A 115,343-nucleotide genomic window follows, 5' to 3' on the forward strand; every position below is an offset into this window, starting at 1 on the left:
CGGTTTATGGTCTGCCTGAAATCAACCGCCATAAGCTTGCAACTGCAACTGTGGTTGGTAACCCCGGTTGCTATCCGACCACCGCTATTTTAGGGTTAAAGCCCATTATTGAGTTGCAAAATGAACAAGAAGTACAGTTGATTGATGCTCGGATTGTGATTGATGCAAAATCTGGCGTGTCAGGCGCCGGTCGTCAAGCCAGTCTCGCACTGAACTATGCTGAAACCACAGATAACTTCAAAGCGTATGGGGTAACGGGTCATCGTCACTTACCGGAGATTGAACAAGGTATTGCGCTATTATTAAACAGTCAATTTGCCCATCGTGTACGTTTTTTACCGCATTTAGTGCCAATGATTCGAGGTATGCTGAGCTCAATCCATATGGAACTGACTGAATCAGGTAAAAGTATTGACTGGCAGAAAAAGTTTGAAGCGGCTTATGAGCGTGAACCTTTTATTGATGTTTTACCAAAAGGTATCTATCCAGACACACGCAGTGTGCGCGCTAGCAATCGTCTGCGTATCGCTGTGCATCAGGACAATGAGCGGGCTGAGCTGACAGTACTGGTAGTACAAGATAATCTTGTTAAAGGGGCAGCAGGACAAGCCATTCAAAATATGAATGTTATGTTTGGACTTGATGAAACCTTAGGGTTAAATGCTGCGCCCATTGTTCCTTAACCTATAACATTTTAGATATTTTTGCTTTGAGTATCATTTTTTAGGATTCTGTTTGAAGATATTTTTTAGAATTGACACTAGCAAATTTTTATAATCATGAGCAATGCTGAAGATACCACGTTATTTAATGCATTATTCATAACTACTAACCAATAAATAACGTTTAATCGAGTATTTAATAGACGGTCTAACGCTGACATATCACAAGATATTTACTGTAAAGTCAGCATGCTTACAGCGCCATGCTAGGTATTGACTCTGAATTCCGTTATAATATTTCGCTTTACTGTTAAGAGATAGTGTCTAGATGCGTGTTAAGACTGTCCCCCGCTTGCGCTTGCAGCCAGCACAATTATCGTGTCGTGTGCCAGATTCTGCACCCGATAAATTGTCGCGTGCTTATCAGCCACGACTTATTCACAGCGCTCAAGACGTGGGAAGTACTCAAAGTATGGGTAGCAGTCAGCAAGGCGCAGTGACAGTAACCTGGTTACTTGCTCTATTTGTAGCAGCTGTATTGGTCACCGCGATCGTTGCACTAATGCTTGGGCATAAGCTTGGTTATCAACGCGGGTATTATGCGCTGCAAAGTGAGACCAAGCTCTCAGTAGCCGATATCGAACAGACTAGTAAATCATTAAAAGACTTAAAAATTAAGAATAAAGTTTTAAACAATCAAGTAGCAACCGCTAAACAAGAATTGCTTATTAGTCTGACCAATTTAGATGAACTGCGTGAAACTCAAAAAGAGATTAAAGTAGAAAGCCAGCAAGTTTCTCAGTTAAATGAGCTGTATGCCAAGCTAATTACTAAGCAAGGTGGTATGCCACTACAGATTCTTGGGGCTAAAATTGACCCGCTCCCTGAGAATGCATTTGAGTTTGGTTTTGATGTAGGTATGCTGAGTGAAGATGGTCAAGCAAAAAATCTAGCAGTCACTTTAACTTTACAGGATAAAGATAACTTTATAGAAGTGCCGCTTGACCCTGCTAATTACGCTATTGGAGGCATCGTTCGAATTCGTGGACGTTTTGTAATGCCACCAGGCTTTAAGCCATTGCAGGTTAAGCTTAATTTGGAAGCGGACGACCAAAAAGTAGAGCAACTTTATGATTGGAATCTAGGTGATATGGTTGATAATATGCCTTTATCATTGCTCGATTTACCAGAAGTGGATCAAAGCCCAATTGCTAGTAATGGCCCAGTCACTACTAAAAAAGCGAGCTCCAACAGTAAAACTGATAGTAAAGCAGGTATAGAAAAATAGTATGCCAGCTCTTGCATAATAATACTTAACCTGCTCACTACTTATATAAAATTCGTTATCTATAAGAAGAGGTATAGTGCTCTTTTTATATGAATTCACCAGTCCTTTTTTACATACCTTGTTGAATACTGATTGCTATGATAAAAAATAAATTAACTGATATGCATTTGATGATTGATGATTGGCATTTTCCACCATTGCCATTCGGTCATCGTGCGCAGGTCGATAATCCTGAAAGTGAGACCACACCGCACACCGATGTACTGGTTGCGGAGCCTGAAATCGCTAAACCACCAATGTATGCCGTGGTTATGTATAACGACAACTATACGCCCATGGAGTTTGTCGTCTATATTTTACAGTCTGAATTTCGCCACAATCTTGATGCAGCCGTTGAGATTATGATGACCATTCATAATAGTAGTAAGGGCATTGCCGGTATCTACCCTAAGGATATCGCTGAAACTAAAGCTAAAAAAGTGAATAGTTTGGCGCATCGTGAAGGTTATCCTTTGTTAACCCAAATTGAACCGCATCAGGGTGAATAAAGAAATTGTTATTTGCCCCCGTGTTCTACGTATATAAAGTCTAGATAGTTAGTTTAATACTGTCATTTTAATCTTATATTTTTATCTAATAATGCCACTAAAATATGGCTAGTTTAACTTGACGCCTTTAATTCATTGCTCTTTATATTCTGCTTTTTAATAATTTCTATAAGCTTATGTTTCGCAGTCACTACTCTGCTATCGTTGCAGACTCTATTAAATAAAACCCCTTCACTTTGATTGCTTATCATTATCTTGCAATTCTTACTCTGTTTTCTGAAAGCCAGATACAGTAACGTTTCTAGACTCAAATTTATTCTTCATTTGTCCATTTTTCTGCTTACTTTTTTCTATCTATTAGTCGCTACTTTATAAACGCATATCTTTATTCATTATGAGCATTTTTACCGTTCCATTGATAACCATTACAGTGGATTTCAAAGTTTTTCATGACGCTTGTAAAGGTGAAAGATAAGCTTTGATACATTTTACAACGTGTTAATGGATTGACTATCTTTGTTTATCATGTTGATATGAAGTCAAGAGTCTGACAACAACTTTTCTTATTTTTAATAAATAGTTACTAATAGCTAAGGTAGGTGCAATTACTGATAATTGAGGTAATTACATCGATAGCTGTGAACAACTTGAATAAGTAATGTAATAAGATATTAATCAGTGTTGAACTCTGCCTGTGAACCTTGAACAATGTAGCGCATGTCCTAATATAGTATTCATGTGATTCATCATACTATCTCACTATTGAGATAGGTATAACCGTAGGAACTCCTTATGTTAAGTCGTCATCTTGAAGTCTCTCTGCGTTTAGCCATGACACTTGCGCGTCAAAAGTCGCATGAGTATCTTACGGTTGAACACTTATTATTGGCATTATTAGAAAATACGCATGCGGCTAACACTTTGACTGCTTGCAATGCGAATGTATCTAGTTTGCGTACTGAGCTTGAGGCATATATTACTAAGCATACGCCAACTGTAGATGCGGATATAGAACAGTCGCCACAGCCGACCCAGAGCTTTGATCGTATTTTGCAGCGTGCAATATTTCATGTACAGTCTATTGGTGGTGGTCGCTTGGTTGAAGGCTCAGATATTCTTGTCTCTATGTTTTCAGAGCATGATACCTATGCGGTTTACTTGCTGAAAAAGCAAGGTATTAGCCGTTTAGAATTGACCCAATATCTCTCACATGGTCAAGATAAAGAAGAGTCCTCTGAGGAACCACGAGCGTCCATGACGGGTGAGCGTCGTAGTGCATCTGAGCGTACCAGTAAAGATCCACTAGTAGAATTTGCAAGTAATTTAAATCAGCGCGCAGCGGAGGGTAAAACTGATCCATTGATTGGTCGTGGTCCCGAGATTGAGCGTGCCGCGCAAGTATTATGCCGCCGCCGTAAAAACAACCCGCTATTGGTCGGTGAGCCGGGTGTTGGTAAAACATCTATTGCTGAAGGATTAGCATGGTTGATTATCAATGACAAAGCGCCAAAACCATTAAGTGGTTGTGTGATTTATAGCCTTGATATAGGTGCATTAATAGCGGGTACTAAATATCGCGGTGATTTTGAAAAACGTATGAAATCATTGCTTGATGCGCTCAAAAATAAACCCAATGCTATCTTATTTATCGATGAGATTCATATGATTATTGGCGCAGGCTCGTCCATGAGTAGTAATATGGACGTGTCTAATCTTATTAAACCTGCGCTTGCTAACGGTGAGTTACGCTGTGTGGGTTCGACTACCTTTACTGAATACCGTCAAGTATTTGAGAAAGATCATGCATTATCTCGTCGTTTTCAAAAAATTGATGTTAAAGAACCTAGCATTGATGAAAGTATCGACATCTTACGTGGTCTAAAATCACGTTATGAGGAGTTTCATAATGTTGAATATACAGATGAGGCTTTGGTAAGCGCTGTACAGTTATCAGCTAAGCACATTCATGAACGATTCCTGCCCGATAAGGCGATTGATGTTATTGACGAAGCGGGTGCCTATAAGCGTTTGGGCGTAATTCCTGACGCTGATGACATCAATGCCGAAGATAGCTTGATTGCTGATTTAGAGCAAGTACTTAATGATGATGTGCTTGCTGATACCGACATTGATAATGAAATGCAGGATGAAGCCGCAGCCGCCAAAGCTGAAGACAAATCTAAAACTGATACGCGTAAAGTTAAAAAACAAAAACCACCAATGAAAATTGATGTGGCAGATATCGAAGCTATTGTTGCCAAGTTAGCACGTATTCCACCCAAATCTGTATCCAGTGATGATAAGAGTGTTCTCGAACATTTAGATCGTGATTTAAAGCGTTTAGTCTTTGGACAAGACGAAGCCATTGCTACGCTTGCAGATGCGATTAAATTGTCACGAGCGGGGCTTAAAGCACCAGAAAAACCAATCGGCTCGTTTATGTTTGCCGGTCCAACCGGGGTTGGTAAGACAGAAGTATCGCGCCAATTGGCAAATCTGTTAGGTGTTGAGTTAGTTCGTTTTGATATGTCAGAGTATATGGAAGCGCATACGGCGTCACGTTTGATTGGTGCACCGCCGGGTTATGTCGGTTTCGATCAAGGTGGTTTACTCACCGAGAAAATCAATCAGCATCCACATTGTGTTTTATTATTTGATGAAATAGAAAAAGCGCATCCTGATGTCTTTAACTTATTATTACAAGTCATGGATCACGGCACATTGACAGATAATAACGGTCGGATTGCAAGCTTTAAGCAAGTGATTGTTATTATGACGACTAACGTAGGCGCTGAGAGTATTAGCCGCTCGTCTATGGGCTTCACCGAACAAGACCATAGCCGTGATAATAATGAGTCGTTAAAACGCGTATTTAGTCCTGAATTCCGTAACCGTTTAGACGCTATTATTCAATTCAATCCACTTGATACGTCAATTGTCGTGTCCGTTGTTGATAAATTCTTGGTTGAATTGCAAGTTCAGCTTGATGATAAGCAAGTGACCTTAGAGATTGATGATGAGGTACGTGAATATCTAGCCGAAAAAGGCTATGATCGTTTGATGGGTGCGCGTCCAATGCAGCGTCTGATTCAAGATGAAATCAAGAAACCTTTGGCAAATATGATTTTGTTTGGCGACTTGGTAAATGGTGGCGTTGTTCATCTGACGTTAGAGCCAAAAGACGAAGCAACAGATGCAGATGGCGTCTCTATTACTAAATCTATTTCTGATACCTATGGCAGTAGTATCAGTAGTGATAAAGGTTCAGCAGATAGCCGAATCATCTTAACAGTGGTGGAAACTCATGAGCCACGCTCAGACTCTGAATCAGTAGCCAGCTAGTATAACTTGCTTTTTTATAAAGAACGGTTACTACGGTAGCCGTTTTTTTATGCGAAGTTTTTGGTATGGTTCTTTTTAGCATAGTTCGTAATGTTTATACTGAATTTATGCCTTGTTTTTTGTTACTATCACTTAATATTCATTAATACTTACTATTAATAAAAAGGTAACGCATGATGCAGTTATTTGAGAATGAAAAAACGATATCTGCTACTACTACCAAAACAGCAGCAGAAAAACAGGCAATTTTAGATAAGGTGCGCCTACCCGAAGATTGGAAACAGGCGCTTGTAGAGGAATTAACCTCCGAAAATATGGATGCACTACGGGAGTTCTTAAAGCAGGCTTATCAGTCTGATATTAGCGTCTATCCACCAGCGCCGTTAATGTTTAATGCCTTTAATTTAACTCCTTTATCACAAGTAAAAGTAGTCATCTTAGGTCAAGATCCCTATCATCGCCCAGGGCAAGCAATGGGATTGTCTTTTTCGGTTCCAAAGGCGATTCCTAAGCCACCGTCATTGAATAATGTACTAAAAGAGATGGCAAGTGATATCGGTACTAAACCTTCGGCGCATGGAGATTTGACCTCTTGGGCACAGCAAGGGGTACTGTTACTTAATAGCTCATTGACGGTGAATGAGGGAGAGCCAAATAGTCACCAAAATGCAGGCTGGGAGCCATTTACTGATACTGTGATTAACATTATTAATGAACAAACGGAGCACACCGTATTTATCCTGTGGGGTAGTAAAGCTCAGAAGAAAGGTAAGTATATCAATACTGATAAGCATTTAATTTTAACCGCTGTTCATCCATCACCGCTGGCTGCCAATCGGGGCGGGTTTTTTGGCTCTAAACCCTTTTCTAAAACTAATGATTATCTCGTGCAATATGGCAAAATACCGATAGACTGGCAGTTGCCACAGTAGTTGATTATTAATAAAATAAATAGTAAGTTGAGCGGCAATAAGTATGTATATCAACACCCGACTGATACAGCCACACCTTATCCCGACCAATAGTATAAGTGCCGCCAAATTTTGGTCTAGTCAAGATGTCAAATGGATGCAATATGCGTTGGAGCTAGCAAGACAAGGCGCTAAATGTGGGGAAGTGCCTGTGGGTGCGGTGCTGGTTCATGAGCAAGCGATCATTGGTGAAGGCTTTAATGAGCCGATTGGACGCTGCGATGCCACGGCTCATGCTGAAATTGTCGCCTTAAGGGATACGTGTCAACGTTTAAGTAATTACCGTTTACCACAGCAAACGACATTATATGTGACATTAGAGCCATGTACCATGTGTATCGGGGCGCTGATTCACGCGCGGGTTAATAGGCTGGTTTATGCTGCTTTTGAGCCGAGAGCAGGTATGGTTGGTAGTCAAATAAACTTACCGATGCAGCCTTTTTATAATCATACGATTGAAGTACAGCAAGGTTTGTGTGCTGAGCATAGTAGCCAGATGCTAAAGGAATTTTTTCGTAAGCGCAGACAAAGTTCAAAGAAAAAAGTATGAAAAGTAGTTAGTAAATAATAAACAAGCATTGGTAAAATTTTAAGATAGCAGTCGAAGTACTAGTGATAGTAAGGTTTATTTGATATAATGGCGCTCTATTTAGCAGTGCTTACTTTATTCGTATTTAAGCAATTGATAAATAAGTCAATATTGTTTTATAAGTGCCTACTATGACCCTTGCTAGCTCTTTGTCTAAATGTGTATCAGCTGATAATAAGCTACAGTCATTACTTTATCCTGTTATTTGTATTGATGGACCGAGTGGTGCAGGCAAGGGTACGGTATCGTGGCGTTTGGCTCAAGCCTTAGGTTATCAGCTTCTCGACTCAGGCGCTTTATATCGTATCGTTGGTTTAAAAGCATTCGAGGTAGGACTGATTAGTATTGATGGTCAGCAGCCGATTAACGAAGATGCCATATTGGTATTGACGCAAAGTCTAGACATTGCTTTTAAACCTAATGTAGATTCAGGACGAGTCGATATTATTGTTAATAATGATGTCATAGGCGAGCAAGTACGGAATGAAACGGTTGGGGGATATGCCTCACAAATAGCTGTTTTTCCAAAAGTTCGTCAAGCATTATTAAAGCTGCAGCAGGATATGGCAACCCGCTCAGGGTTAATTGCTGATGGTCGCGATATGGGTACAGTTGTTTTTCCTGATGCCGATGTTAAAGTTTTTTTGACTGCCAGTGCTGAAGCTAGAGCGCAGCGCCGTGTGACTCAGCTGATGAATGCCGGACAAAATGCTGATTTTTCCACTATTTTAACGACGATTAAATCTCGTGATGAACGTGATGAAAATCGTACAACGGCGCCTTCAAAACCTGCCGATGATGCACTTGTGATTGATAGCTCGAACCTTGATGCCGCTAAAGTATATCAACAGATTAAAGCCTATTGTCAGTCGCAAGGTATTTGTTTTCAGTAAGAGTAGAATGTTATTAAAATTAAATTAGCTTTTTGAACCATAGCGTTAAGATATAATAGATAGAATCGCCCTTTATATCTTTTTTTAGTATAAAATAATAGTTATTAAATATACGTCGTCTTATTATAAGATGTTGCTTAACGATTATGAAGACATGTGTTGCTAGCAAGTGCTACTGATGAATATTATCAAAGGTCTGCTTTTTAGCAACAACTGTTTTTTTATATGAAGATATAAGATATAAAACCAGTATCTCGTTTTACATCTTCATAAATTTGATCCGTACTGTGCTGGACAGGATACGGCTATACAAAGGTAGACATAATGGAATCATTTGCTGAACTATTTGAAGCAAGTATTGAAAATCAGGGTCTGGATATCGAACGTGGTTCGGTTATTACCGGTACTGTTGTTGCGATCGATAGTGATTGGATTACAGTAGACACTGGTCTGAAATCTGAAGGCATCGTTGCACGTGAAGAATTTTTAAGCGACGAAGGCGAGCTTGAAGTAGAAGTTGGCGATAGCGTTGATGTCGTGGTTGAAGCGGTTGATAACGGTATGGGTAACACCTTACTGTCACGTGAAAAAGCCAAACGCGTCGAGACGTGGAATATCCTTGAAAAAATCTATGATAATAATGAAATTGTCAAAGGTATTATTTCTAGCAAAGTAAAAGGTGGCTTCACAGTAGATATCGGTACTGTGCGCGCTTTCTTACCAGGTTCATTGGTAGATGTTCGTCCTATCCGTGATACGACGCACCTAGAAGGTAAAGAGTTAGAATTTAAAGTTATCAAGCTTGATCAAAAACGTAACAACGTTGTGGTCAGCCGCCGTGCCGTTATGGAAGCTGAAAATTCAGCTGAGCGCGAAGAGCTATTGAACAAACTTGAAGAAGGTATCGAGATCGAAGGTATCGTTAAGAACCTTACTGATTATGGTGCATTCGTTGATCTTGGTGGTATTGATGGTCTATTGCACATCACTGATATGGCATGGCGCCGTATCAAGCACCCATCTGAAGTGGTTGAAGTGGGTCAAGACCTTAAAGTTAAAGTACTTAAATTTGACCGTGAGCGTAATCGCGTAAGCCTAGGTCTAAAACAATTGGGTACTGATCCTTGGGATAACGTTGGCGGCACTTACCCAGTAGGTAGTGTGGTTAAAGCACGCGTTACCAACTTGACTGATTATGGTTGTTTTGCTGAGATTTCTGAAGGCGTTGAAGGCCTAGTTCACGTATCAGAGATGGATCATACCAACAAAAATATTCATCCATCAAAAGTAGTTCAAGTGGGTGATGAAGTTGAAGTAATGATCCTTGATATCGACGAAGAACGTCGCCGTATCAGCTTAGGTATCAAACAAACTCTTGCTAATCCATGGGATGAGTTTGATAAGAAACATGAGCGTGGCGATAAAATCACTGGCACAATCAAATCAATCACTGACTTCGGTATCTTTATCGGTTTAGACGGTGGTATTGATGGTCTAGTACATTTATCTGATATCTCTTGGAACGAAACTGGCGAAGAAGCTATCCGCAACTACAACAAAGGCGACACCGTAGAAGCAATGGTATTGTCTGTAGATTCAGAAGCCAATCGTATCAGCTTAGGCGTAAAACAATTAACTTCTGATCCATTTAACGAATACCTAGTCAACAATGACCGTGGTGCCATCGTTAATGGTAAAGTAAAAGAAGTCGATGCTAAAGGTGCCACGATCGAACTTGCTGACGAAGTAGAAGCTTACTTACGTGCTTCAGAGATTCAACGTGACCGCGTTGAAGATGCAACTAAGCATTTAAATGTTGGTGATGATGTTGAAGCGAAAATCATCAGCGTTGATCGTAAAACACGTAACATCAGCCTGTCAATCAAAGCAAAAGATGAAGCTGAAGAGCGTCAAGCGATTAAAGAGCTAAGCAGCAGCAATGCGCCACAAGCAGCAGCAACTGATGCACAGCCAAAAACAATTGGTGATTTGATTAAAGAGCAAATGCAGTAAGTTTTACGCTCCCAAAAATCAATAGTAATAAAAAAAGCGACTTCGGTCGCTTTTTTTTGTCTACGTTTTAGCGATGCTTTAATTACTAGGTAGTGAAGTACAAAGTTAAACTTAAGTACTCTCTCTATTTATTACGCGCTAATATTTGCAACCTTGCGTTACAAAATGTAAAATGAAGCTAAGTACTTGAAACATTGTGAACTTTTAAGTATGGGCTACTATATTTACCTAGCATCCTTTCGTTTTAATAATCATTAATCATTGAGGCAAGCGTAATAATGCAACAAGCTATTAATAAGTCAGATTTTATTAACAATTTGAGTGCTAATTGTGACCATATGACCGATATGGTCATTGATGATGCCGTGCGTGAGATTTTAAATCTCATGACAGACACGTTGGCAAATGATGGTCGAGTAGAGGTTCGCGGTTTTGGCAGTTTTTGCTTGCATCATCGCCGTGCGCGTACGGGTCGTAATCCTAAGACAGGAGAAAGTGTGCCCGTTCCTGCCAAAGCAATTCCACATTTTAAACCAGGTAAGGCTTTGCGAGAAGCCGTCAATGATAATATCGCTTTATCATAAAACCGAATAGATAATAACTACAATTGTTCAATAGAATGAATGCTAATATTTATTACTAATCCAAGCGAGTGGCTTACTCGTTACTATGAATTTTAGGGGAGATAATTATTATGCGCATTTTATTATTGATATTATTATTTTTGAGCTTCGCTTATGCACTAGGTCTCGTATTGGCTAATAATACGGAAATTGGGGTTAATCTATTGTTCTCGCAAGCGCCTACTATGAATTTGGGGCTCTTGTTAATCCTTGGTCTGATTCTTGGTATTGTCATCGGCATTCTGTTGGCATTATTAATATTCCGCGTGCTACAGAATAAGTGGGAAATCTCTCGGTTACAAAAGCTGAATAAAAATTTGGAAGAGCAGCTAGTGCAAGCGCATGTGGTAATTGACCGTCAGGCGCATGCCCCTACTGTAGAAGAAGCGGTTTATGGTACCAATGCGGTGCCCTCTAATACGGAAGGATTGCATTTATACGAGACCACAGGGCAGCTGACTACTAATTATGCTGACGATCCTAAGGTTTTAACTAAGCAGAAACGTGATTGATTATAATAAAAGTTATTGTAATGGAAACGATTAGAATAAATATGAGCTGAGTGCTATTCATGAAATAGCGCTCAATAATAAAATTTTGAAACAAAATGGTAAATTCATGATTGATATGACTGCTACTAGCACAGATAGTAATAGGGTAACTTCCCCTATTATCGTTGCATTAGATAACTTAACGGTGGAAGCTGCCTTGTCTTTGGCTGATAATTTAGATCCTGCTCTATGTAGGCTCAAGGTCGGCAAAGAGTTATTCACCCGTGCTGGACCTTCTATTGTGCAAGCGCTCCAACAGCGTAGCTTTGATGTATTTTTAGATTTAAAATTCCATGATATTCCGAATACCACGGCACAAGCAGTATTAGCCGCGGCTGATTTAGGGGTATGGATGGTAAATGTCCATGCTAGTGCTGGCAGCGCTGCAATGTCGTTAGCTAAGCAAAAGCTGATTACTGGTCATTATGACACTTTATTGATTGCAGTGACGGTGCTGACTTCTATGGGTCAAGAAGGTTTACCACAAATTGGCGTTAATGATTCTCTAGATGTACAAGTAAGCCGCTTAGCCCAGCTGACCCAGCAGTCGGGTTTGGATGGTGTTGTTTGTTCTGCTCAAGAGGCTAAAGTATTAAAAGTCTTGTGTGGGGCTGACTTTAAATTAGTAACGCCTGGTATTCGTATGTTAGAGGACAGTGCAGATGATCAGCACCGTATTTGTACGCCTGCGCAGGCATTGCAAGATGGTTCTGACTATTTGGTTATCGGTCGCTCTATTACTCAAGCTGATGACCCTTTAGCGAAACTACAAACCATATTGCAAAGTATAGCGTAGCCATTAGATATAGTAGGTATATACAGTAGTAATAAAGAATGCCTTTAACTATAAAAAAGCAGCCTTAAGTTGCTTTTTTTATTTTTTGACGAGCGAGTATTAAGTGCTACACTAAATATCCTAATTTATTAAATTCACTACCTCTACTGTATCCTATGAAAGTACAAATATTAAGTGATCTACATATAGATAGCTATGTTCGACAGTCGCATCCAATAGGTTGTATCCCGAAAACCGATGCAGATATTGTGTTAGTGGCGGGTGATACCGCAAATAGTGATAGCGGTATGGCTTGGTTACAAGAGCAAGCTGCGCACTTAGCAGTGCCTATTGTTACTGTTGCTGGTAATCATGAGTACTTTAATGAAGATGTGCTGCATTTTGACGAAAAGCTGGCGACTTGGGATAATTATGATGCCGTGTCTAATCAAGGGCTTAAAGTGCTTCAGTGCCAGCATATAGACATTGGAAAAATACGCATTTTAGGTTGTACTTTATGGACGGATTATCAATATCAAGCAGATGCGGACACAATGGCAGTCGCTAAGCGTTTTATGCGTGATTATAAGCAAATTTATGCGGGTAATGAGCTTTTTTCACCTGAATTATCAATGCAGCTACATGCCAAGCAGCGGCAATGGTTACAACAGGCATTAATAGAATCAAAGCAACTGGATAAAACCATCGTGGTAATGAGCCATCATAGTATTAGCCCATTATCAGTGTCTGAAAAATACTCTGATTTGCCAAGTAATGCGGCATTTGTGAGTGATTTTTCAGGGTGGATGGCAGAGCCTTGGGCACCAAAACTATGGATTCATGGGCATACGCACGAGGCATTTGATTATCAGCTGCATAATACGCGTGTGGTCGTTAACCCGCGTGCGTATCCAAATGAAGTCAGTAGTACTGCTCTATCTTTCGCTTGGGATAAAGTGGTTATTCTTGATTAAGTCCTCTATTGAATGCTGGTTCAAATATTTACCAGTTACGTATTCCTATTTTAAGATTTAGCGCTCTATTGCTACGAAGTTTGTATTCTGTACCGTGCGCCGAAAAAATCTGCTAGTCTATTCTTTATGACGACATTCTCTACTGATTCTTCTTATTCTCTTCTGTTATCTGAGCCCAGCAGTACGCTGAAATTAGATATGCCTGCGCCTGCGCACCTGCCAGACAGCATGATGTCTTCAGTAAGCTTACTGCCTGAGAATAAGCGTCTTATTCTATTTACCAGACATTCTTTACGCGAGCGCTCTGATGGTAAGGGCTTTGCCAGTTATCAGCTACCGTTGACCGCTAAAGGGCGCGTACTCGCGAAGTCTTGGGGGCGATGGTTGTCCAGTCATCTGCCTTATTCTCTTGATGTTGATAGCATATCCAGCCCCATTGGGCGCTGTATCGATACGGCGCAGCTGATGCAGGAAGGGGCAGGGCTACAGCGTCTTATTACTGAGCAACCCCTGTTGGTCGAACCTGGAAGCTTGGTGACGGAACCTGAACTTACCAGCGTGGTGTTTAAAGAGATCGGGGTACTTAATTTCATCAATCGATTTTTGCAAGGCAATCTTGAGGGTACCAAAAATGCCTATCAAGGTGGAATTGATATCTTATCGCTGTTTTATCAATATCAACCAAAGCCTGGGCAGTTAATGCTTGCAGTCAGTCATGATACTTTATTATCGGCGTTTTTAGGGGTGATGTTAGATGTGCCTGAAATTGATTGGAATGATTGGCCAAAAATGATGGAAGGGGTATTTTTGTGGTTCGATGAAAAACCCTTTACTGAGGCGAGTGCGTATTTTGTATGGAGAGGGGTAGTCTATCAGCGTCCGATTTGTAGCTTATTAGAGAGTTATCGGGCAACGGGCTTTGCACCAAGTAAGCTGTTACTTCCACCAGAAGTTAAATGGAGATGATGGGGCAGGGTTCAATAATGATTAAAGATGAATGTTAAAGATATCATACTATCTGAATATTTTATCTTAGCGATATTCTAAGATTTTGTTCTAGAAAATACTGCGATAGAAATAACACTGCCATAAAAAAACCTTGCCACTAGGACAAGGTTTTCTATCTATATGAGCTAAACTTAGCTAATTTTAAGCTTGTAGTGCTTTGATTGCTTTGTTTAGGCGGCTCTTACGACGAGCAGATTTATTCTTATGAATAATACCTTTGTCAGCCATACGGTCAAGAACTGGTACCGCTTTTTTGTACGCTTCAGTTGCCGCATCATAGTCTTTAGCTGCGATGGCTGCATCAACACGCTTCAAAAAAGTACGAACCATTGAGCGTTGTGAGGCAGAATGTTGACGAAGTTTGGTGTTTTGACGGGCGCGTTTACGAGCTTGTGCAGTATTAGCCACGCGTATCTCCTTTATAAAAGACAGGTAAGAATATGAAAGTTGATTGCAATAAATAATGAGTTGTACAATCATCGGTGACGAGTAGCCGTCTCGTCAAATATGATATCGATGCTAAATACTAATCAGTCATCGCTTGCGTCAAAGCCGTTTGGAATAATTAAATAGCTTTGACGTGTAAAGCCGGATATCTTAGCAAATTATTGCGCTTAGGACAATATATTTGATGAGCAATGGCTAAAGAAGTGTGGCGTTTGTGCTAACAATAGGCAAACTGATAAGATATCTTACAATATATTATGAATACTCGGTGCTGTTATAGCGTACCTTTATAGTATATTTAAAAGCTAAATCAGGCATAATTTTGATACGACGTATTCACAAGCTATTCTATAAATCAAAAAGACGGGTAAGATATGCAGCGAAAAGCAATTGTTATCGGCGCAACAGGGTTGGTTGGGCAACACCTGATTAAGCAGCTCAGTGAGCTTTATGAGACTCTGATTGTGATTGCTCGGCGTCCACCTCGCTATATCAACGCCAGTATGCGCTTTTATCAGACAAACGATTTTGATAATCTGCCAGAAATATTTGCTAGCGTGGGTGCTGATCGGACCACTGATGCTTTTAGTTGTTTGGGTACCACGAAAAAGCAGGCAGGAAGTGATGAAGCATTTCGCAAGGTTGATTATGGCTATAATGTGACTTTTGCCAAATTATGCCATGACAAAGGCGTTGAAAACTTCTTTCTACTGTCCTCTATGAATGCCAAAATCGACAGCCGTTTTTTGTATAATCGGGTGAAAGCAGAGACAGAACAGGCAATTAAAGCCCTTAATTTCGCTCAATTATTAGTTTTTCGCCCTTCATTATTATTGGGTAAACACAAGGGTCGACCCCTTGAGAGTATCAGTCAAAAAGCGTTTCAGCTGATTTCACCTTTGGTATCTGAATCGTTGCCGCTGCATCCGATTTCTGCCCAGCGTGTCGCCGTTGCTATGGCAATGATGGCCCAAGACAGCTATGAGCGCCGCAAATACCATACTGCGCCGTCACTTGAGCGTTTAACTATTATTGAAAATAAGCAGATGCTTGCGATGACACGAGCAAAATAGTAAGCTAGCTGACGATAAAAAATGGTGCCATCCATCCATAATGACTCATTAGCCACTAACTTATTAACTACTACAAAGTCATTAACTACTACATAAATACTAACAAGGAATGTGATCATGTCAGAAGCGACCACGATTGATAAAAAAAATTTTGTAACCTGTGATTTATTGGATGCTAACCCTGAATCTCAAGTTTGCTTGCCTAATATTGAAGGCAAATCCTTTTATAGCTTTGGTGGTAAAGATAAATTTTGCGGTGAGATTGTCACGGTAAAATGCTTTGAAGACAATAGCCGAGTTAAAGAGCTATTAAATAGTGACGGCAAAGATACAGATGGCAACGGCAAAGTCTTGGTGGTTGATGGTGGTGGTTCGATGCGCTGCGCTCTGTTAGGCGATATGATTGCTGAATCAGCCATTGTTAATGGCTGGGCAGGGGTGATTATATATGGCTGCGTCCGTGACGTCGATGATATGGCTCAAATGGACTTAGGCGTCATGGCATTAGGCTGTATTCCACGCAAATCTAATCGCCGCAATGAAGGTCAGACAGACCTTGAAATTAGCTTTGGCGACTTAACCTTAAATTCTGGTATGTTCATCTACGCTGATAACAATGGTATGATTGCTAGCGATAACCCATTGATTTAATTTTTTATTAGCTTTTATCAATAATTTTATAAGAATAAGTATGTTTCTCAAATATGCTTATAAAGCAAAGCCTCAGTAAATATACTGGGGTTTTACTGTCATTGCTATTTATTGCCCCATAATTTAATTATATTTTTTAATAATAATATCTAAAAAATTGTAATCATATTGTGATCGCTATGCCTGATGACAAACCGTTACGGCATAAATTTTGGTCAATCCTGAAATTCTTCGTATAATACCATTCTATCCCTTAACTTCGATCCTATATGCCATGCCTATCTCTGCTTTAACTGACGCCTTTGCCCCTATTAATCAGCAGTTATTTCCTATTCCACATACGCAGCGGCGCTGGCTGGCACCTGCTCATGGTGCGGCTGGGAGCTTATGGCTGGCAAGCTTACTACAAACCCCATTATGGGAGGTCTCAAGCCGTCTAAAGGTGGTTGTAACGCGCGATCAAAACCAGCTCAATCAAATAGAAACGGAGTTGGCGTTTTGCGGTGTGGATGCCTATGTGTTCCCAGATTGGGAAACTTTGACCTATGATGAATTGTCGCCACATCAAGACATTGTTAGCGAGCGTATTAATCTCTTAACAGATATGCCGACTTCGGGCGTGCTTTTGATTTCAATACAAGCGTTGATGCACCGAGTTGCACCGCCCAGCTGGTTGATAGGACAACATTTTGATTTGAGCGTTGGCGATCGTTTTGATATTAATACCCAGCGCGAGTTATTGGCAAAAGCAGGCTATCGTGCGGTTGACAATGTGTTTGAGCCGGGCGAGTTTGCGGTACGCGGTAGTATTATTGATATCTTTGCGATGGGGCAGCCTTTTCCATTACGGCTGGATTTATTCGATGATGAGATTGAGACCATTCGTTTCTTTCATCCGCAAACGCAACGTACGCTGACCGAAGAGGATTTAAAAAATCTGGTTGCAGGCAATGATAAAAGTATGGGGCAAGAGTCCTTGTCGCTACTGCACAAGCTACCAGATATCTCAAAGTCGATTGAACAGTTCCAAATATTACCTGCAAAAGAGTTTCCGTTAGAAGAGGGTAAAGAAACATTTCGCACGAACTTTGCTGCTATGTTTCCTAACACCAGTAGTCGTAAATTTGAGCTATATAAAGATGTGATGGCAGGGATTGCGGCAAGTGGGCTTGAATATTATCAGCCCCTATTTTTTGATATGAGTGATTGGGCGCAAGAAAGTAGTCTATTTGCCTATTTACCCAGTGACGCGCTATTTATTACCGATGAATCTATCGCTGAGCGCCAAGCCGACTATTGGTCACAAATCCAACGTCGTTATGAGGAGCGTCGGCACGATGTTGATAAGCCTATCGTTGCTCCTGAAATATTGTATTTATTGTCCAATACGTTAAATGAACATCTCAATAATTATCCACGCGTAATATTAAGTGAACGTAACGAGCTAGTATTGGCAAGCAGCCAGTTGCAAGGGCTCGTGACCTTGCGCGCACAGGTGCCGCCGCAGTTGTCTGTCAATCATCAAAAAGCAGAACCGTTAGCCGAGTTGCTGGATTTTTTACATTTGCAAGCGCAAACGGGCACGCCAGTATTAATCGTCGCTGAAACTGCTGGTCGCCGCGAGATTTTAATTGAGTTATTCAAGGGTAAGATTGATATCACTGCGTATGCCAGCTTTAAAGAATTCTTGGCAGCGGATAACGTTACTATCATCAATAAAGGTCGTCCGCATGTTGGGCTTACCGTTGCTCCGATTGAGCGTGGGGTCTATGTCCCTGAACGATTGGTGCTGATTAGTGAGACCCAGCTTTTTGGCAAACAAGTTCTACAAACACGGAGAAGACGCCAAAGTGGGGTATCAGAAGAGTTCTTAGTCAAGAGTGTCACGGAGATGACCGAGGGCAGTCCCGTTGTTCATATTGAGCATGGAATTGGGCGTTATAGTGGCTTGATTACTTTAGATGTGGGTGATGGTGAGCAAGAGTTTATTCATCTAAAATATGCCGATGATGCCAGTATTTATGTGCCGGTTGCTCATTTGCAGGTAATTAGCCGTTATAGTGGCGGTGATCCGGCGCTTGCGCCTTTGCATAAAATCGGTAGTGGTAAATGGGATAAAGCCAAACAAAAAGCACTGGAACAGATTCATGATATCGCTGCCGAATTGCTCAATATACAAGCAAGGCGTGAGGCAAAGGTAGGTATTCATTTTACAATCGATAGTTCGCAATATGAGTTATTCGCCAGTCAGTTTGAGTTTGAAGAAACGCCAGATCAAGCCAATGCCATTCATGCTGTTATGCATGACATGAAGCAAAATCAGCCGATGGATCGCCTTATTTGTGGTGATGTAGGCTTCGGTAAGACTGAGGTGGCAATGCGTGCTGCATTTATTGCTGTTAGTGCAGGTTATCAAGTCGCAGTGTTGGTACCGACCACTCTATTAGCCGGTCAGCATGAAGACAATTTCTTAGACCGTTTTGCTGATTGGCCGGTGCGTATTGAATCCTTGTCACGATTCGGTGGTAAAAAACATCAAGAGATGGTGCTAGCGGATTTAGCAGCAGGTAAAGTTGATATTGTCATTGGTACCCATAAACTGCTGCAGCCTGATGTTAAATTTGCCAATCTAGGCTTAATGATTGTCGATGAAGAGCATCGTTTTGGTGTCCGTCATAAAGAGCGTATCAAAGCCATTCAGACCAATGTCGATAGCATGTCGATGACGGCAACCCCAATTCCACGTACCCTTAACATGGCGCTCTCGGGTATGCGTGACATGTCGATTATCGCAACGCCGCCCGCTCGACGCTTGCCCATTAAAACTTTTGTCATGCAAAAGACAGACGCCTTAATGAAAGAAGCTATTTTGCGTGAGCTATTACGCGGTGGGCAAGTGTATGTGTTACACAATGATGTTGCCAGTATTGAGCGCATGGCAGAGACCATTCGTGAACTGGTGCCAGAAGCGCGCGTCGGGGTGGCGCATGGACAGATGCAAGAGCGGCAACTAGAACAAGTTATGCAGCAGTATTATCATAAAAAGTTCAATGTCCTTATCTGTTCGACAATTATCGAAACCGGTATTGATGTGCCCAATGCAAATACCATTATCATTGAGCGCGCTGATAAATTTGGCTTAGCGCAATTACATCAGCTGCGTGGTCGGGTAGGTCGTAGCCATCATCAAGCCTACTGCTACTTGCTAGTGCCATCAATTAAAGGTCTTAAAGGGGATGCCAAGCGTCGCCTACATGCCATTGAGCGTGCCAATACGTTAGGTGCTGGTTTTATGCTGGCAAGTGAAGACTTAGAGATTCGTGGCGCTGGTGAATTACTTGGTAAACAGCAAAGTGGTAATATGCAAGCGATTGGTTTTAGCTTATATATGAATATGCTGGAGCGTGCTACTAAAGCGATTAAGGCTGGCAAAGAGCCGGATTTAAATACGCCGCTATCTCTAACTAGTGAGATTAATTTACGTGCATCGGCACTTATTCCGGAAGAGTATGTGCATGATGTGCCTCAGCGACTATTGTTTTATAAGCGTATTAGTAATGCTGATGATAAAGAAACATTGGTCGACATTCGTACTGAGATGATAGACCGCTTCGGTATCTTGCCAGATCAAACTAAGCAGCTATTTGCGGTTCACGGTTTACGTCTGCAAGCTGAACCATTAAAGATTAATAAAATAGATGCCAGTACTAGTAGTATGACACTGGAGTTTGCCCCCGACACGCCCGTTGATGCACTAGCTATTATTAAATTAATACAGTCAGACAGTCAGCGTTATCGTATGAATGGTGCATCAGGTATTCGCTATAGTAATGCGGACAAGCTCGAGACTGCACAGCTACGGGTTACTGCCGTACAAGAGCTGTTACGTTATTTTAGCGAGCACATGGTGGCGGAGACAAGTTAGCAATAGGTTAAACTTAAGTAGATACGGGCTGATCATAAAAACCTATTAGGTAATGGCGCTATTTTATCCCGTAGATACCTGATAAAATAACGCCAATATCTATTTTTTCTAATGTCTTATTTACTTTTATTGATACTTTATAACAAGAGAAACCGTCATTATGTTCCAATTGCATCCTAAGCTTGCTGCCGATAGTTTTTTGGTGGGCGATTTTCCATTATCGACGTGTCGTTTGATTAATGACTGCCAGTTTCCTTGGTTGATTTTAGTACCGCGTGTTTCTGGTATCAAAGAGTTGTATGAGCTGTCTGAGTCGGATCAAGTACAGTTTTTACGTGAATCAAGCTGGTTATCAAGCCAACTGGCTAAAACTTTTCAGGCAGAAAAGATGAATGTCGCAGCGCTTGGTAATCAAGTTCCGCAGCTACACTTCCATCATATTGTTCGCTATCAGAACGACATGCAATGGCCAAATCCTGTGTGGGGCGTACCAGCAGTTCCTTATACTCAGCAAGTCTTAGCGCAAATGCAACAAACGTTAATGATGGCGCTACGTGGTCATCATCAAATGCCTTTTGATTGGCAGATGTAGGATATAATTTAAAAATTATTATCTCAATTCTATAACCTCTAAAGATATATAACCCATGCGCTACTGCCCACAGTGGTGCTATTAACTTTCTGCCTTTCTTTGTAAGCAGGGTAAGTATCATTGTTAAACACAATATAAAGCCAATATTCTGATGTGTTTATCTATAGTTATTAAGAGTGATCAGGCATAATCATGCTTTTTGCTATTTTATTTGCTCTACGCGGACGTCTAGCATGCTTTTTTTAAATAAATTAACCGCACTTTATAGAGTAAAAGAGGTGGGTAGCAGTCGTTTCCCTTATCCTGAAGCTTTTGTTTTAATACTAACCGTATTTTTAATCGCTGTTGATTTCAATTTTAGTGCCGTTTCTATTGCCTTGATAATAGTCATTGGTTTGCCAAGTATTATCATTTTAGCCAGTAATTACTACCAGCAGCCTAAGTTTTGGGCTTCTAATGGGGTAATTGTGTTACTAGCGATGGTCATTGGCGCGCTACAGTTTTGTAGTATCGTATCTTTAAGCATCGTGTTGTTAATCGCAACACGCGTTATTATCAGTCGTCCTGAACATCGAATAAGACTTGCGATGATTGCGGTGATTACCGCTATTATGTTTTATTACGTCAGCATTACCTTAAAGGGCGTTGAGGTACACTGTAATCAAGGAATTTTACCCCCAGCATTATTATTGATGAGTATCAGTAACGTATTATGGAAATTTTGGCATACTCATCATCATTACCTTAGTCAAGACGATGCGGTACGGCAAGCGACCGGACGGATACAGACTATGGTATCAATTATCAATAAATTAACACGTTTTGTACCACTACAAGTTTGGCAACCTATCGTAAAAACAAATACCCCTGTTACCGTCTCTAATAAGCGGGCAAAACTCACGATTATGTTTTCAGATATTGTTGGATTTACAGAGCTGTCTGAAAGCTTAAGTGCTGATAATCTTGCTGATATTTTAAATACTTATATGCATACTATGACCTTAATTGCCGATAAACATGGGGCAGTATTAGATAAATTCATTGGTGATGGTATGGTATGCTTTTTCGGTGAACCAAACAGTCAGGGTACGCGCCAAGATGCGATTGCTTGTGTTGCAATGGCCATTGATATGCGCCGCGAAATGCGCTCGCTGCGCCAAACGTGGCGCTTGATGGGGTTTGAAGGCTTATATGTGCGTATTGGTATTACGACTGGCTACTGTCATGTAGGTAATTTTGGCAGTAATAATCGCATGAGTTATACTCTAATTGGTAAAGAGGCAAACCTTGCCTCACGGCTTGAGTCAACAGCTGGAAAAGGAGAGATATTAATCAGTCAAAGCACCTATGATTATATCTGTCATGAATATGAGTGTAAGTATTCAGGCGTATTTTCTCTAAAGGGATTTGACGAGGAAATTCATGCCTGGCAAGTACTTGATCCAGACGCACACAAAGGTCAATTATCTAAATGGGTGGATCATAAGCTACCTGGATTCAACCTGCATTTGAACTTTAAAGATATAAAGAACTACGATTATAAAGAGATTAAAAATCATTTAAATTTTGCTCTTGAGCGTCTTGAAAGAGAGCAAAAAACCAGCATTACTAAAGAAAAGTAGTAGAGTGTTGTGTTGTGCAATGATATACAATAAAGTCATCTACAAAAAAAGCCTGTTAAATTAACAGGCTTTTTTTTCATAATAAGAAGGTATTACTAATGATTCTCTTTAGCATGGTTGAGCGTATATTTAGGAATTTCAATAACTAAGTCATCATTCTCTATTATTACTTGGCAAGATAGACGCGAATCTGGCTCAAGTCCCCAAGCGCGATCCAATAGATCGGCTTCGATATCGTCCATTTCTTCTAAACCGTTAAAACCTTTACGTACCACGATATGGCAAGTGGTACAGGCTTTGGACATCTCGCAAGCGTGTTCAATTTTGATGCCTTTCTCTAATAAGGCTTTACATAGGTTGCTACCAGATTCGAGCTCAACTTCAGCACCTTCTGGGCAAATCTCAAAATGGGGTAGTACTGTAATTTTTGGCATGGTTAATGGGTCCATTGCTAATCAATACAAAAAAAGAAAATGTTAATATTATCGTTCAAGCCAAATATTTATAAAAGAAGTATTTAAAGCGGATCACCAGTCTTTGGCACTGGTTCCTGCCATACTGGCTTTCACGCTTTGGTTCATAATTCGGGCAGCAAATGCATCGCTGTGCGGCTTTAGCTGAGCTTTTTGGCTATCAATAACGCTTAAATCGTTAGTGCTTAAAGAAGTTTGCATCGCTTGCATCGCTTCAGTCAAAGCGTATTGTTCCTCAGCTGACAAAAGGGTTGAAAAGTCAGTAAGTGCGGAATGCAAAGCAAGCAGTTCACGTTCAGCTTCGACTTTGGTTTCAATTAAAGAGCGGATATTTTTATCTTCCTCAGCATGCTGGAAGCCTGCAATAAGAAGCTGCTCTTTTTGTTCATCCGATAAGCCATAAGTGGGCTTAATGTTAATCTCACTCTCAGTACCGGTTGTGGTTTCTTGCGCGCTTACGGTCAATTGACCATTGGCATCAATACTAAAAGTGACTTCAATGCGCGCAAACCCTGCTTTCATGGGCGGGATACCATAAAGTTCAAAGCGCCCAAGTGAACGGCAGTTATCGACTGTTTCACGCTCGCCTTGTACCACATGAATTACCATGCCAGTTTGCCCGTCCTGATAGGTGGTAAATACTTGACGTTTTTTGACAGGAATAGGAGTGTTCCGCGAAATGAGCACTTCAACTAAGCCGCCCATGGTTTCAAGTCCAAGCGATAGTGGAGTGACATCAAGTAATAATAAATCGCTATTACCATTAACCAACTGGTGTGCTGCTTGTGCTGCACCTAGAGCGACTACTTCATCAGGATTTAGGCGGCATAAAGGTGGCTTTGCAAAAAAATCTGTGACCACTTGCTGAATCGCTGGCATACGTGTTGAGCCACCAACCAAAATAATCTCATCCAAGTCTTGCGCGCTTAATTTAGCATCGCGTAATACTTGCTCACAGACGCTAATTGTGCGGCGACTGACAGGCTCTGTAATGGCTTGTAAGTCTTCACGACTTAATTGTCCTTGGAAAGACTGACCATTAATAGTGAGGTTAATATCTACTTGTGCTGAATCGGTTAATACCTGCTTATAGCTTTTGGCTTGTTGCGCCAATATTGATTTATCATGCAAACTAACATCTAATGGAGCAATGCCAAGTTGTTTAATCAGCCAATTGGTTAATAAACGGTCAATATCATCACCACCAAGCGCGCTATTACCGCCCGTAGCCAATACTTCAAACACGCCATCGGTTAGCTTTAAAATGGACACATCAAACGTACCACCGCCCAAATCGTAAATAAGATAATAGCTTTGATGTTGGTTGGTATGTTCTTTATCTAAACCATATGCGACAGCCGCTGCCGTAGGTTCATTAAGAAGGCGTAACACATTGATACCAGCAGCTTTAGCTGCATCTTTAGTTGCCTGACGTTGCGCTTCATCAAAATACGCAGGCACTGTAATGACTGCGCCCTCAATACTGTCTTCAGGCAAAGCGTCTAGCGCGCGCTGTTTGAGCGCTGCTAAAATACGGGCGGAGACTTCAACTGGTGATACTTCACCTTGATTGGTAACAAACGCAGGCATAGCATTGGCAGCACCGCTAAGCTCATAAGGGTGAGAGAACTTAATATCCGCTTGACTGCGACCCATAAAGCGCTTGGCAGAAATAATGGTATTTTTTGGATCATCACTAAGATGTTCTAGCGCCTGCTGTCCAACAATAGGCGCACCTGTAGTTGGATAATAAACCACCGAAGGCAATAGAGTATCTGAATCAGCATCTGCCGCTAAGACTTGCGATTTTCCTGAACGCACGACCGCAACCAGTGAGCGCGTCGTACCCAAATCGATACCAATACCGAAACGATGTTGGTGAGGCTGGGCACTTTGATTGGGTTCAGCAATTTGCAATAGAGACATAAGACAACTCAAAGATAAAATGAAAAAAGAATAATGAGTAAAAATAAGTACAAAAGGGGCTTGCTAGTAGTTTTATAGCCTAATCAATTATAGGGTATTCTCCCTACTGCTTTAACCGAAATAATAACTATATAACGTGATTAGACGTATAAATCATCATCGTCAGGATGCTCAGCGCTGGCGATATCATCCAATCCTGTTGTAATGTCAGCATTCAACTTAACTAAAAATTTTAGCTTTTGTGTGGCATCAATAGCCACTTGCCACGTACTACTATCATAAGCCGTTGCAAAACGGTTAGACTGAGTCTGTAAGCGCTCGGTAACTTGTGGATGCAATTGCTGTAATGACGCACTATCTTTAGCTTGGATGGCGTCATCCAATTCAATGCGCATCTCCATGGCATCTTCTAAAAAATCTAAATCAGCGATGGAATGCTCTAAATTTTGCCCTTGTCCTGCCATATCGAGCAGGTAACCGGCGCGACTGTCAGGAGCACTCAACGTTTGATAGGCTTGATTAATCAATGCAGATGCTTGCTCAGCATGTAACTGTGCTTGCTTAGTCTCAGTGCTTTGTTTTGAAACGTTATCAGGATGGAATTGTTTCTGCAAATGACGCAAATGATGATCAAGCTGTTCTTGAACCAATTCAAATTGTACAGGTTGCTCGAATAAAGCAAAGAAGTTATCAAATTGCGCTTCTTGAGTAGTATTCGTCATCTCATACACCTTGCATTTTTTTTGGTTTTTATCTGATGGTTACTAGAAAAATATGAAGTAGGTTTTGCATAGGTTTTAGAGTTATTTATTATAAGCCAATGGCGTTTGCAATAAATCTCTAAATACTGTATCGATATTACCTTCGTCATGTCTTTAGACGGTAAACGATTCGCCGCAACCACATTCACCCTTTTGATTGGGGTTGGTGAACTTAAAGCCTTCGTTCAAGCCTTCTTTTTCATAATCCATTAGTAAACCATCTAAATATACTAAGCTTTTAGGGTCAATAAAGATACTGACGTTATGACTATCAAAACGTGTATCATTGTCATCAGGTGTATCTACAAATTCTAAAACGTAGGCAAGACCTGAACAACCAGCCGTACGAATACCCACTCTAATTCCTGCACCCTTACCGCGGTTGTCCAAAAAATCTCGAACATGCTGAGCGGCGCGTTCTGTCATTTCAATCATGCCAACTCCTATTGACTGCGTCTAATGTAATTATATTATCTTAATTTTAACATTACCTTAGAGCTGTCTAAAGTATTTGATAACGAGTCTTTATTTAATAACTAAGCTATCTACCATAAGTATTTAATTCTAATCAATACTGAGAAAAATTATAAAATAAAAGGTGACAATCACATCAAGGTTATTGTCACCTAATAGCATTATTGGCTTTTGCTACTGCCAAAAGATGAAACAGTCACAATCACACTGTGCCTATACTATCTATTCAGCTAATTACTTAAACAGCGCTGTGCTTACCTTTGTAATCGCTGATTGCTGCTTTAATAGCATCTTCTGCTAGTACTGAGCAATGCACTTTTACAGGTGGTAATGCCAATTCTTCAGCAATATGACTGTTTTTAATTTCGCCAGCTTGGTCTAAGCTTTTACCTTTTAGCCACTCAGTTACAAGTGAGCTTGAGGCAATAGCTGAACCGCAGCCGTAAGTTTTAAAACGTGCATCTTCAATGATACCGTTGTCATCAACTTGAATTTGCAAACGCATCACATCGCCACAGGCTGGGGCACCGACCATACCAGTACCAACGTTTTTGGCATTTTTATCAAGATTGCCAACGTTACGTGGGTTTTCGTAATGATCAATCACTTGGTCACTATAGGCCATGAGTTTTCTCCTAGTTAGATGATGAGTACGTATCTATCACTGCACTCATCGATAATTGGGGTCAAACACTTAATTTATAATTGTCTGATGTATAAGTTAATACTGATATGCTGCTTAATATATATATTTCAAATGGCTTTTTAGTGCTCAGCCCATTCTACTGAATCTAAATCAACGCCTTCTTGGTACATATCCCAAAGAGGGGATAGGGCACGTAATTTATCAACAGCTTGATGCATCTGCGTAATGACAGTATCGATATCTTCTTCAGTGGTGTAGCGACCAAAGCTAAAGCGAATAGAGCTATGCGCTAATTCATCTGGGCGACCTATAGCACGTAGTACATAAGATGGCTCAAGAGTGGCTGAGGTACAAGCTGAACCTGAAGATACCGCTAAGTCTTTTAGCGACATCATAAGTGATTCGCCTTCAACGAAGTTAAAGCTGATATTTACGATGTTTGGAACGCTGTGTTCTAGGTCACCGTTTAAGTAAATCTCTTCGATATCTTGTAGACCATCCCACAGTTTTTGACGTAATTTTGCAGCGTGTGCATTGTCTTCTTCATAGCGCTCATTAGCTAATTTAAATGCCGCGCCTAAACCAACGATTTGATGCGTAGGTAAAGTGCCTGAACGCATACCGCGCTCATGACCACCGCCATGCTGCTCAGCTTTTAGACGCACGCGAGGTTTACGGCTCACAAATAAAGCGCCAATACCTTTAGGACCATAGGCTTTATGACCTGAAAAACTCATTAAGTCAATTTTGGTAGTAGCAAGGTCAATACGAACTTTACCGACTGCTTGTGCGCCATCCACATGGAAAATAACACCCGCTGCACGAGTAATCTCGCCAATAGCAGCAACGTCGGTCAACGTGCCTAGCTCATTATTCACCATCATAAGTGACACAAGAATAGTATCGTCACGTAATGCGGCTTGTACTTGTTCAGGTAAAATCAAACCTGTACTTGGTTGTGGCTCAAGATAAGTAATCTCAAAACCTTCTTGTTCAAGCTCGCGGCAAGTATCCAATACAGCTTTGTGCTCAATCTTGCTGGTAATAATATGCTTACCGCGAGATTGATAAAAATGTGCCGCACCTTTAATGGCTAAGTTGTCAGATTCCGTAGCACCTGAAGTGAAAACAATCTCACGAGGATCAGCGTTGATAACGTCAGCAACTTGACCGCGCGCGGTTTCAACCGCCTCTTCAGCTTGCCAACCATAACCGTGTGAACGTGATGCTGGGTTACCAAAAATGCCATCTACCGTCAGATATTCGCTCATCTTGGCAGCGACCGACTTGGCAACTGGCGTAGTGGCGGCATAATCTAGATAGATAAGTTTGTTATGTTGGCTCATGCTGGGTTTGCCTCGCTGGTCGATAAGGTAATAGTAGTGATGTCTTTTAACGCAGAAAGATGCTGTCGTTCGGAGATGAACTGAACATTTTCCATATTTAATAATTGTGCTAATGTGATATTTTTCAAGTACTGCTCAATATGATTTGACAGTGCACACCATAAATCATGGGTCAGACACATGGTACCGCCTTGGCAGTCGCCGCGCCCTTCGCATTGCATTGCATCAACCGATTCATCAACGGCTGAGATGATGCTCATCACGTCAATCTCATCCAGAGGTTTGGCTAAACGATAGCCACCGGCAGCACCGCGAATACTGGTAACAAGCCCACGTTTGCGTAGCTTTGAAAATAACTGTTCTAGATAAGAGATTGAGATAGACTGACGTTTGGCGATATCGGATAACGATACAGCACTGTCATGTTGGCTGGTTTGTAGAGCCAAATCTAATAATGCGGTAACCGCATATCTGCCTCTAGTCGTTAAGCGCATAAAATATCTCCAAACTGACCAGTGATATAGCTAATATTATTGAAAGCTAAAGACTTGCTTGAAGTAGCATATAAAACCCGCTTAACCTATAAGTCTTTAAGACAAATATCAACGCTGCTAGTCATATCAAATAATTAGGAAAAGGCTAGTAAACACATAGTCTATGTCTAATGGTGTGTGCTGCAATATCTTCATTATACTCAATCCTGACTAATTTAGTCAAGATTGAAATGGGATTAAATAATTTAGCGGCTATAACTCTGTGATTGGCAAAAGTCATCATAGAGTTATAGCCGCTAGAATTTGGATTTTATCGATTGACTTGGGTATGTAGATCATAAATTTTTATTAAGATAATTATTGTTTGCTTAGTTGATGAATAGAGCAATGAGTGAGCCAATAGCAATAATAATCGCAACAATAGCGGTCATCATCCATGTTTTTTGTTTGCTTTGTAGCTCTTTTACTGTGGTTTCAAGCTCTCGATTTTTGATTGTTAATGTGTTAATTTGCGTTTGTTGTTCGGTAATACGGCGCTTGTAATCTTCTTTTTTTGTCGCTAATTCTGCTTCACTAGGCTTTGATTTACCGCTGCCCCCTTTGAGTTTTTTAAGCAGACTTTGGATTAAGCTACCAAAACCCATTTGCATAATGAACTGCTTAACCAGCTGAACTTGCACAGAGTCGCCGCGTATTTGTAGCTTATCCGTGGTTTCAATATCATGGCTGGTCAGGGCGCTGAGTACTTGGATGCTGTAGGCATTGATAATCACATCAGGTTCAGTACGACCCACTGGTAAATTGGCATCCAACAGTACGCCTTTATAGCTAAATGTGGCGTAGACTTCGACATGCGGTAGATACATGCGTACACAGACTACTGTACCCTGCTTAGCAAGCGGATAAGCTGCCTTGCGCAGCTCAGGGTCTAAGCGTAGCAGCAGCGTCAGAGCCGATTCAATGAACACCAAGATAATATTGAGCAGAGAATGAGACAACGTAGAACGCTTCATGTAAATAATCCATTGTTATTAGATAAGTAAAGTTATTAGATAATTAAAATTAAAAGATTGCCGTAAAAAAATTGTAGAGGTAAGCACAACGAGAAATATAGTGTGGTCTCACATTTTTCTTATTATATTTTAAGATAACTATCATAGAGCATAATTAATATGTTTCCATCATAAAAACTATTAACTATGGGTGTCAGTTAGCAAATTGTTGCGCTATTGCAGCGGTTAGTTATCCATATTCAACAATATCCTATACTCAGCGTGAATAATCGTGAAAATAGCCTAGTAATAGGGTAAATCGAAAATTACAGGTGTTTTGCGTAATATTAAGTGTCAAATACGTAGCGATGAGCGCCAAAAAGTGTAAAATCGCTTGCGCTCGTTATGCTGCCTTGATATAAAGGCGTTAATAACGTGCAACCCATGAATACGTGAGTCGAAAATTGTTTTTATTGCTTAAATAATATGAGAGCGATACAATGCCTGACACTAGCGTTTATTTTAGACCTTAAACTTGAAGGAATTTTTATGAATAAGTCAGAATTAATTGATAGCATCGCAGAAAAAAGTGGCCTAAACAAAACTCAAGCTGGTGATTCTCTAAATGCAGTGATGGAAAGCATCGGCGAAGCATTAGAAGCTGGCGAGAGTATCTCATTAGTTGGTTTTGGTACTTTCAGCGTTAAAGATCGCAAAGCTCGTACTGGTCGTAATCCTAAGACTGGTGAAGAGTTATCTATCCCAGCAAGCAAAGTACCAAGCTTTAAAGCCGGTAAAAACTTAAAAGAGCGCTTGAACTAAGCCGATTATATAGACTGACAGTTTATTGGATTGCTTTATGGCTAGTAGCATAAGCGGTAGCTATAGATAGACGATAGTTACTGATAATAAGTTTTATACTTCATAAAGCAGCGATAAAAAAAGCACCTTATTATGGGTGCTTTTTTTATATATAAAATTTATACGTCAGATGACGTGAATATTTTGAGTCTCGACACAAATTCACGTATCATAGGGCGCGTAGAACTGGGGCGCGCATGACTGCCTTGCTTCAACTTATTGCTTTTAGCCAAGTCTATTAGTGATGAAAGTCATTACAAAACTGGTGCTATCATTCTAACACCTCTCATTTTTCCATTGCCCGCGCTGTTCGTACTGCAATGGTTCTTAATCAATATAGGTTAATAAGCAGAAATAATTATGGATAAAATGCGCGATTTTTTAAAAAGCTGGCCTGGTCGCCTTTTATTGATTCTATGCCTATCGCCGCTTGCCCTTTTGGGTATTGAAAGCTACTTTCAAAGCGGTGTTGATCCGAATCAAATTGCTCAGGTCGGTGAAGCAAGTGTGGGGTTGTCAGAATATCAAACGGCAGTTAATAGTCGTCGCTCAGAGATTCTAGAACAAGTGGAAGATACAAGCCTATTGAATGAAGACGTGCTCCATGAGCAAGTACTTAAAGGGTTGATTGACAGAACTTTACTTGAACAGCAGGCTGGCAAGCTTGGCATGACTGTATCAGATGACACGATTAATCGTTTGCTGCGCCAAGAAGATATCTTTAAAGATGAGAACGGTGAGTTTTCTAATGACCAGTTTTCGAACTTTTTGCGTCAGCGCGGTATGACTAAAGATCAGTTATTTGCAGAATTTCGCAATCAGTTGAGTCTAGATCAGCTTAATGCCAGCATTGTAGGCACGGCCATTTATCCTATGAAAGCGGTGAATCAGCTGATTGATTTACAGTTAGAGGCACGTCAAATTTGGCTGCATCGCTTTAACTGGCAAGATTATGCGCAACGGGTTAACGTTACTAAATCTGATATTCAAGCGTATTACGATGCCAATAAAGACCGCTTAAAAAGTGAAGCAATGGTTGATCTTGCTTATATTGAGCTTACGCCTGCCACCATTAAAGTGGACAGCGTAACGAATGAAGAGTTGCAACAACAGTATGATGCCTTTAAACAAGGGCTTGCCGTTGTTGATGAGCGTAAAATCAGTCAGATTTTATTGACTGGCGATAATGCCAAAGCGCAAGCAGATAAGATAAAAGCTCGTTTAAATAAAGGTGAGTCGTTTGCTGCTATTGCCAAAGCTGAGTCTGATGACCCATCAGGTGCCAGTGGCGGTGTGATTGGTAGCTTTAACCCTTCTGTGTTTGGTAAAGACGCCGCTGCTGTTGAGAAAGCATTAAACGGTTTGAGTGTTGGTGGCATTACCGCACCGATTAAAACCAGCTTTGGCTATCAGATATTTACCGTAACTGAAGATAATGGCAGTAAAGCGCCAAGTTTAGAGAGTATGCGCGCTGAGCTGACGGCAAAAGCCAAAGAGTATAAGCGTCAATCATTGTATGCGGATAAAGTAACAGCGATTAATGACTTGGCGGCAGATGGCTTTAGTATCAATGATATCGCTCAACAAGAAAATGTAGCGCTAAAACGTATTAAAGATTATCGTAAAGAAAATAATACGTCGGTACTGGCGCAGCCTGCGGTCATTAAGCAAGCCTTTGATGAGTTTACGATTCAAGATCAAGCAGTTACGGCAGGTATCAAAGTAGGGAACGGCATGGCATGGGTACAGCCTAGTAACTATCGTCCAACCAAAACACTGAGCCTAGCTGCGGCAACGCCAAAAATTACCCAAACGTTACGTCAACAAAAAGCCAGTACTTTGGCATTAAAAGACGCCCAACAGTTAGCTGCTGGTATTAAAAGTGTCGCAGATATCAATGCGCAGTCGGTTAAGTTCCAAGCATTGGGCGAAGTTAATCGTCAAACGCCATTGCTAACTGAAAAAGAGCGTGGCTTGGCATTTAGCAAGGAAGCGCCTGCTAATGGTGTGATGGCAGTAGCCAGTGAGACAGAAATGGGCGCGACGGTTGTGATTGGTGGTCCTATTAAAACTCAGAACCAATCTCAGTTATCTGCGGTAGAAAAAGCGCAAACAGCAGCGATTATCCGTGATAACTTAGGACAGGACCAGCTGCAAGATTACCTTGATTATCTGCGCTTGGTGTATAAAGTTGAGATTAATGAAGCCAATATGGCGGGTGCGAAAGGACGTTAATATTTAAAAGTTGTTAAGCATTAGCAAGCTTCAGCACTTAAAATAATATTCTTGCTTTAAGTGTTAACCATAAAAAAGCCACTGTTATTATGACAGTGGCTTTTTTATTATTCTATAGGTTTACCAATGGTGAGATTTAGTCTTTAACAGGACGAAACCTTAGCCTAATGACGGAAATGACGCATACCGGTAAATACCATGGCAATACCATGCTCGTTAGCAGCAGCAATGGTTTCATCATCACGCATTGAACCACCTGGCTGGATAATAGCAGAGATACCTACAGCTGCCGCATTATCAATACCATCGCGGAAAGGGAAGAAGGCATCTGATGCCATAACTGCACCTTCGGTAACCAAGCCTGCATGCTCCGCTTTAATCGCAGCAATACGGGCTGAATTAACCCGGCTCATTTGTCCTGCGCCAACACCAATCGTACGCTGATTTTTAGCATAAACAATGGCATTAGATTTGACGTATTTCGCCACATTCCAGCTAAAGAGTAGGTCAGCAATTTGGGCTTCCGTTGGCTGAACATCGGTCACGATTTTTAACTCAGATGCGCCAATAATTGCTAAGTCCTGTTCTTGAACTAACAGACCGCCATTTACACGTTTATAGTCAAGTTGCGTTAAGCGCTCAGCCGGTGCTGGCAGCTCACCACACACTAAAACGCGTACATTCTTCTTACCAGCCGTGGCTTCTAAAACACCGTCTTCTAAGCTTGGAGCAATAATGACTTCTACGAACTGGCTATCAATAATGGCTTTTGCTGCCGCAACCGTTAGCTGACGGTTAAAAGCAATAATGCCACCAAATGAAGACTCAGGGTCAGTACTAAATGCCGTACGGTATGCGGCTACTTGATCGTTATCAATGGCGACGCCGCATGGATTAGCGTGCTTAACAATGACACAGGCAGGTGCAGTAAAGGCTTTTACGCATTCAAGCGCGGCATCAGTATCAGCGATATTATTATAAGACAACGCCTTACCTTGTAGCTGTTTAGCCGTAGCAATAGACGCTTGTGGATTTTGGGCACTATGACTGTCGACATAAAACGCCGCTTTTTGATGCGGGTTTTCACCGTAGCGTAGGTCTTCTACCTTAACAAGATGTAAATTTAGCGTGCGCGAGAATTCTTCTGGTTGCTGCGTTTCATTGACACGGCTGCCTAAGAAGTTAGCAATCATGCCGTCATATTGGGCGGTATGTTCAAAAGCTTTTACTGCCAAGTCATAACGCAGGGCAGTACTTAGAGTAGTGCTATCACCAAGCGCATTTAACACACGCTGATAATCAGCTGGGTCAGTAATGATACCTACGTGCGCATGATTTTTCGCAGCAGCGCGTACCATCGTTGGACCACCAATATCGATATTCTCAATGGCATCATCCATCGTCACATCACTACGGGCAATCGTTTCAGCGAATGGGTACAAGTTGACCACGACTAAGTCAATACGTTCAATTGCATGCTCGCCCATCACCGCATCATCAGTGCCACGACGACCTAAGATGCCGCCATGAATCTTTGGATGTAAGGTTTTGACGCGACCATCCATCATTTCAGGAAAGCCGGTATAGTCTGACACTTCAGTAACGGCAACGTCATGTTCTTTGAGCAAGCGATAGGTACCGCCAGTAGACAGTAAGCCAAATCCTGCAGTGATTAAGCCTTGAGCGAACTCAACAATTCCGGACTTGTCTGAGACTGAGAGTAGTGCAAGTGGTGTGGTACCCATAAATCAATTCCATAAAATAGCCTGACGTTACCGCCTGGCGAGATAATAATGACACTCATGACGCGTGAAAAGCAGCACCATAACTGCCGTCCATTAACTACATTATCAGCACGATGGCTGATATTGAAAAATTGGTATTTAGAATATTGCTTATCATTATTTAGCACGATAAACGAGTAATATCTTAAAGCATCTAAGCTGTTTATACAAAATCTATCCCAATTATTCGTACGATAACTCACAGATAACACTTGAAGAATAAGGTATAAAAGTTAAGACATCAAATCATACGTTTTAAGCTTTTTGCGTAAGGTGCCGCGATTTAATCCCAAGATTTGTGCGCATTTACTCTGATTACCACGTGTCTGTTCAAGGGTAACCGTCAATAAAGGCAGCTCGACTTCTCTTAAAATAAGATCATATAAATCGGTTGGCATATCTTCTCCGAGCGCTGAAAAATAATCACGTACCACGCGCTCAACATGAACCCTTAAAGGCGCATTTAATTGACTGTGTAAGTGGTCTTGTAAAGGATTAGTAGGAGCATGTGATGGCATTGGGTCAGAATGGTCATCCAGATAGGATGGATTCACTGCATGATGATCAGCAGGTGAGGGCGTAGGCTGTGCCATAAGGCGATATCCTTACAAATAAATAACAGTAGGTCTACAAAATATGGAAAGTTAAAAGCAACCTAATAATAAGCAGTCACTGCATTTACAATTAACTTAGAATAACTAAATTATAACTAATAAATAGGTTCAATCATTACTTTAGAGACTTTTTTGGCAATAATTGGAACCGTAAACATAACCGATTTACGGCGCTCAGCTGTCAGCTTAGTTTCACTACTCAGCAAATAGTCCGATGGCTGTGCTACAAACTCTCCAATAATTGTATCTTTATTATAAATACTCACTTTCAAGTTAGGCAGCAGTTGTACTTGGAGACTCTGATTTACCAATTGTGCCTGAATATCACTAAAATTCTTTGCATTTCTGACTTGGGTGGCTTTCACTGTTGGTTTTGTGATTACAAACGCATTGATATCCGCAGACGGTATTGTGCAAGAGAAGACAGAGCACACCGCTTGCAAGCGACTAGCCACCGCTGGAGTTTTAGCTAGGGTATCAATATTAAAAATAATATACTGCATGAATAAGAGAAGTATTAATAATCCACTGCCTACTGACCATAACAGCCTGGATATAGCAGGCGTATTATGGTGAGAGCTGTTAACTTCGGAGGATTGCATACGCTTTTGGATTTTATTGGTATGGGCTTGGTTATTTGTTTGATTATTCAGGCTTGGTAAGCCTATATCCGTCAATTGTTGCGCTAATTCTGTATTTTCATGATCATTGATAGCTGTATCTGCTGTGGCATTTTGTTCTTGTAACAGTATTTCAAGCCAAGCGTTTTCATGGGCAGGATCAGACGTATCAGTTGCAATACTGGCACGAATATCGTTAGCATCGGCTGAGCTGATTGCTTTAAAAGTAATCGTTGCGTCATGGTGCCGTTCACCGATAGTGTCAGTATGGAATGAGGTAGAGCTGCTAGTAGGTTTATCGAAGCTATCTATTGCTATAGCAATTTTAGTATCAGTTGCGCGATTATCAGTTGCTTGACTATTAATTGGATAATCATGAATCGTATTATTAGTAAGATCATTGATATGGATTGATGGAGCAGTTTCCAACTTTGTGACCCACGCATTCATACCCTCAAGTGAGTCATATTCAGCAATAGGATTAAGGTTAATAGCGTCGTCGATTTCCATATCATCATGGATCAACATATGGCTATCTATTGGGCTAACAGCGTTGATAACTTCATTTTCTGCTATATCAGCTTTATTACAAGAAATCGGCTTATCTACTACAAATGTCTGCTGGCAATGCTCACAGTTTGTTTTAACGCCAGACTCAGTAATTATCGCCTGTAGTAGATTAATAGGGCGGTTACAATGCTGACATTGTAGATTACTGGCTGTAGTCATAGGTTGACATCCAAAAATGTAGTACCGTTATACCGCTATTTAGTGGGCTTGTCTCTTTATAAGTAATAAAGAGACAAGCTAAAGAACCATTTATAGCCAAGCGTAACAGATGGCATTATCTCTAATTAGCTGATAAACGTACCTGACAGACGTTGCCAATGGTGGTCTTCTTGTGCTGTAAAGGCATGTTTAGCATCAAGTGTAAAATAAGGGCTATAAGCATCGCTCACTTGCTCGGTTTGCGATTCAATCAGTCCTGCCAGCACAATACGTCCTTTAGAGGCGATTAAAGTCGCAAAATAAGGGGCAAGACCAATAAGTGGCTTGGCTAAAATATTCGCTACGATAACATCAACAGGCTGAATATTATTTTCAGTACAGTATGTATTGAAATCTTCCGGTAAAAAAGCTTGCAGTTGGTGTGCAACGTTATTGCGCTCAGCGTTCTGATTGGTGGCTAATACCGCTTGTGGGTCAATATCTACGGCATATACATGACGCGCCCCAAGCAATAGTGCCGCTACGCCCAAAATACCAGAGCCACACCCATAATCGATCACTACTTTATTGGTGAGGTCTTGCTCCGTTAACCAATCCAAGCATAAACGCGTTGTGGCGTGATAACCTGTACCAAAAGCCAAGCCAGGATCCATAATAATATTGGTTGCTTCAGGTTTGGGCGGTGTGAGCCAGTTTGGTACAATCCATAGGTTATTGGCGCATTCAATGGGCTTATAGTGCGACATCCACTCGCGCTCCCAGTCTTTATCCGCAACGGCAGTCACCCAAGTGCGAGTGGCATGGACTTGGGCGGCTATATCGTGACTTAGCTGCTCAACGGCTTGCTGACTACCCATATCGGTACTGGCATCGAAAAGTCCAGTTAAAATAACCTCATCCCAAAGTGGAGATTCACCCGGTAAAGGCTCAAATAATGGCTGATCTCCGGCATCGTCTAACGCGATGGAAAGCGCGCCTGCTTCTAACAATAGCGCTTCTGCCAAGTCCACATTTGCTTTTTCACACTGTAAGTGTAGTTGGTGCCATGCCATAATCATAACCTTGGTTTAAAGTAAAAAATAAGTAGAAAGACGTTCGTTGTTAATTGGATGAAATATAATAATGAAGCAGTTTTGAAGGGTTCAACGCAGCGCCTGTTGAGCCTCTTTTATCACCCGTGCATTATTTTGCAGTTGTCCAGAGCGTAGAACAATTTGCCATAAAGCGCGACGATTGCCTGTATCTCTAGTGACGCTTAATCCACGCCTTGCCATGGCTTCGGCTTTACGGGGCTGATTCTTTTCTAATGCTACTTGTGATAAATAAAAATACACCGCAGATGATTGTGGTGCCAAGCGCTGTGCCTGAGTAAAGCTCGTTTCTGCAGCGCTTAACTGCCCTGATTTTAGCTGGCTTATCCCCGTTTGTATGAGGCTTTGTACGGCTGGCAAGTGATTATTGTCAGTGCTAGCAGCTCCACTTTGTTGCTGCGAATGTTGTCGCGCGCGCTCTAGTAGCTCATTGTGCGATGGCGGCATAGACTGTTTGGATGGCAACGGGTGCGTATTACGCGCAGGCGGCTTAGTAATGCCAGTATGAGGGATAATGTCTGGCGTTTGCTCTAGCTTCGGTATCACATAAGGTTCAGCAGGGTAGTATTCCACATCGTTCACATAGCCGTCATTACTAATCACAGGCGTTTGACTGGCTGCTTTTGAAGCGCTGTGCACCGGTACAGTTTGCTTAGTCACGGTTTGTGTGGGCGTTGGTGCCGACGATGTAGGAAGCGTCTCACAGGCGCTTAGGGCTAATAGACTTACGACACAAAACGGTGTCATGATTTTAGACCATACCGTTTGCTTTTTCTGTATCGCCACTATTTGCCTATGTAATGCCATAATACTAGCCTTTATATTCAGTTAAGCATAAGAGATTTGTTAATCATAAGAACATAGAGCTCTAAAACGAGTTCTTTAACACTAAATCACTATCAGCTGTCAGAGCAATTTAAAACCATTCAAGAGCGCGTTCGACTAATCTACCAAGAGTTCTATTGGTAACATTATTACCCGGTTCATCGCTACCTTCATTATTTTGATTTTCAAACCCTTCACGTTGACGCTGCTGATTGATAGCGCCTTGTTGACGCTGCCATTCCATTTGCTCGCGCGCACGGTCTTGCTCGTATAAGCCAATAGCACAGCTGCTGGCTTCATCTGGTAGATAGGCGGACAAGACTGGTAAATAGCGGGCATCTGGGCAACGCTCATTAGATAGCTTACCTGAGTTATTCTCTAGCCATAACCATTCAATACCTTCAGGTTCTGGCATCGATACTGGGGTAAGTTTTAATCGATCCATATAATCAACCCATACCGGTAACGCACCTGTACCACCGCTTAACCCAATCGGCTTATTGTCATCACGACCTACCCAGACCACACTGACATAGTTACCACTGTATCCTGCAAACCAAGCATCACGGTAATCATTGGTCGTGCCTGTTTTACCGGCAAGATTAAGGTTGCTACCGAGCGATTGAACGCGTTTAGCCGTACCGCTTTTAACCACTTGTTGCAAGGCATAGTTGGTCAAATAATTGGTTTCAGGGGGGATGCTGCGCTGGGTGTTCAACCCTGTCCGTTGCAAAATGCGCCCCTTATCATCAATCACCGTACGAATACTATGAATAGGGGTGCGAAAACCGCCCGTTGCAAAAACTTGATACACGCCCAGCATATTCATTGGGCTTAAATTTACTGAGCCCAATAATACAGAAGGGTAGTTGGGAATTTGCTCTTCCACACCCAACCGTCGTAATTGCTTAATATAGGTATCAATACCAAATTCCATGCCTAAGCGCACAGCACTTTGGTTATAAGATTGCGCCAGCGCAGTGGTTAGAGAAACATAACCATGCTCACGACCGTCGTAGTTTTTCGGCGTCCAGTCACCATCTTTCAAATTTATGGTAATCGGTGAGTCGTCAACTGAGCTTGCCAAATTATAACGACCACTTTCTAGTGCAGTCATATAAATGACGGGTTTTAATAAAGAACCGACTTGCCGTTTGGCATCGACGGCGCGGTTAAAGCCGGTAAACTCACTACCACTGCCAACCACTGCGACCAATTCACCTGTTTCAGGGTTAGCGCTGACCAGTGCCCCTTGCAGCTCTTTAGTTTTACTACTGGTACGACGTAGCTCGCCCAGCTTTTTAGCGACCGCTTTATCCGCTGCCGTTTGGGCAATAGGGTCAAGTGTACTGATAATAATGAGACCTTCATTTTTTAGGTCGTCTGAGTAATAAACGTCATTAAGCTCGCGCTTTACAATATCTAAAAAGTCAGGAAAGCGACTTTTACCATCAACAGGTTTGTCCACCACCCCAAGCGGTTTACTAATTGCGGTATCATAATCTTTTTGTGACAACGTTCCCATTGTCAGCATATTATTTAGTACGGTATCGCGGCGCGCTTTTGAATCATTAGGATTACGACGTGGGTTATAGACGCTTGGACCTTTTGCCATACCGACCAATAACGCTTGCTGGTCAATACGCAGCTCATGCAGTGGCTGATCAAAGTAAAACTCTGATGCCAAGCCGAAACCATTAATCGAGCGCTTACCATTTTGTCCCAGATAAATTTCATTGAGATATGCCTGCAAGATTTCTTCTTTACTATAATGCAGCTCAAGCAATACCGCCATGATGGCTTCATTAGCTTTACGCTTCATGGTACGGTCAGAATTCAGATAAAAGTTCTTAATCAACTGCTGGGTGATGGTCGAGCCACCTTGACGAGCGCCTCCAGTAAAGTTGTTGATAACCGCGCGCCCGATACCACGGACAGAGACGCCTTTATGCTCATAAAACCCTCGATCTTCGGTGGCAATTAGCGCATCAATCAGTGGCTGTGGCACGTCATCTAGCGACACTACTAGGCGATCTTCATTATTGTCAGGATAAATACCACCGATACTAACCGGCTCTAAGCGAATGATGCCTGAGGCATTTTGCTGGGTACTCTGTACCGATTTAATTTTATTATCAGCAATGGTCAGTTTAATGACTTGTTCTTTATCGACGTCACTTGAGCTATAGGTAAAGCCGCGCGTATGAATGGTATAGTTATTGCCAGATTTATGATACGTGCCGGTGCGTTTATAAGCGCTATCACTACGATAATTAAGTAGCTCAAGCCACGTTTTGATGGTGCTGTCATCCACTTTGGCATCTTGATACAACTCAAGCGGCTGCGAGTATACCTTTGCGGGAATATCCCAGCGCTTACCCTCAAACTTATGGGTAATGGTACGATCGAGCTTGACCAAATATAGCGCCAATAACACCATACCTGCGATGACAATAAGAAGTAAAATACTGCTAAACACAAACCCGCGCTGCTGTGCCGGCAAGCTATTGACGGCAGACTTAGGGGATGGTGATAGCGTGGGAGGAGATTTTTGCACTGATAACGCACCGTTTGGGGATAAAAAAACTGCTCCATAATGACGCAAATTGACAAAATTTTCAATCTCTCATCATCAACGCGATGAATCAGTAATGGCAGGCGCGTAGGGTGTATACTAATCAGGGTCGATACTTATCTTAAATATCTGTAATCATGCGTCTTTAATGCCATAAGTGTATTCGCTTACTAATGGCTGCTTTTTTACTTAAGCGGCTGGGTATCATATGTCAGTAATGTGAGTATGTAACTTATATAACTGCCCTATAATAAAGGCTAATTCATATTACCGGTTGTCAGTCCGTATTTGTATCAAGAACGTTTGTCTAAAGGAATTATATCTGCCATGTCCAGCGCCTTGTCACCCACCACACATTACGATGATTCGATTACAGCAGGATTGGTATTACCGCCTGTCGGTCATTGCTTTCACTGCGGCGATCCGGTTCCGCGTCCGCCTTTTCATACAGATATATTGGGCGCGTCACGTGAGATGTGTTGCATGGGCTGTCAGCTGGCATCGCAGAGTATCGTTGAGGCAGGACTTGAGCAATATTACCTTGACCGCTCGGAGATTAACCGAACCGCTAGTTTGCCAACCGAGCTTAACCGGTTAGAAGCCTATGATCACGATGAAATAAAGTCGCAATTCGTCTATGCGCAAGATGGCTTCTCTGTCGCTGAATTGTCGGTCAATAATTTGCGTTGTGCCGCCTGTACATGGTTGATTGAATCGCGATTGTATGAGATTGATGGCATTGAAAAGTGTCAGGTAAATTTGACTAACCAGCGCATGCGTATTGTCTGGGATGAAAGTAAATTACCCATTAGTCGTATTTTGGCGGTGATTAATGCGATTGGTTATGAAGCCAAGCCATATCGGCAAGATACTCATGAAGCCATGCTGGCAAAACATACCAATAAGATGCTGTTGCGCTTAGGTATTGCCGCACTCGGTGCCATGCAAGCAATGATGTATGCCGTCGCGCTTTATTTTGGTGAATATAGTGACATGCTGATAATGCAGCGTGATTTTTTACGTTGGGTGTCGTTATTCGTCAGTATTCCTGTATTTTTTTATTCAGGTGTACCGTTTTTTACCTCAGCATGGTCAGCCATTCGCGTGCGCCAAGTCAATATGGATGTGCCGGTTAGTATCGCCTTGATAGTGACCTTTTTTGCCAGCCTTTATGCCACGATTGCTGGACATGGACAAACTTATTATGATTCGGTCAGTATGTTCATCTTTTTCTTACTGGCAGGGCGTTATATTGAACACAATGCGCGCTTAAAAGCAGCAACCATGGCAAATGACTTAGTCGTGGTTGAGCCAATATTAGTGCAAAAAATTGCTGAAGATAAAGAAGCTGCAGCGCAAATTATTCAGCATTTAAAAACGTATGATAATCAGTGCATTGTTAATAATAACGCTAATACACTTGCTACTCAGACGGATCCTATAGCAGCGTCTATGCCGAATTTTATGCAAGGTATAGATGCCAGTACGTTTGCACTAACCTCTACGATTGCTAGCGCATGGCAACAGTCGATTGACCAAAAGTTAGACCGTCAATTAGATAACCAACCGATAGAGAAATTAAGCGATTTAACGACAGAGTTAAAACCAGCAGGGCAACAAGACACTAAACATATGGTCACCGCCCAGAGCTTACAAGTAGGCGATATCATCATGATTGATGCCGGTGCTGAAATCATTAGTGATGGTATTTTACTCAGTCAAACTGCCACCGTCTCACAAAGCTTGTTGACGGGTGAGGGCGATTTGATTCTTAAAAGTGCGGGCGATTATATCGTTGGTGGCTCGCAGAATGACAGTCAGCCGTTTGTGATGCTGGTCACGGCATTGACAGAAGACAGTCAAATTGGGCTAATTGATAGGCTCATGAATCGTGCGTTGAGTGAAAAGCCAAAGCTTGCCCAACAAGCGGATAAGTTGGCGCGTTGGTTCGTGGCGCGAATTCTGGTGTTATCCGTACTGGTCTTTATCGGCTGGTATATCGTTGATCCAAGCCAAGCCATTTGGGCAACGGTTGCTGTCTTGGTGGCGACCTGCCCTTGTGCGCTATCGCTTGCCACACCGATTGCATTAACAGTTGCGACCAACCGCTTGGCAAGTTATGGTTTTTTGACTACTCGCGGACATACCTTACAGACCCTAGCAGAAATTACTCACGTCGCTTTTGATAAAACTGGAACCCTGACTTATGGTAAGCCGAATTTATTAAATATTGAGCTACTTGCATCCTCTGCTATTGATAGTGAAACAGATATCGAATCATCAATACAAACAGACAAATTATTATCCATTGCTGCCGCTCTTGAAATCGGCAGCCGTCATCCGATTGCTCACGCGCTCCTCACTGCTGCTTATCAACTGCACCTGCCTGCTACCCAAAACCTACAGCATTATCCGGCTGGCGGCGTAGAAGCTTTGATTGATGGGGTGTTATATCGTATTGGTCATGTTGATTTCGCTTTAGACAAGCAGAGCCGTCAGTCTTTATCCATTGATCTGACCAAGCATCGTGCCAGCTCAGCAGTGGTGCTATCTTATAAAAAAGCAGCTTGTCAAACGTCACTTAGTCAACGCTCATCTGAAATTTGGCAAGGGCTGGCATGTTTTTATTTTAATGACAAAGTACGTGATACCGCACAGCCGATGATGGATAAGTTAAAAGCATTGGGCATTAAAACTGTCATGCTAACTGGCGATCCCAGTCCACAAGCATTGACGATAGCTAAATCGTTAGGCATGCAAACCGCCTACAATGGCTTATCACCCTCTGCGAAGGTTGATCATATTCAGCAGTTGCAAGCGCAGGGCGCGGTAGTATTGATGGTAGGCGATGGTATCAATGATGCACCTGTCCTTGCTGCTGCAGACGTGTCAACTTCTATGGCTGGTGCTGCTGACTTAGCGCAGGTTTCAAGCGACAGTATTATTTTAAATGGTCAAATTGAAGCCATTGCCAAAGCTAAGCATATTGCTGACAAAACCGAACGCATTATTAAGCAAAACTTCCGCTGGGCACTGGGTTATAACTTCACCGCCTTGATACCTGCTGTATTTGGCTACGTTCCGCCTTGGCTTGCGGCTATTGGTATGTCGCTTAGCTCATTATTAGTGGTGCTAAATGCATTGCGTCTCAAACGAGCTTAGCGCTTATTTGAAATAATAGTTATAATTTTTATTATTAAAATATATTAAGAATAATAAAAAACCGCTCATCATATTTAATGACAGGCGGTTTTTATTGTAAGAAATATTTTACTTCAGCAATGAGTTTAGACTCATATTTAGTCTTGTAGATAACTGAGCAGACGCATAAATTCGATATACATCCAGACTAGCGTGGCAAGAATACCAATACTAAATAACCATTCGTAATCTTCAGAAACACCCATCGCCACGCCACGGTCAATGTTGTCAAAATCCATTAGCAGCGTAAATGAAGCAATTACAATTACAAATAAGCTAAAGCCAATAGAAATCATGCCACCTTCAAACAAAAATGGTAGGCTTGAACCAAAGGCTAACGACAATATCCACTGCGCAACATACACCAACATAATAGCGATAAGCGCTGAGGTCACAATCGAACGTAACTTCTGCGTCACTTTTACCAAACCTGAACGGTATAAACCAAGCATGACCGCTGCAGTAACAAAGGTCGCGCACATTGCTGTCACAGGAACGCTGGGATACATTCTCATAAAGAACAGTGAAATACCGCCTAAAAAGATACCTTCTAAGATGGCGTAAGGTATCGCAAATGTCTTGGCTTTATGGGGTTTAAAAGTGATAAATATCGCTAAGCCAAAGGCGGCAAACATACTACCAAAGGCTGCCATGGTGATAAAACCTTGTGACAGACCTGCCATTAAGGCATAAAAGAAAAACCCCACACCGGTTAAGGCAGATAGCCCCAATAATAGACTGGTCTTTTGTATCACACCTTTGACGGTCATCGGCGCACCGCCGACTGCAAGCTCTGCGCGACTGACAATAGGATTGGCCATACATGTATCCTCAATAAAAAATTTAATATAATAAAACAGATATCCGCTACTCTAACAAACCCACTATTATTGTCAATTGTGTTTACGTGATGGCTAGACCGCATAGAACGTTATTGATTAATTTCAATAACTATAAAAACAGTTTGTAAAAAGGATAATTAGCTTCTTATATTATGCGATAGCTTTAAGATAACAGATGATTTGATAGCGTAGCAGGACTAAAAATATTGCATCATTGTCTGTAGATAGGGGCAATTAACACTGTTAACAACCAAGATTGGCAAAAGATACTAGTTTAAGCGCTTATTTATCGCTATTATTGTCGCCTATTTTAACGTCATATCGGGTCGTTTTATGGAAAACTCAGTGCAATCAGACAGATTGCCACCTTTACATGAATCAGAGCTGCTTCATGCCATCAAAAATCCAGCTTTTCGGCGCATTGGTCTCATGGGACGCGCAGGAAAACGCAGCGTTATCCAAAGTTTGCTTAAAGTAGCCCAAACTGTCAATGAGATGGGGCTAACGTTAATTATGGACGTGGATACTACCAGCTTGCCAACTTTAGACCTCAGCGAGATAGAAAAAGTAAAAATCGTTGAGCGTAGCTTGCTTGGTGAGATTTGTGACTTAGTGATTGTTGTTGGCGGCGATGGCTCAATATTACATGCAGCCGAAGCGCTAGCACGTTATCGCGTTCCGGTACTGGGTGTCAATCGCGGAAGGCTGGGATTTTTGGCGGATGTCAAACCTGATGAAGTAGGGCTGAAACTACGTCAAGTATTGATGGGTGACTACAGGCTTGATCACCGATTTTTATTGACGATGGAGATTCGAGAAGGACAAAACATCATACATGAAGATATGGCTTTGAACGATATTGTCCTACATGCTGGTAAATCGGTACATATGATTGATTTTCAATTGAAAATTGATGGTCATGACGTTTATCGTCAGCACAGTGATGGTTTAATCGTGGCGACCCCAACCGGTTCTACTGCTTATGCGTTGTCCGGTGGTGGCCCTATTATCCACCCGAGTATGGATGCGATATGTTTGGTGCCGATGCATCCGCACACGTTATCGAGCCGCCCTATTGTGGTCAGTGGTAACAGTGAGATTATTATTCGCATTCATGAGGACAATCGCACCCAGCCTATGGTCAGTGCTGATGGTAAGCAAGGCATGCCCTTAGAGCAAAACCAGCGTTTGCATATTCGCAAGCATCCTGACAAACTGACCCTTTTGCATCCGCCTGGATTTGATTTTTATGAAGCGTGCCGTACTAAGTTGCACTGGAACGTCCATGCTGAAGAGTTCAGTCTTGATAGCGATGATGATATTATTGATGGGGAATAAGCCAGCATTATTTTTAGTCATAGTGGAAAAATAGCAAATCAAGGGCAGAGGAACCTTAACGTTATGAATAAAGAGACAATATTAGCAACGTTAACACCAGAGTTGGTTGACAAGTTTCGCTTAGCGATTGAGATTGGCAAATGGGATGATGGTCGCCGCCTAACAAGTGAGCAGTGCGAAACCTGTATGCAGGCGGTGATGATTTGGGAGCATGAGCACCTAGCACCCAGTGAACGCATCGGTTATATTCATAAACCAATAAAAAATGACGGTACGGTTGTTGGTGCGGAGTGTGATGTTGAGCATGAACATCATTATCCTAATATGCCCAATCCTAAAGGAGTGGCGCAATCGGTCAAGTTTCGCAATAAATAAATATTAGAAAGATAGTTGCTAGATTTGATACTAAGAGTACCAAATCTAAGCGAATCAACTTTGAAAATACTGACTTCAAAATTGATTTTAAAGCAAAAAGCCACGCTAGTTAAATAGCGTGGCTTTTTATTTCTGGTACTTTTTATACTTTATAGCATCGTAAGCAATATTTTACTGATATTGGCTTAGCGCTAATCAATGAACACTAGTCACTTAGATTTCTGAAAGTGGATTATGCTGCATTAAAAACCCCTGCCAGCCCCAATGTAAAAAATTACGGATATTGGCGTGCTCAGTACCATTCGGCATAGCCTGGACATTAGCGTAATGCTCAGCAAATAACGCTAAAGTGTCCAATTGATTTAATCCATGAAGTTTAGCAAAACCAAAAATCTTGGCACTGCCTTCATTTTCGCCCGCAGCATTATGTACCATACCATTCACAAATGGCACAGGCTCATAAAGATAGAAGTCATCAATAAAGCTGATAACATCACTAAATCCAATGGCTTTTTTATGTAAGCCATTAAGCAAAGCCGAAACGTCTGATTGGCGGATACCCATAAGTAAATGACCTTAAAGCAAAACGAAGAAGCGATATTTGCTTACTCTATGCTTAATGATTAACGGTGAAAGATAATAGTGCCTGTTGCTTATAATTAAAGGCTGGAAAGCCAAACATGCCACACTTTAGCGATTAAAATAGTCTTCATCATCAAAGGATGGTGCAAAGCTGCCTTGCTCAAGATGCTGCATCTGCGATTGTACCGAACGCTCATGCTGAATACGCTGATAAATCTCTTCGCGATGCACAGCAATGTCTTTTGGCGCATTCACACCAATTCGTACTTGATTACCTTTAACTCCAAGGACAGTCACGCTGACCTCGTCGCCTATCATCAAGGTTTCGCCTACACGGCGTGTTAAAATTAACATGCGTCACACTCCTTATGTCGCATTAAACAAATATTGCTCATTACATTATATCTCAGTTGCAGGATATCACTTATTCATGACGCTTGTGTCTTTTCTCAAAAAATAATGCCTAGAAAAATCTACAATAGTCAAGCACTCACCGAGATGGTGCGAATAGGGGTGATAAAAGGTGAATTCATTAGCCCAAATGAACGAGTCATTATAAGTGTCAGAGTAAAGACTGTCACGGTTTTTAACAAAACTGGGCGGTAAATACCTACCCATCTACCAAACACATCAATCCTAGCAACAAAGAGATAAAAAAATAGGGTCGAAGCAGACCCTATTTAATGGAAAACGGTTAATAATAGTGAAGGAACTATTTTAATATTTTTAAATTACTGACCGGCAACTTTACTTTCACCGTCTTCACGATCAAGTCCAAAGGCAGTATGTAAAGATTTAACTGCTTTTTCTAAATGCTGCTCTTGGATAAGAACGGACACTTTGATTTCACTGGTCGATATCATCTGAATATTGATGTTATTTTCAGCCAGTGTTTGGAACATGAGGCTAGCAACGCCTGCGTGTGAACGCATGCCAACACCAACAAGAGACACTTTTACCACATCGCTGTTGCCCAGCACTTCTTTGGCACCGATTTCATTTTTAACTTCCTCATTCAATACTTTCATGGTTTTTTCCATGTCGGTACGATTGACGGTAAAGCTAAAATCAGTCATGCCATTGGTCGATAGATTTTGGACTATCATGTCAATTTCGATATTCGCGCGACCGATTGGGCTTAAAATTGCAGAAGCGATACCTGGGTGATCAGGCACATCGCGTACCACAATTTTTGCTTCATCGCGATTAAAGGCGATACCTGAGATGATTGCCTGTTCCATGTTATCTCCTTCGTCTATCGTAATTAGGGTGCCGACATTGTCTTGAAAGTCTTGATCAAAGCTGCCATCGGTGTCTTCATCAAAGCTGGATAGCACACGTAATGGCACACCATACTTGCCTGCAAATTCTACAGAGCGAATCTGCAAAATTTTGGAGCCAAGACTTGCCATCTCTAGCATTTCTTCAAAAGTGATTTTTTCAAGTTTTTTGGCTTTTGAGGTGACACGTGGGTCAGTGGTATAAACGCCATCAACATCTGTATAAATCTGACACTCATCAGCGCCTAAAGAGGCAGCAATTGCAACGCCAGTGGTGTCTGAGCCGCCACGTCCTAAAGTTGTGGCATTACCGTGTTCGTCCATGCCTTGAAAACCTGCGACGATAACGACATTGCCAGCATCTAATTGCGCACGGATATTCTCACTATCGATGCTTTCAATGCGCGCTTTATTATGGGCGCTGTCGGTTTTAATCGCTACTTGGCGACCGGTAAAGGAATGTGCACCAACTCCAAGCTCTTTAATTGCCATGGCAAGTAATGAGATAGAAACTTGTTCGCCGGTTGATACCATTTGATCGTATTCACGTGGATCAGGCTGGGTACTAATTTGGCGCGCCAAGTCAATCAGACGGTTGGTTTCGCCGCTCATAGCAGAGACGACAACGACCACTTGATGACCATGATCATGCCAGCGTTTGATACGCTTGGCGACATTTTTGATACGGTCAATACTGCCCATTGACGTGCCGCCGTATTTTTGTACGATTAATGCCATAAAGAGATTACCTATTATTCAACAGTGGCCATCTGCCAGTCCTGCCTCATCATGAATGTCACAATGAGAGAAGCTGACCTTGATAAAGCCGAATGAGCAAAAGTATCACGATGATAAAAACGATGTTATAAGCACCGTGTTGTCTTGTGAAGTTATGTGGTAGCACCAAACACTGCAATTACGTCTTGGCTAACTGTTACACGTTATACCATATTTGCCCGATAAATTTAAGCCACTATAGCTGTTAAATAGATGGTAATTGGTTATAACAGTCATAACCAACCGTAACATTCCGCCAAGCCGTGACAATAAGGTCTACCAAATTTTCTAACCAAGTTGGCTTTCAAGCCAATTGGGTAGCGCGTTAATCACGGCAGCACTGTTATCGGCTTTTGGCGCACCACCTTGGGCGTAATCTGGTTTACCACCGCCTTTACCACCAAGCTCACCTGCCAGATAACGAATGATGTCACCTGCTTTTACGCGCGCCATGACAGATTTTGCCACGCTTGCTGATAAAGCCAATTGCCCATCTTTATCACCGATAAGTACAATTATGCTGTCAGGCAGTTTGGATTTGATATCGTCCATTAAGGTACGAATAGATTTGCCATCAATACCTGCTAAAGTGCTGATTAATACAGGTGTACCAGCAATAGTTTGTACGTTGTCGAGCAAGTTCGCTGCTTGGGCACTGGCAATTTTTTGTTCTAAACGTTCAAGCTGTTTTTCAAGCTCACGTTGTTTTTCGCTCATGGTGCGCACACGCTGAGCGACTTCTGGACGTTTAACTTTAAGCTGACCAGCCAACTCACTTAATTGCTGCTCACTTTGCTGAATATATTTTACCGCGTTCATGCCAGTAACGGCTTCGATACGGCGAATACCCGCGGCAATACCACCCTCGCTGGTGATTTTTAACAGTCCGATATCGCCAGTACGCTCAACGTGCAAGCCACCACACAGCTCAATAGAAAACGGCTGCTGCTTACCATCAACGATAATATCCGTACCCATGGTTAAAACGCGAACATCGCTACCGTATTTTTCACCAAATAAAGCCATGGCACCTTTGTCCATCGCTTTATCAATAGACATATTTTCGATACAAGCAGGGGCGTTGGCTTGGATTTGCTCATTAACCAAGCGTTCGATTTTGATGATTTCAGCAGCACTAACAGGCTTGTCATAAGAGAAGTCAAAACGTAGGACTTCACTGGAAACCAATGAGCCTTTTTGCGTCACTTCTGCGCCCAATACTTGACGTAAAGCTGCGTGTAATAAATGGGTCGCAGAGTGATTTTTGGCACTAGCAGCGCGAATACTAGACAGCACTTGTGCATCAGCCACTTGCTTGGCATTTATTTCGCCCATGGTGACGACACCATAGTGAATAATCGCTTGCCCTGATTTTTTGGTATCTTGTACTTCAAATACGCCAGAGGCACTACGAATCTCGCCAAGTTCACCGACTTGTCCGCCACCTTCAGCATAAAATGGCGTACGATCAAGAACCACAACGCCTTCCACGCCTTCCTCTAAGCTCTCAACAGCTTTACCATCTTGATAAAGCGCAACGATATTGACATTATCGTCATGCAATTGCTCATAGCCGATAAAAGTGGTCGGTGATTCTACTTGAATGACACTGCTATAATCAACGTCAAATTTGCCTGCATCACGCGCGCGTTCACGTTGCGCTTGCATATGCGTGTCAAACTCCGCCTCATTGATGCTAATACCGCGCTCACGCGTAATATCTGCGGTCAAATCAACAGGGAAACCGTAAGTATCATACAACTTAAATGCGGCTTCGCCAGACAGTACATCGCCATCTTTTAAACCTTCAAGCTCAGTGGCTAATAAACGTAAGCCTTGCGCAAGCGTCTTGGCAAATTGTGTTTCTTCTTTTTGAATGGCGTTTTCAATCACACTTTGTTTAGCGATAAGCTCAGGATAGGCGTCTCCCATCTCTTGAACCAATGGCGCGACCATTTGATAAAAGAAGTCACTTTCTGCGCCAAGCTTATTACCATGACGAACCGCGCGACGGATAATACGGCGGAGCACATAACCGCGACCTTCATTGCTTGGCATCACACCATCCGCAATCAAAAATGAGACGGCACGGATATGGTCGGCAATTACTTTAAGTGATGATTGCTGTTCATTATTAATGCCTAAAATCTTAGCAGCCGCATCCATTAAATGGGTAAATAAGTCGATTTGATAGTTGCCGTGGACACCTTGCATAATGGCGCTGATACGCTCAAGCCCCATACCAGTATCGACACTTGGCGCAGGTAGTGGCAACATAGTGCCATCTTTTTGGCGATTAAACTGCATAAAAACGCAGTTCCAAATCTCAATATAGCGGTCGCCGTCTTCTTCGGGTGTACCAGGTAATCCACCTTCGATATCTGCACCGTGGTCATAAAAAACTTCGGTACAAGGACCACAAGGACCTGTGTCACCCATCGTCCAGAAGTTATCTGACGCGTACGGAGCACCTTTATTATCACCAATACGAATAATACGCTCTGCTGGTAAGCCGATATCATTATGCCAAATATTAAACGCTTCATCGTCCGTATGATAAATGGTCACGTACAAACGCTCTTTATCAATCGCTAGCCACTCAGCACTGGTCAGAAATTCCCAAATATAGCCAATGCCTGCTTGTTTAAAGTAGTCGCCAAATGAGAAGTTACCAAGCATCTCAAAGAACGTATGATGACGTGCGGTATAGCCTACGTTATCCAAATCATTGTGCTTACCGCCTGCACGGACACATTTTTGCGACGTTACTGCACGCGTATAATCGCGTGGATCCATACCTAAAAAAGTTTCTTTAAACTGATTCATACCCGCATTGGTAAATAACAGGGTAGGATCATTATGCGGAATGAGGCTCGATGAAGCGACGGCAGTGTGTTGCTTGCTCACAAAAAAGTCTATAAAAGCTTGGCGAATATCGGCTGAGCGAAAAGGCTGGCTCACAGCGGCTCCTTACTGGCAATGGAATGATTGAGTAAATGATAGATAAAATATTTTGTCAGCGATTTTAGCACACTCATTAGCGCACTTGGCAAACGATATGCGTCACACCGCAATATTCAATAATTTTTGCAGTTATTGGCTTTGAGACAAGATTTATTGTTTTAATAAATTATTCGATAAGAAGAATGGACGCAAGGTAAAAGATAATAGAAGTAAGAAAACCGCGAAGAGAGGGGAGTTTATTATGGTGAAATGTCCATTTTTTTAGGACCTCAACTAACTCCATAATACTATCATGGTTTTGAACAAAAGTCAGCCTTTATAAATGGCTAAGCCGTCTACAAGAAAAGCTTACTATAAGTAGGGATATAGCGTATAAATGAGTCATACCCACACAAAGTATGAGGATTATATTATGAACTGGCCCCTTTTCTCTATGATTTACTCAATGGCAGCAACCGTTATCATCGGCATATTCATGATTGCCGCGTTATTATCAGGATTCAATGAAATCCCGCATATCCAAATTGCAGTTGCCATTGGTGTCTTGGTCTCAATACCTGCTGGATTATTCTTGACTAAAAAAATAGGAAATATTACAGGTAATGAGGAAGGTTATAAAGTCTAGGAGCAAATAATCCTCTATAAATGGCATGAAGGTAAGCATAAAGTGTTAAGCATTAAAAAAGACCCATATTAAGGGTCTTTTTTAATGCTAGTTATCTAGAAAATACTATAGCTTAAACTTTAAGGAAATTTTACTTTAGCTCAACCGTTGCACCATTTTCAATATTAGCATAAACCTCTAGTACGTCCCAGTTGGTCAAGCGCACACAACCAGCTGATGCTTGACGGCTGATGCCTTCAGGTTTTGGTGAACCATGTAGACCGTAAGAAGGCTTAGATAGACCCATCCATACTACGCCAACTGGGCTATTTGGACCTGGTGGTAACATATGCACTTTTTTCTGAGCACCTTCACCAACGGTGGCTTTATACCATGGTAGTTTTACTTTATTGACAATTTTAAAGCTACCTTGCGGTGATGGCGTGCTGTCACTACCGATGGTGGTTGGATAGGTAGCAACCAATTTATCGCCATTATAAGCGTATAAAGTTTTGTCTGCTTTACTGGCAACCACACGGGTAATACGCTCTTTTAACGGAGCGCGAGTATTTAGGACGGTGACGGTTTCACCAGCTTGATAGGTTTTATTTTGATTTAATTTATCAAGATAGCGCACATCCATATGGAAGCGTTCTCCTAACATCTCTTTGATGTCTTGATAATATAGACCTTTCATTTTAGATTTTTCTTCAGCGCCAGCTGGGGTCACTGCAAAGTTGGTATTAAGGTCTTCATCTATCAACGTATAGGTAACTAAAACCGGCTTATTCGCAGGAATATTTTTAATCAGCGCATCCCAAGTGGCTTGATCCATTTTCCCAGTAGCGGGTAAACCGCGCATGTTTTGGAAGTTAATCAATGCTTTTTTACTGTTCATGCCCCAGCCACCATCAATAGCGCCGGGAGAAGCATGATTCCAATCTAGTAAGGCTTGCATTTTGATAGTCATTGCTGAATTGACTTTCATATTTGGCGTCCAAACTGCCTCATTCACTTGCTTGGCATAATTGGATAGGTTCAGAGTGGTATGCTTTTTACCATCGATACTTTCAATGCTTTTGATTGCCGCATCATTATTAGCATCGAGACGTTGTCCATCACTTGGGAATGAGAAGTCTGGATTGGCAAAAGGATCGTAAGAGGCAGTACTACCCGGATCGGCAACCACTTGACCACCATTGATATCATCAGACTGATCATCTTTACGGGTAAGCTCTGCCACACTCATATTATCAGCGGCAAGCTTAGTACCAGCTTGAGCAGCTGCTTTAGGTTGAGTCGTAGTTTTTGGCTGATTGATTGATTTTGCAGTTGCAGTGTGGTTGCTCGTTGCGTGGCTACGGTTTTCTTGGACATTAAGGCTAGTTTTTACCGCAAGGTCAGACAACTTATCTGCCGTACGCACAGATAGCGGACGACTGTTGTCATTCGGCGCAGCAAGAGCGCTAATGCTAACGGTTGCGCTCAACGCGGCAATGGTCATAGAAATAACAAGAGGTTTTATGGTCATCATAATGAGTCACAGTTGAAAGTTTAATGGGGCTATTATGCGCATAATTTGGGCACTGCGCAAATTTTTGACGACTCTTTTTGGTAGAATTAGTGATTGCGTAGCAGTTGCTGACGTATAACGTACAATATAGTAATGATTGGGTTAAGCACAAACTGCAGTATGCTGCATTTTGAGATATTTTTATGCAACCTTTTACTGCATAATAAGTTAGCTAGTCTCTTTTTTATCTTCTTATATGCTTTTTTATAAAGGTAGTGCTACGTTAATGACGAGATAGTAAAAGAAATTTTGTTTATATAAAATGCGAATAAGAAATTGCAAGGTTCTTATTCGCATTTTGCCAGCGTCGTTTTTATTAAACTAACTGTGACAGTTATTGGCGCTGCATAACGTTTATGTCTATAATGCGCTAACACGTTTTAATTAATCCATTAGCATGTCGCCAATAAGTCGCTAGTCAGTGTGCATGTAACCAATAGGGTGAGATATGTCGGAACACCAAACCATCAGTGCAGAAGATTTTCAGAATCAATATTTTAGTGGTCACGAGTCGCATGAGTTTGATCTTGATTCCGAGCATGAATTTGCAGCGGACGAAACTGGATCGCTCACAGAGCACAGTCAGTTTGCCACACTGCATGCAGAGCTTGAAGAAGCCCGTGAGCAGTTATTTAGCATTCGCGATTTTATCCGCTTTGGTGTCACTCAGTTACGCAACTATGAGGTAGTCGTGGCGCAAGGAACAACTGACGAGTTCGCTGAAGCCTCAGCCATTGTCATGCATTCTTTATCGCTAGATTGGTCAGCTGATGAGCAGATTCTGGATTGTCGTTTGACTTCTTCAGAAAAGCAGGCAGTATTGGCATTATTAGAAGAGCGTATTGCTGAACGTAAGCCGCTAAGCTACTTGATTAATTTAGCCTATTTTTGTGACTTGCCATTTTATGTGGATGAGCGTGTATTAATCCCACGTTCGCCGATTGCTGAGTTGATTCAGCAGCAGTTTTATCCTTATTTTGATGCTAATGAACTTGCAAAGCCGCTTGGTAAAAAGGGCACTGAGCAGGCGTCAAAATTCTATGAGCATGGATTAGAGGTGATGCAATTGTCACAGCCTGAGCGCATTTTGGATATGTGTACTGGTTCTGGCTGTATTGCTATTGCACTGGCAACGCGTTTTGTTGATGCCTTAGTTGATGCCGTTGATATTGATAAAGCCGCGTTAGAAGTGGCAATGGTCAATGTGGATCATCACGACTTAAACCATCAAATAAATGTCATTGAATCTGACTTATTTGCCAAGCTGCCACCTGAGCATCAGTACGAGCTGATCGTGACCAATCCACCGTATGTGGATGCCGCTATTATGGCAGATTTGCCGCCTGAGTTTTTATATGAGCCTGAGCATGCGCTAGCAGCCGGTCAAGACGGACTTGATTTGGTGCATCATATTTTATATAACGCTGCTGATTATTTAAGTCCTGAAGGCTTACTGATTTGTGAAGTTGGCGACAGCGAATGGGCATTGAACCAAGCTTATCCTGATATTCAGTTCGATTGGCTCAAATTTGCCAATGGTGGTCACGGTGTATTCGCTATTACGTTTGATGAACTGATGACCCATCGCCATTTATTTGCGCATTATGTCCAGTTGTTAGGGGTTCAAGCTCAATAAATAACAGCTTATTTTACCGTTCACTGGCATTAGCATACGTGTGCAATACCTTCTAACCTCAATGATTGATAATAGGTTTTACCCGTTTAAGGATAAACATGGCTGGCAATAGTATTGGAAAACTTTTTTCAGTGACCACGTGCGGTGAGTCACACGGGGCAGGCTTGATGGCTATTGTCGATGGTGTACCATCAGGCTTGGCATTATGTGCTGAAGACTTACAAATAGATTTAGACCGCCGCAAACCAGGCAGCTCAAAATACTCAACCCAGCGCCGTGAGTCTGACGAAGTAGAGATTATCTCCGGTATTTTTGAAGGTAAAACCACTGGAACGTCTATCGGGTTACTGATTCGTAATACCAATCAGAAATCTAAAGATTATGGCGAGATAAAAGATACTTTTCGCCCCGGTCATGCTGATTATACCTATAGTATGAAATACGGCTTTCGCGATTATCGCGGTGGTGGACGCTCCTCAGCACGTGAAACTGCGATGCGTGTAGCTGCTGGTGCGATAGCGAAAAAATATCTCTACGAGCGTTTGGGCGTACAAGTGCGCGGGCATGTTACCCAAATGGGTCATGAGCGCACGCAAGTGTTGGACTCAAAGGCTATTGATTGGGATTTTGTAAATAGCAATCCGTTTTTCTGTGCTGATAAAGATGCGATTGGACGGTTTGAAACTTTGATAGATAGTTTACGCCGTGAAGGTACCAGCTGTGGCGCACGCCTAGAAATTATTGCCAGTGGCGTTCCAGTAGGCTTGGGTGAGCCGGTTTTTGACCGTCTCGATGCCGACATTGCTCATGCGATGATGAGTATTAATGCCGTTAAAGGGGTTGAGATTGGCGATGGTATGGCAGTTGCTGAGCAATTTGGGCATAGCGCACGCGATGAGATGACACCGGATGGCTTTACCGCCAATCATGCTGGTGGTATTTTAGGCGGTATTTCTTCTGGGCAAGATATCCGTGTCAGTATTGCGTTAAAGCCAACGTCGAGTATTACTACGGCTGGCAAAAGTATTAATACTCAGGGCGAGGCTGTTGATATGTTGACCAAAGGTCGTCATGACCCTTGTGTTGGGGTGCGTGCCACGCCAATTGCTGAAGCCATGCTGGCGATTGTCTTACTTGACCACTATTTGCGTAATCGTGGACAAAATGCTGATGTAGTACCGCCAATTGCTGCTATTGAGCATTAGACTATTTGCTTAACGGTCATGCAACTGCCCTCTGCATTCTTGATTAAAGGTGACTCTTTATTAAAGAATTCAAAGGGCTTTTTTATATCTTCGAAATTTAGTATAAGGGATAACAAATGAGTAAATATTTAGATGCTGTTATTGTCGAACATAATCCTGCTAACAAAGCCATTAATCGAGCGGTCATTTGGTTACACGGTTTGGGTGCTAGTGGGCATGATTTTGAGCCAGTAGTACCTCAACTAGGCTTGGCTGACGATATGGCAGTTCGCTTTATCTTTCCTCATGCACCCGAACGTTCAGTAACCATTAACGGCGGTATGGTAATGCCAGCATGGTACGATATCTTGGAGATGAGTATTGAGCGCAAGGTTGATGTTAGTCAAATTGAAACATCAGCACAGCAAATTACCGATTTAATAAACCGTGAGATAGAGCGCGGTATAAAGCCTGAATATATTGTGATAGCTGGTTTCTCGCAGGGCGGGGCAGTGGCGTATCATTTGGCGCTTAGCTATCCACAGCGTTTGGCGGGGCTAATGGCACTGTCCACTTATTTTGCCACTAATGAGACCTTAGACTATAGTACTTCAAATAAAGATATGCCCATACTAATTGAGCATGGTACGTATGATCCTGTGGTTCCTGTTGTACTTGGAGAACAAGCGCAGCAGTTATTATCGGCTAAAGGCTACCCTGTTGAATACCGCACTTATCCGATGGCACATCAGGTTTGTATGCCACAAATTCAAGGTATCGGTATGTGGTTAAATAAAGTGTTAACGCAAACCTCTAAATGATATGAGTGAGAGACAGATAACGTGTAACGTGATGTAATAGTTATAAGTTATGGGTTGTCATATAGGTCATATTTCCTATATAATGCGCCTATCAATTGGGGATGTTCTGGCTTCGACGCTGGTGATGAAACTCAATGATGCATGTCGAGAGTATATGTCCTCTCGTTAATCAAACATATATTGTTATAGTCGCAAACGACGAAAATTACGCTCTAGCAGCTTAAACCCTGTTTACTTAGTAGCTGATCACCTATAGTCGGTCAACTAAGTTGAAGCGTCCGCATATAGGCTCGCCACAAGGGATTGTCTCAATCGCTTGGGTTCAAAAGTAGAGAATCGTCCAATCCATCCTGACTGTCGGATCGGTGCGGATTAAAGCCAAAGACAGAAACTAAACATGTAGATTCATGAGCGTAATGCTGGCGGACGCGGGTTCAACTCCCGCCATCTCCACCAAACATTAAAAATCCGATCACTTAGGTGGTCGGATTTTTTTTATGTATTTATTATTGAAACTTCCTGTTATTGATCTATATTATTTAAACCGCGAATTTTTTAGCACCTACTACGCAGACTACTGCTCCTAATGTACTTATCAACATACCTATGCTCACTGTCTCATGGAGTAAGATAGCCGCTAATATTAAGCCCATAAAAGGTTGCATCAGTTGTAACTGACCCACGGCTGCAATACCACCCAAAGCCAAACCACGATACCAAAATATAAAGCCGATAAACATACTGAATAAAGACACATAAGTTAAGCTTGCCCAAGCCGTCATGCTTATCTCTACCAAAGATTTTGGCCACGTCAACCACGCAATGGGTAACATAATAGGTAACGATAGCATCAATGCCCAACTGATGACCTGCCAACCGCCTAATGTTCTTGATAAACGCCCACCTTCTGCATAACCAAGACCGCAAGCTATGACAGCGCCCAACATAAGCAAACCTCCTACCAATGACGTGTGTCCACTGCTTAATGCGGCATAACCGGCGACAAATGTGCTGCCTAACAAAGCAAATAACCAAAACAATGCAGGAGGACGTTCGCCCCCGCGCCAAACCGCAAAGATGGCTGTAAATAATGGTAATATTCCTAGAAATACAATCGCGTGTGCAGAGGTGACATACTGTAATGCTAATGCGCTTAATAAAGGAAACCCAATGACCACGCCCAAAGTCACAATAGCTAATGCTGGCAAATCAGCCTTAGTCGGCATACTTTGTTTTAATAATAATAATACTGCTCCGCCAAGTAGTGTGGCAAGGGTTGCTCTTGCAGCGGTAAGAAACATAGGATCAAAGCCCATAACCGCTAGACGTGTTGCTGGCAGCGACCCTGCGAAAATAACCACGCCAATAAAACCACTGATCCATCCTTGAGTTATCTTTTTCATAATCATCTCACTGTATATTCAATGCAGTGATTAAAACAAAAACGCGATAGGTAATCTATATACAATCCAGTACAATTAAACGAAACTGTTTGGTATTGCTAACCCATACAGTATTAGCTTTTTAAGCCATTACTATGTTTTTAACTTTGGTAAGGCTTGATTTTAAACTTGCTATAGGATGATATTCTAAACGCGAGGCATGCAATCAAAGATGAATGAGATATGAGAGTTCAATTGACAAGAATTGAGATAGTCATGGCAAATGTAAAAGCAAAAATAGCTACTGTCATTTATATGCCGGGCACCCGATTGCCTTCTGTACGTGCTGCTGCTAAAAGCTACGGCTTCTCAGCATCAACAGTCGTAGAAGCTTATGAGCGGTTGCAAACAGATGGGGTCATATACTCTCGTCCTGGCGCTGGTTTCTACGTTGCAGATATTACTGCACCGTTGTCTTTGGCAGATATGAGTCCAAACCTTGATCGAATGGTAGACCCATTATGGATATCAAGACAGTCTTTAGAGCCTTCTGATAGCGTTTTAAAACCGGGCTGTGGGTGGTTGCCACCGGATTGGTTGTATGAAGAGGGTATGCGACGCGGATTACGGCAGGTAGCAAGAGCAAATGTTCAAGTTATCAGTGAATATGCGACGCCATTAGGGTTACTAGCATTACGCCAATTATTAGTACGGCGTATGGCTGGTTTAGGTATTGATGCGGAACCGTCACAAGTGATATTAACGGAATCCGGCACTCAGTCCATAGACCTCATTTTTCGTTTTTTATTGAGCCCAGGTGATACCGTAGTCGTCGATGATCCCTGCTATTTTAACTTCCATGCATTATTACGTGCGCATCGAGTCAAAGTGATAGGCGTCCCTTATACGCCCACTGGTCCAAATGTGGAAACCTTTGCGACAATTTTAGAGGAACATAAACCGCGTCTTTATATTACTAATGCGGCTATACATAACCCAACCGGCGCGACGCTATCGCCAGCGACCGCATATCGTGTACTGCAGTTGGCGCAGGCAGCAGGATTATATATTATTGAAGATGATATTTTTGCGGATTTTGAAACCACTCCAGCGCCTAGGCTTGCTGCATTAGATGGCTTATCGAGGGTGTTTTATATTGGTAGCTTTTCTAAAACCTTATCGGCATCCTTACGCTGTGGTTATATTGCGGCTCCTGTTGAATGGGTAGAAAGCTTATTAGATTTAAAAATAGCGACGGGCTTTGGTGGTGGACAATTGGCAGCGGCAGTCGTACTGTCTGCATTGAATAATAGTGGATATCGTAAGCATATGAGTACAATACATACCCGTTTGGCACGTGCACGGGCGCAAACGGTACCATGTTTGGCTACACTAGGCATTGTACCTTGGCTGACCCCACAGGCTGGTATGTTTCTGTGGTGCAAACTGCCCGATGGCAATAGTGCAGCTGTATTAGCGAGTCGATGCTTGGCGCAGGGCGTAGTCCTAGCTCCAGGCAATGCATTTAGCCAATCACAAAGTGCGGAAGGTTATATGCGTTTTAATGTGGCACAAGCAAGCGATGCGCGTGTATTTGAGGTGTTGGCGAGGACGTTAAATTAAAAGTACTTTCTGACGATATTTTATATCTATAAAAATAGCCATAAAAAAAGCCAGCAACATAATGTCACTGGCTTTTTTCATAATTGAATCCGTTATTCTAAAGATTACTCTTCAGAATAATCATCTTCGCTCTGATCATCTTCTGCTGCTTCGTCATCGCCATCTTCAGAAAGAATGGTAACTAAGATAGTGGCAGTAACGTCATGATGTAGTTGAATATCAACATTGTATTCACCAACTTGACGTAATGCACCTTCAGGAAGCTTGATCTCAGCGCGATCTACTTCTAGACCTGAGTTGGTTAATGCTTCAGCGATATCGCGTGTACCGATAGAGCCAAATAATTTACCTTCGTCGCCTGACTTAGCACGCATGATAACATTAACGTCAGTCAATGCATCAGCACGTTCTTGAGCAGTATCGAGCTCTTTTTTCTCTTCGGCTTCAAGTTCAGCACGACGTGCTTCGAACTTTTCAATGTTAACTGCAGTTGCAGGTAACGCTTTGCCGTGAGGGATAAGAAAGTTACGTCCGTAACCTGGTTTTACATCGACAGTTTCACCGAGTTTACCAAGGTTGACGATACGCTGTAACAAAATAATTTGCATGAGTCATTCCTAGTTAACGGTTAACCCTGATGGTTATCAGTGTATGGTAATAGCGAAAGATAACGAGCTTGCTTGATAGCAGTCGCTAGTTGACGCTGATATTTAGTAGATGTACCAGTAATACGGCTAGGTACGATTTTACCATTTTCACTGATATACTGTTTTAGCAATTCTACATCTTTATAATCGATGTGAGTAATGCCTTCAGCAGTGAAACGGCAGAATTTGCGACGGCGATAGAAACGTGCCATAAGTATTCTCCTTTAATTAGTCTTCACTGTGGTCGTTGTCGTCATTATCGTTTTCACGACTGTCTGGACGACGAGTAGTTGTTGCTTTGCGTGCACGTTTTTCATCGGCATTCTTAGCTAACTGCGACTCTTCAGTGATTGCGTCGTCACGGCGCATGACTAGGCTACGAATGATCGCGTCATTATAACGGAACAGCTCTTCAAGCTCAGCTAAAGTCTCACCGTTAGTTTCAATGTTGAAAAGAACGTAATGAGCTTTATGAATCTTGTCGATTGGGTAAGCCAATTGACGACGACCCCAGTCTTCTAGACGATGGATGATGCCGTTGTTGTCTTGAACCAACTTGATGTAGCGTTCAACCATACCGACAACTTGGTCGCTTTGGTCTGGGTGTACAAGTAACACCACTTCGTAATGTCGCATAATGGACTCCTTACGGATTAGTAGCTATCAACCCTATGTTAATAGCAAGGAGATCTATGAGGTAAACTTAGTTTCGAAATAATGAGATTCAAAATAATGAGACTCAAAATAATGAGGGATAAGCTTAGCTTATAAAGCGCCGTATTATAGCAGCAACTCTGCTCGAACACAAAGGATTATCGCTTGTGTGCATTTAATAAAATTATAAAATAAATAATACAGGCAAATAAAAAAGCAACGTTTGAACGATGCTCTTTATTGATAAAGGGATGATTTATTACTAATAGCGTTATTTTTTGCGTTTAACCAATTGACTGTTATCCGCTTTAACCACTAAAGTTTTGGCAAGTTTATCATGCCAGCCAATATTTTCAGGGCTTTTGTATGCGGCATAATAATGCATTGCAATCACTACAAAACCTAAAAAGCTAGTAAAGGAAAATAGCAAATTATAAATGATAAACAGCAGTAGGGTACGCATGCCGACCAATTTAATAAACGATGGCAAGCGGTGCGTGGTTTGATCAACCACACGAATACCGGTTAATAGCTTACCAAGCGACTGACCACGTAGCATAATAAATAGCAGCTGTAAGGTAAAGAGCCCAAAAACCATCACTTGTGACATCATTAAGGTGGCGCTTGGAATATTCTCCATTAGGGTCATGGAGTATTGATAAGCGGCGTCTATATTTTGGATATCTTGAAATTTAGTATAGTCAATATCCATTTTGGTTAATGCCATCACCAATGGAACGATAGATAGCACATAAAGTAAGCCATTGAGCGCAGTCGCCAATAGTCGTGACATGATAGGCGCTAAGACCACATTACCAATCACTTTATCTTTGGCAGAAATGGGTGTGGTATTGGATTTGTTTAAGGATACATTGCGAGCTGGCGTTTGCTGACGGTTGCTCGTCATATCCATCTTGGCACTATCTGCTGGACGCTCTGCTTTGCCATATAATCTATCAGTAGATACTTTATTGTCTGAACTGCTTTGACCGTTATTCGTGTCTTCTGGAAATACGGTGACATTATTAATAATGTGGTCATCGGTACTGGTGTTATTCATTGTGACAGTCGGTAGAGGACGATAGACGGTCTGATTGCCGGTTAAATCGCCAAGACGCTGCCATTGATCTAAACCGTCATGCCATACTAAGTCTTCAAGCGTCACTTCACCAGATGCCAACATAATGTTCAATTGATTGACATCATAAGGTCCGGCTTGTACATTATTTCGAGCAAGAAAAATTTGCATAGTTGCCTACATTCATTGGGAGTTATGTCTTACAGTATTATATTAGGATACGTTTGCCATTAACAAGTGCGCTTTATTAATACATTTAGTAAAGGTGAGAGGCACTTTTAGCATCCGCCATATACAGCTTAGGGTTTGTCTGGTCACTCATCAGTATAAATGATAAATGGCAGACAAACCCTAAAATGCATGGTAATACTTATTTATTAATAATAGCTAATCGTAGCCTATTATCTGGCTAACAATGATGACACGTTATTATGCCTCTTCACCTGCTAGGAAGAACCAAGTATCAAGTACAGAGTCAGGATTTAATGATACTGAGCTGATGCCTTGTTCCATTAACCAAAAAGCGAAATCTGGATGGTCAGATGGACCTTGACCACAGATGCCGATATATTTATTAGCTTTGCGGCAAGCTTCAATCGCCATAGACAACAGTTTCTTCACTGCAAGGTCGCGCTCATCAAACAGATGCGAGATGATACCTGAGTCACGGTCAAGACCTAGCGTTAACTGAGTCAAGTCGTTTGAACCGATTGAGAAACCATCGAAGTGTTCTAGGAACTCATCAGCAAGTAAACAGTTGGTTGGCAGCTCACACATCATGATAACGCGCAGACCATTTTCGCCACGTTTTAGACCATTTTTCTCAAGTAACTCAAGTACTTGTTTGGCTTCATCAACGGTACGTACGAACGGAATCATAATTTCGACATTGGTCAAGCCCATGGTGTCACGTACGCGCTTAAGAGCTTTACACTCAAGCTCAAAGCAGTCACGGAAATTATCAGACACATAACGACTGGCACCGCGGAAGCCAAGCATTGGGTTTTCTTCTGATGGCTCGTATAATTTACCACCAAGCAAGTTAGCGTATTCGTTTGATTTAAAATCAGACATACGCACGATAACGGGCTGATCCATGAAGGCAACAGCTAAGGTTGAGATACCTTCAACTAATTTATCAACATAAAAGTCAACAGGTGAGGCGTAGCCAGCAATGCGTTCATTGATAGCTTGTGCCACTTCACGTGGTAAGCTGTTCATGTTAAGTAACGCTTTTGGATGCACGCCAATCATACGGTTGATGATAAACTCAAGACGGGCAAGACCAATACCTTCATTCGGCATTTGGGTAAATGAGAAGGCACGGTCTGGATTACCCACGTTCATCATAATCTTGAACGCCAAATCAGGCATAGATTCGATAGAGTTGGTTTGTATTTCAAAATCAATTTGGCTCTCATAAATAAAGCCAGTGTCGCCTTCCGCACAAGATACGGTGACGTCTTGACCATCAACCAGTAATTCGGTGGCGTTACCACAACCAACGATAGCCGGTACACCAAGCTCACGCGCGATAATGGCGGCGTGACACGTACGACCACCACGGTTGGTGATAATCGCTGCCGCACGTTTCATAACCGGTTCCCAATCTGGATCGGTCATGTCTGAAACCAAAACGTCGCCTTCTTGAACCTTATCCATCTCATTTAAGTTGCTAACGATACGTACTTTACCCGCGCCAATACGTTGACCGATTGAACGACCTTCACATAAGATTTTGGCACCTTTAGTATCGATGACATAGCGTTCCATTACGTTGCTGTCTTGACGGCTTTTAACGGTTTCAGGACGGGCTTGCACGATAAAAATCTCGTTGCTATCGCCATCTTTTGCCCATTCGATATCCATCGCTTGACCGTAATGCTTTTCAATGGTCACGGCTTGCTTGGCAAGATTGGTCAGCTCTTCTGTGGTTAAAGAGAACTGCATACGCTCTTGTTTTTCAACGTCAACGACTTTAACTGATTTGGCAGTGCTGCCTTCATCGCCATAAATCATCTTCTTTTGTTTACTACCTAGGTTACGGCGAATAATCGCAGGTTTACCATTGGCAAGCAGTTGCTTTGAGATGTAGAATTCATCAGGGTTGACCGCGCCTTGCACAACCATCTCACCCAAGCCGTAGCTTGAAGTAATAAAGACCACTTGATCAAAACCACTTTCTGTATCTAGGGTGAACATCACGCCAGCTGCGCCAGTTTCTGAACGTACCATACGTTGTACGGCAGCAGATAATGCCACGCCTTCATGTTCAAAACCTTTATGCACACGATAAGAGATCGCGCGGTCATTATATAAAGAAGCAAATACTTCTTTAATAGCAATAAGAACGTTATCAATACCGCGAATATTTAGATACGTTTCTTGCTGACCAGCAAATGACGCATCTGGTAAATCTTCCGCAGTGGCAGAAGAGCGTACGGCAACCGCAATCTCTTGACCATCGCTCATTTCTGCAAATGAATCACGAACGGCTTGCTCTAGATCTTTTGGTAATTCTTGTTCAACAATCCAGTTACGGATTTTTTTACCAGTCGCGGCAAGTTTAACAACGTCATCAACGTCAAGCGCTTTTAGCTCACTGTTAATTTTGTCAAGTAAGCCTGTTTCGTTTAAAAAACGATAAAAAGCATTTGAAGTTGTGGCAAAGCCGCCTGGAACACTAACGCCCAAATCAGATAAGTGGCTGATCATTTCACCAAGTGAAGCATTCTTGCCACCGACCATTTCGATGTCGTCTTTTCCTAACTGATCAAGATTGATTACAAGTGCTGTAGATTCCGCTGCCATGATAACTCCAGAAAATAAGGTTATTTAGTAAAGATTATAACGCTGAATTATACCCGCATATTAGGAAGATTTCGAGTGATTTAAGCAAATATTTTCTAAATAGGAGCAGTTTTTCACTTATTTATGAAAAATAATCGAGTTTTTAGTAGGATATTTTTTTCGCTGTCGAAAATATCAAGTTAGTATTCATTTTTATAGTGCTGTAAAAAACGTTATTTAATGGTTATTAAGGCGTGATAAATAGTGGTAATAGCTAGTAATGCCTACTCATAAGAATAAATGCTAGAGAAGCAGTAGTAGACAAGTCTACAATGATGACTAAAACGAAGGCTGGATAGTTATGCTAACATTGATTTCTATTGGCTGCCTATTGTGAGTATAATGTCAGTCATCCCTGCTTAATAAGTCAACCACTCAAAGGCACCCATCGAGGTTTTTCAGTTATGTATTCAAGCAATCCGTCTGAACAAAATAAGCCCACGATTCAAAACCACCACGCGCTAAGCTTGGACAATTCACAAACCATTCGAAGTGCATTTTTTATCTCTGATGGAACTGCGATTACTGCAGAAACATTGGGTCGTTCTATATTAAGTCAGTTTGCCTCTGTGCCATTTGAAACTCGCGTGTTGCCTTATGTTGATACTTTAGAGCGAGCCGATGATGCAGTTGAGCAAATTAATATTGCTTATCAGCGTGATGGGCTACTGCCATTGGTGTTTGATACTATTGTTAATCCTGAGATTCGCGAAAAGATAAATGCTGCTCGCAGTTGTAATTTAGATATGTATGAGGGTCTGATTGGGCGTATTGCTGAAGAAATAGGTGTGGAACCGGATGGTGATTCTGGACATGCGCACGATAATGTAGACTCTGAAACCTATAAAGAGCGTATAGATGCAGTCCATTTTGCGCTCGATAACGATGATGGTGCTCGCACCCGTCATTATCATGCAGCCGATATTATTTTGATTGGTGTATCGCGTTCAGGTAAAACGCCGACATCGTTATATCTAGCCCTACAATTTGGTATCCGCGCCGCGAACTACCCGCTGACTGAAGATGATTTATACGATAATCAGTTGCCAAAAGCGTTGCGTGAGCATAAAGATAAACTGTTTGGGCTAATTATTGATACCGATCGCTTAGTGAAAATACGACAAGAACGCCGCGCCGGTAGCCGTTATTCAAGTTATCAGCAGTGCCAGCAAGAGCAGCGTGCGATACAAGGCATCTATACCTCACAAGGTATTCCAAGTCTTGATGTGTCCGAGATGTCCGTTGAAGAGATTGCCACTCGTATTTTGCAGATGACCGGACTAAAGCGCCGCATTGGTTAACTTTATAAGCATCACATAGTATTACCACCCTCTATTATTAGGCTTGGCTGATAAGCCATTAAAATTTACTATAGCTTATTTTATAGTATGGAACGATTATCTATCTATTAACCCGCTGAAAAATCATAAAGTAAAGAGGATACAATGGGAAGAAAACGTAAAGGCGATACCACTAATGATACAGGTAGCAAAATGACTACAGAAGTCTCCAATAAAGACAGTGGTAGTGCGCCAGTGACACTACCTGAAGTGACTACTCCTGCAACTAAAGATGAGCGCATTGAGCAAACACATGAGCAAGTGAATGATGACATCATGCATCACCCACAATTGGTAAATCCGCTGGATGATATCCGTATTGATGTAAAATCCGGCTTTACCAAAGACTCACAGCGCCTCAAAGGCGACAAGCATGAGTTTGAATATGACGCGGTCGTATTGGGCGCAGGTCCTGCGGGTGAAGCTGCCGCCATGAAGCTTGCCAAATCAGGTAAGAAAGTAGTGGTCATTGACCCGCGTGAGCAAGTAGGAGGTAACTGTACCCACGTTGGCACTATCCCTAGTAAAGCGCTACGCCAATCGGTCTTTAATCTGATTAACTTTCGCCGTGATCAGATGTTCACCAAAGCGATGGACTATCATCAAGTGCCGCTGAATATCGTGTTAGCCAAAGCTCGCAAAGTAATTCTTCAACAGGTTCAAACGCATACCCGATTTTATGAGCGCAACCAAATCGAAGTGATTCATGGTTGGGCAAATTTTATCGATAAAAACACGATACGTATCGAGATTGATGAAAATACTTTTGAAACCATTACCTTTAATAAGGCAATCATTACTGTCGGTAGCCGTCCATATCGCCCTGATATCTTAGACTTTGATCATCCACGCGTGTTTGATTCTGATAAAATTCTACAGATGGATTATGTGGTTAAGAAAATCATTATTTATGGCGCGGGCGTGATTGGCTGTGAATATGCTTCTATCTTTACTGGTCTTGGCTATAAAGTGGATTTGATTAATAACCAAAACCAGCTGTTAAGCTATCTTGATAGTGAAATCAGTGATGCCATTGCCCATGACTTCCGTCAATTCGGCGTGGTTATCCGCAGCAATGAAGAGATCGACCATTTAGAGACGCATGATGACTGTGTGATTTTGCATTTAAAAAGTGGTAAAAGAATTAAATCCGATGCGATTTTATGGTCAAATGGACGCTCGGGTAATACTGAAGGCTTAAATTTAGAAAGTTTGGGTCTAAAAGCCAATAGCCGTGGTCAGCTGAAAGTTGATGATACTTACTGTACCGAAGTTGAAAATATCTATGCCGCGGGCGACGTTATCGGTTGGCCATCATTGGCATCCGCTGCTTATGACCAAGGTCGCTGTGCTGCCGCCTTTATGGTTGGTGATCTTGACGCCGAGCCAGTATCAAGCGTTCCAACCGGCATTTATACTATTCCTGAAATTTCATGTATCGGTAAAACCGAGCAAGAATTAACGGATGCTAAAGTACCTTATGAAGTAGGTCAGGCATTCTTTAAACACTTGGCGCGTGCGCAAATTATTGGCGAGCGTTCAGGTGTTCTAAAAATCTTATTTCACCGTGAGACGTTAGAGATTTTAGGGATTCATTGCTACGGTAATCATGCCTCTGAGATTATTCATATTGGGCAAGCAGTGATGAAATGTAACGCCACACTTGAATACTTTGTTAATACGACCTTTAACTATCCAACGATGGCAGAAGCCTATCGCGTTGCAGCATTGAATGGTTTGAACCGTATATTTTAAAGGTTGCAAGTATTAAAGTGAGTCAATAAAAAAGCGTCTGTTACGGTACAGGCGCTTTTTTTTATGCATTTTTTAATAAGTTAAGATAAGTTGTTTTATCTTAATGCTTATTAAAGTTTTTTAATTTCAGCAGTCACGTTATTAATGTGGCGAGCATCTTGCATGCGCCAACGAAATAACAGCAAGAGCATAAAGTAAAACAACCACAATGCGGCAAGCGCGTAAAGTCCAGTTGCCACTTGCGCAATACTGGCACCCATTTGATTCAGCTGCACAGAAGTGTTTAGTCCTGGCGTTGTCGGTACCAGCCAGCGTATTACTTTTAAAGCTTCTGGTAACTGGTTGGCAGGCCACGGATAGCCACTTAAGAAAAATATCGGTAACGAGCTGAAGATTAATATCTGCAAGCTGCGTTCGCGCTGCCTAAACCATAATCCAAGGACACAGCCAAGGGTCGCTACTGTTGGGCAGAATAATAACAAAAATAGTAAGCTACCAAGCATGTTGTGTCCGCGTGGATAGTTATGCAGCTCAAACATCCACCCGTAATAAAAGCAGCCAACCAAAAAGCTGAGCAGGCTTAACGCCATAATACGCCCAAGCCAGCCACTAATACTGGTCGCATGACGGCGCTCTTCATACCACGTACCAATGAGCATTGCCGTCGCCATTAATAGTGTTTGTTGCAAAATAAGGATAGCAACCGCTGGCACGACATAAGCGCCATAGCCTTGGGTTTGATTGTATAGCGGAATGATTTGTAATGGCACGGCTTGGGTATTTTTTGCAGCCGTAGGCGAATATGCCCCTTGTGCCACGTTTTTCTTTACCTCAATGCCTGCTGACACGGTACTGACCGCCTGCAAAAACCCCAGTTGCACGTTTCTATTTAAAATAAAGTAACCGCCATTGCCTAGCACGCTAACACTGGCTGCTTTTCCTGATAATACTTTTTCCTCAATCCCAATCGGGATAATCATATAGCCAGCAATGTTGCCCGACCAAATTGCCATTTTTGCTGCTTGCTCATTACTAAAGGGTTCGACATCAATTTGTGGACTGGCGCTCGCATAACGGACAATCGTACGTGATAGCACGCTATTATCATGGTCAATAATGCCAACGGGCACATGATTGACCACTTCTGCTGAGTAGGGCCACGGATAAAAGAAGCCATATATAATAGGTGCAATAATGAGCATCAATAGCACGCCTTTATCTACAAAGATATCTTTAAGCGTTTGTATAAAACTGGCAAAAAAAGTCTGCGCTGAGAGGTTATGTTGTGGGGCAAGATTTGATTTTGACATTAGCGAGCGCCCCAACGTTCAGGATGCGCCAAAGCGCGTTTGGTCAATAAAGTGGTTAAGCTCATTGCCACAATAGTTGCCAATACCAAGCCATAAACGATTGGCACTGAGATGGCAGCTGGCGCTTGCATTTGTAATTGAGCAATATGCAACTTTAAATAATGGGTAAGGGGTAGCGCATCCGACCAATGCTGAGCGCTGTCACTAATTGCGATATAAGGAAAGGTGACCCCAGCGAAGGCATAAGAGGGCGCCGAGATAAACCCCGTTGCGGACAAGCCTGTGCGTAAAGAGAACGAGCCAAGGGTAAAGATTGCTCCCAGCCAAAAGGAAAGTGCCATCAATAATAATAAACCGCAATATGTGATCATCAGCGAGTCGGCAGCAACCGCTTGCTGTCGAGTAGCAAGCCATAACGCCAACGCTGCCCAAATACTATAAGCCAACATTGGCCAAACGTATTTACCTAATAGACCAGCTAATAAAACGGTCAGATATACTGTTTTCGGTGTTGATAATAGAGGTTGTGAAACGTTATCGGCTGTGTTTAGCGAATTATTATCAAAACTATTACTATTTTCTACCGTTAAATCAGGATGACCGCGCGCAATAAAATGATACCAGCGACCCAGCTGCTTATCACGTAGCTCGCGCCCGATGGTAGTCGCACCAATCACCATAGCTAATATATGCAATAACGCTGGAATTACTGTCGACGCTAAAAACTGCTGATAGTTAGTTGCCGCATTAAACAAGCTGATGCGCTGAATACCAATCGGTGAGTAGGCGATTGTTGCTTGCGACGGTGCCATGCCTTGCTTAACCAAGCGTTTTATTTCAACGCCCGCAGATAAAGTACCAGCAACGGATTGCACACTTTTTTGGATAATCCCTGAATGCGTGCCGTATTGAGCATTGACCTGTAATATTAAAGGCGCAGGTTTACTGGATAAAATATTGCGCTCAAAGTCTTCAGGAATAATAACCAGCGCATAAATATCGCGCTGTAATATCGCTGCTTTGGCAGTGGCTGGCGAGTGATAAAATTGCTGAATAGTAATATCAGGGCTGGCTTCTAGATAGCGCGCGACTGTATTGGAGATAGGGCTGTTGTCTTGGTCAATCACGCCAATAGGTAAATCAGTGATTTGAGTTTGGGAAAAAATCCACCAAACCATTAATACTGTTACGAGTGGTAGCCACACCACCATGGTCAAGTCCCATGGATTTTTGGCTAAAAACCGCCACTCATAAGCGCTGCTGCGACTAAAAGCCCGAATAAGGCGCATTGCTTACCCTTTAACTTTATTAGATTGAGCCGTATTGGACACTTGCGGTGTGATACGCACGATGACACTCATGCCCGAGCGAATTCTAGGGTCAGGAGTGGTGGGTCGTGCTTTGATTTCAAAGGTTCGCACATCAAAACCATCTTCACTATTCGTCGGTCGCCACGTGGCAAAATCCGATAGCGTTGATGTTGCATAAACGATAAATGATTTGGTAAAAGGCTGGTCTGGCGAGGATAGCGCCGGAATAGTGCCCGTAAATTGCTGACCGATGGCAAATTGATTTAGGTAGGTTTCAGTGACGTTAATCACAACCCACTGCTTATTTGTATCGACTAAGGTTAAAAGTGGCACGCCTTGACCAATGACCTCACCAGCACTCACGATCACATTATCAACAATACCGGCAATAGGGCTTTTTAAGTTTGCTTCTTCTTTAGCGACCAATGCTTCATCGAGCTTGGCATCGACTTGTGCTACTTGCGCCACTGCTGCCGATTTGTCTTCGCTACGCGCCCCTTCCATCGCTAAGTCATATTGTAACCGTGCGGCTTCCGTTTGACCTTGAGTCGCTAAAGATTGGGCAAAGGCTTCATCGCGCTTTTGCCGCGCCATTAAGCCCTCTTCATAAAGGCGATTAACGCGCTCATAAGTGTTGGCTGCCAAGTCAGAAGCCGCTTTGTTAGCAAGCCATGCCGCTTTTGCTTGAGCAATCTCTTGAGGACGGGCACCATTTTCCGCTTTATCCAACTGACTTTGTGCCATTTGCTTACCTGCACGTGCCTGATTAATCTTGGCATTAATCTCAGGTGAATCCATCTTAATCAGCTGCTGACCAATAGTTACCATATCGCCTTCGGTAACTAAAATTTGAGCAATACGCCCAGGAACTTTCGCTGCGATGGAGGTTTGTTGCATTTGCATTTGCCCTTGCAAGGTAATAACTTCGGGCTCGTTATGTTGCGTGCTTTTTAACAATCCATAACCGATAGCACTAAGAATTACGATAACCAGCAGCGCCACGATAACCTTTTTAATAACAGCAGAAGATTTGGTTTTTGATTGGCGACGCTGATAGGCAGTTATATTTGATGTATTTTCAGGCGCACCATTAGACTTAGCTTTATTATCTTGATTATGAATTTCATTTGCTTCAATCGTTTCTGATGCCATAGTATCTATAGACATGTGCTCAGCGCCTTTCCCGTCATGTTGCTCAGTAGCATCGGTAGAGTTTTGAGCGTCGTCTGCATCGTTCTTAGGGTCGTGCATGGCTATGACATTCCTAAAGCAATAAAATCAGTGAAGAGCGAGATAATGTTTTATTTTTAATATATAAACTATAAAGTAAGGGCAGTTATGAAAATTTGGCATTCACTCCCTTACCGTCTTAAAAAGCTATTCACTATATAAGGTAGGCAATCTGATATCTGCTGCATTAAGATAAGCATTAAAGGCTAGGGGCGTGCCACAACTTTGCATCAATGCCGCCAGTCCTTGTACATAGTTATTTGCCGCTTGCGCCTGTTCGGTGCGCGCCTTTAGAAATTGAGTCTGGGCTTGAACCACATCAACGGTGGTGTTTACACCTTCTTGGAGACCCAATCGACGCAAACGTAATACTTCTGCCGCCAAGTCAACATTGCTTTGCAGCGCTTGATAGCGTGATTGGGCGTTATTCACATCGTGCCAGTTTTTTTCGACCAGTAATAATAAGTTATCACTAACTTCAATCTCAGATAAATCCGCTTGCCGTATTTTGGCACTGCTTGAGGCGAGCAATGCGGTCTTATCAAGTCCACCCCACAGCTTCCAGCTTGCCGATACGCCAGCAACCCAGCTTGGCTTTTGTTCTAATTCGCCATAGCCATATAGCATAACAGTAGGCTTATAACCCGTGTCTGATAATGCATGTAGCTGCTGGGCTTGCGCTCGTTTGGCAGCGACTTTTTGTAATCCTGGATGATGATGCAGTGCCAGTTCTTGAAAGTAGCTGACATCAGGCAGCTGGCGACTAGAGACAAATAATGGCGTGGTTGGTTTAATGGGATAATTGGTACGTAGTAGACGTTGCAATGCAATCATCGCAAGCCTAGCGTCATTATTAGCATTGACCGCCTCGCTATTGGCATCTGCTAGCGCCGACTGAGCTTCTAGGCGTTCAACCCGAGAAATAAACCCTTCTTCGAATAAGCGCTTGGCCATATGATCGGTCTGTTGCAAGGTATCGTAAGCATCTTCACGCAAATAGGCAGCAATAATCGCCAATTGCGCTTTAAAATATCGCTCAATTAATGTGTTATATAGCTCATTTTTATCCAAGACACTATCTGCGACGGCCTCTTGGGTACGTGCTTCTGACAATCCTGTTAGCGCTGTAGTTCGCCCCGCGGTATATACCGGCCAAACCACCCCGACGCCAGCACCTGTGCGTGTGCCTGAGCGTTTAAATTCGTAGCTATCTGGAATACGCTCACCAACCAATTCTCCAAAATTTGGTAGTGCTGGCAGCGCTGGAATAGAACCACTGACATCGCCGACAGCACTATTTATGTTAGAGACCACGCCATTTTTCAGCTTAGATAAATCGACGTCTTCTTGTAAGGTATAAGCACTAGCAGATACTTGGGCAAACACAAAAGGATTGTCTACCGTTTTTAAGGCATCCGTCTGATAGTCACTTGCAGCGATGGCAGCTTGATTGGCAGCAAGCTTTGGTGATACTTGTAACAGTATATTTTGTGCTTCCTCAAGGCTCAAAAAACTGGATACCTCAAGCGGATAGCTGTTATCAATATTTTTATGCGTAACAGGGTCATTTATGGTGCTGAGCGCAGGCGTGTTTTTTTCCTCTTTTTTCTCATGGCGGCTTATTTCTGTCACTGCTGACTTATTTACTCTAGTAATTTGGCTAGTCTCCACCTCATTGCTATTACTTTTATTATCTTTATTAGTAACTTTATTTTCGACAACTGCAGAAGCAGGCGCGGACAATCCCATTAGTAAAGTAGCAAATACAGCAGCAGACAAAGACGACCACGCAAATTTCATAAGTTAAGTACGCCATTGATGAAAGAGAATTAGTATGACAACAAGATGCATACTGTAGAGCGACAATCATGACGGGTCAATACTTATTAAAAGCTTGTATTATATTACATAAGGTAATTAGCGATGCTAAATCACCTTTACTATATAAAAGTGATGTCATTTTTAGGCTAAAATTATACAAGATTTATTCTAATTTACCGTCAGTGTTTTGATACAGTAAAGCTGATAATCATAAGTAGGAATGGTAATAATCTCTGTAAAAATCATAGGAAAAAGTATGAAAAATAAAATAAAAAATAGCTAAAAGCTACAAAGCGATAGCCTCTAAATTTAAAAGCACAAGCTCGCAGGGAAAAGGAAGGGAATTATAATGGCAGGATATATTCTAGCCTTAGATCAAGGCACTACTTCAAGTCGCGCAATTTTGTACGATGATCAAGCGCGTCCGATAAAAATAGTGCAAAAGCCAACCACGCTGCAAACCCCAAAAGCTGGCTATGTTGAACAAGACGCGCGTCAAATTTGGCAAACCCAAATCAGCTGCGCTCATGATGTTATTAACCAAGCAGGGCTACTAGCAACGGATGTGTCAAGTATTGCTATCACTAATCAGCGCGAATCAATCGTTATTTGGGATAAGCAAACCGGTAAAGTATTAGCACCAGCGATTATTTGGCAAGACAGACGTACTGCAAGCTACTGCGAGAATTTAGCACGTGCTTATGATACTGAAAGTAATGGTAATACCAATCATCAATTTAGCCTAGAAGATAATGTGCAAAAGATGACCGGTTTGCGCCTTGATCCGTACTTTAGCGCCAGCAAAATCGCTTGGTTACTGGAGAATTATCCTACGCTTAAGGCACGAGCCAATAGTAGTCAAGGTGGACAGATTGCTGTCGGAACGATTGACAGTTGGCTTATCTATCAGCTGACGGGCGGCGAGCATGTTATTGATATCACCAATGCTTCGCGAACCTTATTATATGATATTCACAAACTGCAATGGTCTGATGAGCTGTGTGCTTGTTTTGATATTCCAAAGTCAATATTACCCAAAGTTCTACCATCTGATGGTGACTTCGGTAAAACCAAAAAAGGACTGTTTGCTAAGCAAATACCCATTCAAGCGGTATTGGGCGACCAGCAAGCTGCGCTGTTTGGGCAAGGTTGTCTTAAAGCGGGAATGGCAAAAAATACTTATGGCACCGGTTGTTTTATGCTCATGAATATTGGCGCTATCCCAAAACTTAGCGAGCATCAACTGCTGACTACCATTGCTTGGCAACGAAACATTTCACTCAAACAGACTGCATCCAACCGGACGGAGAAACGCTTACTTGGGCAACTGATGCAATCGGGCACGCGCCTGCTACAAGATTCTAATGCTGGAGCTGGACGCGAGGTGACTTATGCGCTTGAAGGTAGTGTATTTATGGCAGGTGCCATTGTGCAATGGTTGCGTGATAATCTAGGCATGATTACGAACAGCTGTGATATTGAAACCTTAGCCCAGCAAGTAGACAGTAGCGAGGAGGTAGTCTTGCTTCCTGCATTTACTGGGCTTGGCGCACCGTATTGGCGCTCGGATGTTAATGCCAGTATCAGTGGTCTTAGTCGTGGCAGCACAAAAGCACATATAGCCCGTGCGGCGCTTGAAGCCATTGCTTATCAAACCTATGATATTTTGATAGCCATGCAAAAAGACAGTCCCCATCCGCTGACAGAATTACGCGTTGATGGCGGTGCTGCGCATAATAATCTACTCATGCAGTTTCAAGCCGACTTACTGGGTGTTCCCGTATTGCGTCCAAAAGATACAGAAATCACAGCAAAAGGCAGCGCATTGTTAGCAGGATTGAAAAGTGGCTTATACGATGAATCCATCATGACGAAATCTTGGCAAATGGATCGTATCTTTGAACCAAGCATGTCTGATGACAAACGCGAGCAACATATTCATAAATGGCAGCAAGCGATAAAAAGAGCGCTATTATAAAGTGCGTTAGGTTTAATAAGCAGGGGTTATTCATAAAATTCTGAGCTAAAATTTTTTAAACGAGATACAAGTTGTAACTTAAGCTAATAACAATATGGACATAATTTACATAATCGACCTATCAGCCCGCCTTGTTTATTTTCTATACTTCATGGGTCTTAAATGATTGGTATGACAACAGCATAATTATTAGGTTTAACACATATAATATTAAATTTGAATAATTTGTTATTAGTAACCTGCTGTTATTTGTACTCTTTAAAATTATTAAAAATAAAATGAACATATAACAATATATAAGAGGATTATAAAATGAGTAATTATGACGGAATTGATCGCAGTGCAGTTAAGAATTTATCTAAAGAATCAAAAAAAGATTTGAATGCAGATATTATTACTGGTGAACCAGGCTCACATCCAGTAGGTACCGGAGTCGGTGGTATTGGTGGTGCAGCAGCCGGTGCAGCAATTGGGTCAGTAGTAGGTCCATTAGGAACGCTGATTGGCGGCGCAATTGGTGCAATCGTTGGCGGCGGCGTAGGACACGCGGCGGCTGAAGCTATTGATCCAACGCGTGAAGAAGCGTACTGGCGAGCAGAGTATGCCAATGCTAATTATCATAAAGAAGGTTTAGAGTATGACCGTGACCTACATCCTGCCTATGCCGTTGGTTATGCGAACCGCGCACGTTATCCAGTAAATGCTCGTTTTGAAGATCACGAGTCTGAACTAGAGCAGTCGTGGAATGAGGTAAAAGGGGAATCGCGTCTAGCGTGGAATGATGCGCGTCTGGCTTCTCGTGATGCTTGGAATCGTATTAAATAGCTCATCGTTAATAACTAAATAATGAATGATTATTATAAAAGCCTCTAGCCTAATCCGTTAGAGGCTTTTTTTGTTTTAATGATTTTAAAGACTTTAAAAATAATGACTATAAATGTTTTTTCTTGAATAATTCACTTCTAGTTCTTAAAGATCATATATGAATATTAATAAAATTTTATTAAGTAAGGAATAATAAGAAGTAAATTTTGTTACATATTAATAATTAAAAAACCTACTATTGATGACAGACAACTTTAATATAATTATATAATAACTATATTATTTAGTTCATTATTTAATAACACTTTATCTTATTATTATAAAAATAAATAAAAGAAGGTTATTTATGTCAGATCATAATTACAGCGATCCTCAAATCAAGAGGTCGAAAAGTTTTTACATTGCCACAGCGAACTTGCTCAACCTTGCTAATCCAAATCGTATCTACTATGACAATGCGCGAGCTTATGACAATAAAAGCTATGAGAAAAAAGTGCGCGGTATGACTGAGCTGTTATCAAAAGCCCATGCAGACATTATTGCCGTACAAGAGGTGTGGGACAGTCAGGCTTTAGAAGCCGTTGTTGAAGGGTTGGGGTTCAAGCCTGAACACATTGTGATACCGCTTGCCAGTAACGATATAGCGAGCCCTTATACACAGGGACGTGGCGCCCAAAACACGCCAGCAGTTGGGATTATTAGTCGTTTTGAGCAGCTTGAAAGCAGTTTACTTGAAGAAGTTGCTGATAAAGCAGTGATAGATATTCCTGATATTGGACCGTATCGTCGTTTTATTCGTCCGCCACTGGTTTTACGGGTTAATGCTCATGGTCAGCCGATAACTATCATCACCGCCCATCTTAAAAGTAAGCGTGCCTTTTTCTTAAGAGACGAGGCAGGTAATTTATTAGAAGATATGGATGACCCTAATATTCGTATTCGTGCCAAGCTGCGTAGTCTATGTATGCGTGCGGCTGAAGCGGCATCGATACGTTTGTCTATCATTGAGCGTTTGCACCATACGCGTGAGCCGCTCATTCTGCTTGGTGATATGAATGATGTCACTGACAGCGTCACGACCCAATTGATGACTGAGACCAGTGAGGTACATTATGATAAAAGCATGCGAGATGTTGCCTTATATGATGCCGCACGAGTGCAAGCGCGCTACGGTTGGATGAAGGATGTAGCGTATACCCATATTTACCAAGGAATGCCTGAGGTTATAGATCAGTTATTCGTATCTGAAGAATTTTTACCTGAGAGTAAGTTTGCGCTCGGTCAAGTTGAGCGCGTAGATTATTTTAATGATCATTTGAAGTGGGACTATGACGATAGAGTCACTGATCATGGTATTATACGAGCCAAGATTAAGCTGCACGTTTGATCAGGGTATTTGAGTAGGACAGACATTGTTTTATCAATTGTTTCATACCTTATTATTTTAACCTATCGTCGCTTTTGTTTAATAAGATACAAGTATTTATGATGCGTTTTTATTGAAAGGAGCAGCGGTTATATTCATTATTAAGCTGCTGATTATCTGCCCGTTAAGTGTAATGATTGGTCAATAAAAATGCCGTGGTAAACATTGAGTAGTAAATACAGAGCGCAACATCAAGAGGTTCATCATGAGTGACAATAAAGACGACAAAATTGAAGATGTATTGGTAGATTCAGAGCTGGCACGCAAGCTTGTACCAAATAAGTTTAAATTCACCAGTCAACAGGGTCGCGCACGCCGCCAAAAGTTATTAATGGGTGCTAAAAAGCTGAGTGAAACACAGTCGATTAATGACATTACGCTGGCAGCAGTATGTGAAGAAGCAGATATTCCACGCGCTTCTGCTTATCATTTCTTCCCAAATGTAGAAGCGATATTCTTAGCGTTACGCTTTTTAAATGCGATTGAAATATTAGAAGTTTTGGCCACCGTTGAGACAGAGAACTATGACAGATGGCAGGGTTATCTAACAGCGCTGATTGAGCGTTGTGTGCATATCTTCCACAGTGATAAGACTAAAGCAAAACTGATTTATGACACTAATACACCAGATTTTGAAGGTGACGGCTTTGGTGAAGACATGGATCATCAAATTGTGAAATTGGTCTATCAGCGTTTGGAAGAACGTTACGAGATGCCAAATTTTGAAGATGTTGAAGACGTTTTATTGATTACTTATAGCATCGTTAATTCCATCTTTACCTTGTCTTATCGTCTTCATGAAAGCATTACGGATCATTATATCCAAGAAGCAACGACCGCTTCTATTGCTTATTTGCGCTGTTATTTACCAGAAAAGCTACCACGTAAGCATCGTTAATCCTTTTCATCAGTATAAAAAAGCCGGATTATATAATCTGGCTTTTTTGTATCTTATTAAAGATAGTTAGTCATTTTCTTGGTAGATATTACTGAACAATTTTATAAGTTGCTGTTGGTACGGGCATCGGTATAGGCGCTGATATTGATGGTACTGGCATTAATGGGGCAAGGGTTATGTTAGGCGCGACTTGGACAGCAGATAAGGTACGGGTAATTTTAATCTGTAAGGCGTCTGTACTTGTTAGCTTTGTCATCGGCTGTGTGTTTAACTTTGTGTCTAGTTGTATTTTTAATAAAGGCGCTTCACGTAATATGTTTTCTGATGAGCTTTGCACGCTAGCTGGTAGTACTTGACCCTGACACTTATCTTCGCCGGTATCCAAAGGCGTGTATTGTTTAAAGTATTGATTGATACGTTCTTCAAGAGCGACGTTTGTCTTTGAGTCATGAGCATTGATATAAGCCTCACGTGCTTGCTCAAGCCATCGCTCGCTCATACGAAAGTGGGCACCAGAATGTCTCCAGCCTTGCTTGCATTGCTCAGTGGCTGCCCAAATTAACGCCACTTCACTAAATGCTAACTCCCGAGGAGCCAGCGTAATGCCATCGTTTTCCTTTAAAGCCTGCAGCGTTGCCCATAAATCAGGACGCATTAATGCTGAGGTTGGTGGAATATCGGCTGTAATTTTTATCTGCTCATCTGTGCCATTGACTAACGCCGCCAGTATATTGCTGCCTGTTTGCAAAGCATAGTGACCCGAAGCTGTTCTACTGTTGATACTGTCTTCATAATTGGCATAGTTCAGCCAAGCTTGCGCTTTATAGGCAAGATATTGCTGGCGCGCAGAGTATTCTGGTTGTTGATATTGCTTTAATTGAGTAACCATGCAACCAATAAGACGCTGCTGTTCATTTTGAGGTTTGTTTTTAACTTGTTTATTCTGAGAGACTGTAGCTGGATTTTTTTGGGTAAAGGGGGTGGTGGTGTTTTTGCAGGAAAGAGCAGGGTTATTAGCAGCCTGCGCTAGAGATGTCGTTGTGAGCAATAATGTCACTGCTAATGTTGGAAAGAGTAGGTTAGTCGGCAATCCATCAATGACATTGTTAACTGCTAAAACAGTACGGTTAAACATAGAGTAAGCCTTATTGCACAGATATTTTTATTGATAAATTAAACGTATTTTTTATGCATTAATTATCTGCGTCAATAATACGGTGCATTATGCTGAGACTCTGTAGAGAATGGTAAATAAAAAATCGTGAAGAAAAAGTTAAGTTTTCCTAACGACTTTGCTCTATATCATTGTATGGATGCTATAGAGTGTTTTTTGGTAAAAGACGTTTGTTAGTGCGTTGATTCTCTTTTTTAAATAAGTCTTCATCAAACTTAAATCGTAGTCTAAAATAAGCGCCTTGTTGGGTGGTATCTTCATAGGCAATATCTTCATCTTCAAAGCCCATAAAATTATAGCCGAGTGATAACCATAGGTTAGTCATTGGGCTATAGCCAACTTCAACACCCAACATATAAGATAAGTCTTCTGCTTGTTTATTCCAATAAGTACCTGCTTGAAAACCCACATCCCAGCGCTCGCTGACGTCATATAATCCACGCGTATAAAGAGCATGAGCTGTATTGTCAGAGTTGATGTCATCATTGCTATATTTCGTGTACTTTCCTGCATAGTGACCGGATAGAGTAAGGGGACGAGTAGGATGGTAATTGCCACTCCATGACCATACCAATGCATCCTTTTGATAAGGGTCGACGCCAGTGAGATTGTCATCAAGACGGTATTCTAGTTTGGTCAGCATATCCAGCTGATTGCTGTCGTAGTCTCGATAAGCAGCGCCAAGTTGCATGCGATTAATAGTACGATGCCCATCGTCATAGTCGACTCGCGAATAGATGTTTTTTGCCAGTAACGTCACCTCATTATTATAACGATAGGCGAGCCCTGCACTACCTAGTAGCGTGTCGCTGGATTCTCCCCAACGCTTTTCCAGTCGTCCAGAAGCTTTATAGTTTTCTTTGGCAAGATACTCAACTCCGAAGCCTGCCGCAGTTGCGGTACTGTCTTTTTCACCTTCAAGCGATTCTATACGCTCTAACAAAGTATTTACAGTCAATCCTTTTTGCACATACCATTTATTTTTAAGACCTATTGCGGCTTCAGCCTCGCGCGCGCTAATGGCATCACGCATACGATATTCACTATATACCTTACCATCTTTCATATAAGTGGCATCAAAGCCGATGACCGTCCGCTGGCGCTCGTCAGTATCATCAAGCCCATAACTGCCCGATAAGCTATTAATTAAATCGTGACGGGCGTATAGACGACCCAATTTGCCAAGTGGGGTTTCACCGCCGATAGAGGTGGCATTGCGGGCGCTATGGTCGATATCTTGTTCATATTCAGCAAACATTAGGGAATTGTTAAGTTTGGGCAGGCGAGCTGTTAGACGTACGCGCGCTGTGGTGCCTTCAATATCTTTGGTTGGACTATTCACACTGTTGAGCGCCGATTGGTTAATGATATTATCATTAAATATGGTGTTATCTGTAATGTCTACGACGTCTGTCACTGCTTGGATATTACGCGTGGCAGCTGCTTCTTGTTTATAATAACGCATACCAACTTCACCGACGACATTCTTGCTAAGTCGATGTTCAACGCTGGCTTGTATGCCCTCGATAGTGGCGTCAGTCGTGTGGTCTTCAGACCGAATCCCTTCAAGTTTCAATGCCGTTTTTTTATTGACAAGGGTATGCGTTACATTGATACCGGACTCAGTGCGTCCAGCGGTCAAAGGAGACGCGCCAGTAACAAAACCTTTATCCGCATCATTATAATAGGCTTTGGCACGGGTATTCTTTTTATCATCATAGTTCAGCTCGATACGCAGTGCATTGCCTTTGGTATCGTTACCGGTTAACTCTTTCGCATTGATTTGATTGCTAGATTGATAACTAGGATTTTCTGAGCTGTTTTTTGCGTATTCAGCCACCAGCTTTAGTTTGTTATTCAGAGTAATAACGCTGTTAATACTGGCGAGCTCTTCTTTATTAAGGGGATCGTCACTATAAACATAGCTGCCACCAATCGCGATTTTTTTGTTAAGTTGCTGTTTGCCTGCCACGCCACCAACCCAATAGCTGTCGCCGCCTTCATCCACTTCAACGGTGACGCGTAGGTAGACAGGATTGCCATCAAAGTCTTGACTGGCAATCGGTGATTTTAGATATAAGCTGCGACTGATGGGATCAATTTCATAATCAGCAAATCGGGTTAAGGTATTGCGGCGAATAATCAATCCGGGATTGTTGACATCGCGAGTAATGACCTCGATGGTTTCAGAGTTTTCAAGAACGGCATTGAAGTTTTTTGCCAGCGGATAAGGTCCTGAAATACCAAGACCACGCGTCTCATTCACCCGTTGTGATGAGCTGGTTTCAGCAGCAAATGCGGTGATACGAGTATTGGTATCTTCATATTGGGCTTTGGCACCCGTCAAGGTACGATTATATTGTCCAAGTTTGATGCCGTCATCATTATCAATTTGGGTCTTTAAATCGCCATACATTGCAAATGAGCGACCTTTATCAACACGGACGTACAGCTTACTGGTAGACTGCGCGTCAAACCCTTTGGCGGAGGAGTCGCCATAGACGGGGTAATATTCGCCCGGCTCGATATCACGGAACAGCCGCTCGCCTTTTTTATCACTGTCATAAGCAAGGGTTAATAAATAGTCACCGCGAACCTTACCTTTAAGGAACATCGCCGCACGACCCGTTGCTGAATAGTCATCATTACCTGCAAATTCTTGTAGTTCTTTTTCAAACACACCTTGTGCATCGGTAATTTTGCTACCATCAAAATTCTTTAATGATATGGCACCTTCAATAAGACCGACTGCAATAAGGGGTCGCAATTTGGCGGTAAATTGTAGCGGAATGATTTGTTTGCTACTGCCAGTATTGACAGTCAACTCGCCCTTGCCCGGTGCATTAGGTGCGGTGACTGCAATTAATAGCTCACCGCCCGTGATAGTGACCTGTGTGCCTGCTAAATCCTTATCATTATCTGGCAGGTTAACACGCCCAATATTGGTATCTATGGTGATAGGGGTTGAAGAAATATAAGGGCGACCATCGCGGTCTTTTAAGCTAATCACTACATGATAGTCGCTAATACCATCAGCTTCTACTAAAGTTTGTTGAGTACGATAATCAATGGCTTGAAGGCTATCGGGGGCAATCACTTCAATGCTTTGCTCAGACATAACTTTGCCATTAATATCGGTCGCAACACCGCGTAGAACATTACGTCCACGTTTAAATTCAACGGCATAATAGTCAAAAGCAGTGACATGTTGCACCTCTTGCTGTGCAGTTTTGCCTATTTTTTCTTCGGATACGGGTCTATCATTAATATATAACGTAAACTGACCGCCCAGGGGTGCTTGTACTTGAACCAATTGCTTATAAGAGGCAATTTGCTGCCCCATATTTAAATTGATAAAACGAACGTTATTATCAGTAACATCTTTTAAATACTCTTCTAGCTCTTTTTCCTGAGGTGGGTTGATAATGGTCGTGGTCATGTTGGCACTGTTAGTACTGGAGTGTGCCATATTCGCTACGATTGCTGAGTCGCAAACCATGCTTTGGTCTAAATGATCATTGGATTTGCATCCGCTGGCATCCACATTGTCTTTAATATCACGATTATAGTCAGGCTCTAAAGTCAGCTCACTTTTAACCGCTTGCTCCAAAGTGTTATTTTTGGCAGTAACGCTTTTACTTCGAGTAATAAGTATCACGTTTAATTGCTGAGTACTGTTTGCCATACCACCGACAATTGCAAAATCGGCACGATGTAGCTCACCATATTTTAAATCAACAAATCGGCTACCCGCATCGCCAGCATTACGGCTACTTTGAGTAACAAGCTCAGTAGCAGCGGGCAGGGTAGTGCTGTCGACTTTTAAAACGTGTGTTTGCGCACTGATCCCATAAAAGTTGTATTTACCTTCAGGATCGGTGACGATAAAGTTACCGTTTTCCATATAGATACGCACGCCCGCAACGCCAAGCTCGCCATCTTCTTTTTGTTGAATGCCATCGCGATTGATATCATGGTAGACCTTACCGATGATGATGCCTTTGGTATTCATAACCCCGCGGCTGACCTCAACTGCCCATTGGGCTTCTCTTGAAATCACTGGCTGGTTACGATTATCACGGGCATTGGCAGTTGCACGATTGATGCCATCACCGCCTAACGCCGATGAGCCAACGAGTACGCGATAGGTGAATTTTTTGTTGGCACCTGCCACTATATCGCCCAGTCCAAGAACTTGATATTTTCCGTCAGCTTTGAACTCTATTTTTTGCGTATTATCAGTATTAATACTCTTTTTGTCTTGACGTAAGCTGCCCGTTATATAAGTAAATCCGCGTGGCAACGCATCTTTTAGCTGAACGTCATAGGCAGTTGAGGCGCCATCGTTTTTAACTGTAATGCTATAGTTTACATAGTTACCAATTTCAGTCGTTTTAACATCACCTTCTTTGATAACTTGTAGATTTGGATGCTCATTGACGATAGTCAGCATACTGCTAATGTTTCCAGCAATATCTTGCTTGCTACCATCAGGCTTGATACAAGCATCTAAAGTGACTGTTAATGTATCCCCTTTTAAAGTTTGAATAATATCGTCATTGATAGGGTTGGCATTGTTCTGTGTTGGTGCGGATAGACGATATTTACCTGTATTGTTACCGGTTTCTATGGCTTTGAGTGAATAAGTATCTCTAGTTTTAGGGGAGGTAATGGTTACCCATGCTTGATCGGGCTGATTAGGCTGCACGTTGCATTGTGCATAATTGGCTTGAACATATAAAGCTTCGCCCACTTGCGATATTTTTTTAACATTATCCCAAGATTCGCTTAAAAAATTGATACTAGGTGCAACGACAACTAGACGATTAATAACAGTCGCAGTTACTGAAGCATCTTCAACAACGACAGCTCTGATTTTAATATCTGCATTGTCGCCATCAAGTGCTCGTGTATCTGACAATGCTTCAATAATCAGTTCAATACTTTCATTCTGACTCAGCTTAATCTGTTTTGTTTGAGTAAAATCGATATCACCTTCATCAAACGTGCCGTTTTTATTGATATCTTGATAGACCGTAAAATTAGATAAGGTATTAGGATATTGATAGCTTAAAGAGATGGTTTCGTCATTATAACTGTTATTAGTAAGTGTGTTTTTCCAGCTCACTCTATCGCCCGCTGCTATGGTTCGTAGCGGTGCATTTGACAACAGAACATCATATTTTTGTAACGTAGAGGCTTGTACTCGAACCTGGTTCGAAGTACTGACTAGCGGAGCGCTATTATTTTGAAAATGGTATTGAGCGTTAGCAATGTTATCAATAAACATTACTATAGGAGGTAATGCTGCCATTGCAGAATGGGACTGCATATATAATATAGCAATCGCTATAGCAGAAAGCTTGGTTGTCTTTGCAGATAACTGATTAGACTGAGTGACACAGTAACGAGGCATATACATGCTTTTCCAATCAAATCTAACCATGCTGAAAAGAACTGAAGCTACTTTACAAAGACTGTGACTTATAAAAAATTTAATTGATAACAGTCGTGACTTATTAAAACGTATTAAGGTCAGCTCTGTTTTACTCTTTATTGTCTAAACAATAAAGAGCATGTACAAACGTCATCAAAAATATAAGTAATGAACAGTAAAGAACTATGGTATTTGAGTCACTGCTGCGCCATCAGCGTTGATTTTCACTGAGAACATCAATGCTGCATATTCTTGCGGTGCTAAATTAGTAACCGTACCAGTGACCTCAGTTGTATTTACTTGCGCATTGTATTTATTAGTAGACGGTTCTGCGGCGTTTCCTGTGACATCGTCTAGTTTAATGGCAAAAGCTGGTGTGGTTGAATCCCCTAATACCTGAGCTTTGTTTTTAAATTGGCCGATATCATCATTGATTTTGGTGTTGGTGAAAGTGAATCTGGCGTCGTCAGTACTAAAGCTATTAAATGCAGTAATTTTATAAACGATACAATCACTAGGTTTGGCTAATACGTCACCTTTAGTAAAGTTTAATGTGGCAGTTGCACTACAGCTTTCATTCAAGGCTTGGGTTTTTTCAAGCTTTAAGCCTCTAACTGTAGTCTCGTTGCTAACGATACGACTCCCGGTAGTAGGTACGTCATTTCCACCAGGTAAAAGGGTGATTTTTACCGCTTCAGTGGTATCAATAACTGCGTTTTTAGACTCGACTTTATAGTTAATGGTAACGGTTGAGCCCGGCGCCATACCTGTCCATGCTGGTTCATTACCTTTTGGCTTAGCGGTACTTAAGTCATTATCGCCGTTAACATCACGCGTAATAATATAAGTAAAGTTTGGTGTACTTGGATTGCCATCGGGATCGTATATTAGCTCTACAGAACCCTCAACCACAGTTACTTTACTATCGGTAATCGATGAGATAGTGAACTTGATTTCACCCGCTTTATCGCCTTCAATTTCTTTACCTGTGTTGCGAATTATCGCTGAATGAATGATTTGAGTGGTAGTAGAAGTACTGGTTGGTATCTCTTTTTTTGTTGCCCCTTCAATGGTAAGAGCACGTTGATTGGCCGTTAATGGTGCGGTAGAGTCGCCACCAGTGACATTGTTAGCTGAGCCGTCAAGTACTTCACTATCATCAGTAGCTGGATAGTATTGACTGGTATTCTCAAGACTATCTGCCGGGTCAGTGGTATCATAAATAATACCACTTTCCCCCAAATCAAGTTTCACAACAGCATGATTCACAATATTTTTAGGATCAATAATCGTCTCTGCAGCATCTCTTTGTACATCAAAAGCGATGGTTGCTGTTTCGCCTATTGCTAAGTTTAATAAGGTTACTTCGACACTATCTTTAGCGCTGCCACCGCCTTTGCCACCATTACCTGCAGTGATACTAGCGCCATTACTGACCGTCATATTAGGCGAGTCTGCCAAGCGCAAGCCTGCAGGCAAACCATTAAATACGATAATACCTTGAGCAGCAGCAGCATAGGCAGCACTTCCATCATTGAATATCTTGACAGTATAAGTTGCTTTAGAGCTTGGGTCGTTTAAATTTAGCGTGTTGCTAACGGTACTGGTGATTTTAAAGACTGGCACTTTAGTCGTACTATTATCTATGTTTTGTAATATTGCTTCTTCAGGTTTGGTAGGGCTACGGGCAGCAAAAAAAGCACTCTTTGCTGATAGTGTCAAGTTCTGCAAGTCTCCACCAAGATTCCCTGTTGTTTTAGCTGAAATAGTGATTTTGGCGTATTGATTCGGCTTTAGAGCAATAACAGTCTCTTGAAATACTGTGCCTGTCACAGTTTTAGTACTTATCTGTTTATTCTCTTTATCAAAGATAATATAAGTAACATTCGTACTGTCTAGGTCGTAAGAGCCTGCACCTACAGTAGTGATACCTGAAATAGTTCCTTTTTGCGCTAAAGATAAAGTATAAGTATCTTCAACGTTACCGGAGTTGGTTAGAGTGTGGTTAAAAGCCGTACGCCCTTTTGGTGCTACGATTGCGTTTTTATTATAGTCGTCAGTAATATCGCCATCTTCATTAGTAGCTGTCAAAGTAAAAGCCGCGCTTTGAGTGATGTTCACGGTCACTTTATTTGATACAACGGGAGTCTGGGCTACACCGCCAATGCTATAAGTAGCGGTAGCAATATTATCAATGGTTGGGGCAGAGTCAGCAGTTAACTTTGCTGCGTTAGCTGAGGTGGCAATACCCAGTGCGGATACGATACCAATTGTTAAGACTGAATACTTAAATAAGCCTGAGTTCATTCGTTAATTCCTGAAAATATACAACGTATAATATGAATTATATTTAGTTAACAATGGTGTTTAGCGATACGTCTGCTGATTTGCGTGCTGGAAGCCACTTGATATTCCAACGCAATGCTTTGTATTCTGAGAGTGGGACTTTGACTGGCTTGCCATTCACTCTCCGCATTAGTGGCATATCAGCGTAATTCTTACCGTCAACAGTCGCTTGCGCACTAGTAGGTTGTGCTTCCCCTGTGAATGTCATGTTTACAGGAATAGGCAAAGTGACCGTTACATCACTAACAGGTTGATTAATCAAATTTGTATAAATAGCGCGATATTGTACAGCCTCTCCAGTTTTAGCATCTGATGCTGCCACATAGCTTGTTTTGCCATTAATATTTTTAACTATTCTATTGGCTTGAAGCTCCATTTTTAGCGCATCTGCTGCTTGTACGTAATTAAAAGTAGCAGCTGATATCAAGATAACTAACAGCAATTTTTTTAAGGGATATATGGCTTTCATCGTAAACTCCTGACTAAAGAGAGTTGGTAGTAACACTACGAACCTTGTTTAGACAAACAGAAAAGGCAGATAAATATGAGTGATCAACTCATAGTTACGTATATGTAATGTATAAAAATGTAATGTTAGTGTAACAGAACGCATTATATATACTATTTTAATAATGCGAAGAGAAATCTCTATTTTATGGCTAAATTCCGACTAACGGAGAGAGAATAAATGTTTAGTATTATTAATAATAAGGAATAAATCGTTTTGACTTATAAAAGTGGATTTGATGAATATCATTGGGTAGTAAAACTGAATACATAATCTCAATGCTTTATTTAATTGCTTTCAGTAGCACTGTAATTACTGTTGAAATATAAAGAAGCTTTTGTCGCAGTTGTTGAGTTTGATGTTGTTTTTATTAGAGTGAATTTATCAGTTTGTATGGTGCCATTTTTTCCTATAACTGCAGATTTATTACTATTATTGAAAATATTTGCTGGCTCACCTAGCGGTTTGGGCAGATGAAATACGGATTTTACAGAACTATTTTGTAGGGTGTCTGAAATTTGTATGTCTGCTAGATCTATATGACCGCGATTGTAAGCTTCAATTTTATAAGCAATACATTTACCAGGACTAATAGCATTGATTGAGTTTGTACTAAAACCGTCAGTCGGCTGTACGATATTATTTGCGTTAATATTGTTCGTAGTATAGTTTAGGGTTTCGTTACAGTCGTGTACATATTGATACTTTTTAAGAACAAGGGCACCGTTATATTTTTCTACTTCACCAAAATCTAAGTTAAGAATAGTGCCATTACTCTCGACTCCAGTTTTATAACTTAAGACATTTGGGCTTAAAACAAATTTTCGAATATTTAGCGTAGTATCGACGCTATAGTTCCAATTATTAGGTTCTATTTCTTCTATACATAAATTAGCCTTATTTTCCAAAGATTTTGGCAATACAATAAAATTATATCTACCTAAAGATCTAGGATCGCTTGAAACAGATTGCGGGTTAGGGGTAGAGGGGTGAGTAACGATGATGCCGCCGTTACAATCCGTCAAACTAATTCTTAAAGCATTGTTATATATCCCAGATTCATTGTCGTTGAAAATACCGTTAAAGTAATTCTCATTTCCTATAAAGGTAGAGGAGGTGTTGTATTGCGAGCTGATGTCTGCGGGAATGCTACCATTATCATTGAATACGATGCCTGAAAAAACGTAGTTTGGCTCACTCGATACGCCAAAACTGATCCATTCACTGAAGGTTTCACCAATAACCAGACGAGGAATACCAATGTTGCCATTCATGATACCTTCATAGGTTAGGGTTATGGCTGCAGCATTTTTTACGGCTATTACATAATTACTTGCCGAGTTTTCTATACCATAGGTTACGTAGGTACCACCATCAGGTATGATGCTATTTGTTAATAATGGAGCATAGCTAGAGTTAGCTATCAAGTTTTTAAAAATACGACTAAAGGTTGGGTTAGGAGGTAGTACGCCATTAGGTGTGTTGAGGGTGACCTCACCTTTTGAGTTTAGAGATGGCGTATACGGGTTGTTATTGTTTTTATTATTCTTAAGTACTAAATTTGAAATATTATAATAATATAAACTGCTTTCTCCATTTACTGAGCTGTCAACTCTAAGTTGATTACCACTTAACGTATCGACGCTTGAGTTTTGCGAGCTTAGTTGTGCATCACTTATTTTACTGCCCATAAAATAATCACCCATGGCATTATAATAATAATTCACGTTAGGATTATTTGTGATAACAGCTTGAACCGGTAGGTCGATTCCATTGTTCTTTGTGTATGATAAGGTATTACGGGCAATCTCTGAATTGCCATTTACAGTGTAGCTCGCTTGAGCGATTTTTATGGTATGTACGGCACTACTATCATCAGGAGTAATAGTAAAGGTATACTTGAATTTATCTGTATCTTGACCAACTGCTATATTCTCTTCGTTTTTGATTTCTAGACCATTTGTATTACCACTAGTACTATTAGAAGTGGGCAAAAAAGACACCTCGTTTTGATAGCCTCTCATTTCATTCCGGACAAGCGTAAACTTCCCTTTTGCCCCTGTTGAGGTGATATAGTTGCCAGAAGCGCTTCCCAATCTTGCATTAGCAGATGTTATGGTAAAAGTTCCCATATCGGCTGGAGTTGCTTGTGCTGTCACCGAAATTGCGGCTAGGATAACCGCCGTAGCGTATCTTGATTTTACTAGGAGAGTGCTCAAAATCTGAGGATAAGGAATAAACACTAAACTATTGGTCATACATTATCCTATAGATAAAAAAGCTGAAAATCATAAATACGCACGGTCAGTACAGATTGAAGAAATAATAAGTTACTTATTATAACAATAACGATACGTTAGTATGTTGAAGAATCGAACATTATGTTCAAGGTTTTTAAAAGTTAATTAGACGTATTAACAAATAGCAATGATGTTTAAAGAAGATCGTGCCTAAACTGTTATCTCCAGAGTAGGCTCATTCAGTTGAAAAATACTTACTATAATGTCATTTATTTATAGCAATAAACATTTAGAACATAAACGTTTATAATAAATGGCTGTATTTTGCTAATTTACTGAATACATATTAAGGTGGTGAGGCTTATCACCTTATTAAAGCTACATTCGAAAAAGACCATAGCCATGCTAGCTCACTGGCGTAACTTTATTAGCAAGAAGACAGTTAGTCTTATATTTTTATACCTAGCTTGCAATATTATGTTAACTTATGCCGCAGTATTGGCAGATGTCACTTTGCGCATGTTGTCCATGGCATTGCTAACTAATTATTGTTCGAAGATAACAGTGTGGTACCTGCTGAGTTAGATAATGGATTGTTTAAATAGAGCACGGAAGTCATTAGGCAGTCTATTGTGTTATCACGCTATCCCATCAATAACGCCCTGTTATAATGCAGGGATGACTCATATAAAAGGATTAATCAAGATGAACTATTATAAGGATGCTGATAGCACCGAAACGCAGGAATGGCTACAGGCTTTTGAGTCAGTCATTAAACATGCGGATAAAGATCGTGCTCAGTTTTTATTAAAAGCATTATATAACATGGGTGTGCAAGAAGGTCTGCCTTTTAATCGCCTTGATACTGCTTATATCAATACCATTGCGGTTGAAGATGAGCCAATGTACCCTGGTGATTTGGCTATTGAGCGTAAAATCCGTGCATTGATTCGTTATAACGCATTAGCAATGGTGATGCGAGCTAATAAGAATGATGATGATTTAGGCGGTCACTTAGCCTCATTTGCATCAAGTGCTACCCTTTATGAAACCGGCTTTAACCATTTCTTCCGCGCTGCCAGTGATCATTTCGGCGGTGATATGATTTATTATCAAGGTCACTCAGCGCCCGGTATGTATGCACGTTCTTATTTAGAAGGTCGCTTGACTGAAGAGCAGCTCGATAACTTCCGTCGTGAAGTAGGCGGCAAAGGACTGTCAAGCTATCCGCATCCTTATTTGATGCCAGATTATTGGCAGTTCCCAACGGTATCAATGGGTTTGGGTCCTATTATGTCGATTTACCATGCGCACGTGCATCGCTATATGGAAAATCGTAAATTATTAGAGAAAGAAGATCGTAAGATTTGGGCGTTCTTGGGTGATGGCGAAACGGATGAGCCAGAAAGCTTAGGTGCCATCTCGCTTGCGGGTCGTGAAAAGCTAGATAACCTGATTTGGGTGGTTAACTGTAACTTACAGCGTCTTGATGGTCCAGTTCGTGGTAACGGTAAAATTATTCAAGAGCTTGAATCAGTGTTCCGCGGTGCTGGCTGGCGAGTGATTAAAGTCGTCTGGGGCGGCAATTGGGATTCGCTACTTGCCAAAGATGAGACAGGTGTTCTTAAATATCGCATGGAAGAAGCGGTTGACGGTGAATATCAGCTGTACGAAGCGCGTAGTGCTGAATTTACTCGCGAGCATTTCTTTAATAAATATCCTGAATTAAAAGAAATGGCTGATGCCTTAACAGATGATGATATTTCACGCTTAAATCGTGGTGGACATGATCCGATGAAGGTTTATGCCGCGTTTAGTGAAGCGATGAAAACCAAAGGTCAGCCGACAGTTATTTTAGTGAAGACCGTCAAAGGTTATGGTCTATCCACCACCCAAGCAGTTAACAAATCGCATCAAGTGAAAAAGCTGGATCAGGATGCCTTAGTTTACTTCCGCGATCGTTTTGATTTACCATTTACGGACGAGCAATTAGAGACGCTACCGTTCTATCGTCCTGCTGAAGATTCAGCGGAGATGAAGTATCTTAAAGGTCGCCGTGAAGCGTTGGGTGGTCATCTGCCTAATCGCCGTAGTGGTCATATTCCTTTAAATATTCCTGAATTATCTATCTTTGACCGTGTGTTAAAAGGCAGTAACGGTAAAGAGCAATCAACGACGATGGTATTTGTTCGTCTGCTTGCTGCGATGCTTAAAAACAAAGACATCCAAGATCGTGTCGTGCCTATTGTTCCAGATGAAGCACGTACCTTTGGTTTAGAAGGTATGTTCCGTCAATTAGGTATTTACTCTGCAGTGGGACAAAAATATACGCCTGAAGATAGTGAAGCGTTGATGGGCTATAAAGAAGCCATTGATGGTCACATGTTAGAAGAAGGTATTAATGAAGCAGGGGCGATGAGTGCGTGGATTGCGTTGGCAACCAGTTATTCTGTGAACGCATTACCGATGATTCCGATGTACATTTACTACTCGATGTTTGGTTTTCAGCGCGTTGGTGATTTGGCGTGGGCAGCAGGTGATTGTCAAGCACAGGGCTTCTTGTTGGGTGCAACGGCAGGTCGCACCACGCTAAACGGTGAAGGTCTACAGCATCAAGATGGTCATTCGCAAATTTTGTTTAACGTCGTTCCTAACTGCGTGAGTTATGATCCTTGCTTTGGTTATGAATTAGCAGTCATTATGCATGACGGTTTACGCCGGATGTATGCTGAAGGCGAGCGTATTTATTACTATCTCACCTTGATGAATGAGAATTATGAGCAGCCTGAAATGCCAGAAGGTGTAGAAGAAGGCATCAAACGTGGCATGTATCTGTTAGAAGATAATGGTTCAACGCAAGTTCAACTATTAGGTTCGGGTGTTATCTTACGCGAAGTGCAAAAAGCCGCGCGTATCTTAAAAGACGAATTTAATATCACCTCTAACGTGTGGAGCGTGACCAGCTTTAATGAGTTGACGCGTGATGGAATGGCTTGTGACGACTACAATCGTCTACATCCAATGGATGAAGAGCGTGTGCCATGGGTGACTGAGCAACTTGCACCGCACGAAGGTGTGGTCGTTGCCGCAACCGATTATATGCGCAACTATTCAGAACAGATCCGTGCTTGGTTACCAGATAGTCGTCCATATACTACATTAGGTACAGATGGTTATGGTCGCTCTGATACTCGCGAAAATCTACGTAGCTTCTTTAACGTTGATGCCGCACATATCGTTGTTGCTACTCTAAAGCGCTTGGCTGATGAAGGTGAAGTAGAGATGCGTTTGGTTAAAGACGCTATCTCTAGCTTGAATATCGATATCGATCATCCTCCTGCGTGGCAGCAGCAGCCTTATTATGACCATTCTCCAGACGCACCAGCGCCTGGTAATATAAATCCGATTCCTGTACCTGAGTTTGTTGTTGAAGATGATGATGAAATCAGCAGTGAAGGTCGTGCTGAAGATCAAGCCGATGCCAATTTACTCAATGATGATGACGTCAAAGAATCATAATCACCAGACAAGGAGAATAAGGATGGAAATTAAAGCCCCCGATTTGGGTGTCGATAGTGCCGAAGTCAGTGAAATTATGGTGCAAGTCGGCGACGTTATTGCTAAAGACGATAACATCGTACTATTAGAATCTGACAAAGCTTCGGTCGAAGTACCAAGCTCAGCGGCTGGTAAAGTGACGAAAATCAGCATCTCAATTGGCGACCACGTTAGCGAAGGCATGGTGCTTATTGAGATTGAAAGTGATGCTGCTGAAGATAGCAGTGCTACAGATGCAGATAAAGCACCAGTTAAACAGTCGCCAGTTATCGAAGCAAAAGCTAATGAAGTAAGTCAAAATGACAGTGCTTCTACTAGCAATGATTCTACTAATAGTGAAACTAGCTCTTCAAAACCTGCTGCCAAAACAGGTTCGGCAACCACGCATGCATTGCCAGATTTAGGCGTTGACGAGGCGCAAGTTGCTGAGATCATGGTCAGCGAAGGTGATCTCGTCACAGCTGATCAGTCTATAATTTTGATTGAGTCTGATAAAGCGTCGGTTGAAGTGCCTGCGCCAGTAGCTGGACGAGTTGAGAGAATACTAGTGAAAGCTGGTGACATGGTCGCCAATGGTCAAGATTTTATCGTGATTGTTAGTACTGATATAGCGTCTGAAACTGATAGCTCTAGTAATACTACTTCAGATGATAACGTTTCTGATAAGACAGCAACGACTAGCGAAGCACCAGTAGCTCAAACTACTCAGTCTAAGCAAACAGATACCAAGCCTGCCTCTAATAACCAAGCGGTAAGTACTGGTGGTAAGCTGACTGAAGCTCAAGTTAACGCTAAGTTAACTGAAGTTTATGCCGGTCCTGCCGTGCGTAAGCTTGCCCGTCAATTGGGTGTTGATATCACGCAAGTGAGTGGCTCAGCACTTAATAAGCGCATCTTAAAAGAAGACTTATTTGCCCACGTCAAGGAAGTATTAACCAAGCAGCCTATTGCACAAGCAGCTACTGGTACGACTAGTGTTAGCTTGCCAAAACTACCTGATATGAGCAACGTTGAGATTTGGGGTGAGACTGAAACCCAAGACTTAACTCGCTTGCAAAAAGTATCTATACCGCAGCTTAACTATAATACCTATTTGCCACAAGTCACTCAGTTTGATGTATCAGACATCACTGAAACGGAAAAATTACGTGGCGAATTAAAAGGGGGTATGAAAGCGCAAGGTATTGGTTTGACGATTCTAGCCTTTATTGTCAAGGCAACTGCTTACGCATTGACTCAGCATCCGCGTTTTAACAGTCATTTAAGTGATGACAATACGCAAGTTATCTTACGTAAAAGCGTGAATATGGGTATTGCGGTAGCAACAGATGATGGCTTAATCGTGCCGGTCATTAAGAACGCGCATGAAAAAGGTATTAAGCAAATCGCCATTGAAATTGGTGAGTTAGCAATCAAGGCACGTGATAAAAAACTCAGTACCAAAGATTTGCAAGGTGCAAGCTTTACCATCTCAAGCCAAGGTATCTTAGGTGGCACTGCATTTACACCATTGGTAAACTGGCCGCAAGTGGGAATCTTGGGGGCTTCAGAAGCAACCATGCAGCCACAATGGAATGCAGCTAAGCAAACCTTTGAGCCGCGTCTCATATTACCGTTGTCACTATCTTATGACCATCGTGTCATTAATGGTGCTGATGCGGCAGTATTTACCCGTTATGTTGCAAGCTTATTGGCTGATCCACGCCGCATATTGCTATAATTGATGTTGTAAAAGCTATTTAGTTTATTAGCATTAATAAAAAAGACTATCTACGGATGGTCTTTTTTATTACATTTTTTTAGAGTTATAATTTACAATTTATGAGAAGTACTAAATTCCGGACGTAAAAAAGCCAGCTTGAAGGCTGACTTTTTTATTTACAATCTTTAGCTTATAATATTGCTTAATTAGAATTGTTTAACAAAAGCAACGCCGTAAACCCAAGGGCTAATATTGATTTCACCAAGCTCATTACCATCTAAAGTAGCATCTGTTTTGATATCCATATAACGGGCATCAATACGGAACGCTTCAGTTGGAGCAAATGGAATATCAAGACCAATATGACCAGCAACACCAACGCTATCGTCAAGCTTTAAGTCACCACCATTAGACACTCTTTCTTTAAAGAAAGTTGTATAGTTCACACCAACACCAACAAATGGCTTCACATTCATAGGTAGATTATAATCATCAAAGTGGTATTGTAATGATAGAGTAGGTGGCAAATGCTGAGTTTTACCGTTAAGTATTTCATTACCATTAGCATCATTTAAAGTAAAGTCATGATGAAATGGAATCGCAGCTAGCAGCTCAATACCAACGTTATTAGCAATAAAGTATTCACCACTGATAGTTGGACGTACATCGCCGTCAACATCAACAGATAAACCGTTATTCAAAGTACCGTTATCACTTTTAGGGTCAACATAGTGCGCACCGGCAGCTACTGACCAAGTACCAGCAGGTACAGCAAAAGCAGTGGTCATAGTAAGGGCGGTAGCAGCAGCTAAAACTAGGGATTGTAGTTTCATTATTTCTGTCCTCAGGATAATAAAAAAATATCAGCCGACTCAATGGGGATAACAGCGGTGGCTGATTATTAAAGCTGCAGTTAGACAACAGTTGCGGGCTTTCAAAAATATTATAATACAAAAACCGTACAAACTGTAAGGTTTTAGATAAATATATTAATTTAACTAGAATTAGTGTTCATTTAAATTAAACGTGCCTATATTTAATTTAAGCTTCTATTTAAATTTCGTTATTATTTAGACAGCAATAGACATAAAATTTTGTGCAATATCAATTTTTTATTTACACTGCGACTTTATTACATCTTTTATTATAAAAATGAATGTCATAATAACGATGATAAAATTATTGGATTGTTCTTAAAAAGTTATTGATAGATAGGTAAATATAGATATGGTAAATAAGGATATGAGCAGCAAATGGATATGTAGTGGTCAAAATCGATGATTGGTTATTGTAGTAATTCGCCATTACGTTGCCCTCATGCGAAGACAATAGAACTACTTAACCAGCCGAATAACTGCTGTCCTAACTGTGGGCTGTCTTTAGTGACATCTAGCAATTTGAGCAAAAGTGCACTTTTTGAGCTATGGGTATTACAAACGGGCTTAGCCGTCACCGCGATACTATTACTGATCTTAGTTTATATTTATTATGCAACGTTTACTTAATGATAACTAATTAAATACGGATAATGAATTATGACTATTATTGCGATTAGTAGCCTTATTGTTTTATTAATCTATAATTCTCATATTATATTAATAAAACAAAACACTATCGGTATCATACCGTAAAGAGATGTCATGCTATTTCAAACGATACGGCGCTTACGACATTTTACTTATAATATTTTACAAAATGACGAGCATGATACGCTTTTCAGTCGTTGCGTTGATTATTTTCTCATTTTTTTAATTATGACCAATGTGGCAGCTGTCATTGCAGAGTCTGTTGAGCAGTGGTATCAAGATTATAATAGCTACTTTATATATTTTGAGAACTTCTCTATCGCCGTATTTTCTGCTGAGTATTTGTTGCGCTTATGGAGCGTGGCTGACGATAAACCGGATAATACGACGTGGCGGCAGCGTTGGAATTGGTTAAGAAGTCCCTCAGCGTTGATTGATTTAGTAGCGATTGCGCCTGCATTTTTAAACCACTTCGTTAATATCGATTTGCGTTTCTTACGCATATTGCGTTTGTTTAGGATTTTAAAACTCACGCGTTATTTTGCTTCCTTGCGTATTTTACTGGTGGTCATTAGTAAAGAAAAAGGCTCGTTTCAAGCGGTTATTTTTATTTTATTCATTATGATTGTGACTGCAGCAAGTGGTATTTACTTGGTAGAAAAAGATGCCCAACCAGAGGTATTTGAGTCTATCCCAAAGGCCATGTGGTGGGCGGTGGTCACGCTTACGACTGTTGGCTATGGCGATGTGACACCGATTACAAACGCAGGTAAGATATTAGGTGCGGTTATTACGATATTGGGTGTGGGTCTAGCCGCATTGCCTGCGGGTATTTTAGCAACAGGTTTGGCGAATGAGCTGGCGCAGCGTCGTGATGAGCTTGAGCAACAATTTCGTGAGTTTTTAGTCGATGGCGATTTTGACTTGGTACAAAATCAGCACATGATTGATAAAATTCGTCGTGAGTTGGGGCTTGATAAAGAGCAAGCGCAGGATATTGTGTTGCAGGTATTGCGCGAGCAAGAGCTTGAGCGCCGAGAAAAAGAGGTGCGTAAAAAGAATTTTTGTCCGCATTGCGGGGAGTCATTAGAATAAGCCGTTAGTAGTGATAATAACGTAAATAAATGGGTAATAAGCCAATTGTGGTTTATTACCCATTTTTTATACCAATTTAAAAACTACTAGCTTCCTACACCTTGCGGAATAGGTAGGGCGCGCGCAAGCTCATGAGCCACTTGCTGAGATGCTTTGGATAAATCCTTGTCCGTTAATGCCAAGTTTTGCAGAGTAATATGCCAGTCATCAACGACTCGGCGTAGACTTGCTACCCAAATAACGTTACAAGTGCGCGGAAGTTGCTTTAAATTGATTTCAAATACTCGGTTACCTTCATCATCATTAAGATGAATCTCACCACTATCAACAGCACTAAACGGTTGTCCAAAATATGAGCTAGCAATTAGCGCAATATGGTTAATATGATTGGGTGTTTTATGCAAATAAAGACGAATTTGCTCTTGATCGAGTGGCGCACGATACATTGCTTGTTCACCGCGGTCATGACCGTCTAAGCTATCTCCCTGATGGCGAACCGATTCTGCTTCATCACGCAATTGCTTAAACCAGACCAAGTCTTGTATCGTACATTGATCATCATACAACACACAGGCTAGATCGATATCAATGGCACCTTGATTTTCTTTTAATCGTGCCATCTTGCCTTTTGTTTTGACTGGCGTAAAGTCATAATTTAAGCCAAACAGTAATGTATCAGAGGTTAATCCAAGCGCGTCTAGGCTATTTGAAAGGAGTGGCTGAGTCGCAGGAGTAGGCATAGTTATCCTTTTTAGTATTTAGTTTGTTTTTATAATGAGGTGTTATATTTTTCAAAAGAGGTATCTAAGACAGCTTGATACAGTAGCTCTGGTTTGGCGTGCAACAAACCTTTACCAAAGCCGCGCAACCACCAGACCAGCTGCGATGTCAAATTAACCGTCGTATGAATTGTTAAGGTGTCGTCTGCATTTACGATCACTGTTTGGTCGTGACTTAGCTTACTTTCGGTCAGGCTTTTGCCAGCGGCTTTGGTAAAGTGCAATTCAATGGCAGTATTTTTACCATGATTGGGCAACTGACGGAATAAAGGGTGTGAAAATCCCATGCCGCCGGCGTCTAAATAGTCATCTAACTGGAAATTATCCGGTGTCCGCGCAGCGCTTTCTAGTATTTCAACGCTGGCAAATCGATGCAGCGCAAAGGTACGGATAACAGCATCAGCGTCGTCTGTACGGGTGGCAAGCAGATAAATGATGACACCGCGCTGAATAATGGCAATCGGATTGAGTACGTATTCGCTGGCAGCAGATTTATCGCCACGGGTATAGCAGGCTTTGATTTGTAATTGATAAAACAGCGCGTGATAAATATGGTCTTTACTGTCCAAGTCGATATGCGGGGCAATAAGCGGTTGGGTTGCAGGCTCAATTCGCACGCGATCAATCCATGAATAGGTCACTTTGCTGTTTTTAAGTTGCCGGCGTGCCAAGTCAAACCACGGAAACAGCTCATCTAGTATCACTGGTGGTAACAGTTGGGTTAAATTGGCTTCAACCATATTAAAGGCAACTGCTTGCGATAAATTCATATGAGGCAAGCTTTGCAGGGGCGCATCCTCACACCAGCGCCAACCTTGCGGATTGGCATTGTTTTTCTCGATAGGAAAGCGTTTGGCTAAGGCATTCAAGTCGCGCTGCACCGTACGCAAGCTAATATCGAAGCCTGCAAGCGCAAGCTGCTCATAAATATGCGTAGTACCAATCCAGCGATTACGCTGCAATTGCGAGAGCACTTGCCATTGACGCGCGGTGGTTGCTGCGCCATGACGGCTGGCAGCGGTTTCACTTACGCTGTCCACATTTTCAATGGGCGCGGCTGTTTTTCGAGGATCCTGAGGTTTCAGTTTTTGCGCAGTCATTAAGAGTCACCCTGTATGAAGTCGCGTTACTATTGGATTTATGAGTCATTATCTAATCCAATCTCACCTTATCATTGCTATTACGAACATATCTATTGACGATGCTATTTGTCTTTGCATTTTTCCGTAAAGCGTCGTTTTTTCTTTCTTTTATCTTGCTTTTTTTTCTTACCTTTTTTCTTGTCAGACTCATCAACGATGTCATCTTCATTGCTTTGATTGCTGTCCCACAGCATGAGCTTTTCTAACACTTTGCCAAATAAAGTGTGCTTACGGTAGCGTTTTTTCTTATTAAGCGTATCAATTGGCAATCCGGTCATCAAGGTCAATGCTTCACTCAAAGTGCGCACGCCATAAATATGAAAGGTACCGGCTTTTACGGCGGCAATAATGTCGTCACGTAGCATAAGCTGTTTGACGTTTGCCATGGGAATGACAACGCCTTGTTGCCCAGTCAGCGCTTGCTCACGGCAGGCATCAAAAAAGCCAGCTATTTTAGAATTGATACCGCCAACGGCTTGGACTTCACCAAGCTGATTCATAGAACCTGTAATAGCATAGGATTGGTTAATGGGCACATCGGCTAGGGCGGACAATAGGGCGCAGGCTTCACTCACCGTGGCGCTGTCACCGTCAATATGAGCGTAACTTTGCTCGAATGCCAATGACGCGCTAAAGTTAAGAGCATGATGACGACTAAATAGGGCGCGCAAATAGCTGGTCATGATTAACATGCCTTTTGCATGTAAGCTGCCGCCTAAATCAACATCGCGCTCAATATCTAAGATGTCACCCGCACCAATATTGGGTTGAATAACAGCGGTTAAGCGGGCGGGCATGCCAAACTCACTATCGGCATAGCTGACCACGGTTAAGGCATTGACCTGACCGACGGCTTGACCACTGGTATTAATCAGCTGTTGTCCGTTTTTTAGCTCTTCCCAATATAGATCGCGCAAATACCCTGAGCGCTCGTCCATATCGGCAATGGCTTGATTGACATGCTGGACAGTTACGATGCTTTGTTGTTCAAGGCGTGCATGACGATTGGACTCGTGGAGTAATTTGATAAGTAAGTCGCTGTGCAAACTTAGGCGATCTTGGTCTTCAGCTTGCAGACTTAAATGCTCAAGCAAAGCAGCCTGCGCGCTGCTATCAAAGGGGTATAGATTGGCAAAAGCAATAATATCTGCCATTTTTGCCACCAATGCCAATTCGTGTTCATCAGTACGGACAACGTCATCATGAAAGTCAGCACGTACTTTAAAAACGGCATCAAACTCAGGCTCGAGCTCTAACAGCTCATAATACAAATCTGCTTCGCCTAATAAAATGACTTTGACATCAAGATCAATCGGTGCCGGAGAGAGTGATAAGCTACCGGTTAAGGTCAGCATCTGCTCAAGGCTTGATAGTTTGATTTTACGTGATTGTAGGGCGCGTTTTAACCCTTGCCACGCATACGGATGTTCAAGAAGATGACTGGCTTCCAGTAGTAAATAGCCGCCATTAGCACGGTGTAAGGCTCCTGCGCGAATCATGCTGACATCAGTGGTCACGGTTCCTAGCTGAGTAATTTGCTCAACATGACCGAGCAAATTAAGATGGGTTGGCAAATCTTCAAAAATAACTGGCGCGCCACTATCAGGCTCGTGGCTTACCAATACGTTGACGGCATAACGGCTAGGCGTGGTGGCTAACACTGCTGCAATAAATTCTTCATCATCCCCATTCACAATGCGCTCGACATGGGTCACCATATCGGCAAACATCGCCTCCAAATACTCAAGTACTAAAGTATTGGTGGCAAATAACTTACGAATAGGTGCAAATAAAGGCTCTAATGCTCGGCGCGCGATATTGTGATGCAAGTCTTCTATCGCCTCATTGGCTTCATCTTCTAATTGCTCTAAAGCGATAGTAAGCTGATTAAGACGCTTTTGCATATGGTTTTTTTGCGCAAAATTATTCAACTCTGCTTCATGACTGCTTTGATCAACTTGTTCCGGTTCAGCAGAATTTGTATCGTTGTCAAAGTCTTCACTATCTGCCTTAACTTTTTTAGATTTTCCTTTAGCAGCGGTTTTCGCTTTGATAGTCACATTGTTTGACGGTTTTTCTAACGCACTATTATTATCAATAAGGATAGAGGTTTCTTCAGCATCAGCATCCGTATTGTCATTAAGCGCGTTATTGAGAATTTCTACGGGCAGTTGGCTTGGGTGCACAAATACAGCTTTATTATCAAAAGGTCGAAAGGTCAACGCTAGGTCGTACTGTTTGCCTTCAGCACTAAGCGCTTCATACGCTTGGGTTTCTTGTTGATGGGTATCATTTTTTATAGCTTCAATTTTGCTTTGATAATGATCACTACGAAAACGCTGATTGAGACGTTTTTTAGCGTGCTGCCATAAATTATTGACTTCTTGCTGCAGTAAATTGGCTTGTCCGGCAGGCAGGTGTAGCGCCATAGGCGTGCGTGGGTCAGTGAAATTATGCACATAAACCCAATCATCAGGCGTCGGCTGCGTCACCGCAATACGCTGTAACAAGCGACTTATGACCGTACGTTTGCCCAAGCCATTTTCGCCCGCAGCAAAGACATGATAACCGCTAGCATGAATATCTAGCGCCGTCTGTAATGCTTTTAAAGCGCGCTGTTGCCCAAAGCCAATGTGTAATGCTGGGGCAGTACGGGTATCCGCAGGCAATTTCGCCACATCACTATAGCGTTTTAGTTGCTCAGCAGAAATCAGGCAACGTTCATGTACCTTTGCTAAAATAGGATCGGGTAACTGATCTTTCTGACTGTCGTTTTTATGATTGTTTTTATGGTCGTTATCTTCTGCTTGATAGGCAGCAGAATCAATTGTAATTTGAGTCATAAGGTCGGTTGGCTGTTGAGTCATAGGCGTAAGATACATCGTCTTAAAGTAGAGGTAAAGGTATAGGAGTATGTCGGTGCATTAAGCTAATTATCAAGCGTAAACTTGATAAGTCTTGAATATCATGGGCACATGATACACTTAAAGTGAACCCGATTATGAGTCTAAAAGAGTGCTTTATTATACCTATACGGGCAGAATAAAACGTCAATCGCCGTGCAGATAGTATAAGATGGCGGACATTGTGGCAATCTGCAACTATTCAATAGGCAGAGTGCATGATAAAATAGTCGATTCACCTGTCAAAATGGGATAACGTGTTTTATGTCAGATTCTGCTAAGAGCGCTACGGTTTTATCATCAGCTGGCACAGGGCTTTCTATTACTGACCCGACTGGGTTTGCAAAACTTGGGGCACAGTTGCCAACACTTGCGACTATCTTGGCGCAATCTATAGAAACATTGGCGTTACCGTTAACGGATAGCCAGCAGCGCACGTTATTATTGTACTTAGACCAGCTTTTATTATGGAATAAAGCGTATAATCTCACCGCCATTACTGATCCAGTAGAAGCATTAATCAAACATGTGGTTGATTGCTTGGCTATTATAACGTATTTACCGCCAGGGTCTTTGTTGGATATCGGTACGGGTGCAGGCTTGCCGGCAGTGATTATTGCCATTTGTCAGCCTGAGCGCCAATGCAGTGCCCTTGATAGTAATAAGAAAAAAATTCGCTTTATTAAGCAAATTAGTAGCGAGCTTGGACTGAGTAATATGACTCCAATTGCCTCCCGCATTGAAGAGCATGACGGACAGTATGACGTGGTGACCTCAAGAGCTTTTGCCAGCTTGATTGATTTTGTAGACGCCGCGCAGCCTCGTTTGGCAAATGGTGGTCGCTTATGTGCGATGAAAGGTAAAGCACCTACTGAAGAAGAAATTCAGTCATTAGCACCGCATTGGCAAATTGATACGGTTAAGCTTGTTGTGCCGCGTCTAGATGAAAGTCGCCATTTGATTGAATTGTCTGCCAAAACTGTCTAAGCTAGACGCGCATTTATTATTATAAAAATATGAATCTTGGCGATAGTCTTGCTTGAAGGTCAGTTGCTGAGCTAGTGAAGATAAAAGCTAGCAAAATTAAAATATATAACGTGATTTATATTAATTAAATTGAGTGAGTGTATGGAAATCATAGCCATTGCGAATCAAAAAGGCGGCGTGGGTAAAACCACGACGGCAGTAAACTTAACGGCAAGCTTAGCCGCTAAGCGTAAGCGTGTCCTGTTGATTGACTTAGATCCGCAAGGCAATGCCACGACAGGCACAGGTCTGGACAAAAATAATTTGGCATTCACCATGGCAGATGTGCTCCTTGATGGCGTATCGCTACAAGATGCTATTGTCACCAGTCCCGCAGGTTTTGATGTTATCGGCGCTAATCGTGAGCTTGCCGGTATGGACGTCATGTTAATGGGTCAAACTAATAGCCATGAGCTGCTGAAAACAGCCATGCAGGTATTGGTTGTCGCGCAAAAGACGGGTCAACAAGACCATTATGATTATATTATTATGGACTGTGCGCCAAGCTTAAATCTGTTGACTATCAATGCGCTTGTGGCAACTGATGGGGTTATTATTCCTATGCAATGTGAGTATTATGCGCTGGAAGGGTTAGCGGATTTATCACAAACGATTGAACGCCTCACCGAACTCAATGCTAAGCTGCATATTCGCGGTGTGGTCAGAACTTTATTTGATGCGCGCAATACCTTAGCCAATGATGTGTCAGCTGAGCTACAAACGCATTTTGGCGATATCATGTACGATACCCATATTCCAAGAAATGTGCGCTTAGCAGAAGCACCAGCGCATGGTATGCCAGTAATAACTTATGATAGATGGTCTAAAGGTTCACGTGCTTATCAAAAGCTGGCTGCTGAAGTTATTGAACAAAGCCGTGCACTCTGAGTAGAAACGAATAAAAAAGCAACTTATTAAATAGCAGTTGTTTGGATAATTGTTTAAATAATAAGCAGTTAAGCAGTAATTGATTAAGTAGTCATCAGCTAAAACGATTAGATAATAAATTATCAGATAAATTACTCAGTATTTTTAATCCCCATTTGGCTTTTATGTTAGCGTTAAAGGATAGGTAATCATGGCGAAGAAGAGAGGGTTGGCAGCCAATCGAGGTTTAGATGCCTTATTGGGGTCAATCAAAAAAGAAAAGCAAATTACTGCTTCAGCCTTACAAGATGACATGGCTGCGCGTACTGCTGTTCTGCCAAATGCCGAACCAAATAACAAGACAGTGACTGCGTTAGACGCATCATCAACATCTGCAAGCTCAGTTAAAAAAGCGAGCGCTCCCAATAAAAAGCGTGAAAAAATCAATACAGATATAGAGACCACTAACCGGATGCGCCCGTTGCGCAATAACGCTAAAGTACGCAGTATCGACAGCAGTGGCTCGGAAGATCAAATCAGCCTGATTCAAATTAATGTCATGCGCTTGCAAGCGGGTAAGTATCAGCCGCGCCGTGATATGAGTGAGACTGCGTTAATGGAGCTGGCGTCCTCTATTGAACAGCACGGCATCATGCAACCTATCGTGATTCGTCCACTGCTGGCAACAGAAGATAAAAGCACGGCTGATGTGACGCATGAGATTATCGCTGGAGAACGGCGCTGGCGTGCGGCAAAAATGGCTGGCAAGTCTGTTATTCCAGCGATTGAGCGTGCCTTATCGGATGAGTTGGCGATTGCTTTAGCTTTAATTGAAAATATTCAACGTGAAGACTTATCAGTGATTGAGCAAGCGGCTGCTTTGCAACGTTTTCATACTGAATTTGGTATGAGTCATGCCATGATTGCTGAGGTGGTGGGCAAGGCGCGGACAACGGTATCAAACTTACTGCGATTAAATCAATTACATGATACGGTAAAAGACCATTTAGCTACCAGCGCCCTTGATATGGGACATGCCCGTACATTATTAGCACTATCATCAGATCAGCAGCCAATTATTGCACAAAAAATTATTGATGGTGGGATGACGGTACGTGAGGCTGAAAAGCTGGTCAAGTCTATTTTAAATCCTGCCCCAAAAATCAGCGCTACTGAAAAACTGCAATCTCACGACACCGATCGTTTAATTCAGCGCTTAACCGATGCGCTAGGAGCAGAAGTTAAGCTTAAGCATAAAAAAGACGGTCAGGGTAGTGTTGAGATATTTTTTCATAATCCCGATGAATTCGCCGCGTTGCTGACGCGTTTAGAAGCACAACATTGATGAGGCTTTTATGAGCCAAGCTTATCCGTCTGACTCTACAAAAACTTCTGTCAATAGCACAGCTGTACTGCCGTTAACGCCGCCCAAATATAAGACCTTATTGCGTTTGCTCAGTTACCTGAAGCCGTATTGGTGGGCATTACTGCTGACCATTATTGGTTTTGCTATCAATGCTGCCACTGAGATTTGGATTGCCAAGCTCTTACAATATATAACTGATGCCATTAATCAAAACGACCAAAGTAAACAGGATTTATTTCCATTTATTATTGTTGGGCTGTTTTTCGTGCGCGGCGTTGGCAGCTTTTTGGGTAATTATTATTCTGCTTTAGTATCGCGTAACTTGGTTTATGAGCTGCGGGTTCAGGTATTTAATAAACTTTTACGCCTGCCGAGTTCGTTTTATTTAGCCAATCCAGCGGGCACGATTTCATCAAAGCTTATTTTTGATGTGGAGCAAGTCACTGCTGCCAGTACTGACTCAATGAAAACCTTGTTACGAGATGGTCTGACCGTTATCGCGTTGCTTGGATTTTTACTGTATAGCAATTGGCGTTTGACCCTGATTTTATTTGTGGTATTGCCGCCAATATTATGGCTGATACGTATCGCCTCAAAGCGTTATTTAAAGCTGTCAAAAGGCATTCAAGAAACAATGGGCGACGTCAGTCATATTACCAATGAGGTGATTGGCGGCTATCAAGTGGTCAAAAACTACGGCGGACAAGCTTACGAGTCGAAGCGCTTTGATGTTATCTCAAAAAAGAATTTGCGCCAAGGTATGAAGGTGGTGGTCACCAATAGTATTAATACGCCAGCGGTACAGTTACTGATGGCGATGGCAATGGCAGTGGTGGTGTGGCTAGCGCTACGCCCTACGGTAATTGATAACATCTCAGCCGGCGAATTTATCTCTTACATTGCTGCGGCAGGATTATTAAGTAAGCCGGTACGTTCACTGACCGATGTCAATCAAAAACTGCAAAAAGGCATCGCTGCGGGTGAGTCTATTTTTGCTCTTTTAGATGAACATGAGGAGCAAGACAGCGGCAGGCTAAATCCTACTTTAGCGGGCGATATTCACTTAGATAATGTTGGTTTGGTGTATCCAGATTCGACAGTGGCATTGCAAGATTTTAGTTTGCATATACGGGCTGGCGAGACGGTTGCTTTGGTTGGTCGTAGTGGCGCGGGTAAGTCATCGCTGGTGAATTTGTTAAGTCGTACACTTAACGCAACATCAGGTCAGATTACAATAGATGGTTTACCGATTGAAGACATTACGTTAGCGAGCTTACGCGCACAGATTGCGATGGTAGACCAGCAAGTAGTACTCTTTAATACTACGGTGTTTAATAATATCGCCTATGGTAGCTTGGCGGATAGAACCCAAGCGGATGTTGAGCGAGCGGCAAAAGATGCCTTTGCCCATGACTTTATTATGAAAATGCCAAACGGTTATCAAAGTCAAATCGGTGCTGAAGGATTGCAATTGTCAGGCGGTCAACGTCAGCGTTTATCCATTGCTAGAGCACTTTTAAAAGACGCGCCTATATTAATTTTGGATGAAGCGACCAGTGCTCTTGATAATGAGTCCGAATATTATATTCAGCAAGCGCTTGATAATGTGATGAAAGACCGGACAACTTTGGTGATTGCGCACCGGTTGACCACCATTGAGTCCGCTGATCGTATTGCGGTGTTAGATGGTGGGCGTATCGTTGAGCTTGGCACTCACAGCGAGCTGATGCAAAAGCAGGGTTACTATGCGCAGATGTATGCTCGTGATTTTAAATAATATAAATAGCCATCTTAATTCATCATTACTTACTAAACAGTTCTAAATGAGCAATCACCCATGAGTCTTGAGACAGTAGTTACCCGTGCATGGGGGCGACAAGCGCTTTGGTTGTGGCTGTTGCTGCCAGTTAGTTGGTTATATGGTTTATTAATAACGCTACGTCAATTATTATATAAGACTGGTTTGCTATTAAGTTATCGTGCGCCCATTCCAGTCATGGTGATTGGTAATATTACCGTTGGCGGCAGTGGTAAAACGCCATTAATTATTAGTTTAGTAGAATATTTACAGCAACAAGGGATAAGTGTCGGAGTTATTAGCCGAGGTTATGGCGGTGATAGCGCACAGATGCCAGCGTTGGTAACCAAAAATAGTGCACCAAGTATGGTAGGTGATGAACCTAGCTTAATTGTTAATATGACTAACGTGCCAATGGCAGTATGTCCTAATCGCAAGCAAGCTATTGAAATACTATTACAGGCGCATCCTTATTTGCAACTGATTATTGCCGATGATGGTTTGCAGCATTATGCATTGCAGCGCGATATTGAATGGATTGTAGTGGACGTATCACGTGGCTTTGGCAGTAAGCAATTGCTACCAACAGGCTTTTTACGTGAGCCTATGTCACGACTTAACGATGCAACAGTCATTTATCATAAAAAACCAGAGCAAGTGAGTAGTGAAGACAAACTTGGGTCAAAGCAATTAACCATGCATTTGCGTCCAGATATTTTATATCATTTATGGTCTAATAGTAATGTTAGTCAAAACTCAGCACCAACGGCGAGCAGTCAGGTTCATGCGGTCAGTGGTATTGGCTATCCGCAGCGTTTTTTTAATACCCTTACTGATCTAGGTTTTGAAGTCATCGAGCACGCTTATCCTGATCATTACGATTTTAGTCTCAATGAATTGATTCAATATACTGAGCATCCTATTATCGTAACCAGTAAAGACGCAGTAAAAATTCGTGCCTTGTTTTTGCAATCAGAAACGCACCAAGCGCAAACTATTGAATGGCAAGCGCTGGCAAGCCGAGTATGGGTATTGCCAGTCACTGCTGTGCTCTCTGAATCTTGTTACCATACGCTTAATGAGCAATTAAAAATATTAGGTATTTTGTTTGATAATAAGTAAATGAACAAAATATAGAAAATGATTTTATTCTTAAATTTGTCTTTTTATTTTCAAATTTATCTTGGTTTTAAAAGTAAATAGTAAGCAATAAACAATAAGCGTTAATCCATACGCTAAAAAGTCATAGGAATATGCCATGTCTGCTGCGCCCGCCAAAACCCATATTGTTATCCCTGCACGCTTCAAAAGTATCCGTTTACCTGGTAAGCCATTATTAGCCATTCATGGTAAGCCCATGATACTTTGGGTCGCTGAAAAGGCACAAGCGGCGCAGTTTGCCGATGATATGTGTATTGCTACGGACGACGCGCGTATTGCCAAAGTATGTATAGATGCCGGTTATGATGTGGTGATGACCCGCGCTGATCATGCCTCTGGTACGGATCGTTTGGCGGAAGTTGCGGCTATCAAAGGTTGGTCTGATAATGATATTGTGATTAATATGCAAGGGGATGAACCATTAGTGCCGCCCTTGTTGCTAGAGCAGGTCAAGACATTGTTGGTAGCAGATAGCCAAAGTGTGATGGCAACTTTATATGAGCCTATCGACGACTATGCGACTTTTATGCGCCCATCAGTGGTAAAAGTGGTTAGTGCTAAGGTTGCTGATACCCAACGCGCCCTTTATTTTAGCCGTGCACCGATTCCTTGTGACCGTGATATGGCACTTGTCTTAGCGGAAAATCCAACAGATTTAGTAAAAATACCTGCGCCCAAAAATGCTTATCGTCATTTGGGATTATATGCGTATCGGGTTAGCTTATTACAGCAATTTGTCCATTGGCAACAGACGCCACTTGAGATACTTGAAAGCCTAGAGCAGCTACGTATTTTAGAAAATGGTGGCAGTATTGCTATTGCAGCTGCTGCGTTACAGTTGCCAGCAGGGGTAGATACTGAGGAAGACTTGATGCGCTTAAATACCATGAGTTTGGCTGAATTTCAAAGTTATTGATTGCCCTTATAATAAATCTTCAATCAGTTAAAATAGCCTCAATATTTTAAAATAAGATATCACGTAATAATTGATTTTAAACTGTCTAAAAAATCGTAAGGCAATATATTGAATGAGATGACTGACAGTATTTATTTTGCACCACTATTGCCATGGCAGCAAAGCTTGTGGTCGCAGCTGACTGCACGGGTTTTGGCGCCAGCGCAATCATTACCTCATGCATTGCTTGCTGCAGGTATGCAAGGGATGGGTAAGCGTGCATTTGTTTGGCGTTTGGTTGCTTGGTTGTTGTGCCGCAATCGCGAACAGTCTCCACTTGGCGCGTGTGGAAACTGTGAAAGCTGCCAATGGTTAAAATCAGGAACACATCCAAGTCTGCAAGTATTGCCAATCATTAATATGCCGATGAATGCCGCCACTCATGAGAGCCATGCAGCATTAAAAAGTAGCAATAAGACTAAAATGGCAAGTACATCATCAACTTCTAATCAAGCTGCAAAAACAGCAGCTAAAAGTTCATTAACGATAAAGATAAATGACATTCGCGCCCTACAGCCATTTATTTATCAAGGCGGTCAGGGAATGCGTATTTGCGTCTTAGATTATGCCGAGCAAATGACCATTGCCGCTGCCAATGCGCTTCTTAAAACACTAGAAGAGCCGCAAGCGCAAGTTTATTTATTTTTAATCAGTGATATCCCTGCCAAATTGCTGCCAACGATTAAAAGTCGCGTGCAGCAGTTGCCGTTGCAATCTATTGAGCCCTCGGTCGCTCGTGATTATGTTACCCATGCGCTTGGTAGTACTATCCATCGTGAAACTGTGAGCCCTAGCCAAATCGAGCAATTATTACAAATGGCAAATGGGGCACCCTTAGCGGCGATAGAGTTGGCACAAGCAGACTGGTATGGCAAGCGCGCGTTATGGCTGACCATATGGCAAGCCTTACGTCAAGGCAAACGTAGTAGTATTGCTGCCAGTGACTATTGGCAATCACAGCTGAGTATTCAAGATTTCATTCAACTGACAGAAACCATGTTGCTTGATATTCAGCGTTTGGAGGTTGGGCTTGAGAGTCAGCAAAAAGATATTGAGCTAACAGCAGCTATTGCTCACAACAAGCCTGATAGCAACGCCTTAGATGCACTGATAGGTAGTTTGCAGCAGATAAAAGTCGCATTACAACAAAATGTGCAAGAAAAATATGCCTATGATAAGCTGATGCAGCAACTGGCACAGTTATAAAATCCTTTTTTAGTAATATGTTAGTCACGTTAGTACTGCGTCTTCAATATTTTGCATAACAAGATTGCATAAACACATCGCATTTATTTATTCTTAACTTATATCCTCTATTTCATCCGCTTTATAAGGAGCTGATTATGGCAATGCCCGGACGTGGTGGGATTCTCACTTGTCATATTGAAGATATCGCAACGTTATATGCCAGCTATCTGCCCTTTGTTGAAAATGGTGCGCTATTTGTACCTACTAGCCGTGTACAACAGCTTGGTGATGAGGTGTTTATTGCTATTACTTTACCCAACTCCAGTGAGCGCTTGCCGATGAATGGTAAAGTGGTTTGGATTAATCATCGAGCGCAAGCCAACCGCCCAGCAGGTTTTGCAGTGCAGATGGGCACGGACGATATGGGGCTGAAAATTAAAGGTGAGATAGAACGCTTATTAGCTGGTAAAGTCGATGGGCAGCAACCTACCTATACCATGTAAGTTTCATACTATTGCTAAGCTCTATACGTGATAATCGTTTTCTATCTATTTACAAGTTTATTATTAAATACAAAAACGCCCTCTAATTCAAAAATTAAAGGGCGTTTTTATTGCATATCATCACGACACTAGAAGCCGTAATTAGCGCTTTATTTTTCTAAAATACAAGTAACGCCTTGACCGCCAGCCGCACAGATGGAAATTAGCGCGCGACCTGAGCCTTTTTGATCAAGCAGTTTTGCCGCCGTTGCTAAAATACGCCCACCTGTTGCGGCAAAGGGATGTCCGGCTGCTAGTGAAGACCCATTGACGTTCAGCTTGCTGCGATCAATCGTTCCTAATGGCGCATCAAGTCCCAAGCGCTCTTGACAGAAGTTTTCGTCTTCCCATGCGGTAAGTGTTGATAACACTTGTGACGCAAAGGCTTCATGAATCTCGTAAAAATCAAAATCTTGTAAGCTTAAACCTGCGCGTGCCAGCATTCGTGGTACGGCATAAGCAGGTGCCATCAACAGCCCTTCCTTATCACCAGATTTGCCAATAAAGTCTACCGCTGCAGTTTCTTGATGTACGATATACGCCAATGCTTTCAAACCGTGCGCTTCTGCCCACTCGTCATTACTTAACAGCACACACGATGCACCATCGGTAAGTGGGGTTGAGTTGGCAGCGGTCATGGTTGGGTCGGCGTTATGCTTACCAAATACAGGTTTTAGCTGGCCCAATTTTTCCAGAGTAGAGTCTGGACGCAAGTTATTGTCGCGAGTGAGTCCTTTATAAGGGGTAATGAGATCATCAAAAAAGCCTTCGTCATACGCTCGGGCCAGATTCTTATGGCTGTTAAAGGCTAGCTTATCTTGATCTTCTCGGCTGATATTCCACTCAAGAGCAGTAATGGCTTGATGGTCACCCATCGACAGACCTGTACGTGGTTCACCGTTTTTCGGAGTATCGATTAAGTCTGTAGGGTTTAAGCCCATGAGCGCTTGCAGTCGTTGCTTGTTATTCTTTGCCGCACCCAGTTTAATGATTACTTTTCGCAAACCATCACCAATGGCAATAGGCGCATCTGAAGTGGTATCAACACCGCCCGTAATTGCTGAGTCAATAATACCCAAAGCAATCTTGTTAGCCGATGCAAAGGTGGCTTGTAGACCTGTACCACAAGCTTGTGCGATATCGTAAGTGGGGGTATGCGGATCTAAAGCAGTATTAAGTGCTGCCTCACGAGTAAGGTTAATATCTCGGCTGAGTTTCATGACTGCACCAGCGACAACTTCACCGACTTTTTCATTTTGTAGATTGTAGCGTTCAATTAAGCCATTTAACGCAGCAGTTAGCATGTCAATGTTGCTGGCGTCGGCATATGCACCATTTGAGCGAGCAAAAGGAATACGGTTACCACCTAAGATGGCTACGCGATGTTGACCAGTAGCTGGCTTGATATTACTGGTAGGTTTAACTGCTTTAAGAGGCACACTATCTTTGGTTGTTGTATTAGATTTCTTTTTATCATTGTTATCTGTAGCAGTTTCTTTAGTAGTAGCGGAGCTATTATCTTGTTTGCTGTCTTTGCTGTCTTTGCTGTCTTTGCTGTCAGTCTTTGCAGCGTTATCTTTTGCTGACTTTTTAACGGTACTGGCTTTGGTAGTTTTCTCAGTACTAGTATCTTTATCACTTGTAGCTTTGTCTTTAATGGCATCCGCTTTTTTAGTCTTGCTTTCAACAACGTCAGGCTCATCCATATCACTTTTCTGTTTTGCTTCGCTTAC

Annotated in this window: 85 protein-coding genes, 1 other RNA gene and 1 pseudogene (1 of these 87 cut by a window edge); 46 read left to right on the forward strand and 41 right to left on the reverse strand. The window is 41.9% G+C overall.

Features of this window, described 5'->3' with window-relative positions:
- From argC to H2245_RS01990, 13 genes are all read left to right on the forward strand, one after another.
- On the forward strand, window positions 1-683 hold the 3' portion of the coding sequence (gene argC, locus H2245_RS01930; protein ID WP_182405454.1) for an N-acetyl-gamma-glutamyl-phosphate reductase. 385 nt of this gene lie to the left of the window's left edge; 683 of the gene's 1,068 nt are visible here — the last part of the coding sequence; its start codon lies beyond the left edge, outside the window; the stop codon is at window positions 681-683.
- Window positions 684-990: 307 nt separating this feature from the next.
- Entirely contained in the window at window positions 991-1,950 is a 960-nt protein-coding gene (locus tag H2245_RS01935; RefSeq protein ID WP_259365037.1) for a hypothetical protein, read from the forward strand.
- A gap of 137 nt (window positions 1,951-2,087) precedes the next feature.
- Window positions 2,088-2,498, forward strand: a complete 411-nt coding sequence (locus H2245_RS01940; protein ID WP_220464346.1) for an ATP-dependent Clp protease adaptor ClpS — start codon at window positions 2,088-2,090, stop codon at window positions 2,496-2,498.
- Between the two features lie 792 nt (window positions 2,499-3,290).
- Window positions 3,291-5,840, forward strand: coding sequence for an AAA family ATPase (locus H2245_RS01945; protein ID WP_182405456.1), 2,550 nt, complete (start codon window positions 3,291-3,293; stop codon window positions 5,838-5,840).
- A 176-nt stretch (window positions 5,841-6,016) separates the two neighbouring features.
- Complete coding sequence (locus tag H2245_RS01950) at window positions 6,017-6,772, forward strand: uracil-DNA glycosylase (protein ID WP_182405674.1); 756 nt, start codon at window positions 6,017-6,019, stop codon at window positions 6,770-6,772.
- Window positions 6,773-6,815: 43 nt separating this feature from the next.
- Entirely contained in the window at window positions 6,816-7,361 is a 546-nt protein-coding gene (tadA, locus tag H2245_RS01955) for a tRNA adenosine(34) deaminase TadA (protein WP_182405458.1), read from the forward strand.
- A gap of 170 nt (window positions 7,362-7,531) precedes the next feature.
- Window positions 7,532-8,293, forward strand: a complete 762-nt coding sequence (cmk, locus tag H2245_RS01960) for a (d)CMP kinase (protein WP_182405460.1) — start codon at window positions 7,532-7,534, stop codon at window positions 8,291-8,293.
- A 321-nt stretch (window positions 8,294-8,614) separates the two neighbouring features.
- The gene (gene rpsA / locus H2245_RS01965; RefSeq protein ID WP_182405675.1) at window positions 8,615-10,306 is read left to right on the forward strand and encodes a 30S ribosomal protein S1; all 1,692 of its coding nucleotides are present in this window, start codon (window positions 8,615-8,617) and stop codon (window positions 10,304-10,306) included.
- 278 nt (window positions 10,307-10,584) lie between these two features.
- Window positions 10,585-10,890 carry an integration host factor subunit beta gene (locus H2245_RS01970; RefSeq protein WP_182405462.1) on the forward strand — a complete coding sequence of 102 codons (306 nt, stop codon included), beginning with the start codon at window positions 10,585-10,587 and terminating at the stop codon, window positions 10,888-10,890.
- A gap of 110 nt (window positions 10,891-11,000) precedes the next feature.
- Entirely contained in the window at window positions 11,001-11,441 is a 441-nt protein-coding gene (locus tag H2245_RS01975) for a lipopolysaccharide assembly protein LapA domain-containing protein (RefSeq protein ID WP_182405464.1), read from the forward strand.
- A gap of 115 nt (window positions 11,442-11,556) precedes the next feature.
- Window positions 11,557-12,276, forward strand: a complete 720-nt coding sequence (gene pyrF / locus H2245_RS01980; protein ID WP_182405676.1) for an orotidine-5'-phosphate decarboxylase — start codon at window positions 11,557-11,559, stop codon at window positions 12,274-12,276.
- Window positions 12,277-12,431: 155 nt separating this feature from the next.
- The gene (locus tag H2245_RS01985) at window positions 12,432-13,229 is read left to right on the forward strand and encodes a metallophosphoesterase (RefSeq protein WP_182405466.1); all 798 of its coding nucleotides are present in this window, start codon (window positions 12,432-12,434) and stop codon (window positions 13,227-13,229) included.
- Between the two features lie 198 nt (window positions 13,230-13,427).
- Window positions 13,428-14,195, forward strand: a complete 768-nt coding sequence (locus H2245_RS01990; RefSeq protein ID WP_404944649.1) for a histidine phosphatase family protein — start codon at window positions 13,428-13,430, stop codon at window positions 14,193-14,195.
- Window positions 14,196-14,378: 183 nt separating this feature from the next.
- Here H2245_RS01990 and rpsT read toward each other — a convergent pair whose 3' ends face one another.
- On the reverse strand, window positions 14,379-14,645 hold the full coding sequence (rpsT, locus tag H2245_RS01995) for a 30S ribosomal protein S20 (RefSeq protein ID WP_182405470.1): 267 nt from the start codon (window positions 14,643-14,645) through the stop codon (window positions 14,379-14,381).
- A 413-nt stretch (window positions 14,646-15,058) separates the two neighbouring features.
- On the opposite strand from rpsT, the gene H2245_RS02000 reads away from it, so the two are divergent.
- The 5 genes from H2245_RS02000 (at window position 15,059) to H2245_RS02020 (ending at window position 22,547) form a co-directional block, all read left to right on the forward strand.
- Complete coding sequence (locus tag H2245_RS02000; protein ID WP_182405472.1) at window positions 15,059-15,757, forward strand: NAD-dependent epimerase/dehydratase family protein; 699 nt, start codon at window positions 15,059-15,061, stop codon at window positions 15,755-15,757.
- A 117-nt stretch (window positions 15,758-15,874) separates the two neighbouring features.
- Complete coding sequence (gene rraA / locus H2245_RS02005) at window positions 15,875-16,408, forward strand: ribonuclease E activity regulator RraA (protein ID WP_182405474.1); 534 nt, start codon at window positions 15,875-15,877, stop codon at window positions 16,406-16,408.
- 274 nt (window positions 16,409-16,682) lie between these two features.
- The gene (gene mfd / locus H2245_RS02010; RefSeq protein WP_182405476.1) at window positions 16,683-20,333 is read left to right on the forward strand and encodes a transcription-repair coupling factor; all 3,651 of its coding nucleotides are present in this window, start codon (window positions 16,683-16,685) and stop codon (window positions 20,331-20,333) included.
- Window positions 20,334-20,493: 160 nt separating this feature from the next.
- Window positions 20,494-20,925, forward strand: coding sequence for an HIT domain-containing protein (locus H2245_RS02015; protein WP_182405478.1), 432 nt, complete (start codon window positions 20,494-20,496; stop codon window positions 20,923-20,925).
- Between the two features lie 233 nt (window positions 20,926-21,158).
- Complete coding sequence (locus H2245_RS02020; RefSeq protein ID WP_182405480.1) at window positions 21,159-22,547, forward strand: adenylate/guanylate cyclase domain-containing protein; 1,389 nt, start codon at window positions 21,159-21,161, stop codon at window positions 22,545-22,547.
- Window positions 22,548-22,642: 95 nt separating this feature from the next.
- Here H2245_RS02020 and fdx read toward each other — a convergent pair whose 3' ends face one another.
- The 8 genes from fdx to H2245_RS02060 form a co-directional block, all read right to left on the reverse strand.
- Window positions 22,643-22,981 carry an ISC system 2Fe-2S type ferredoxin gene (gene fdx, locus H2245_RS02025; RefSeq protein ID WP_182405482.1) on the reverse strand — a complete coding sequence of 113 codons (339 nt, stop codon included), beginning with the start codon at window positions 22,979-22,981 and terminating at the stop codon, window positions 22,643-22,645.
- 93 nt (window positions 22,982-23,074) lie between these two features.
- Window positions 23,075-24,946: a Fe-S protein assembly chaperone HscA gene (gene hscA, locus H2245_RS02030; RefSeq protein ID WP_182405484.1), complete on the reverse strand. Its 1,872-nt coding sequence runs from the start codon at window positions 24,944-24,946 to the stop codon at window positions 23,075-23,077.
- A 140-nt stretch (window positions 24,947-25,086) separates the two neighbouring features.
- Window positions 25,087-25,668, reverse strand: a complete 582-nt coding sequence (gene hscB / locus H2245_RS02035) for a Fe-S protein assembly co-chaperone HscB (RefSeq protein ID WP_182405486.1) — start codon at window positions 25,666-25,668, stop codon at window positions 25,087-25,089.
- Window positions 25,669-25,821: 153 nt separating this feature from the next.
- Complete coding sequence (iscA, locus tag H2245_RS02040) at window positions 25,822-26,142, reverse strand: iron-sulfur cluster assembly protein IscA (RefSeq protein WP_062535941.1); 321 nt, start codon at window positions 26,140-26,142, stop codon at window positions 25,822-25,824.
- 277 nt (window positions 26,143-26,419) lie between these two features.
- Complete coding sequence (iscU, locus tag H2245_RS02045; RefSeq protein WP_182405488.1) at window positions 26,420-26,806, reverse strand: Fe-S cluster assembly scaffold IscU; 387 nt, start codon at window positions 26,804-26,806, stop codon at window positions 26,420-26,422.
- A gap of 140 nt (window positions 26,807-26,946) precedes the next feature.
- Entirely contained in the window at window positions 26,947-28,173 is a 1,227-nt protein-coding gene (locus H2245_RS02050) for an IscS subfamily cysteine desulfurase (protein ID WP_182405490.1), read from the reverse strand.
- A complete protein-coding gene (locus H2245_RS02055; protein ID WP_182405492.1) occupies window positions 28,170-28,667 on the reverse strand; it encodes an Rrf2 family transcriptional regulator in 498 nt (165 codons plus the stop codon). Before H2245_RS02055 ends, H2245_RS02050 begins: the two co-directional genes overlap by 4 nt.
- A gap of 368 nt (window positions 28,668-29,035) precedes the next feature.
- On the reverse strand, window positions 29,036-29,680 hold the full coding sequence (locus H2245_RS02060) for a hypothetical protein (RefSeq protein ID WP_182405494.1): 645 nt from the start codon (window positions 29,678-29,680) through the stop codon (window positions 29,036-29,038).
- Between the two features lie 528 nt (window positions 29,681-30,208).
- On the opposite strand from H2245_RS02060, the gene H2245_RS02065 reads away from it, so the two are divergent.
- Complete coding sequence (locus H2245_RS02065; protein WP_182405496.1) at window positions 30,209-30,481, forward strand: HU family DNA-binding protein; 273 nt, start codon at window positions 30,209-30,211, stop codon at window positions 30,479-30,481.
- Window positions 30,482-30,880: 399 nt separating this feature from the next.
- Window positions 30,881-32,755: a SurA N-terminal domain-containing protein gene (locus H2245_RS02070; protein ID WP_182405498.1), complete on the forward strand. Its 1,875-nt coding sequence runs from the start codon at window positions 30,881-30,883 to the stop codon at window positions 32,753-32,755.
- Window positions 32,756-32,919: 164 nt separating this feature from the next.
- Here H2245_RS02070 and purH read toward each other — a convergent pair whose 3' ends face one another.
- The 6 genes from purH to mrcB form a co-directional block, all read right to left on the reverse strand.
- On the reverse strand, window positions 32,920-34,500 hold the full coding sequence (gene purH, locus H2245_RS02075) for a bifunctional phosphoribosylaminoimidazolecarboxamide formyltransferase/IMP cyclohydrolase (protein WP_182405500.1): 1,581 nt from the start codon (window positions 34,498-34,500) through the stop codon (window positions 32,920-32,922).
- A 272-nt stretch (window positions 34,501-34,772) separates the two neighbouring features.
- The gene (locus H2245_RS02080) at window positions 34,773-35,057 is read right to left on the reverse strand and encodes a helix-turn-helix domain-containing protein (RefSeq protein WP_182405677.1); all 285 of its coding nucleotides are present in this window, start codon (window positions 35,055-35,057) and stop codon (window positions 34,773-34,775) included.
- Between the two features lie 191 nt (window positions 35,058-35,248).
- Window positions 35,249-36,502, reverse strand: a complete 1,254-nt coding sequence (locus tag H2245_RS02085) for a DUF3426 domain-containing protein (RefSeq protein ID WP_182405502.1) — start codon at window positions 36,500-36,502, stop codon at window positions 35,249-35,251.
- A 125-nt stretch (window positions 36,503-36,627) separates the two neighbouring features.
- The gene (prmA, locus tag H2245_RS02090) at window positions 36,628-37,554 is read right to left on the reverse strand and encodes a 50S ribosomal protein L11 methyltransferase (protein WP_182405504.1); all 927 of its coding nucleotides are present in this window, start codon (window positions 37,552-37,554) and stop codon (window positions 36,628-36,630) included.
- 90 nt (window positions 37,555-37,644) lie between these two features.
- Window positions 37,645-38,400, reverse strand: a complete 756-nt coding sequence (locus H2245_RS02095; protein WP_182405506.1) for a tetratricopeptide repeat protein — start codon at window positions 38,398-38,400, stop codon at window positions 37,645-37,647.
- Between the two features lie 109 nt (window positions 38,401-38,509).
- Window positions 38,510-40,858, reverse strand: coding sequence for a penicillin-binding protein 1B (gene mrcB / locus H2245_RS02100; protein WP_404944650.1), 2,349 nt, complete (start codon window positions 40,856-40,858; stop codon window positions 38,510-38,512).
- A gap of 462 nt (window positions 40,859-41,320) precedes the next feature.
- On the opposite strand from mrcB, the gene H2245_RS02105 reads away from it, so the two are divergent.
- On the forward strand, window positions 41,321-44,155 hold the full coding sequence (locus H2245_RS02105; protein WP_182405510.1) for a heavy metal translocating P-type ATPase: 2,835 nt from the start codon (window positions 41,321-41,323) through the stop codon (window positions 44,153-44,155).
- A gap of 137 nt (window positions 44,156-44,292) precedes the next feature.
- Here the strand turns inward: H2245_RS02105 and H2245_RS02110 are convergent, their stop codons facing one another.
- Window positions 44,293-45,015, reverse strand: coding sequence for a Bax inhibitor-1/YccA family protein (locus tag H2245_RS02110; protein WP_182405512.1), 723 nt, complete (start codon window positions 45,013-45,015; stop codon window positions 44,293-44,295).
- 354 nt (window positions 45,016-45,369) lie between these two features.
- Between H2245_RS02110 and H2245_RS02115 the strand changes: the two genes are divergently transcribed.
- The gene (locus H2245_RS02115; protein ID WP_182405514.1) at window positions 45,370-46,374 is read left to right on the forward strand and encodes an NAD(+) kinase; all 1,005 of its coding nucleotides are present in this window, start codon (window positions 45,370-45,372) and stop codon (window positions 46,372-46,374) included.
- A 63-nt stretch (window positions 46,375-46,437) separates the two neighbouring features.
- Complete coding sequence (locus H2245_RS02120) at window positions 46,438-46,749, forward strand: YeaC family protein (RefSeq protein WP_182405516.1); 312 nt, start codon at window positions 46,438-46,440, stop codon at window positions 46,747-46,749.
- 213 nt (window positions 46,750-46,962) lie between these two features.
- Here H2245_RS02120 and H2245_RS02125 read toward each other — a convergent pair whose 3' ends face one another.
- From H2245_RS02125 to alaS, 4 genes and pseudogenes are all read right to left on the reverse strand, one after another.
- Window positions 46,963-47,313 (reverse strand): HopJ type III effector protein, encoded by a 351-nt coding sequence (locus H2245_RS02125; RefSeq protein WP_182405518.1) that lies wholly within the window; start codon window positions 47,311-47,313, stop codon window positions 46,963-46,965.
- A gap of 204 nt (window positions 47,314-47,517) precedes the next feature.
- Window positions 47,518-47,685 (reverse strand): annotated as a pseudogene (gene csrA / locus H2245_RS02130) (carbon storage regulator CsrA); the annotation flags it as partial.
- Between the two features lie 377 nt (window positions 47,686-48,062).
- The gene (locus H2245_RS02135) at window positions 48,063-49,349 is read right to left on the reverse strand and encodes an aspartate kinase (RefSeq protein ID WP_182405520.1); all 1,287 of its coding nucleotides are present in this window, start codon (window positions 49,347-49,349) and stop codon (window positions 48,063-48,065) included.
- Window positions 49,350-49,676: 327 nt separating this feature from the next.
- The gene (gene alaS, locus H2245_RS02140; RefSeq protein WP_182405521.1) at window positions 49,677-52,349 is read right to left on the reverse strand and encodes an alanine--tRNA ligase; all 2,673 of its coding nucleotides are present in this window, start codon (window positions 52,347-52,349) and stop codon (window positions 49,677-49,679) included.
- A 415-nt stretch (window positions 52,350-52,764) separates the two neighbouring features.
- Here alaS and H2245_RS02145 point away from each other — a divergent pair, with 415 nt between their 5' ends.
- Window positions 52,765-52,977 (forward strand): hypothetical protein, encoded by a 213-nt coding sequence (locus H2245_RS02145; protein ID WP_182405523.1) that lies wholly within the window; start codon window positions 52,765-52,767, stop codon window positions 52,975-52,977.
- 130 nt (window positions 52,978-53,107) lie between these two features.
- Here the strand turns inward: H2245_RS02145 and H2245_RS02150 are convergent, their stop codons facing one another.
- Window positions 53,108-54,493 (reverse strand): L,D-transpeptidase family protein, encoded by a 1,386-nt coding sequence (locus H2245_RS02150; protein WP_404944651.1) that lies wholly within the window; start codon window positions 54,491-54,493, stop codon window positions 53,108-53,110.
- Window positions 54,494-54,977: 484 nt separating this feature from the next.
- On the opposite strand from H2245_RS02150, the gene prmB reads away from it, so the two are divergent.
- The 4 genes from prmB to ssrA all read left to right on the forward strand — a co-directional run bounded on the left by prmB (window position 54,978) and on the right by ssrA (window position 58,626).
- Entirely contained in the window at window positions 54,978-56,165 is a 1,188-nt protein-coding gene (gene prmB / locus H2245_RS02155; RefSeq protein ID WP_182405527.1) for a 50S ribosomal protein L3 N(5)-glutamine methyltransferase, read from the forward strand.
- 98 nt (window positions 56,166-56,263) lie between these two features.
- Window positions 56,264-57,370 (forward strand): chorismate synthase, encoded by a 1,107-nt coding sequence (gene aroC, locus H2245_RS02160; RefSeq protein ID WP_182405529.1) that lies wholly within the window; start codon window positions 56,264-56,266, stop codon window positions 57,368-57,370.
- 116 nt (window positions 57,371-57,486) lie between these two features.
- Entirely contained in the window at window positions 57,487-58,170 is a 684-nt protein-coding gene (locus H2245_RS02165; RefSeq protein WP_182405531.1) for an alpha/beta hydrolase, read from the forward strand.
- A gap of 97 nt (window positions 58,171-58,267) precedes the next feature.
- Window positions 58,268-58,626: a transfer-messenger RNA gene (ssrA, locus tag H2245_RS02170) on the forward strand.
- Window positions 58,627-58,709: 83 nt separating this feature from the next.
- On the opposite strand, the gene H2245_RS02175 is transcribed toward ssrA, so the two are convergent.
- Window positions 58,710-59,573 (reverse strand): DMT family transporter, encoded by an 864-nt coding sequence (locus tag H2245_RS02175; protein WP_182405533.1) that lies wholly within the window; start codon window positions 59,571-59,573, stop codon window positions 58,710-58,712.
- 222 nt (window positions 59,574-59,795) lie between these two features.
- Between H2245_RS02175 and H2245_RS02180 the strand changes: the two genes are divergently transcribed.
- Window positions 59,796-61,175, forward strand: coding sequence for a PLP-dependent aminotransferase family protein (locus H2245_RS02180; protein ID WP_182405535.1), 1,380 nt, complete (start codon window positions 59,796-59,798; stop codon window positions 61,173-61,175).
- Window positions 61,176-61,279: 104 nt separating this feature from the next.
- Here H2245_RS02180 and rplI read toward each other — a convergent pair whose 3' ends face one another.
- The 5 genes from rplI to ppsA all read right to left on the reverse strand — a co-directional run bounded on the left by rplI (window position 61,280) and on the right by ppsA (window position 66,365).
- Entirely contained in the window at window positions 61,280-61,783 is a 504-nt protein-coding gene (gene rplI, locus H2245_RS02185) for a 50S ribosomal protein L9 (RefSeq protein WP_182405537.1), read from the reverse strand.
- A 20-nt stretch (window positions 61,784-61,803) separates the two neighbouring features.
- Window positions 61,804-62,034 carry a 30S ribosomal protein S18 gene (gene rpsR, locus H2245_RS02190; RefSeq protein WP_062536005.1) on the reverse strand — a complete coding sequence of 77 codons (231 nt, stop codon included), beginning with the start codon at window positions 62,032-62,034 and terminating at the stop codon, window positions 61,804-61,806.
- 16 nt (window positions 62,035-62,050) lie between these two features.
- On the reverse strand, window positions 62,051-62,458 hold the full coding sequence (rpsF, locus tag H2245_RS02195; RefSeq protein WP_182405539.1) for a 30S ribosomal protein S6: 408 nt from the start codon (window positions 62,456-62,458) through the stop codon (window positions 62,051-62,053).
- A gap of 289 nt (window positions 62,459-62,747) precedes the next feature.
- Window positions 62,748-63,725 (reverse strand): RDD family protein, encoded by a 978-nt coding sequence (locus tag H2245_RS02200; protein WP_259365038.1) that lies wholly within the window; start codon window positions 63,723-63,725, stop codon window positions 62,748-62,750.
- A 258-nt stretch (window positions 63,726-63,983) separates the two neighbouring features.
- Window positions 63,984-66,365, reverse strand: coding sequence for a phosphoenolpyruvate synthase (gene ppsA, locus H2245_RS02205; protein ID WP_182405541.1), 2,382 nt, complete (start codon window positions 66,363-66,365; stop codon window positions 63,984-63,986).
- Window positions 66,366-66,808: 443 nt separating this feature from the next.
- Here ppsA and H2245_RS02210 point away from each other — a divergent pair, with 443 nt between their 5' ends.
- Window positions 66,809-67,705, forward strand: a complete 897-nt coding sequence (locus H2245_RS02210) for a pyruvate, water dikinase regulatory protein (RefSeq protein WP_404944637.1) — start codon at window positions 66,809-66,811, stop codon at window positions 67,703-67,705.
- 315 nt (window positions 67,706-68,020) lie between these two features.
- Window positions 68,021-69,499, forward strand: a complete 1,479-nt coding sequence (sthA, locus tag H2245_RS02215) for a Si-specific NAD(P)(+) transhydrogenase (RefSeq protein ID WP_182405679.1) — start codon at window positions 68,021-68,023, stop codon at window positions 69,497-69,499.
- Window positions 69,500-69,609: 110 nt separating this feature from the next.
- On the opposite strand, the gene H2245_RS02220 is transcribed toward sthA, so the two are convergent.
- The 4 genes from H2245_RS02220 to H2245_RS02235 form a co-directional block, all read right to left on the reverse strand.
- Window positions 69,610-70,809, reverse strand: a complete 1,200-nt coding sequence (locus tag H2245_RS02220) for an ABC transporter permease (RefSeq protein WP_182405543.1) — start codon at window positions 70,807-70,809, stop codon at window positions 69,610-69,612.
- Complete coding sequence (locus H2245_RS02225; RefSeq protein WP_182405544.1) at window positions 70,809-72,098, reverse strand: ABC transporter permease; 1,290 nt, start codon at window positions 72,096-72,098, stop codon at window positions 70,809-70,811. Before H2245_RS02225 ends, H2245_RS02220 begins: the two co-directional genes overlap by 1 nt.
- Before the next feature lie 3 nt (window positions 72,099-72,101).
- Window positions 72,102-73,370 carry an HlyD family secretion protein gene (locus H2245_RS02230; protein ID WP_220464349.1) on the reverse strand — a complete coding sequence of 423 codons (1,269 nt, stop codon included), beginning with the start codon at window positions 73,368-73,370 and terminating at the stop codon, window positions 72,102-72,104.
- 126 nt (window positions 73,371-73,496) lie between these two features.
- Complete coding sequence (locus H2245_RS02235; RefSeq protein ID WP_182405546.1) at window positions 73,497-75,149, reverse strand: TolC family protein; 1,653 nt, start codon at window positions 75,147-75,149, stop codon at window positions 73,497-73,499.
- Between the two features lie 370 nt (window positions 75,150-75,519).
- Here H2245_RS02235 and glpK point away from each other — a divergent pair, with 370 nt between their 5' ends.
- From glpK to H2245_RS02255, 4 genes are all read left to right on the forward strand, one after another.
- Window positions 75,520-77,148, forward strand: a complete 1,629-nt coding sequence (gene glpK / locus H2245_RS02240; RefSeq protein ID WP_182405548.1) for a glycerol kinase GlpK — start codon at window positions 75,520-75,522, stop codon at window positions 77,146-77,148.
- A 312-nt stretch (window positions 77,149-77,460) separates the two neighbouring features.
- Entirely contained in the window at window positions 77,461-77,973 is a 513-nt protein-coding gene (locus H2245_RS02245; protein WP_182405550.1) for a hypothetical protein, read from the forward strand.
- Window positions 77,974-78,319: 346 nt separating this feature from the next.
- Window positions 78,320-79,360: an endonuclease/exonuclease/phosphatase family protein gene (locus H2245_RS02250; RefSeq protein ID WP_182405553.1), complete on the forward strand. Its 1,041-nt coding sequence runs from the start codon at window positions 78,320-78,322 to the stop codon at window positions 79,358-79,360.
- A 244-nt stretch (window positions 79,361-79,604) separates the two neighbouring features.
- Window positions 79,605-80,297 carry a TetR/AcrR family transcriptional regulator gene (locus H2245_RS02255; protein ID WP_182405555.1) on the forward strand — a complete coding sequence of 231 codons (693 nt, stop codon included), beginning with the start codon at window positions 79,605-79,607 and terminating at the stop codon, window positions 80,295-80,297.
- 88 nt (window positions 80,298-80,385) lie between these two features.
- Here H2245_RS02255 and H2245_RS02260 read toward each other — a convergent pair whose 3' ends face one another.
- The 5 genes from H2245_RS02260 to H2245_RS02280 form a co-directional block, all read right to left on the reverse strand.
- Entirely contained in the window at window positions 80,386-81,432 is a 1,047-nt protein-coding gene (locus H2245_RS02260) for a hypothetical protein (RefSeq protein ID WP_182405557.1), read from the reverse strand.
- Between the two features lie 181 nt (window positions 81,433-81,613).
- Window positions 81,614-86,803, reverse strand: coding sequence for an SdrD B-like domain-containing protein (locus H2245_RS02265; protein WP_259365040.1), 5,190 nt, complete (start codon window positions 86,801-86,803; stop codon window positions 81,614-81,616).
- Between the two features lie 288 nt (window positions 86,804-87,091).
- Window positions 87,092-89,215: a hypothetical protein gene (locus tag H2245_RS02270; protein WP_182405559.1), complete on the reverse strand. Its 2,124-nt coding sequence runs from the start codon at window positions 89,213-89,215 to the stop codon at window positions 87,092-87,094.
- A 43-nt stretch (window positions 89,216-89,258) separates the two neighbouring features.
- Entirely contained in the window at window positions 89,259-89,723 is a 465-nt protein-coding gene (locus H2245_RS02275) for a hypothetical protein (protein ID WP_182405561.1), read from the reverse strand.
- A 326-nt stretch (window positions 89,724-90,049) separates the two neighbouring features.
- Window positions 90,050-92,020, reverse strand: coding sequence for a hypothetical protein (locus H2245_RS02280; protein ID WP_182405563.1), 1,971 nt, complete (start codon window positions 92,018-92,020; stop codon window positions 90,050-90,052).
- 687 nt (window positions 92,021-92,707) lie between these two features.
- Here H2245_RS02280 and aceE point away from each other — a divergent pair.
- Both aceE and H2245_RS02290 read left to right on the forward strand, forming a co-directional pair.
- Window positions 92,708-95,521, forward strand: a complete 2,814-nt coding sequence (aceE, locus tag H2245_RS02285) for a pyruvate dehydrogenase (acetyl-transferring), homodimeric type (protein ID WP_182405565.1) — start codon at window positions 92,708-92,710, stop codon at window positions 95,519-95,521.
- A 22-nt stretch (window positions 95,522-95,543) separates the two neighbouring features.
- Window positions 95,544-97,280 (forward strand): 2-oxo acid dehydrogenase subunit E2, encoded by a 1,737-nt coding sequence (locus H2245_RS02290; RefSeq protein ID WP_182405567.1) that lies wholly within the window; start codon window positions 95,544-95,546, stop codon window positions 97,278-97,280.
- 188 nt (window positions 97,281-97,468) lie between these two features.
- Here the strand turns inward: H2245_RS02290 and H2245_RS02295 are convergent, their stop codons facing one another.
- Window positions 97,469-98,095 carry an OmpW family protein gene (locus tag H2245_RS02295; protein WP_182405569.1) on the reverse strand — a complete coding sequence of 209 codons (627 nt, stop codon included), beginning with the start codon at window positions 98,093-98,095 and terminating at the stop codon, window positions 97,469-97,471.
- A gap of 807 nt (window positions 98,096-98,902) precedes the next feature.
- Here H2245_RS02295 and H2245_RS02300 point away from each other — a divergent pair.
- Complete coding sequence (locus H2245_RS02300) at window positions 98,903-99,883, forward strand: ion transporter (protein ID WP_182405571.1); 981 nt, start codon at window positions 98,903-98,905, stop codon at window positions 99,881-99,883.
- 86 nt (window positions 99,884-99,969) lie between these two features.
- Here the strand turns inward: H2245_RS02300 and H2245_RS02305 are convergent, their stop codons facing one another.
- The 3 genes from H2245_RS02305 to H2245_RS02315 all read right to left on the reverse strand — a co-directional run bounded on the left by H2245_RS02305 (window position 99,970) and on the right by H2245_RS02315 (window position 104,671).
- The gene (locus tag H2245_RS02305; protein ID WP_182405573.1) at window positions 99,970-100,623 is read right to left on the reverse strand and encodes a TerD family protein; all 654 of its coding nucleotides are present in this window, start codon (window positions 100,621-100,623) and stop codon (window positions 99,970-99,972) included.
- A 29-nt stretch (window positions 100,624-100,652) separates the two neighbouring features.
- Window positions 100,653-101,762 carry a YafY family protein gene (locus tag H2245_RS02310; protein WP_259365041.1) on the reverse strand — a complete coding sequence of 370 codons (1,110 nt, stop codon included), beginning with the start codon at window positions 101,760-101,762 and terminating at the stop codon, window positions 100,653-100,655.
- A 104-nt stretch (window positions 101,763-101,866) separates the two neighbouring features.
- Window positions 101,867-104,671: an ATP-binding protein gene (locus H2245_RS02315; RefSeq protein WP_182405575.1), complete on the reverse strand. Its 2,805-nt coding sequence runs from the start codon at window positions 104,669-104,671 to the stop codon at window positions 101,867-101,869.
- Window positions 104,672-104,971: 300 nt separating this feature from the next.
- On the opposite strand from H2245_RS02315, the gene rsmG reads away from it, so the two are divergent.
- The 8 genes from rsmG (at window position 104,972) to H2245_RS02355 (ending at window position 113,571) form a co-directional block, all read left to right on the forward strand.
- A complete protein-coding gene (gene rsmG, locus H2245_RS02320) occupies window positions 104,972-105,694 on the forward strand; it encodes a 16S rRNA (guanine(527)-N(7))-methyltransferase RsmG (RefSeq protein ID WP_182405576.1) in 723 nt (240 codons plus the stop codon).
- Window positions 105,695-105,835: 141 nt separating this feature from the next.
- Window positions 105,836-106,621: a ParA family protein gene (locus H2245_RS02325; RefSeq protein ID WP_182405578.1), complete on the forward strand. Its 786-nt coding sequence runs from the start codon at window positions 105,836-105,838 to the stop codon at window positions 106,619-106,621.
- 190 nt (window positions 106,622-106,811) lie between these two features.
- The gene (locus H2245_RS02330; protein WP_182405580.1) at window positions 106,812-107,945 is read left to right on the forward strand and encodes a ParB/RepB/Spo0J family partition protein; all 1,134 of its coding nucleotides are present in this window, start codon (window positions 106,812-106,814) and stop codon (window positions 107,943-107,945) included.
- Between the two features lie 10 nt (window positions 107,946-107,955).
- The gene (msbA, locus tag H2245_RS02335; protein ID WP_182405582.1) at window positions 107,956-109,743 is read left to right on the forward strand and encodes a lipid A export permease/ATP-binding protein MsbA; all 1,788 of its coding nucleotides are present in this window, start codon (window positions 107,956-107,958) and stop codon (window positions 109,741-109,743) included.
- Window positions 109,744-109,803: 60 nt separating this feature from the next.
- A complete protein-coding gene (gene lpxK / locus H2245_RS02340) occupies window positions 109,804-110,886 on the forward strand; it encodes a tetraacyldisaccharide 4'-kinase (protein WP_182405584.1) in 1,083 nt (360 codons plus the stop codon).
- Window positions 110,887-111,022: 136 nt separating this feature from the next.
- Entirely contained in the window at window positions 111,023-111,841 is an 819-nt protein-coding gene (gene kdsB / locus H2245_RS02345; protein WP_182405586.1) for a 3-deoxy-manno-octulosonate cytidylyltransferase, read from the forward strand.
- Between the two features lie 108 nt (window positions 111,842-111,949).
- The gene (locus H2245_RS02350) at window positions 111,950-113,086 is read left to right on the forward strand and encodes a DNA polymerase III subunit delta' (RefSeq protein WP_404944638.1); all 1,137 of its coding nucleotides are present in this window, start codon (window positions 111,950-111,952) and stop codon (window positions 113,084-113,086) included.
- Between the two features lie 137 nt (window positions 113,087-113,223).
- Complete coding sequence (locus H2245_RS02355) at window positions 113,224-113,571, forward strand: PilZ domain-containing protein (protein WP_182405588.1); 348 nt, start codon at window positions 113,224-113,226, stop codon at window positions 113,569-113,571.
- 149 nt (window positions 113,572-113,720) lie between these two features.
- On the opposite strand, the gene H2245_RS02360 is transcribed toward H2245_RS02355, so the two are convergent.
- Complete coding sequence (locus H2245_RS02360) at window positions 113,721-115,316, reverse strand: acetyl-CoA C-acetyltransferase (RefSeq protein WP_182405684.1); 1,596 nt, start codon at window positions 115,314-115,316, stop codon at window positions 113,721-113,723.
- Window positions 115,317-115,343: the final 27 nt, after the last annotated feature.

The organism is Psychrobacter sp. GP33 (assembly GCF_014119005.1).
In the GTDB taxonomy this organism is placed as follows: Bacteria; Pseudomonadota; Gammaproteobacteria; order Pseudomonadales; family Moraxellaceae; genus Psychrobacter.

Bases quoted from the DNA above. Each gene is read 5' to 3' on its own strand.
- H2245_RS01935 (WP_259365037.1), top strand. From the start codon at position 991: ATGCGTGTTAAGACTGTCCCCCGCTTGCGCTTGCAGCCAGCACAATTA.
- H2245_RS01940 (WP_220464346.1), top strand. From the start codon at position 2,088: ATGATAAAAAATAAATTAACTGATATGCATTTGATGATTGATGATTGG.
- H2245_RS01945 (WP_182405456.1), top strand. From the start codon at position 3,291: ATGTTAAGTCGTCATCTTGAAGTCTCTCTGCGTTTAGCCATGACACTT.
- H2245_RS01950 (WP_182405674.1), top strand. From the start codon at position 6,017: ATGCAGTTATTTGAGAATGAAAAAACGATATCTGCTACTACTACCAAA.
- tadA (WP_182405458.1), top strand. From the start codon at position 6,816: ATGTATATCAACACCCGACTGATACAGCCACACCTTATCCCGACCAAT.
- cmk (WP_182405460.1), top strand. From the start codon at position 7,532: ATGACCCTTGCTAGCTCTTTGTCTAAATGTGTATCAGCTGATAATAAG.
- H2245_RS01970 (WP_182405462.1), top strand. From the start codon at position 10,585: ATGCAACAAGCTATTAATAAGTCAGATTTTATTAACAATTTGAGTGCT.
- H2245_RS01975 (WP_182405464.1), top strand. From the start codon at position 11,001: ATGCGCATTTTATTATTGATATTATTATTTTTGAGCTTCGCTTATGCA.
- pyrF (WP_182405676.1), top strand. From the start codon at position 11,557: ATGACTGCTACTAGCACAGATAGTAATAGGGTAACTTCCCCTATTATC.
- H2245_RS01985 (WP_182405466.1), top strand. From the start codon at position 12,432: ATGAAAGTACAAATATTAAGTGATCTACATATAGATAGCTATGTTCGA.
- H2245_RS01990 (WP_404944649.1), top strand. From the start codon at position 13,428: ATGCCTGCGCCTGCGCACCTGCCAGACAGCATGATGTCTTCAGTAAGC.
- H2245_RS02000 (WP_182405472.1), top strand. From the start codon at position 15,059: ATGCAGCGAAAAGCAATTGTTATCGGCGCAACAGGGTTGGTTGGGCAA.
- rraA (WP_182405474.1), top strand. From the start codon at position 15,875: ATGTCAGAAGCGACCACGATTGATAAAAAAAATTTTGTAACCTGTGAT.
- mfd (WP_182405476.1), top strand. From the start codon at position 16,683: ATGCCTATCTCTGCTTTAACTGACGCCTTTGCCCCTATTAATCAGCAG.
- H2245_RS02015 (WP_182405478.1), top strand. From the start codon at position 20,494: ATGTTCCAATTGCATCCTAAGCTTGCTGCCGATAGTTTTTTGGTGGGC.
- H2245_RS02020 (WP_182405480.1), top strand. From the start codon at position 21,159: ATGCTTTTTTTAAATAAATTAACCGCACTTTATAGAGTAAAAGAGGTG.
- fdx (WP_182405482.1), bottom strand. From the start codon at position 22,981: ATGCCAAAAATTACAGTACTACCCCATTTTGAGATTTGCCCAGAAGGT.
- hscA (WP_182405484.1), bottom strand. From the start codon at position 24,946: ATGTCTCTATTGCAAATTGCTGAACCCAATCAAAGTGCCCAGCCTCAC.
- hscB (WP_182405486.1), bottom strand. From the start codon at position 25,668: ATGACGAATACTACTCAAGAAGCGCAATTTGATAACTTCTTTGCTTTA.
- iscA (WP_062535941.1), bottom strand. From the start codon at position 26,142: ATGATTGAAATGACAGAACGCGCCGCTCAGCATGTTCGAGATTTTTTG.
- iscU (WP_182405488.1), bottom strand. From the start codon at position 26,806: ATGGCCTATAGTGACCAAGTGATTGATCATTACGAAAACCCACGTAAC.
- H2245_RS02050 (WP_182405490.1), bottom strand. From the start codon at position 28,173: ATGAGCCAACATAACAAACTTATCTATCTAGATTATGCCGCCACTACG.
- H2245_RS02055 (WP_182405492.1), bottom strand. From the start codon at position 28,667: ATGCGCTTAACGACTAGAGGCAGATATGCGGTTACCGCATTATTAGAT.
- H2245_RS02060 (WP_182405494.1), bottom strand. From the start codon at position 29,680: ATGAAGCGTTCTACGTTGTCTCATTCTCTGCTCAATATTATCTTGGTG.
- H2245_RS02065 (WP_182405496.1), top strand. From the start codon at position 30,209: ATGAATAAGTCAGAATTAATTGATAGCATCGCAGAAAAAAGTGGCCTA.
- H2245_RS02070 (WP_182405498.1), top strand. From the start codon at position 30,881: ATGGATAAAATGCGCGATTTTTTAAAAAGCTGGCCTGGTCGCCTTTTA.
- purH (WP_182405500.1), bottom strand. From the start codon at position 34,500: ATGGGTACCACACCACTTGCACTACTCTCAGTCTCAGACAAGTCCGGA.
- H2245_RS02080 (WP_182405677.1), bottom strand. From the start codon at position 35,057: ATGCCATCACATGCTCCTACTAATCCTTTACAAGACCACTTACACAGT.
- H2245_RS02085 (WP_182405502.1), bottom strand. From the start codon at position 36,502: ATGACTACAGCCAGTAATCTACAATGTCAGCATTGTAACCGCCCTATT.
- prmA (WP_182405504.1), bottom strand. From the start codon at position 37,554: ATGGCATGGCACCAACTACACTTACAGTGTGAAAAAGCAAATGTGGAC.
- H2245_RS02095 (WP_182405506.1), bottom strand. From the start codon at position 38,400: ATGGCATTACATAGGCAAATAGTGGCGATACAGAAAAAGCAAACGGTA.
- mrcB (WP_404944650.1), bottom strand. From the start codon at position 40,858: ATGGTGTTATTGGCGCTATATTTGGTCAAGCTCGATCGTACCATTACC.
- H2245_RS02105 (WP_182405510.1), top strand. From the start codon at position 41,321: ATGTCCAGCGCCTTGTCACCCACCACACATTACGATGATTCGATTACA.
- H2245_RS02110 (WP_182405512.1), bottom strand. From the start codon at position 45,015: ATGGCCAATCCTATTGTCAGTCGCGCAGAGCTTGCAGTCGGCGGTGCG.
- H2245_RS02115 (WP_182405514.1), top strand. From the start codon at position 45,370: ATGGAAAACTCAGTGCAATCAGACAGATTGCCACCTTTACATGAATCA.
- H2245_RS02120 (WP_182405516.1), top strand. From the start codon at position 46,438: ATGAATAAAGAGACAATATTAGCAACGTTAACACCAGAGTTGGTTGAC.
- H2245_RS02125 (WP_182405518.1), bottom strand. From the start codon at position 47,313: ATGGGTATCCGCCAATCAGACGTTTCGGCTTTGCTTAATGGCTTACAT.
- H2245_RS02135 (WP_182405520.1), bottom strand. From the start codon at position 49,349: ATGGCATTAATCGTACAAAAATACGGCGGCACGTCAATGGGCAGTATT.
- H2245_RS02145 (WP_182405523.1), top strand. From the start codon at position 52,765: ATGAACTGGCCCCTTTTCTCTATGATTTACTCAATGGCAGCAACCGTT.
- prmB (WP_182405527.1), top strand. From the start codon at position 54,978: ATGTCGGAACACCAAACCATCAGTGCAGAAGATTTTCAGAATCAATAT.
- aroC (WP_182405529.1), top strand. From the start codon at position 56,264: ATGGCTGGCAATAGTATTGGAAAACTTTTTTCAGTGACCACGTGCGGT.
- H2245_RS02165 (WP_182405531.1), top strand. From the start codon at position 57,487: ATGAGTAAATATTTAGATGCTGTTATTGTCGAACATAATCCTGCTAAC.
- H2245_RS02175 (WP_182405533.1), bottom strand. From the start codon at position 59,573: ATGAAAAAGATAACTCAAGGATGGATCAGTGGTTTTATTGGCGTGGTT.
- H2245_RS02180 (WP_182405535.1), top strand. From the start codon at position 59,796: ATGAGAGTTCAATTGACAAGAATTGAGATAGTCATGGCAAATGTAAAA.
- rplI (WP_182405537.1), bottom strand. From the start codon at position 61,783: ATGCAAATTATTTTGTTACAGCGTATCGTCAACCTTGGTAAACTCGGT.
- rpsR (WP_062536005.1), bottom strand. From the start codon at position 62,034: ATGGCACGTTTCTATCGCCGTCGCAAATTCTGCCGTTTCACTGCTGAA.
- rpsF (WP_182405539.1), bottom strand. From the start codon at position 62,458: ATGCGACATTACGAAGTGGTGTTACTTGTACACCCAGACCAAAGCGAC.
- H2245_RS02200 (WP_259365038.1), bottom strand. From the start codon at position 63,725: ATGCAAATTTTTCTTGCTCGAAATAATGTACAAGCCGGACCTTATGAT.
- ppsA (WP_182405541.1), bottom strand. From the start codon at position 66,365: ATGGCAGCGGAATCTACAGCACTTGTAATCAATCTTGATCAGTTAGGA.
- H2245_RS02210 (WP_404944637.1), top strand. From the start codon at position 66,809: ATGTATTCAAGCAATCCGTCTGAACAAAATAAGCCCACGATTCAAAAC.
- sthA (WP_182405679.1), top strand. From the start codon at position 68,021: ATGCATCACCCACAATTGGTAAATCCGCTGGATGATATCCGTATTGAT.
- H2245_RS02220 (WP_182405543.1), bottom strand. From the start codon at position 70,809: ATGTCAAAATCAAATCTTGCCCCACAACATAACCTCTCAGCGCAGACT.
- H2245_RS02225 (WP_182405544.1), bottom strand. From the start codon at position 72,098: ATGCGCCTTATTCGGGCTTTTAGTCGCAGCAGCGCTTATGAGTGGCGG.
- H2245_RS02230 (WP_220464349.1), bottom strand. From the start codon at position 73,370: ATGCACGACCCTAAGAACGATGCAGACGACGCTCAAAACTCTACCGAT.
- H2245_RS02235 (WP_182405546.1), bottom strand. From the start codon at position 75,149: ATGAAATTTGCGTGGTCGTCTTTGTCTGCTGCTGTATTTGCTACTTTA.
- glpK (WP_182405548.1), top strand. From the start codon at position 75,520: ATGGCAGGATATATTCTAGCCTTAGATCAAGGCACTACTTCAAGTCGC.
- H2245_RS02245 (WP_182405550.1), top strand. From the start codon at position 77,461: ATGAGTAATTATGACGGAATTGATCGCAGTGCAGTTAAGAATTTATCT.
- H2245_RS02250 (WP_182405553.1), top strand. From the start codon at position 78,320: ATGTCAGATCATAATTACAGCGATCCTCAAATCAAGAGGTCGAAAAGT.
- H2245_RS02255 (WP_182405555.1), top strand. From the start codon at position 79,605: ATGAGTGACAATAAAGACGACAAAATTGAAGATGTATTGGTAGATTCA.
- H2245_RS02260 (WP_182405557.1), bottom strand. From the start codon at position 81,432: ATGTTTAACCGTACTGTTTTAGCAGTTAACAATGTCATTGATGGATTG.
- H2245_RS02265 (WP_259365040.1), bottom strand. From the start codon at position 86,803: ATGCAGTCCCATTCTGCAATGGCAGCATTACCTCCTATAGTAATGTTT.
- H2245_RS02270 (WP_182405559.1), bottom strand. From the start codon at position 89,215: ATGAACTCAGGCTTATTTAAGTATTCAGTCTTAACAATTGGTATCGTA.
- H2245_RS02275 (WP_182405561.1), bottom strand. From the start codon at position 89,723: ATGAAAGCCATATATCCCTTAAAAAAATTGCTGTTAGTTATCTTGATA.
- H2245_RS02280 (WP_182405563.1), bottom strand. From the start codon at position 92,020: ATGACCAATAGTTTAGTGTTTATTCCTTATCCTCAGATTTTGAGCACT.
- aceE (WP_182405565.1), top strand. From the start codon at position 92,708: ATGAACTATTATAAGGATGCTGATAGCACCGAAACGCAGGAATGGCTA.
- H2245_RS02290 (WP_182405567.1), top strand. From the start codon at position 95,544: ATGGAAATTAAAGCCCCCGATTTGGGTGTCGATAGTGCCGAAGTCAGT.
- H2245_RS02295 (WP_182405569.1), bottom strand. From the start codon at position 98,095: ATGAAACTACAATCCCTAGTTTTAGCTGCTGCTACCGCCCTTACTATG.
- H2245_RS02300 (WP_182405571.1), top strand. From the start codon at position 98,903: ATGCTATTTCAAACGATACGGCGCTTACGACATTTTACTTATAATATT.
- H2245_RS02305 (WP_182405573.1), bottom strand. From the start codon at position 100,623: ATGCCTACTCCTGCGACTCAGCCACTCCTTTCAAATAGCCTAGACGCG.
- H2245_RS02310 (WP_259365041.1), bottom strand. From the start codon at position 101,762: ATGACTGCGCAAAAACTGAAACCTCAGGATCCTCGAAAAACAGCCGCG.
- H2245_RS02315 (WP_182405575.1), bottom strand. From the start codon at position 104,671: ATGACTCAACAGCCAACCGACCTTATGACTCAAATTACAATTGATTCT.
- rsmG (WP_182405576.1), top strand. From the start codon at position 104,972: ATGTCAGATTCTGCTAAGAGCGCTACGGTTTTATCATCAGCTGGCACA.
- H2245_RS02325 (WP_182405578.1), top strand. From the start codon at position 105,836: ATGGAAATCATAGCCATTGCGAATCAAAAAGGCGGCGTGGGTAAAACC.
- H2245_RS02330 (WP_182405580.1), top strand. From the start codon at position 106,812: ATGGCGAAGAAGAGAGGGTTGGCAGCCAATCGAGGTTTAGATGCCTTA.
- msbA (WP_182405582.1), top strand. From the start codon at position 107,956: ATGAGCCAAGCTTATCCGTCTGACTCTACAAAAACTTCTGTCAATAGC.
- lpxK (WP_182405584.1), top strand. From the start codon at position 109,804: ATGAGTCTTGAGACAGTAGTTACCCGTGCATGGGGGCGACAAGCGCTT.
- kdsB (WP_182405586.1), top strand. From the start codon at position 111,023: ATGTCTGCTGCGCCCGCCAAAACCCATATTGTTATCCCTGCACGCTTC.
- H2245_RS02355 (WP_182405588.1), top strand. From the start codon at position 113,224: ATGGCAATGCCCGGACGTGGTGGGATTCTCACTTGTCATATTGAAGAT.
- H2245_RS02360 (WP_182405684.1), bottom strand. From the start codon at position 115,316: ATGGATGAGCCTGACGTTGTTGAAAGCAAGACTAAAAAAGCGGATGCC.